This window comes from Arenibacter algicola, from assembly GCF_000733925.1.
Taxonomy (GTDB): Bacteria; Bacteroidota; Bacteroidia; order Flavobacteriales; family Flavobacteriaceae; genus Arenibacter; species Arenibacter algicola.
Genome location: NZ_JPOO01000003.1, coordinates 1441784 through 1557126 on the forward strand (window position 1 = coordinate 1441784; position 115343 = coordinate 1557126).

The 115343-nt window shown below is 42.0% G+C and carries 84 protein-coding genes (2 of these 84 running past the window's edge); 39 read left to right on the forward strand and 45 right to left on the reverse strand.

Features of this window, described 5'->3' with window-relative positions:
* On the reverse strand, positions 1 to 429 hold the 5' portion of the coding sequence (locus U735_RS0116680) for a GNAT family N-acetyltransferase (protein WP_031444917.1). 36 nt of this gene lie to the left of the window's left edge; the window shows 429 of its 465 coding nt (coding positions 1–429); its start codon is at positions 427 to 429; its stop codon lies off the left edge, out of view.
* Positions 430 to 470: 41 nt separating this feature from the next.
* On the opposite strand from U735_RS0116680, the gene U735_RS0116685 reads away from it, so the two are divergent.
* Positions 471 to 1112, forward strand: a complete 642-nt coding sequence (locus U735_RS0116685; protein WP_031444918.1) for an O-methyltransferase — start codon at positions 471 to 473, stop codon at positions 1110 to 1112.
* Between the two features lie 1367 nt (positions 1113 to 2479).
* On the opposite strand, the gene U735_RS0116690 is transcribed toward U735_RS0116685, so the two are convergent.
* The 6 genes from U735_RS0116690 to U735_RS0116720 all read right to left on the reverse strand — a co-directional run bounded on the left by U735_RS0116690 (position 2480) and on the right by U735_RS0116720 (position 10083).
* Positions 2480 to 3034, reverse strand: coding sequence for a phosphatase PAP2 family protein (locus U735_RS0116690; RefSeq protein WP_031444919.1), 555 nt, complete (start codon positions 3032 to 3034; stop codon positions 2480 to 2482).
* A gap of 1 nt (position 3035) precedes the next feature.
* Entirely contained in the window at positions 3036 to 3317 is a 282-nt protein-coding gene (locus tag U735_RS0116695; protein ID WP_031444920.1) for a Sec-independent protein translocase subunit TatA/TatB, read from the reverse strand.
* A gap of 297 nt (positions 3318 to 3614) precedes the next feature.
* The gene (locus U735_RS0116700; RefSeq protein ID WP_031444921.1) at positions 3615 to 5924 is read right to left on the reverse strand and encodes a M1 family metallopeptidase; all 2310 of its coding nucleotides are present in this window, start codon (positions 5922 to 5924) and stop codon (positions 3615 to 3617) included.
* A gap of 59 nt (positions 5925 to 5983) precedes the next feature.
* Positions 5984 to 6493, reverse strand: coding sequence for a DUF6702 family protein (locus U735_RS0116705; protein WP_031444922.1), 510 nt, complete (start codon positions 6491 to 6493; stop codon positions 5984 to 5986).
* Positions 6494 to 7451: 958 nt separating this feature from the next.
* On the reverse strand, positions 7452 to 8195 hold the full coding sequence (locus U735_RS0116715) for a carboxypeptidase-like regulatory domain-containing protein (protein WP_051892195.1): 744 nt from the start codon (positions 8193 to 8195) through the stop codon (positions 7452 to 7454).
* Positions 8196 to 9324: 1129 nt separating this feature from the next.
* Positions 9325 to 10083, reverse strand: a complete 759-nt coding sequence (locus U735_RS0116720) for a hypothetical protein (protein WP_031444925.1) — start codon at positions 10081 to 10083, stop codon at positions 9325 to 9327.
* Between the two features lie 186 nt (positions 10084 to 10269).
* On the opposite strand from U735_RS0116720, the gene pepE reads away from it, so the two are divergent.
* The 8 genes from pepE (at position 10270) to U735_RS26140 (ending at position 31659) form a co-directional block, all read left to right on the forward strand.
* A complete protein-coding gene (gene pepE, locus U735_RS0116725; RefSeq protein WP_031444926.1) occupies positions 10270 to 10962 on the forward strand; it encodes a dipeptidase PepE in 693 nt (230 codons plus the stop codon).
* Between the two features lie 245 nt (positions 10963 to 11207).
* A complete protein-coding gene (locus U735_RS25065) occupies positions 11208 to 16394 on the forward strand; it encodes a bZIP transcription factor (protein ID WP_157365029.1) in 5187 nt (1728 codons plus the stop codon).
* 18 nt (positions 16395 to 16412) lie between these two features.
* Positions 16413 to 17561: a gliding motility-associated C-terminal domain-containing protein gene (locus U735_RS0116735; protein ID WP_031444928.1), complete on the forward strand. Its 1149-nt coding sequence runs from the start codon at positions 16413 to 16415 to the stop codon at positions 17559 to 17561.
* Between the two features lie 545 nt (positions 17562 to 18106).
* The gene (locus tag U735_RS25070) at positions 18107 to 28252 is read left to right on the forward strand and encodes a collagen-like domain-containing protein (protein ID WP_198036660.1); all 10146 of its coding nucleotides are present in this window, start codon (positions 18107 to 18109) and stop codon (positions 28250 to 28252) included.
* 102 nt (positions 28253 to 28354) lie between these two features.
* Complete coding sequence (locus U735_RS0116770) at positions 28355 to 29533, forward strand: gliding motility-associated C-terminal domain-containing protein (protein WP_031444930.1); 1179 nt, start codon at positions 28355 to 28357, stop codon at positions 29531 to 29533.
* 290 nt (positions 29534 to 29823) lie between these two features.
* Positions 29824 to 30558, forward strand: a complete 735-nt coding sequence (locus U735_RS0116775) for a M15 family metallopeptidase (RefSeq protein WP_031444931.1) — start codon at positions 29824 to 29826, stop codon at positions 30556 to 30558.
* Positions 30559 to 30598: 40 nt separating this feature from the next.
* Positions 30599 to 31366 (forward strand): M48 family metalloprotease, encoded by a 768-nt coding sequence (locus U735_RS0116780; RefSeq protein WP_031444932.1) that lies wholly within the window; start codon positions 30599 to 30601, stop codon positions 31364 to 31366.
* Between the two features lie 125 nt (positions 31367 to 31491).
* Positions 31492 to 31659 carry a DUF6747 family protein gene (locus tag U735_RS26140; protein ID WP_316933021.1) on the forward strand — a complete coding sequence of 56 codons (168 nt, stop codon included), beginning with the start codon at positions 31492 to 31494 and terminating at the stop codon, positions 31657 to 31659.
* Between the two features lie 105 nt (positions 31660 to 31764).
* Here U735_RS26140 and U735_RS0116785 read toward each other — a convergent pair whose 3' ends face one another.
* The gene (locus U735_RS0116785) at positions 31765 to 32163 is read right to left on the reverse strand and encodes an ankyrin repeat domain-containing protein (protein ID WP_031444933.1); all 399 of its coding nucleotides are present in this window, start codon (positions 32161 to 32163) and stop codon (positions 31765 to 31767) included.
* Between the two features lie 225 nt (positions 32164 to 32388).
* Between U735_RS0116785 and gpmI the strand changes: the two genes are divergently transcribed.
* The 3 genes from gpmI to U735_RS0116805 all read left to right on the forward strand — a co-directional run bounded on the left by gpmI (position 32389) and on the right by U735_RS0116805 (position 35734).
* Positions 32389 to 33906, forward strand: a complete 1518-nt coding sequence (gpmI, locus tag U735_RS0116795) for a 2,3-bisphosphoglycerate-independent phosphoglycerate mutase (RefSeq protein ID WP_031444934.1) — start codon at positions 32389 to 32391, stop codon at positions 33904 to 33906.
* 75 nt (positions 33907 to 33981) lie between these two features.
* Positions 33982 to 34800, forward strand: a complete 819-nt coding sequence (map, locus tag U735_RS0116800; RefSeq protein WP_031444935.1) for a type I methionyl aminopeptidase — start codon at positions 33982 to 33984, stop codon at positions 34798 to 34800.
* Between the two features lie 169 nt (positions 34801 to 34969).
* Positions 34970 to 35734 (forward strand): class I SAM-dependent methyltransferase, encoded by a 765-nt coding sequence (locus tag U735_RS0116805; RefSeq protein ID WP_031444936.1) that lies wholly within the window; start codon positions 34970 to 34972, stop codon positions 35732 to 35734.
* Here the strand turns inward: U735_RS0116805 and U735_RS0116810 are convergent, their stop codons facing one another.
* The 8 genes from U735_RS0116810 to U735_RS0116845 form a co-directional block, all read right to left on the reverse strand.
* Entirely contained in the window at positions 35735 to 36766 is a 1032-nt protein-coding gene (locus U735_RS0116810; RefSeq protein WP_031444937.1) for an FAD:protein FMN transferase, read from the reverse strand. It abuts the gene before it with no gap.
* On the reverse strand, positions 36744 to 37103 hold the full coding sequence (locus U735_RS0116815; protein WP_031444938.1) for a hypothetical protein: 360 nt from the start codon (positions 37101 to 37103) through the stop codon (positions 36744 to 36746). Before U735_RS0116815 ends, U735_RS0116810 begins: the two co-directional genes overlap by 23 nt.
* 145 nt (positions 37104 to 37248) lie before the next feature.
* Positions 37249 to 38556, reverse strand: coding sequence for an NADH:ubiquinone reductase (Na(+)-transporting) subunit F (nqrF, locus tag U735_RS0116820; RefSeq protein ID WP_031444939.1), 1308 nt, complete (start codon positions 38554 to 38556; stop codon positions 37249 to 37251).
* Between the two features lie 2 nt (positions 38557 to 38558).
* Entirely contained in the window at positions 38559 to 39296 is a 738-nt protein-coding gene (gene nqrE, locus U735_RS0116825) for an NADH:ubiquinone reductase (Na(+)-transporting) subunit E (protein ID WP_031444940.1), read from the reverse strand.
* Between the two features lie 24 nt (positions 39297 to 39320).
* A complete protein-coding gene (locus U735_RS0116830) occupies positions 39321 to 39968 on the reverse strand; it encodes an NADH:ubiquinone reductase (Na(+)-transporting) subunit D (protein WP_031444941.1) in 648 nt (215 codons plus the stop codon).
* A 3-nt stretch (positions 39969 to 39971) separates the two neighbouring features.
* Positions 39972 to 40724, reverse strand: a complete 753-nt coding sequence (locus U735_RS0116835) for a Na(+)-translocating NADH-quinone reductase subunit C (RefSeq protein ID WP_031444942.1) — start codon at positions 40722 to 40724, stop codon at positions 39972 to 39974.
* Between the two features lie 2 nt (positions 40725 to 40726).
* Positions 40727 to 41995 (reverse strand): NADH:ubiquinone reductase (Na(+)-transporting) subunit B, encoded by a 1269-nt coding sequence (locus U735_RS0116840; protein WP_031444943.1) that lies wholly within the window; start codon positions 41993 to 41995, stop codon positions 40727 to 40729.
* Positions 41996 to 41999: 4 nt separating this feature from the next.
* On the reverse strand, positions 42000 to 43352 hold the full coding sequence (locus U735_RS0116845) for a Na(+)-translocating NADH-quinone reductase subunit A (protein WP_031444944.1): 1353 nt from the start codon (positions 43350 to 43352) through the stop codon (positions 42000 to 42002).
* Between the two features lie 149 nt (positions 43353 to 43501).
* Here U735_RS0116845 and U735_RS0116850 point away from each other — a divergent pair, with 149 nt between their 5' ends.
* Together U735_RS0116850 and U735_RS0116855 are read left to right on the forward strand one after the other, a co-directional pair.
* A complete protein-coding gene (locus U735_RS0116850; RefSeq protein ID WP_031444945.1) occupies positions 43502 to 44746 on the forward strand; it encodes a type IX secretion system plug protein in 1245 nt (414 codons plus the stop codon).
* Positions 44747 to 44964: 218 nt separating this feature from the next.
* A complete protein-coding gene (locus tag U735_RS0116855; protein WP_051892199.1) occupies positions 44965 to 45840 on the forward strand; it encodes a glycerophosphodiester phosphodiesterase family protein in 876 nt (291 codons plus the stop codon).
* A 35-nt stretch (positions 45841 to 45875) separates the two neighbouring features.
* Here U735_RS0116855 and U735_RS0116860 read toward each other — a convergent pair whose 3' ends face one another.
* From U735_RS0116860 to U735_RS0116870, 3 genes are all read right to left on the reverse strand, one after another.
* Positions 45876 to 47651, reverse strand: coding sequence for a TIM-barrel domain-containing protein (locus U735_RS0116860; RefSeq protein ID WP_051892201.1), 1776 nt, complete (start codon positions 47649 to 47651; stop codon positions 45876 to 45878).
* Entirely contained in the window at positions 47648 to 49096 is a 1449-nt protein-coding gene (locus U735_RS0116865) for a PHP domain-containing protein (RefSeq protein WP_031444948.1), read from the reverse strand. The genes U735_RS0116860 and U735_RS0116865 overlap by 4 nt, the downstream gene beginning before the upstream one ends.
* A 90-nt stretch (positions 49097 to 49186) precedes the next feature.
* Positions 49187 to 50110 carry a dihydrodipicolinate synthase family protein gene (locus tag U735_RS0116870; protein ID WP_034248555.1) on the reverse strand — a complete coding sequence of 308 codons (924 nt, stop codon included), beginning with the start codon at positions 50108 to 50110 and terminating at the stop codon, positions 49187 to 49189.
* Positions 50111 to 50418: 308 nt separating this feature from the next.
* Between U735_RS0116870 and U735_RS0116875 the strand changes: the two genes are divergently transcribed.
* The gene (locus U735_RS0116875; protein ID WP_031444950.1) at positions 50419 to 51267 is read left to right on the forward strand and encodes an AraC family transcriptional regulator; all 849 of its coding nucleotides are present in this window, start codon (positions 50419 to 50421) and stop codon (positions 51265 to 51267) included.
* Positions 51268 to 51988: 721 nt separating this feature from the next.
* Here U735_RS0116875 and U735_RS0116890 read toward each other — a convergent pair.
* From U735_RS0116890 to U735_RS26080, 4 genes are all read right to left on the reverse strand, one after another.
* On the reverse strand, positions 51989 to 53260 hold the full coding sequence (locus U735_RS0116890) for a hypothetical protein (RefSeq protein WP_031444953.1): 1272 nt from the start codon (positions 53258 to 53260) through the stop codon (positions 51989 to 51991).
* Positions 53261 to 53826: 566 nt separating this feature from the next.
* Positions 53827 to 55482: a SusD/RagB family nutrient-binding outer membrane lipoprotein gene (locus tag U735_RS0116900; protein WP_031444954.1), complete on the reverse strand. Its 1656-nt coding sequence runs from the start codon at positions 55480 to 55482 to the stop codon at positions 53827 to 53829.
* A 17-nt stretch (positions 55483 to 55499) separates the two neighbouring features.
* Positions 55500 to 58901 carry a SusC/RagA family TonB-linked outer membrane protein gene (locus U735_RS0116905; protein ID WP_198036661.1) on the reverse strand — a complete coding sequence of 1134 codons (3402 nt, stop codon included), beginning with the start codon at positions 58899 to 58901 and terminating at the stop codon, positions 55500 to 55502.
* A 51-nt stretch (positions 58902 to 58952) separates the two neighbouring features.
* Positions 58953 to 59906, reverse strand: a complete 954-nt coding sequence (locus U735_RS26080) for a PKD domain-containing protein (RefSeq protein WP_031444956.1) — start codon at positions 59904 to 59906, stop codon at positions 58953 to 58955.
* 303 nt (positions 59907 to 60209) lie between these two features.
* Here U735_RS26080 and U735_RS0116915 point away from each other — a divergent pair, with 303 nt between their 5' ends.
* The 4 genes from U735_RS0116915 to U735_RS0116930 are packed head-to-tail and all read left to right on the forward strand — an operon-like array spanning position 60210 to position 64866.
* Positions 60210 to 61496, forward strand: a complete 1287-nt coding sequence (locus U735_RS0116915) for a hypothetical protein (RefSeq protein WP_051892203.1) — start codon at positions 60210 to 60212, stop codon at positions 61494 to 61496.
* Between the two features lie 32 nt (positions 61497 to 61528).
* A complete protein-coding gene (locus U735_RS0116920) occupies positions 61529 to 62914 on the forward strand; it encodes a PhoPQ-activated pathogenicity-related family protein (protein WP_083260523.1) in 1386 nt (461 codons plus the stop codon).
* Entirely contained in the window at positions 62901 to 63818 is a 918-nt protein-coding gene (locus U735_RS0116925) for an alpha/beta hydrolase (protein ID WP_031444959.1), read from the forward strand. The genes U735_RS0116920 and U735_RS0116925 overlap by 14 nt, the downstream gene beginning before the upstream one ends.
* 19 nt (positions 63819 to 63837) lie before the next feature.
* Positions 63838 to 64866 (forward strand): polysaccharide deacetylase family protein, encoded by a 1029-nt coding sequence (locus U735_RS0116930; RefSeq protein WP_034248815.1) that lies wholly within the window; start codon positions 63838 to 63840, stop codon positions 64864 to 64866.
* A 307-nt stretch (positions 64867 to 65173) separates the two neighbouring features.
* On the opposite strand, the gene U735_RS0116935 is transcribed toward U735_RS0116930, so the two are convergent.
* Positions 65174 to 66562, reverse strand: a complete 1389-nt coding sequence (locus tag U735_RS0116935; RefSeq protein WP_232233274.1) for an OmpP1/FadL family transporter — start codon at positions 66560 to 66562, stop codon at positions 65174 to 65176.
* Between the two features lie 375 nt (positions 66563 to 66937).
* Here U735_RS0116935 and U735_RS0116940 point away from each other — a divergent pair, with 375 nt between their 5' ends.
* The 9 genes from U735_RS0116940 to U735_RS0116980 all read left to right on the forward strand — a co-directional run bounded on the left by U735_RS0116940 (position 66938) and on the right by U735_RS0116980 (position 78960).
* Positions 66938 to 67828 (forward strand): bile acid:sodium symporter family protein, encoded by an 891-nt coding sequence (locus U735_RS0116940; RefSeq protein WP_031444962.1) that lies wholly within the window; start codon positions 66938 to 66940, stop codon positions 67826 to 67828.
* A gap of 16 nt (positions 67829 to 67844) precedes the next feature.
* On the forward strand, positions 67845 to 69125 hold the full coding sequence (locus tag U735_RS0116945; protein WP_031444963.1) for an MFS transporter: 1281 nt from the start codon (positions 67845 to 67847) through the stop codon (positions 69123 to 69125).
* A gap of 18 nt (positions 69126 to 69143) precedes the next feature.
* The gene (locus U735_RS0116950) at positions 69144 to 70091 is read left to right on the forward strand and encodes an alpha/beta hydrolase (RefSeq protein ID WP_051892207.1); all 948 of its coding nucleotides are present in this window, start codon (positions 69144 to 69146) and stop codon (positions 70089 to 70091) included.
* Positions 70088 to 71044, forward strand: coding sequence for an alpha/beta hydrolase (locus U735_RS0116955; protein WP_051892208.1), 957 nt, complete (start codon positions 70088 to 70090; stop codon positions 71042 to 71044). The genes U735_RS0116950 and U735_RS0116955 overlap by 4 nt, the downstream gene beginning before the upstream one ends.
* A 16-nt stretch (positions 71045 to 71060) precedes the next feature.
* Positions 71061 to 73427 carry a GH92 family glycosyl hydrolase gene (locus tag U735_RS0116960; RefSeq protein ID WP_031444966.1) on the forward strand — a complete coding sequence of 789 codons (2367 nt, stop codon included), beginning with the start codon at positions 71061 to 71063 and terminating at the stop codon, positions 73425 to 73427.
* Positions 73424 to 74503 (forward strand): sialidase family protein, encoded by a 1080-nt coding sequence (locus U735_RS0116965; RefSeq protein ID WP_083260522.1) that lies wholly within the window; start codon positions 73424 to 73426, stop codon positions 74501 to 74503. Before U735_RS0116960 ends, U735_RS0116965 begins: the two co-directional genes overlap by 4 nt.
* Before the next feature lie 8 nt (positions 74504 to 74511).
* Complete coding sequence (locus tag U735_RS0116970; protein ID WP_031444968.1) at positions 74512 to 75912, forward strand: neutral/alkaline non-lysosomal ceramidase N-terminal domain-containing protein; 1401 nt, start codon at positions 74512 to 74514, stop codon at positions 75910 to 75912.
* Between the two features lie 10 nt (positions 75913 to 75922).
* Positions 75923 to 77488 (forward strand): hypothetical protein, encoded by a 1566-nt coding sequence (locus U735_RS0116975; RefSeq protein ID WP_031444969.1) that lies wholly within the window; start codon positions 75923 to 75925, stop codon positions 77486 to 77488.
* A 92-nt stretch (positions 77489 to 77580) separates the two neighbouring features.
* Positions 77581 to 78960: an exonuclease domain-containing protein gene (locus U735_RS0116980; protein ID WP_031444970.1), complete on the forward strand. Its 1380-nt coding sequence runs from the start codon at positions 77581 to 77583 to the stop codon at positions 78958 to 78960.
* A gap of 41 nt (positions 78961 to 79001) precedes the next feature.
* On the opposite strand, the gene U735_RS26085 is transcribed toward U735_RS0116980, so the two are convergent.
* The 3 genes from U735_RS26085 to U735_RS0116995 form a co-directional block, all read right to left on the reverse strand.
* Positions 79002 to 79130 carry a hypothetical protein gene (locus tag U735_RS26085; protein ID WP_262482703.1) on the reverse strand — a complete coding sequence of 43 codons (129 nt, stop codon included), beginning with the start codon at positions 79128 to 79130 and terminating at the stop codon, positions 79002 to 79004.
* 71 nt (positions 79131 to 79201) lie between these two features.
* The gene (locus tag U735_RS0116990; protein WP_031444972.1) at positions 79202 to 80611 is read right to left on the reverse strand and encodes an MBL fold metallo-hydrolase; all 1410 of its coding nucleotides are present in this window, start codon (positions 80609 to 80611) and stop codon (positions 79202 to 79204) included.
* Positions 80612 to 80817: 206 nt separating this feature from the next.
* On the reverse strand, positions 80818 to 82542 hold the full coding sequence (locus U735_RS0116995; RefSeq protein ID WP_031444973.1) for a SulP family inorganic anion transporter: 1725 nt from the start codon (positions 82540 to 82542) through the stop codon (positions 80818 to 80820).
* Positions 82543 to 82689: 147 nt separating this feature from the next.
* Here U735_RS0116995 and U735_RS0117000 point away from each other — a divergent pair, with 147 nt between their 5' ends.
* Positions 82690 to 83568 (forward strand): 3-keto-disaccharide hydrolase, encoded by an 879-nt coding sequence (locus U735_RS0117000; RefSeq protein ID WP_031444974.1) that lies wholly within the window; start codon positions 82690 to 82692, stop codon positions 83566 to 83568.
* An 18-nt stretch (positions 83569 to 83586) separates the two neighbouring features.
* Here the strand turns inward: U735_RS0117000 and U735_RS0117005 are convergent, their stop codons facing one another.
* From U735_RS0117005 to U735_RS0117020, 4 genes are all read right to left on the reverse strand, one after another.
* Positions 83587 to 84765 (reverse strand): cytochrome-c peroxidase, encoded by a 1179-nt coding sequence (locus tag U735_RS0117005; protein ID WP_031444975.1) that lies wholly within the window; start codon positions 84763 to 84765, stop codon positions 83587 to 83589.
* Between the two features lie 69 nt (positions 84766 to 84834).
* Positions 84835 to 85467, reverse strand: coding sequence for a Crp/Fnr family transcriptional regulator (locus U735_RS0117010; protein ID WP_031444976.1), 633 nt, complete (start codon positions 85465 to 85467; stop codon positions 84835 to 84837).
* A gap of 10 nt (positions 85468 to 85477) precedes the next feature.
* Positions 85478 to 86257: an aldose epimerase family protein gene (locus tag U735_RS0117015; protein WP_031444977.1), complete on the reverse strand. Its 780-nt coding sequence runs from the start codon at positions 86255 to 86257 to the stop codon at positions 85478 to 85480.
* 69 nt (positions 86258 to 86326) lie between these two features.
* Positions 86327 to 87568 (reverse strand): ABC transporter permease, encoded by a 1242-nt coding sequence (locus U735_RS0117020; protein ID WP_031444978.1) that lies wholly within the window; start codon positions 87566 to 87568, stop codon positions 86327 to 86329.
* A gap of 3 nt (positions 87569 to 87571) precedes the next feature.
* On the opposite strand from U735_RS0117020, the gene U735_RS0117025 reads away from it, so the two are divergent.
* On the forward strand, positions 87572 to 88819 hold the full coding sequence (locus tag U735_RS0117025; protein WP_031444979.1) for an exo-beta-N-acetylmuramidase NamZ family protein: 1248 nt from the start codon (positions 87572 to 87574) through the stop codon (positions 88817 to 88819).
* Here the strand turns inward: U735_RS0117025 and U735_RS0117030 are convergent.
* Both U735_RS0117030 and U735_RS0117035 read right to left on the reverse strand, forming a co-directional pair.
* The gene (locus tag U735_RS0117030) at positions 88810 to 89661 is read right to left on the reverse strand and encodes a sterol desaturase family protein (RefSeq protein ID WP_031444980.1); all 852 of its coding nucleotides are present in this window, start codon (positions 89659 to 89661) and stop codon (positions 88810 to 88812) included. The two genes, U735_RS0117025 and U735_RS0117030, sit on opposite strands and share 10 nt — an antisense overlap.
* Before the next feature lie 97 nt (positions 89662 to 89758).
* Positions 89759 to 90256 carry a YkgJ family cysteine cluster protein gene (locus U735_RS0117035; RefSeq protein ID WP_031444981.1) on the reverse strand — a complete coding sequence of 166 codons (498 nt, stop codon included), beginning with the start codon at positions 90254 to 90256 and terminating at the stop codon, positions 89759 to 89761.
* A gap of 63 nt (positions 90257 to 90319) precedes the next feature.
* On the opposite strand from U735_RS0117035, the gene U735_RS0117040 reads away from it, so the two are divergent.
* Genes U735_RS0117040 through U735_RS0117050 form a run of 3 tightly spaced genes read left to right on the forward strand, consistent with a single transcriptional unit; the run spans position 90320 to position 92282 of the window.
* Positions 90320 to 91033 carry a class I SAM-dependent methyltransferase gene (locus U735_RS0117040; RefSeq protein WP_031444982.1) on the forward strand — a complete coding sequence of 238 codons (714 nt, stop codon included), beginning with the start codon at positions 90320 to 90322 and terminating at the stop codon, positions 91031 to 91033.
* A 60-nt stretch (positions 91034 to 91093) separates the two neighbouring features.
* Positions 91094 to 91873, forward strand: a complete 780-nt coding sequence (locus tag U735_RS0117045; protein WP_031444983.1) for a zinc metalloprotease — start codon at positions 91094 to 91096, stop codon at positions 91871 to 91873.
* A 28-nt stretch (positions 91874 to 91901) separates the two neighbouring features.
* Positions 91902 to 92282, forward strand: coding sequence for a RidA family protein (locus U735_RS0117050; protein WP_031444984.1), 381 nt, complete (start codon positions 91902 to 91904; stop codon positions 92280 to 92282).
* On the opposite strand, the gene U735_RS0117055 is transcribed toward U735_RS0117050, so the two are convergent.
* The 4 genes from U735_RS0117055 to U735_RS0117070 form a co-directional block, all read right to left on the reverse strand.
* Positions 92275 to 93126, reverse strand: a complete 852-nt coding sequence (locus U735_RS0117055) for an N-acetylglucosamine kinase (RefSeq protein WP_031444985.1) — start codon at positions 93124 to 93126, stop codon at positions 92275 to 92277. The genes U735_RS0117050 and U735_RS0117055 overlap by 8 nt on opposite strands.
* 84 nt (positions 93127 to 93210) lie before the next feature.
* Positions 93211 to 94212 (reverse strand): type I glyceraldehyde-3-phosphate dehydrogenase, encoded by a 1002-nt coding sequence (gene gap / locus U735_RS0117060; protein WP_031444986.1) that lies wholly within the window; start codon positions 94210 to 94212, stop codon positions 93211 to 93213.
* A gap of 23 nt (positions 94213 to 94235) precedes the next feature.
* A complete protein-coding gene (pfkA, locus tag U735_RS0117065) occupies positions 94236 to 95222 on the reverse strand; it encodes a 6-phosphofructokinase (protein WP_031444987.1) in 987 nt (328 codons plus the stop codon).
* Between the two features lie 195 nt (positions 95223 to 95417).
* Positions 95418 to 99743: a translocation/assembly module TamB domain-containing protein gene (locus U735_RS0117070; protein WP_316933022.1), complete on the reverse strand. Its 4326-nt coding sequence runs from the start codon at positions 99741 to 99743 to the stop codon at positions 95418 to 95420.
* 87 nt (positions 99744 to 99830) lie between these two features.
* Here U735_RS0117070 and tsaD point away from each other — a divergent pair, with 87 nt between their 5' ends.
* The 6 genes from tsaD (at position 99831) to U735_RS0117100 (ending at position 105139) form a co-directional block, all read left to right on the forward strand.
* A complete protein-coding gene (gene tsaD, locus U735_RS0117075) occupies positions 99831 to 100856 on the forward strand; it encodes a tRNA (adenosine(37)-N6)-threonylcarbamoyltransferase complex transferase subunit TsaD (protein ID WP_031444989.1) in 1026 nt (341 codons plus the stop codon).
* Between the two features lie 140 nt (positions 100857 to 100996).
* Positions 100997 to 101344 carry a TfoX/Sxy family protein gene (locus tag U735_RS0117080; protein ID WP_031444990.1) on the forward strand — a complete coding sequence of 116 codons (348 nt, stop codon included), beginning with the start codon at positions 100997 to 100999 and terminating at the stop codon, positions 101342 to 101344.
* A gap of 16 nt (positions 101345 to 101360) precedes the next feature.
* Positions 101361 to 102065, forward strand: coding sequence for a 16S rRNA (uracil(1498)-N(3))-methyltransferase (locus U735_RS0117085; protein ID WP_031444991.1), 705 nt, complete (start codon positions 101361 to 101363; stop codon positions 102063 to 102065).
* 145 nt (positions 102066 to 102210) lie between these two features.
* A complete protein-coding gene (locus U735_RS0117090; RefSeq protein ID WP_031444992.1) occupies positions 102211 to 102861 on the forward strand; it encodes a DUF4159 domain-containing protein in 651 nt (216 codons plus the stop codon).
* A gap of 3 nt (positions 102862 to 102864) precedes the next feature.
* Positions 102865 to 103953 carry an AI-2E family transporter gene (locus tag U735_RS0117095; protein ID WP_031444993.1) on the forward strand — a complete coding sequence of 363 codons (1089 nt, stop codon included), beginning with the start codon at positions 102865 to 102867 and terminating at the stop codon, positions 103951 to 103953.
* Between the two features lie 7 nt (positions 103954 to 103960).
* A complete protein-coding gene (locus tag U735_RS0117100) occupies positions 103961 to 105139 on the forward strand; it encodes a THUMP-like domain-containing protein (protein WP_031444994.1) in 1179 nt (392 codons plus the stop codon).
* A 344-nt stretch (positions 105140 to 105483) separates the two neighbouring features.
* On the opposite strand, the gene U735_RS0117105 is transcribed toward U735_RS0117100, so the two are convergent.
* The 8 genes from U735_RS0117105 to U735_RS0117140 all read right to left on the reverse strand — a co-directional run.
* Entirely contained in the window at positions 105484 to 106230 is a 747-nt protein-coding gene (locus U735_RS0117105; protein ID WP_083260521.1) for a M15 family metallopeptidase, read from the reverse strand.
* A 161-nt stretch (positions 106231 to 106391) separates the two neighbouring features.
* Positions 106392 to 107111, reverse strand: coding sequence for a gluconate 2-dehydrogenase subunit 3 family protein (locus tag U735_RS0117110; RefSeq protein WP_031444996.1), 720 nt, complete (start codon positions 107109 to 107111; stop codon positions 106392 to 106394).
* 3 nt (positions 107112 to 107114) lie between these two features.
* Entirely contained in the window at positions 107115 to 108836 is a 1722-nt protein-coding gene (locus tag U735_RS0117115) for a GMC family oxidoreductase (protein WP_031444997.1), read from the reverse strand.
* Positions 108837 to 109154: 318 nt separating this feature from the next.
* A complete protein-coding gene (locus U735_RS0117120) occupies positions 109155 to 109985 on the reverse strand; it encodes a sugar phosphate isomerase/epimerase family protein (RefSeq protein ID WP_031444998.1) in 831 nt (276 codons plus the stop codon).
* A 43-nt stretch (positions 109986 to 110028) separates the two neighbouring features.
* Positions 110029 to 110736: a gluconate 2-dehydrogenase subunit 3 family protein gene (locus U735_RS0117125; RefSeq protein WP_031444999.1), complete on the reverse strand. Its 708-nt coding sequence runs from the start codon at positions 110734 to 110736 to the stop codon at positions 110029 to 110031.
* 4 nt (positions 110737 to 110740) lie between these two features.
* Positions 110741 to 112459, reverse strand: coding sequence for a GMC family oxidoreductase (locus U735_RS0117130; protein ID WP_031445000.1), 1719 nt, complete (start codon positions 112457 to 112459; stop codon positions 110741 to 110743).
* Between the two features lie 226 nt (positions 112460 to 112685).
* The gene (locus U735_RS0117135) at positions 112686 to 114740 is read right to left on the reverse strand and encodes a thioredoxin domain-containing protein (RefSeq protein ID WP_031445001.1); all 2055 of its coding nucleotides are present in this window, start codon (positions 114738 to 114740) and stop codon (positions 112686 to 112688) included.
* 145 nt (positions 114741 to 114885) lie between these two features.
* Positions 114886 to 115343, reverse strand: partial view of a carboxylesterase family protein gene (locus U735_RS0117140; RefSeq protein WP_031445002.1) — the 3' portion only. 274 nt of this gene lie beyond the right edge of the window; the window shows 458 of its 732 coding nt (coding positions 275–732); its start codon lies off the right edge, out of view; the stop codon is at positions 114886 to 114888.

Genomic DNA, 115343 nt, shown 5'->3' on the forward strand with positions numbered 1-115343 from the left:
TTTAAAGCCCACTTTCTCGTAAGCCCTAATGGCAGGTGCATTGTCATTGTAAACCGTAAGCCTAACTTCATGGATATCTTTGGACTTTGACCAGTGCATCAAAGCATCCACTATTGCCTTATTAACGCCCTTGCCGCGTTGATCACTATCAGTATACATAAACCCTAGGTAGGTGTATTTTTTATGATCCAAATAGGGTTTTGCATCCCGTATTAATCCATAACCGGAACCTACTATCTTCGAATTGAGCTCGGCTACCATTACCGCGGCCTCTTCTGACAATATAAGTTGCCTTAAGTCATAATAGCTGATCGGATCTTTATCCAAGGTTTCGTCAAAAGGTCTTTCTGCACGAATAATTTCCTGTTCAAAGGACTGCAGAATATTTAAATCCTCCAAAGTGGCCATTCTTACGGTAAATTGTTGCATGATCATTATATTTGAAGGCTTAAATATACAAAGTAAAACCCATGCATTTTTTATCTTCCATATTGGAACAATATATTGCAGACCATTCGCAATCGGAACCCGAATTACTCCAAAGACTAACGCGGGAAACCCATTTAAAGGTTATTCAACCAAGAATGATTACCGGGCATTTTCAAGGTAGGGTATTGAGCCTTTTATCAAAAATAATCGCCCCCAAGAATATTTTGGAAATAGGCACCTATACCGGTTATTCTGCCATTTGCCTTGCCGAAGGGCTTCAAAAGGAGGGCGCATTGCACACTATTGACATCAATGAAGAACTCCATGCCATGCAAAGACGGTATTTTGACGAAAGTGGTTATGGACCTCGCATTATGCAGCATACAGGTGATGCCCTGGAGATAATACCACAGCTGGACGTAGTTTTTGATATGGTTTTTATTGATGCCGAAAAGGTAAGTTACGACCAATACTTTGAGGCCGCCTTAAAAAAATGTCGCCCCGGCAGCGTTATTCTATCAGATAATGTGCTTTGGTCCGGGAAGGTTGTGGAGCCTTTGGACCCCAAGGACAAGGCTACCAAAATTCTGAAGGATTACAATAAGAAGTTGAGGGACGATCCCAGGGTAGAAACGGTATTATTGCCAATTAGGGACGGACTCACCTTAAGTAGGGTGTTGTAATGGTTGCCACCTCCCCCTAACCCTCCCGCTCAAAAAGCGGGACAGGCGCTCCCAAGGAGGGGGAATAATTTTTTAACCAACAAATCTTAAGGTACAACTAATAACATCCCCTCCCCTTGGGGGAGGGCTAGGGAGGGGACGCTACACTTTACTTTACCACACCAATAATTACAAAAACAGGGGGTATAATTAAACTTAGAAAGTAGATAAGTATGGGCCAACTTTGAAAGTCCTCCCCCTAACCCCCTCCCAAGGAGGGGGAAATAGTTTAGAATCTACAAAAATGCAGCATAAGCAAGTAGGGTGAATAACTTTTAAACCAACAAATCTTGAGGTACAACCAATAACATCCCCTCCCCTTGGGGGAGGGCTAGGGAGGGGTCCATACACAATACTACACCCTACCTATCATTACAAAAACAGGGGGTATAATTAAACTTAGAAAGTAGATAAGTATGGGCCAACATTGAAAGTCCTCCCCCTAACCCTCCCGCTCAAAAAGCGGGACAGGCTCTCCCAAGGAGGGGGAAATAGGTTTGAAACCACAAAAAAGCAGCACAAGCAAGGAGGTGGAATGCTACCTAGACCAGCACATTCATGTAGATCTACAAATTACATCCCCTCCCCTTGGGGGAGGGCTAGGGAGGGGACCAAACACAATACTACACCCTACCTATCATTACAAAAACAGGGGGTATAATTAAACTTAGAAAGTATACAAGTATGGGCCAACATTGAAAGTCCTCCCCCTAACCCTCCCGCTCAAAAAGCGGGACAGGCTCTCTCATGGAGGGGGAATAAATCTATAACCAACAAATCTTAAGGTACAACTATTAACATCCCCTCCCCTTGGGGGAGGGCCAGGGAGGGGTCCAAACACAATACTACACCCTACCTATCATTACAAAAACAGGGGGTATAATTAAACTTAGAAAGTATACAAGTATGGGCCAACTTTGAAAGTCCTCCCCCTAACCCCCTCCCAAGGAGGGGGAAATAGTTTAGAATCTACAAAAATGCAGCATAAGCAAGTAGGGTGAATAACTTTTAAACCAACAAATCTTAAGGTACAACCAATAACATCCCCTCCCCTTGGGGGAGGGCTAGGGAGGGGACGCTACACTTTACTTTACCACACCAATCATTACAAAAACATGGGGCATAATTAAACTTAGAAAGTATACAAGTATGGGCCAACTTTGAAAGTCCTCCCCCTAACCCCCTCCCAAGGAGGGGGAAATAGTTTAGAATCTACAAAAATGCAGCATAAGCAAGTAGGGTGAATAACTTTTAAACCAACAAATCTTAAGGTACAACCAATAACATCCCCTCCCCTTGGGGGAGGGCTAGGGAGGGGACCTTTTCCCCTATTTTGCCGGCTCCAATTTATGGTACAGTCTGTAGAACATAATGGCCAATATAATTCCCACTAGGGCACCTACGATAAGGTCCAACGGATAATGTACCCCAACATAAATGCGACTTAAAGCAAATAATAACGGCCAAATATAGAACAGCCAGGACCATTTCCATTTATCCCTAAGAAATAGGAAAACACCTGTAGTAATACTAAAGGAACTGGAAGCATGGCCCGAAAAAAAACTATAGCCGGTGGGACTTTTAAGAATTCGGATCAAGGTGTTGATTTCCTCTGTATTACTTGGGCGAAGACGTGCCACCAATTCCTTGGTGATTCCTGTAAGTGCCGCTACGACGGTCAAGGTAATAAGTATGGTACCTAGAACCCAAAAGGCCTCTTTTTTAGGGTATGCCCTAAAAACAAGAACTACAAAAAAAATAAATAAGGGAATCCAAGTAGAGAAATTAGTTATGGCAGACCAAAAAGCATCATGGTTTTCAATGCCCAAACTGTTCAGATAGATAAAAGCATCCCGGTCCCACTGTAACAGTTGGTCCAGCATATTACTTTCTTTTTACAACGCCGGTTACCTCATCGACGTTCTGCTTCACTTTATTGATTTCGTTCTTTATGTCGTCTGTAAAGCTGGTATCTATTCCCTGCTTCTCGGCACTTTTTTGTATCTCTTTCTTGATATCCTCCGTGGCATCCTTAAGTTGTCGCATGCCCTTCCCCAATCCCTTGGCTATGCCAGGAATTTTGTCGGCGCCAAAAACCATTACCACGATAAACATGATAAAAAAGATTTCCGCCCCGCTAATAAATAGAATTATCGTACTTAACATAACACAAATATAATGAGAAGTTTGACAGCTGCATAAAAAATATGGTTAACTTTTTTTTGTTCACCAAAACCCTATAAAATAAGGCTGAAACCAGTATTTAACACATTCACCACAAGCCATACACCCTCTAATTCCGAAATAAAAAAGCACTAGTTTTGGATAGTACTGCCGAGGAATAGCGATCAAAAAGAAAGCCCCGATACCTGTTTTGCCGTAATGCAATCCGGTTTCGGGGCCTTAATTATATTCAGGAAACAGTTCTAACTATGCTCCTGCTTTTAAATAAGATCAAAAAAATTATTTCCCTCTTATATTCTCTTTAAAAAGTTCAAAGTCGGATTTAACCTCCTTGGCAGGCCATGAATTATTGGTAGTATCAATATCGGCAGTTTCTGCCTTTGGATCTACCACAATTCCTACCAACTCCTTGCCGGAAGCAATGACCCTTTTTACTTCCTGATCATTTTTTCTCCATATTTCCGGTGGGTAGGTAATATTTTCCTTGGAACCATCTTCGTAGGTATATTCTACGATCAAAGGCATAGGAATGCCTCCTGGTTTATTAAAAGTAATCTCATAGAAATATTTGGGTTCCTCAATGGCATTTCTCTCAGCCGCCGACAGATTGTCCATCATGAACTCTTTTAATGTCTTGGAATTTTCCGATGGCGCCTTTCCTTTTAACTTGGCATCTGCATCTGCCGAGTCTTCCTCCTCCAAATAAACCAATGGGGGCAGATCCTCTTCCTTAATATTCCTTGCCGCCATTATTTCCATCATTTGTTTAGAAGGCTTATCGGAAACATAATATTTCTTGACACCCTTTACCCCAATATCCACATAATCCGTAGTATAGAACCAACTTCTCCAAAACCAATCCAAATCAACCGCCGAAGCATCTTCCATGGTCCTAAAGAAATCCTCTGGGGAAGGATGTTTAAACATCCATCTTTGTGCATAGGTCTTAAAGGCATGATCAAAAAGTTCCCTTCCCATTACGGTTTCCCTAAGAATATTTAAAGCCGTAGCCGGTTTGCCATAGGCATTGTTCCCCAATTGATAAACATTCTCTGGATTGGACATAATGGGTGCTATGGTACTTTGATCCCCGGACATATAGGGTATTATCTTGGTAGGCTCCCCTCTCCCTGATGGGTATTTGCTATTTGGAGCAATTGCTTCGGGATAGGCTACCCCAAATTCCTGCTCTGCCATATATTGCATAAAGGTATCCAAACCTTCATCCATCCAACCCCACTGACGTTCATCGGAATTAACTATCATGGGGAAAAAGTTGTGTCCAACTTCATGGATAATTACGGAAATCATCCCGTATTTCACTCTATCGGAGTAGGTACCGTCCTCATTGGGTCTCCCGTAGTTCCAACAGATCATAGGGTATTCCATACCCTGATTCTTGGCGTGAACCGATATTGCCTTGGGATAGGGATAATCAAAAGTATGATCGGAATAAGAGCGCAAGGTATGGGCCACTGCCTTGGTAGAATATTCTTCCCATAACGGATTGCCTTCTTTTGGATACATGGAAATGGCCATTACATCCCTATTGCCTATCTTCACTGCCTGCATATCGTAAATAAATTTACGGGAGGTAGCAAAACCAAAATCCCTTACGTTTTCCGCCTTAAGCTTCCAAGTTTTTTTCTTGTCCGAAAATCCTTTTTCTGCCTCTTCGGCTTCGGCTTGACTCACAATGATTACAGGCTTGTCATAAGATTTTTTAGCCTTTTCATACCTACTTATCATTTCCTTGGAAAATACTTCCTTCATATTCTGAAGCTCTCCGGTACCATCCAAGATATGATCGGCCGGAACGGTAATGTTTACCTCGTAATTGCCAAAGGGAAGGGCAAATTCCCCGCTGCCCCAGAACTGATGGTTCTGCCAGCCTTCTATATCGCTATAGACTGCCATTCTCGGGAAGAATTGGGCAATAACATAAGCCCTGTTTCCGTCCTTAGGAAAGTATTCATATCCAGAACGCGCCCTATTTACGGTATGGTCTGGAATATTGTACCACCATTTTATAGAGAAGGAAACCTGGCCCTTACTTTTTAAAACCTCGGGAAGATCTATGCGCATCATAGTCTGATTAATAGTATAGGGCAAAGCCTTTCCGTTGGTACCCCTTACATATTCTATATTGAATCCACCATCAAAAGGCTCCGTCATATATTTATTGGCGAAACTGGCCACCGGCTCCGCTACTGGCATGCCCTCACCATCTCGCAAGGGCGATTTAGAAGTTTTGGAACGTACGTTCTGATCCAATTGCACCCATAAAAATGAAAGGTCATCAGGGGAATTATTGGTATATGTTATGGTTTCTGAACCGTATATCTTGGCATTTTTATCGTCGAGTTCAATATCCATCTTATAATCTGCCTGCTGCTGATAGTAATCCGGACCTGGAGCCCCAGAGGCCGACCTATAGGTGTTTGGGGTAGCAAACTCCTCATAAAGCTGCTTAAATTTATTCTGATTAAGATGCCCGGGCTCCCGTTCATTCTTTACCTCTTCCTGGGCAACGGTAACAGCCGCGCAAAGGAACAATAGCGAGGCAAAAACATGTTTTATTCTACTCATATTTCAAATTGATTTTTTTAGCGGAGAAATTTAACAATTATATAAACAATTGTTTTAAATTACTTTAAGTTTAACATTCCTTTATTATTCTCGCGGATAAGTACAAAACTCTTTTTTTGGTTCCCGAGTTTAAAGTGGACCACATTCTTCTGTTCCTCAAAAATGTCCATCAGCACTTCGTTTTCAACGGAAATGCTGGTCGCAGTACCCAAATCTATTTTTGGAACTTCCAGATAACATATCATAATATCGTTGTCATATTCCTTACCCAAGAAATCAAAGTCCACAGGCCTATCATTGATTTCAACCATAAATTTTGTCCTCAAATATTTTTCAATATATGCATCTGCCATGTCGGACTCCTCCTTGGTAGCCAAACTGCCCTTAATGCCATACCGCTCCTGTAGTACCTTTTCAAAATCGTCTATAAATATCCTGGTCGTAATCTGCAGTGCCCTGTCCTTATCGGAGTATTCTACACTGGTTACACTGATGTAAAATTTATGTGCCACCGTGAATGCCAATAGGGGCAACAACAGTATTAAAAAGGTCTTCTTTATTAATTGCATGATGTTCTTTCTCCGTCAAAAATAAGCAATGACTGTGCCATTTGTTAGACTATTAATGGGAAAATTTAGAATTGAGATGTTAGATGTTAGATTTTAGATGCTAGATGCTAGACATTAGGTTCTAGACTTTAGATTTAGACATTTAACCTTGGACTTTGAATTTTAAACATTGAACCTACCAAGCTGCCAACTGCAACTGCTCACTCCTAACCCGGTGGCTGAGCGTAGCCGAAGCCACTGCCAACCAGCCTCAAAAAGGTCTCGACTTTATTTGCCGTTAGCTTAAAAAGAAAAGCTCCTCCCTTGTGACGAAGGGAGATGGCTTCGCCGTAAGCGAAGACGGAGGGTTTTGAAGGCCCAGGTCTATTCAATAGGACATTAGATAGCGTATGGAAATTGGGTTTGGGTATTCCAACTCCCCCTTCTTTTGCGCCAAAGCGCAAAATTCATTCCCCTCTTCGTTCCAAGAGGGGAGCTAATGACCAGTGCTTTTACTTGAAAACCTCTACCAATTCAGATTTTGAACACTTTTAACCTTGAACATTCAACTTTAAAAACTGCCAACTGATTACTGTTTACTGACCACTGCCAACCAACTTCGATTTCGACTCCGCCCGTCTACCGCCGGGCAGGCCTGTCTAGCCGTCAGGCAGGCTCGACCAGACACAAAAGTCTTGAACTTTGAACTTTAAACTTTGAACATTCAACTTTAAACTTTGAACCCTGAACTGCCAACTGACCACTGCCAACCAGCCTCAAAAAGGTCTCGACTCCGCCCGTCTACCGCCGGGCAGGCCTGTCTAGCCGTCAGGCAGGCTCGACCAGACAAAAAAGTCTGAACATTCAACTTTAACCTTTGAACTTTAAACTTTGAACCATGAACTGCCAACTGCAACTGATTACTGATTACTGTTTACTTACCACTGTTTATTGTTTATTGCTAATTGTTCATTGCAATTCACTCCATCTCATTATTCTTTCTGTAAATGACACTTTTTTGTTTTAAAAACTCCCAAATGGCAAATAGGTCCTGACTATCCACAACCGCATTAAAATTGGCATCGACCTCACAGTAATACAGGAAATCGTCTATTTTTTCCAAGGGAATTTTAAGTTGAAGTACAAAAAGGCTATCGGCAAATTGTGTACGTAATTGTTGGGATTTATTGTATTTAATATCCCTTGCCACCCGTTTCTTCAACATTTTGGTGCGGCCTGTAATGGCATTGATCAACGGATTGAACGGAATACTGGTCAACATGCCAATAGACATGGGACCCATGGAGGCTTCCCTAAGCAATCTTTCACTCTGCATCAAGGGCTTTACATGGGCATTGGGCAGCCCCAGACTGGTGGCGGAAATAACAGGTCCCACATCCATATTGTTCATATCCCTGCCCAACTCCCCCGTTAGGTTATAGGGCATAACGATAACCTCATCCAAAGCAATATTGGATTCCACTAGAGGAACGGATAAAAATTTACTCTCCAAGATACTGGAGTTTACTACAATCTCTTTGCGTTTATATTGTACGGCAGAAAAAACCAGGGTATCATTTAGGTTTACAACAATGGAAAAAAATCCGTTGATATCGGTAATGGCCGCTTTTTTTGTAGTGGTATTGAGCACATGGGTGGCAGCCACATCCCCGTCCTCACTATACACTTTTCCCTCCAAAGTCTTGGAAAAATCCTGTGCCATTAGCGCTTGTGCAAATACACTATAAAAAATAAAAACCAAATATATTGGAACAATACGCACTACCTTCTGTTTATTGTGGATTACTTTTTCAAGTCCTGTCAGACCTGAGATACTGGATGTTAGATGTTAGATGTTAGTATTGAGATATTAGATTTTAGATACTGGATTTTAGATGCTAGACACCGGACTTTAGACCTTGAACTTTAAACATTAAACTATCAACCTGCCAATACCTTGCGTCCGCTTCACACCCCTTCCGTCTTCTCCTGACTAGGGGAAGGAGCCATTTTTTTATCACTATTAAAGGAATAATCTCCCTTTCTACTTTGAACTTTGAACTTTCAACTTTCAACCATGAACTGCCAACTGCTACTGCCCTCTGTTTACTGAACACTGTTCACTGCCAACTGTCACGACCCACCAACTTCGATTTCGACTCCGCTCAATCTCCGTTCTCTTCATTCGGTGGCTGAGCCTGCCCGTTCCGTTCAGGCGGGCGTAGCCGAAGCCACTGTTCATTACCCTCAAAAAGGTCTCGACTCCGCCTGTCTGCCTCCGGGCAGGCTCAATCTCCGGCAGGACTTTGAACTTTGAACCATGAACCATGTACTGCCAACTGCTACTGCCCACTGAGCACTGATTACTGTTCACTGCCAACTGCCCACCAGCCTCAAAAAGGTCTCGACCCCGCTCGACCGGACAAAAAAACTTTGAACCCTGAACTGCCAACTGTCACTGCCCACTGAGCACTGATTACTGTTCACTGAAAACTGTTCACTGCCAACTGTTCACTGTTCACTGGCAACCAACTTCGATTTCGACTCCACTCAATCTCCGGCAGGACTTTGAACTTTGAACCTGCCACGCTGCCAACTGCCACTGCCCACTGAGCACTGATTACTGTTCACTGTCACGGCCCAACAGCCTCAAAAAGGTCTCGACTCCGCCTGCCTAGCCGTCAGGCAGGCTCGACCGGACAAAAAAGTCTGAACATTCAACTTTCAACTTTGAACCATGAACCATGAACTGCCAACTGCTACTGCCACTGTTTACTGTTTACTGTTCACTGATTACTGTCCACTGCCAACTGTTCACTGTTCACTGATTACTGCCCACTGGCAACCACCAACTACTTCTCCGCTTCCAATCCCTCCAAATAGGTCTTGCTATGGGTAACCAGGAAATCTATAAGCTGAAATTCATTGCGTTTTTGCAACAATGACCTTTCTGGCAATTGGGTATCGCAATACAGTAAAAAATCGTCTATTTTTTCTTGCGGTAGTTTAAGGTCTAGCACAAAAAATTCATCGTCATATACCTGCCTCAATACCTCACTAACCTTTAAAGGTTCCCGCTCAACATCGGTATCGCTCCCTTTGGTCGCCAACATAAGTGCTTTAAAGATATTAACGAAATTAAGGCCGTCCTTCATCCCCTTATCCGCATCGGACAGGGCAATATTCTCCACTTCCGTTAAACGGTCCGTTTCGTATTCGTAATCCCTGTTTAGGAATTCCTTGTTTTGGGCCTGAAGAAATTTTTCCTGATTTTCGGGTGTTACCACTACCTCGTCCAATTCGGTCACTTTTTCGGTAACCTCTACTACCAATCTGTTATTTTGTAAAATTTCATCGGTAATATCCACCACCTTCAACTGGTAATTAATGGCCGTAAACACCAATTGGTCCCCAGCTTTTACCATAATCCCGAACTCCCCTTTGTCATTGGTAATCGTGGCCATTTCGGTAGTAACATTTATGACATTCTCATTGGGAACGTTCACATTTCTATAAAGTACCTGTCCCCTTAAATATTGGCGATCATCATCCTGTGAATAGGAAATTGCGACACATAAGAAGAAAAGTAAGAAGAGTATTCTATTTTGCATTTTTTTATTTAAAATTAGATAAATTAAGCGTCAAATATCCTATTTTTCTCAAAGAAATAAACTCAAATGCTGCTTTTCTACCAATATGGGATAAAGAAAAAGCATGTTGGGTTCATAAAAAAGCAACCCACCTTTAAACTTTTGTTAATTTGTATCTTGCCTATCCGTACCCAAAGAGTAGAACACATGAAAAAAATATTATTGGCCAGTACTTCTACCCTCTTTGGACAAGGGTATTTGGAATATCTTTTGGAAGAATTAGAGTCCTTTTTTGAAGGCTGTTCCACCATTACCTTTATCCCTTACGCCAGGCCAGGCGGTATATCCCATGAGGATTATACTACCCTGGCAACTACCGCCTTTTCCAAAATAAATAAAAAGGTGGTAGGGCTCCATACTTTTACCGATCCGCTAGAAGGCCTCGCCCAAGCGGAAGGCATTTTTACAGGTGGGGGAAATACGTTTCTCTTGGTTCAGCAATTGCACCAATTGCATCTTATTAACCCTTTGAAGGCAACAATAGAGTCGGGCACCCCATATCTTGGAACCAGCGCGGGCAGTAACATTGCCGGCCCAAGCATGAGGACCACCAATGATATGCCCATTGTTTACCCTCCCAGTTTTGACACCTTGGGGGTGGTGGATTTTAATCTCAACCCCCATTATTTGGATCCGGACCCCAATAGCCAACATAAAGGAGAAACTAGGGAGACCAGGATCCGCGAATTTCATATCTTTAATACTACCCCCGTAATTGGCCTCCGTGAGGGCAACTATATTTTGGTGAACGGAGACCACAAAATTCTAAAGGGCGAGGGTACGGCGCGCATCTTTGAAGCTGGAAAAAAACCTTATGAAAGTAAGAATATTCCCTTTTAACGAAGATACATTTCAGTTCACCTAGTAGTAACGTATTTTACCCGATAAAACTGTGTATATCTTACGATAATTTTACTTTTGATAGCCTAAGTTTTAAAAGTATAAGTGCCCGATTTATAAGGCAGTATGGATTTAAGTATAAATCCATGGGCTGTTGGCGCAAAAACTTTAAAACCTTGAACCTTGAACCTTGAACCTTGAACCTTGAACAAAAATAAAGTAGGACAACGATAAAAAAATTGAAAATGAAATATATCCACTTCTTTTTTTGCCTGCTATTGGGAATGGCCGTGCAGGCCCAGATAAAGATCGGGGACAACCCGCAAAATATAGACCCTAGTTCGGTACTGGAGCTGGAGAGCAGTTCCAGGGTATTGGTCATAACCCGTGTAAACACCGCACAAATGAACGCCATTATACCCTCGGCAGGGGCATTGGTGTACAACACGGACGTAGAATGTATCCATTATTATACAGGTGTGGAATGGAAGGATATCTGCGATGCTGTGGCCGGTTCCATTACCTTTACTTCGGACGATGGTACGGTTGTAATTACTTCCACCGGTGGCAATAACTACGACCTAAAAGTAGGGCAGATTACAGGGATGAACATTGTAAACGAAACCGTTTTTGGCGCCGATATTGCAACGGCCACCATAGGGGAAAGACAATTGGCACCCAATTCTGTTGGCTCTTCCGAACTACAGGACAATACCGTAGGAAAGGACGAAATACAGGAGGCCGCCGTAGGCACCCTGGAAATTATTGATGGCACCATTAAACCAGAGGACATGGAACCAGGAGCCTTTGACCAGCTATTAACGACCGATGCCGCCGGCAATGTGGTATGGCTAAATAAGAACGAGCTAGGTGCTACCCAGGCAGACCAGTCTACCATTACAGGGGCGGGCACATTGGCAGACCCTATAAAAGTTGGGAGCACTGTATTGGGCGACATTTTGGCCAATGCCACTGCAATTACAACCAAGGAAGATGTGGCCAACAAATCGGATGATACGGCCCTTGGAAACTCTACCACCCTCTACCCCACCCAAAATGCGGTAAAGACCTATGTGGACCAATTGGCAGGAGCGGCCAGCACTTTAGCAGATGGAAATATTTTTGTAGGCAGTGCCGGCAATGTGGCCACAGGAGTCCCCATGGGCGGGGATGCTACTATTGACAATACCGGCTTGGTGACTATTGCCGATCTTGCGATAACTTCCCCAAAAATAGCCCTTAACGCCGTGGGACAGCCCCATTTAGCTGACAATGCGGTTATCTCCAATAAAATATTGAACGGCAATGTTACCCCCATAAAAATCCAACCAGGAGCCGCCAATCAGATCATGACTACAAATACGCTTGGGGTGGTGACCTGGCAACCCATTTCTGCAGTGGGCGGAAACCAGGATTTAGCTAGTGTACTAGGTTTTGGAACCAGTGCCGGAAACAACCAAATAAACAATTTAGCAGACCCTACAGCACCACAGGATGCAGCAACGCAGGCGTATGTGGATGCCCAGGTTGGCGGTTCTGCACAGACTATTGTGAGTGGTGATACCCCAAATTCTATAATATCTGGAACGGATGGAGGCGCCCTATATAATGATTTAGATTCGGACCCTTCAAACGAAATAGAACTACCGGCTGGTGGAAACGCAGGACAGGTACTTTCCACTGATGGGTCTGGGGGGTATACCTGGATTGACGACAATGGTGGCACTGATACTGATGAGCAACAATTGACTCTAGAAGCAGGCAATCTTCTTACATTGGAAAACGGAGGTGTACCTATAAATCTTACAGCTTTTTTGGATAATACCGATTCACAAAACGCCGCGGCTGTCCCAGTAGCAGCAACGCCAGCTAATTATACGGCTGGTGCCGCCAATGTTGAAGCCCATTTAGCGGGTATCGATGCTGCAATTGGTGCGGTTGGAGGTAATCAAGATTTAGCCAGTGTCTTGGGAAATGGAACGAGCGCTGGAAACAATCAAATAAACAATTTATCTGACCCTACAGCCCCGCAGGATGCAGCTACAATGGCATATGTCTTGAGCCAAGCAGCTGATGGCTCTGAAACAATTATTGATGCTATTAATTCGACTATAGGGGTAACTGGAACTGGAACAAGTGTGAATCCATATGTATTGACAGGCGCCGCTGGAAACCCTGCCGCAGCGGATGTCACTTTTGCGCCATATTTATCTCTCATATCAACCAACACTCAGGCCGCAATTGAGGAGTTGAAAGATGAATTAAATGCCAATATTATTTCAGGGGGAGGAAATCCAACTGATGAATTACAAGATTTACAACTGACTGGAGGTATTTTAACATTGACCAATCCGGCAACGGGTGGAAACCAGGTAGATCTTGATACCGAATTCGCTACCGATGCTGAGCTATTGGCAGCAAGTGCTGACGGATCGGAGACAATAATAAATCCCAGTGCAACAGTCTCAGTAGCAGGGACAGGTACATCAGGAGATCCTTATGTTCTTACAAGTATCGGGGCAGATGGGTCAGAGACAGTAGTTAACGGAAGTACGACCGTAACTGTAACGGGTACAGGAACAACGGGAGACCCATATGTCCTGACAAGCGCTGACACTTCCGACGGGTCCGAAACCATCATAAACAATAGTGCCACAGTAACCGTCGCAGGAACAGGAACAACGGGTGACCCATATGTCCTGACAAGCGCCGACACTTCCGACGGGTCCGAAACCATCATAAACAATAGTGCCACAGTAACCGTCGCAGGAACAGGAACAACGGGAGACCCGTATATTCTTACAAGTACTGGAGCCGATGGGTCGGAGACAGTGGTTAACGGAAGTACTACAGTAACAGTTACGGGAACAGGGACATCGGGAGATCCATATGTCCTAACTAGCGCCGACACTTCCGACGGGTCCGAAACCATCATAAACAACAGTGCCACAGTAACCGTCGCTGGAACAGGAACAACCGGGGACCCTTATATTCTCACTAGTACGGGAGCCGATGGGTCGGAGACAGTGGTTAACGGAAGTACTACAGTAACAGTTACGGGAACAGGGACATCGGGAGATCCATATGTCCTAACTAGCGCCGACACTTCCGACGGGTCCGAAACCATCATAAACAACAGTGCCACAGTAACCGTCGCTGGAACAGGAACAACCGGGGACCCTTATATTCTCACTAGTACGGGAGCCGATGGGTCGGAGACAGTGGTTAACGGAAGTACTACAGTAACAGTTACGGGAACAGGGACATCGGGAGATCCATATGTCCTAACTAGCGCCGACACCTCCGACGGGTCCGAAACGATCATAAACAACAGTGCCACAGTAACCGTCGCAGGAACAGGAACAACCGGGGACCCTTATATTCTCACTAGTACGGGAGCCGATGGGTCAGAGACAGTGGTTAACGGAAGTACTACAGTAACAGTTACGGGAACAGGGACATCGGGAGATCCATATGTCCTAACAAGCGCCGACACCTCGGATGGATCCGAAACGATCATAAACACAAGTGCAACGGTAACCGTAGCGGGTAGCGGGACAACAGGCGACCCGTATATTCTTACCAGCCTTGGAGGGGCAGATGGGTCAGAGACCATTGTAAACGGAAGTACTACAGTAACAGTTACGGGAACAGGGACAACTGGAGACCCTTATATTCTCACTAGTACGGGAGCCGATGGGTCAGAGACAGTGGTTAACGGAAGTACTACAGTAACAGTTACGGGAACAGGGACATCGGGAGATCCATATGTCCTAACTAGCGTCGACACCTCGGATGGGTCCGAAACGATTATAAATAACAGTGCAACAGTAACCGTAGCAGGTACGGGAACTACTGGAGATCCTTATATTCTCACAAGTCTTGGCGGTGCAGATGGATCTGAGACCATTGTAAACGGAAGTGCAACAGTGACAGTAACAGGTTCTGGAACTGGAGCCGACCCCTATGTCCTGGCAAGTGTTGATACTTCGGATGGGTCCGAGACGATCATAAACAATAGTGCCACGGTAACAGTGGCCGGAACCGGGACCACCGGGGACCCCTATATTCTCACAAGCCTTGGCGGTGCAGATGGGTCCGAGACCATCGTAAACGGAAGTACTACGGTGACCGTAACGGGGACGGGGACATCGGGAGATCCATATGTTCTCACCAGCGCCGACACTTCCGATGGGTCCGAGACGATCATAAATAACAGTGCCACGGTAACAGTGGCTGGAACCGGGACCACAGGGGACCCGTATATTCTCACAAGCCTTGGGGGTGCAGACGGGTCCGAGACCATCGTAAACGGAAGTGCAACAGTGACAGTAACAGGTTCTGGAACTGGAGCCGACCCCTATGTCCTGACAAGTGTGGACACTTCAGATGGGTCCGAGACGATCATAAACAATAGTGCTACGGTAACCGTAGCAGGAACCGGGACCACCGGGAACCCGTATATTCTTACCAGCCTTGGAGCAGCGGTAACAGCGGATGAAACTACCATAACCGGGGATGGTACTACTGGAAATGAACTACAATTAGTGGACGGAGGCATCACTGCATTGCAGCTAGCTGATGGCGCCATAGTTGGCGGTATTGGCGGAAGTATATTCGACAATTCAATTACGGCCGCTGATTTGGCTCCAAATTCAGTTGATCAATCGGAATTACAGGCAGATTCTGTTGGTGAATCCGAATTAATTGATCAGGCAGTGACCCCAGCAAAAATAGAACCGGGAAATGCTGATCAAATTTTGAGAACTAATGCCGCTGGTACAGCCGTTTCATGGGTCGATCTTCCAGCAACAGGAGGTACAACAGAGTTAGCGGACCAGAACACTATCACTGGGGACGGGACGACAGGTAACGAATTCCAGGTTGCCAATGGGGGAATCGATACCCAACAGCTCGCAGCCGATGCGGTCACCTCAGCGCAAATTGCTAACGGAACAATAGTTAATGCTGACATTTCAGGATCGGCAGACATAGATGGCTCCAAAATTAACCCTGCATTCACTGCCGATATCAGTACTACCGGAAACTTACAAGTTGATGGAAATGTTAATGTAACTGGTACTCACTCGCCAGTACCCGACTACGTTTTCCAAAAATATTATTTAGGTACTTCAATCCTAAATAAAAATTACACCTTTAATAGCCTTGCTGAAATTGAGAAACATATAAAAAAGAAACACCATTTACCAGGTATAAAATCAGCCAAGGAAATCAAGGAACAGGGATTTTGGAATCTTGGAGAAGCATCAAGAATAAACCTAGAAAAAATAGAGGAATTGTTCCTGCATACCATAGAACAGGAAAAGAAAATAGATCAACTTAAAAATGAAAACGAATCTCTGTCCGCAGAACTGCAGTCGCTCCGCAAGGACATGGACGAAATAAAGGCATTGTTACAAAATAAGAACTAAGGATACTGTCCAAGGAAAATGAAAAACGCCATCTACATCCTCGCATTGTTGCTGCCCCTAGGGATACAGGCCCAAACGGCCCTGTACAATAGTGGCAACATCCGTATCCACAATGAGGGACAAATAGGCTTTCATACCAACCTCATCAACAATGCCTCATTTGACCAAAATTTGGGCCTGGCCGGTTTTTATGGCAGTAGTATGATAAGTGTTTCCGGCGCCTTTATGCCCGTATTCTTCGATACCGAGATTGCCAATGACCAAGGGGTAATGCTCAACACAGGCATGAGTGTCATCTCCAACACCAATTTTATAACGGGCAATTTTGTTACTCCAAGGCAACAACAGGACGTCTATTTTAATTTTCTGCAGGATGCCTTTTATGTAGGTGAAAGCGACCTCTCCAAGGTAGATGGTTATGTCACCATCAATAACGAACAAAATTTTATTTTTCCAGTGGGCGATTCGGAACAATTACGATCCCTGACCTTCAATAGCAGTGGCACTAACAGTTTTGCCAAATGTGCCTATTACAGGGAAAGTCCCACCAACCCTACCACCTTCCCCGAAAGTTTTGACCCTACCAAAAAACCCAGGACCATGGGCGATATCAGTGAGGTAGAATTTTGGCATTTGGAAGGCAGCGTTTCCTCTAACATACAGATCAGTTGGAACGCCCGCAGCAATATAGCCGCCCTTACCGAGGAGGTGGAAAAGATAATTCCCGTAGGCTGGAGCATTGCGGGCCGATCTTGGGTGAATCTAGGTGCAGCTTCGGTAGTGGGCGACCTAACACAGGGGTTTTTAATTTCGGAAAATTTTGTCCCGGACGATTATGCCGTAATCACCTTTGCCTCCGAAGCCACGGCCAAAGAATTGCTAACATTGGACAATTACCTGGTAACCCCCAACGGCGATGGGGTAAACGATGCCCTATATATTGAGGAACTGGAACTTTCGGATGACGATACCATCAGTATATATAACCGTCAAGGTCAGAAAGTTTATGAGGAGGACAATTACACCAACGGTTTTACCGGCTACTCCAATGTGGACAATTTGGTCATTAACCGGGGAGCCGGATTGCCCAATGGGGTCTATTTCTACATAATAGCAATGAAAGACCTTCAGCTTAATTATCAGGGATTTTTGTATTTGGAACACTGAAAGGGTTCAAGGTTCAAGGTTCAAGGTTTAAGGTTCAAAGTCCTACCGGAGATTGAGCCTGCCCGGCGGTAGACGGGCGGAGTCGAGACCTTTTTGAGGCAGTGGGCAGGTCGAAAGTCAAAAGTCTAGAATCCAGCATCTCACTTCTAAAGTCTAGTATCTAATATCTCAATACTAATATCTAGCATCAAAAATGCCAAGCGTATCAATCCCGTATAATTGTTCCCCTATTGCACAAATGCATGGATTCACAACTTTTGTCGCTCTAATTCCATAGTCATTTTAGCTAATTGGACACAAATTATCATCAAAATTCTTTGATTAAGATGGTTAACATTTCAAAATGGCAATACCCTTGAAGGCAGTAGTTTTGTAAGGCTCTTCTTTCATTTTAAGGTTCGACCAAAGGCATATTTTATAGACCTAATTTTCAATAACATAGGTACACCACATCTTTTATCGGGTTCACAACATTTTTTTAACATTCCATAATTAGACATCTAAATTTGGGTTTATATAGGTCTTAGCACCCCAAATCCCCTTGAATGGACTTTAAAAAATTACTCCTATTACTGTTTTTGATGAGTTGCTCCTTTGCAACTGCACAGGTAAAAATTGGTGAAAACCCAAACAGTATTAATGCGGCTTCCATAGTTGAATTGGAAAGTACTACCAAAGCATTTGTACTTACACGAGTTTCCAATACCCAAATGCAAGCCATTAAGCCACTACGTGGGGCAATGGTCTATAACACGGATGCAAAATGCGTTTTCTTCTACAACGGAACGCAATGGAATAGCCTTTGTACCGGTGGTTCAACTGCTACGGGGGGGGTCGGCATACAATCTACTGTTGATAACGGTAACGGGACATTTACCTTCAATTATACAGACGGAACAAAATTTACAACTTCAAACTTAACAGGACCACGAGGTCCTGCTGGTATTAATGGCATTGACGGAACCAATGGAGCTACTGGTGCTACTGGTGCTACTGGTGCTCAGGGTCCAATAGGATTAACGGGTGCGGACGGAGCCAAAGGCGACCAAGGAGACAAGGGTAATACCGGTGCAACAGGTTCAACCGGAGCGCAAGGAATTCAAGGTATACAAGGTGATACAGGAGCCACAGGTGCTACTGGAGTTCAAGGCGACAAAGGTGACACTGGTGCGACCGGAGCCCAAGGCGACCAGGGCGGCAAAGGTGAAACCGGAGCCAAGGGAGATCAAGGCGATAAGGGAGACACTGGTGCTCAGGGTCCAATAGGATTAACGGGTGCGGACGGAGCCAAAGGAGATACAGGTGCCAAGGGTGATACTGGAGCCAAGGGTGACCAGGGAGACAAAGGAGATACTGGTGCGACCGGAGCCAAAGGCGACCAAGGAGACAAGGGTAATACCGGTGCAACAGGTTCAACCGGAGCGCAAGGAATTCAAGGTATACAAGGTGATACAGGAGCCACTGGTGCTACTGGAGTTCAAGGCGACAAAGGTGATACTGGTGCGACCGGAGCCCAAGGCGACCAGGGCGGCAAAGGTGAAACCGGAGCCAAGGGAGATACTGGTGCTAAAGGTGATACTGGAGCTCAAGGAATTCAAGGTATACAAGGTGTAACCGGAGCCACAGGTGATACTGGGGCAACCGGTGATACCGGTGCCACTGGTGCTACTGGTGCTACTGGAGATAAAGGTGACACTGGTGCCCAAGGAATTCAAGGTATACAAGGGGAAACCGGTGCGACTGGTGCAACTGGCAACACAGGAGCGCAAGGTGAACAGGGAATTCGAGGTGTAACTGGAGCAACCGGAACCCAAGGAATACAAGGAGAAACAGGAGCCAAGGGCGACCAAGGTGATACAGGAGCCACAGGTGCAACTGGAGCTACAGGTTCAACTGGAGTGCAAGGTGAGAAAGGTGATACTGGAGCAAAAGGGGACACTGGTGCGACCGGAGCCAAAGGCGACCAGGGCGTCAAAGGAGACACTGGTGCGAAAGGCGACCGAGGTGATACTGGGGCAACTGGAGCCCAAGGTGTACAGGGAATACAAGGTGAAACTGGAGCTACTGGTGCTACAGGATCTACTGGGGCAACTGGAGTTCAAGGTGAAAAAGGTGACACTGGGGCTACCGGAGCCAAGGGAGACCAAGGTGATAAGGGTGAAACTGGTGCTACAGGTGCGACCGGAGCCAAAGGCGACCAGGGCGTCAAAGGAGATACAGGTGCCAAGGGTGATACCGGTGCCACTGGTGCTACTGGAGATAAAGGTGACACTGGAGCCAAAGGGGACAAAGGAGACACTGGTGCGACCGGAGCCAAAGGCGACCAGGGCGTCAAAGGTGAAACCGGAGCAACTGGTTCAACTGGAGCTAAAGGTGACACTGGAGCAACAGGTGCTCAGGGTCCAATAGGACTTACTGGAGCAACTGGTGCGGACGGAGCTAAAGGTGACACTGGTGCCCAAGGTATTCAAGGTGTAACCGGAGCTACAGGTGCGACCGGAGACACTGGTGCGACCGGAACCAAAGGCGACAAGGGCGACAAGGGTGAGAAAGGTGAGAAAGGTGACACTGGTGCTAAAGGAGACACTGGAGCCCAAGGAATACAAGGTTTAACAGGAGCAACTGGAACTACCGGAGCCAAGGGAGATCAAGGTGATAAGGGTGAAACTGGTGCTACAGGTGCTAACGGAGCTAAAGGTGACAAAGGAGATACCGGGGCTACTGGTGCTACTGGTGCGACAGGAGCACAAGGACCAATAGGTATAAGTATAACTGGAGCAAAAGGCGACAAGGGTGATACCGGTGCTACTGGTACAACCGGAGCCAAAGGTGACACAGGAGCAACGGGAGTTCAGGGTCCAATAGGATTAACTGGTGCTGACGGAGCCAAAGGCGACCAAGGTGATACAGGAGCCATAGGTGCTACAGGATCTACTGGTGTAACAGGTTCAACAGGAGCCAAAGGTGACACAGGAGCGCAAGGAATTCAGGGTGAAACTGGTGCCACTGGAGCAACTGGTGCTACTGGTAACACAGGAGCCCAAGGAATCCAAGGTGAAACCGGAGCCACAGGTGCGACCGGAGCCACGGGCGACCAGGGCGTCAAAGGTGATCAAGGCGAGAAAGGTAATACTGGAGAAACCGGTGCTACTGGCGCCACTGGTGACAAGGGTGATACCGGTGCTACTGGTACAACCGGAGCCAAAGGTGACACAGGAGCAACGGGAGTTCAGGGTCCAATAGGATTAACTGGTGCTGACGGAGCCAAAGGCGACCAAGGTGATACAGGAGCCATAGGTGCTACAGGATCTACTGGTGTAACAGGTTCAACAGGAGCCAAAGGTGACACAGGAGCGCAAGGAATTCAGGGTGAAACTGGTGCCACTGGAGCAACTGGTGCTACTGGTAACACAGGAGCCCAAGGAATCCAAGGTGAAACCGGAGCCACAGGTGCGACCGGAGCCACGGGCGACCAGGGCGTCAAAGGTGATCAAGGCGAGAAAGGTAATACTGGAGAAACCGGTGCTACTGGCGCCACTGGTGACAAGGGTGATACTGGTGCTACTGGCGAAAGGGGTGATACCGGAGCTACTGGTGAAAAAGGTGACAAGGGTGAGACCGGTGCCACTGGTGCAACCGGAGCACAAGGTGAACAAGGCATTCAGGGTGTAACTGGTGCCACTGGAGCAACTGGTACAACTGGAGACAAGGGAGATCAAGGCGACAAAGGAAATACCGGTGCAACTGGTTCAACTGGAGCTCAAGGTCCGATCGGACTTACTGGAGCAACTGGTGCTGATGGAGCTAAAGGAGATGCCGGTGCTAAAGGCGACCAAGGTGATAAGGGTGAAACTGGAGCAACTGGTTCAACTGGTGCTCAGGGTCCAATAGGACTTTCTGGTGCAACTGGTGCTGATGGAGCCAAAGGAGATACAGGTACAACTGGAGCTACTGGTGATAAAGGAGACAAAGGTGATACAGGAGCTACTGGTACAACCGGAGCCAAGGGCGACCAGGGCGAAAAAGGTGACACAGGTGCAACTGGACTTCAGGGTCCAATAGGATTAACTGGTGCTGACGGAGCCAAAGGAGATACAGGTGCTAAAGGCGACCAAGGTGACACTGGTGCCCAAGGAATACAAGGTATCCAAGGTGAAACTGGAGCCACAGGAGCTACTGGCTCTACTGGAGTTCAAGGTGAAAAAGGTGATACTGGTGCCAAAGGTGATCAAGGAGACAAGGGTGACAAGGGCGAGAAAGGTGAAACCGGTGCTATTGGAGCTACTGGTGCAACTGGAGCCAAGGGAGATCAGGGAGATCAGGGAGACAAGGGTGAAACGGGAGCAACTGGTGCTCAAGGAATTCAAGGTGAAAAAGGTGACAAGGGCGACACCGGAGCTACTGGTGCCACTGGTAATACAGGAGCACAAGGTATACAGGGAATACAAGGTATCCAAGGCGAAACTGGTGATAAAGGAGACAAAGGTGAAACTGGTGCCCAAGGAATTCAGGGAATACAAGGTGAAACTGGAGCTACTGGTGCGGACGGAGCTAAAGGTGATACTGGAGCAACTGGTGCTACAGGTACCACTGGTGCCCAAGGAATTCAAGGTATACAAGGTGTAACCGGTGCAACTGGTGCTACCGGAGCCACTGGTGCCAAGGGAGATCAAGGCGATAAGGGAGACACTGGAGCTACTGGTGCTCAGGGCCCAATAGGATTAACTGGTGCTGACGGAGCCAAAGGCGACCAAGGTGATACAGGAGTCATAGGTGCTACAGGATCTACTGGTGCAACTGGAGTTCAAGGTGAAAAAGGTGAAACCGGAGCTACTGGTGAAAAAGGAGAAACCGGAGCCAAGGGAGACCAAGGAGATAAGGGAGACACTGGTGCTACTGGAGCCAAAGGCGACCAGGGCGACAAGGGTGAAACGGGAGCAACTGGTGTAACTGGTGAGAAAGGTGATACTGGAGCAAAAGGGGACACCGGTGCGACCGGAGCCAAAGGCGACCAAGGAGACAAGGGTGAAACGGGAGCAACTGGTGCGGACGGAGCTAAAGGAGATACAGGAGACACCGGAGCTCAAGGTATTCAAGGTGAAACCGGAGCAACTGGAGCAAAAGGAGATAAGGGAGACACTGGAGCTCAAGGAATCCAAGGTATCCAAGGTGGGACCGGTGCCACTGGTGCTACCGGAGCTACAGGAGAGCAAGGAATTCAGGGTCTAAAAGGTGACAAAGGTGACCAAGGAGATAAGGGGGACCAAGGTGAGAAAGGTGATACTGGAGCTCAAGGAATCCAAGGTATTCAAGGTATTCAAGGTGAAACTGGGGCCACTGGAGCAACAGGTGAAACTGGTGCTACTGGTGAAACCGGAGCCACTGGTGCTACCGGAGAACAGGGTATCCAAGGTGTAAAAGGTGATCAAGGAGATAAAGGTGACAAAGGAGATACTGGTGCCACTGGTGAAAAGGGTGATACCGGAGCCCAAGGAATTCAAGGTGTAAAGGGTGAAACCGGAGCCACTGGTTCTACCGGAGAACAGGGTATCCAAGGTGTAAAAGGTGATCAAGGAGATAAAGGTGACAAAGGAGATACTGGTGCACAAGGTATTCAAGGAATTCAAGGAGAAACTGGAGCTACAGGAGCAACTGGAGAACAGGGTATCCAAGGTGTAAAGGGTGATCAAGGAGACAAGGGAGACAAAGGTGACACCGGAGCTCAAGGTATTCAGGGTGAGAAAGGAGACAAAGGTGAAACCGGAGCTCAAGGTATTCAAGGGATCCAAGGTGTAAAAGGTAATCAAGGAGATAAAGGTGACAAAGGAGATGCTGGTGCACAAGGTATTCAAGGTGAAACCGGAGCAACCGGTGCTACTGGTGCAACAGGAGAGCAAGGAATTCAGGGTCTAAAAGGTGATCAAGGAGATAAAGGTGACAAGGGTGATACCGGAGCCCAAGGAATTCAAGGTCTAAAAGGAGACCAAGGTGATACAGGAGCCAAAGGTGAAACTGGTGCTACTGGTGCAACTGGTACACAAGGTATTCAAGGTGTTCAAGGTGAAACCGGAGCAACTGGTGCTACAGGAGCTACTGGTACAACAGGAGCCAAGGGAGATACAGGTGAAACTGGATCTACCGGTGCAACAGGAGTTCAAGGCGACAAGGGTGAGACTGGAGCGACAGGTGCTACTGGTTCTACTGGTGCAACTGGAGTTCAAGGTGACAAAGGAGATACTGGAGCTAAGGGCGACAAAGGCGATACTGGAGCGCAAGGTGAGAAAGGTGAAACAGGTGCTACCGGAGCTCAAGGAATCCAGGGTATTCAAGGAGAAACCGGGGCCACAGGAGCAACAGGTGAAACTGGTGCTACTGGTGAAACCGGAGCCAAAGGTGACAAGGGTGATACCGGAGAACAAGGAATTCAAGGTATACAAGGAGAAACTGGAGCTACAGGAGCAACTGGTGCCACTGGAGAGCAAGGCATACAAGGTTTAAAAGGTGAGAAAGGTGATTCTGGTGAAAAAGGTGAAACCGGAGCTCAAGGTATTCAAGGTGAAACTGGTGCCACTGGTGATAAAGGAGAAAAAGGAGATACCGGTGCTACAGGTTCAACAGGAGCCCAAGGAATTCAAGGTATTCAAGGAGATACTGGAGCCACTGGTGAGAAAGGAGACAAAGGTGACAAAGGAGATACAGGTGCTACAGGATCTACTGGGGCAACTGGAGTTCAAGGTGAAAAAGGTGACAAGGGCGACACTGGTTCAACTGGTGCTCAGGGTCCGATCGGACTTACTGGCGCAACTGGTGCGGACGGAGCTAAAGGAGATACTGGAGCCCAAGGCGAGAAAGGTGACAAAGGAGATACTGGAGCCCAAGGTATACAAGGTGTAAAGGGTGATACTGGAGCCACTGGTGCAACAGGTTCAACTGGAGCTACTGGTACAACAGGAGCCAAGGGAGACACAGGAGCGACAGGAGTTCAGGGTCCAATAGGATTAACTGGTGCAGACGGAGCTAAAGGTGATACTGGAGCGAAAGGCGACCAGGGTGAAAAAGGAGATAAAGGTGATACCGGTGCAACCGGCCTAACTGGAGCTAAAGGAGATACAGGGGCCACAGGGGCAACTGGATCTACTGGTGCAACAGGAATACAAGGTGAGAAAGGTGACACTGGTGCTAAAGGAGACACTGGAGCACAGGGAATACAAGGTGAAACGGGAGCAACCGGCGCAACTGGTTCTACAGGTGCAACTGGAGAACAGGGTGAGAAAGGTGATACTGGAGAAAAAGGAGATACCGGTGCCCAAGGCGAGAAAGGTGACAAAGGAGATGCTGGAGCCCAAGGTATACAAGGTGAAAAAGGTGATACTGGGGCAACCGGAGCACAAGGTGAACAAGGCATTCAGGGTGTAACTGGTGCCACTGGAGCAACTGGTAACACAGGAGCGCAAGGCATACAGGGAATCCAGGGTGAAACCGGTGCCACAGGTGCTACTGGTAATACAGGAGCCCAAGGAATACAGGGTGAAACTGGTACAACCGGAGCCAAAGGTGACACAGGAGCCAAGGGCGACAAAGGAGATACTGGAGCAACTGGATCTACCGGTGCAACAGGAGTTCAAGGTATACAAGGTGAAATCGGAGCAACTGGTGCTACTGGAGTTCAAGGTGAAAAAGGAGACAAGGGCGACACCGGAGCTACTGGAACTACCGGAGCTAAGGGTGAGCAAGGAGACAAAGGTGATAAGGGTGATACCGGAGCCAAGGGCGACAAAGGAGATACCGGGGCAACTGGTGCCACAGGTTCAACTGGAGCAAAGGGCGACCAAGGAGATAAAGGAGATACTGGTGCCCAAGGTGAGAAGGGTGATACTGGTGCAACCGGCCTAACTGGAGCTAAAGGAGATACAGGGGACACAGGTGCAACTGGAGCCAAGGGAGACCAAGGTGATAAAGGTGAAACGGGAGCTACTGGTGCCACAGGATCTACTGGGGCAACTGGAGCCAAGGGCGACCAGGGCGTCAAAGGTGATCAAGGTGACAAGGGTGAAACTGGTGCCACTGGGGCAACTGGAGAACAAGGTGAAAAAGGGGATACTGGTGCCGAAGGTGATAAGGGTGAAAAAGGTGATCAAGGAGACAAGGGTGATACTGGAGCAACAGGTGCTCAAGGAATACAAGGAGAAACTGGTGCCACAGGTGCAACTGGAGCCAAAGGAGATATAGGTGCCAAGGGTGACCAAGGCGAGAAAGGTGATACTGGAGCAACTGGTTCAACTGGAGCTCAAGGTCCGATCGGACTTACTGGAGCAACTGGTGCGGACGGAGCTAAAGGAGATACCGGTGCTAAAGGCGACCAAGGTGATAAGGGTGAAAAAGGTGACACTGGTGCCAAAGGTGACCAAGGAGACAAGGGTGAAACTGGAGCAACAGGTGCTCAAGGAATTCAAGGCGTAAAAGGTGACCAAGGTGATACAGGAGCTACTGGTGCGGACGGAGCTAAAGGTGATACTGGAGCGAAAGGCGACCAGGGCGACACCGGAGCTACTGGTGCTACTGGCTCTACTGGAGCTAAAGGAGATCAGGGAGACAAAGGAGATAAGGGTGACCAAGGCGAGAAAGGTGCTACTGGTTCAACAGGAGCTCAAGGTCCGATCGGTCTTACTGGAGCAACTGGTGCGGACGGAGCTAAAGGAGATACCGGTGCTAAAGGCGACCAAGGTGATACTGGTGCGACCGGAGCCAAAGGCGACCAGGGTGACAAGGGTGAGAAAGGTGACACTGGTGCTAAAGGAGACACTGGAGCACAAGGAATCCAAGGTGTAACCGGAGCTACAGGTTCAATTGGAGATAAGGGTGACCAAGGAGACAAAGGAGATACAGGTGCACCTGGTGTAACGGGAGCTACTGGAGCCAAGGGAGACAAAGGAGAAACCGGTTCAACAGGAGCCACAGGTGCTACAGGATCTACTGGTGCAACTGGAGTTCAAGGTGAAAAAGGAGATACTGGAGCTCAGGGTCCAATAGGATTAACTGGTGCGGCTGGAGCTAAAGGAGATACAGGTGCCAAGGGTGACAAAGGTGATACCGGAGCAACCGGCCTAACTGGAGCCAAAGGAGATACAGGTGCAACTGGTGCAACTGGAGCTAAAGGAGACCAAGGTGATACTGGTGCGACCGGAGCCAAAGGCGACCAGGGCGACAAAGGTGAAACCGGAGCTACTGGTGCGGACGGAGCTAAAGGAGATACAGGTGCCAAGGGCGACACCGGAGCTACCGGTTCAACTGGAGCACAGGGAATACAAGGTGAAACCGGGGCTACTGGTTCAACTGGAGCACAGGGTATCCAAGGAGACAAAGGAGATACAGGGGCCACAGGTGCTACTGGTGCAACTGGTAACACAGGAGCGCAAGGAATACAAGGAGAAACCGGTGCGACTGGTAATACCGGGGCACAAGGTGATCAAGGAATACAAGGTATCCAAGGAGAGACTGGAGCGACAGGTGCTACTGGAGATAAAGGTGACACCGGAGAAAAAGGTGACACCGGAGAAAAAGGAGACAAGGGTGATACTGGAGCCAAGGGTGACCAAGGCGAGAAAGGTGACCAAGGTGATACTGGTGCGACCGGAGCACAGGGAATCCAAGGTGAAACAGGAGCCACAGGAGCTACCGGCCTAACTGGTGCTACTGGTTCAACTGGGGCCCAAGGTATACAGGGTGTAACCGGTGCAACAGGTGCTACCGGAGAACAGGGTGAGAAAGGTAATACTGGAGCAACTGGTTCAACTGGAGTTCAAGGTGAAACGGGAGCTACGGGAGCTACTGGTGCAACAGGAATACAAGGTGAGAAAGGTGACACTGGTGCTAAAGGAGATACTGGTGCAACTGGAGTTCAAGGTGAAAAAGGTGAAACCGGTGAGAAAGGTGATACTGGTGCGAAAGGCGACCAAGGTGATACTGGGGCAACTGGAGCCACAGGTTCAACAGGAGAAACTGGAGCCAAAGGAGATACAGGTGCCAAGGGTGATACCGGTGCAACTGGAGCTACCGGGGCAACTGGAGCTACTGGAGCTACCGGGGCAACTGGAGCCAAGGGAGATCAAGGCGACAAAGGAGATACTGGTGCACAAGGTATTCAAGGTGTAACGGGAGCAACAGGTGCTAAGGGTGATACCGGAGCCCAAGGAATCCAAGGTATACAAGGAGAAAAGGGAGCTACTGGGGCAACTGGTGTTACAGGAGAAAAGGGAGACAAAGGAGAGAAAGGTGATACTGGTGAGAAAGGTGACAAAGGAGATACCGGAGCTACTGGATCAACTGGTGCCCAAGGTATACAAGGTGTAAAAGGAGACAAAGGTGATACCGGAGCTACTGGTGCAACTGGACCTGCAGGGCAAGATGTTCAGGGTGGTTCGCTTACTCGTGGTATTCGAAGTACAAGCACAAACACTACCCTCGGACCTAATGACTTTACCTTAATTGTTTATGGAAAAGATCATACCATATCATTCCCAACATCAGGCACCATAGGTCAGATATATGTTATAAAAGTCATGGATGATGACAACGAAACGAACATCAATTATCGAGATGACAAAGGAGACCCAAAAAATGATTTAAAGAAGGATAAAACATATTGGTTTCAATATGATGGCACCAATTGGCAACAAATAAGTAAGGACTAAAACAAACAGCGTTTTAATGCGTATTTCATCACATACTTTTAAAAAAATAAAATTGCTTATCAATACAAATTTAAGAATCGCGTTTTTAGCATAATTCCGAAAATGAATATTGTCAAAAAAATAATATTAAACATTATTATTTGGACTGTTACTTTGGCACATGCCCAGGATGCAGTACATAATTATGGCTATATTCAAATCCATGAAACTGCCATGGTGGGTTTCCATATGGATGTCATTAACGATGGTACCTTTGATGAAAATTTAGGTTTGGTAGGCTTTTATAGCGATAACGACCCCTTGACCATTTCCGGAGCCTTTACCCCTGTTTTTTATGATTCCGAGGTAGCTGTAAATGACGGACTATATCTGGAAACAAGCGTTGGGGTATTGAATAATTTCAACTTCATACAGGGCAACGTCTTTACCCCTAGGAATCGCTCCAATGTTTTCCTAAACTTTTCCGATGATTCATTTTATGTGGGAGAGGGAAACAATACCAAAATTGATGGTTATGGGGCTATTGCAAATAAGGATACCTTTACCTTCCCCGTTGGGGATGGTGACCGTATGAGACCTTTGACCATAACTTCGGAAAGCGTTAATGCACTGGCCAAATGTGCCTATTTCTTTGTAGCCCCGGATAACCAATCCAGTTTTAATGAAAATTTCAATACGGGCGCAAGGGACTTTAATGTGGCCGCCGTAAGTAATCAGGAATTTTGGCGTTTGGAGGGGGACTCCCCCAGCACAGTTACTCTAAGCTGGGATGACAGGAGCAATATTGGTAATCTTGGGGAATATATTAGTGACCTAATAGTAGTAGGCTGGAGTAAAAGTCAACAGAAATGGGTCAACCTAGGGAATTCCGCATTGGAAGGAGAATTTTCCTTTGGAACATTAAGTTCGGATACCTTTGTTCCAAATGACTACGACATCATTACAATCGGTGGGGCCCTTGATCTTAATGAAAGTCTTACCACCATAGAATTGGGCAATTATTTTTTAACCCCCAACGGTGATGGCACCAACGATTATCTTGTAATTGATGGTATAGAGGAATCTCCCAACAATCTACTTCAAATCTTTAATAGATACGGTGTATTGGTATACTACAAAGAAAATTATAGGGATGAATTTGAAGGTATCTCCAACAGAAATATGTTGGTCAAAGGAGATATAGGTCTGTCCTCTGGAGTGTATTTTTACATCATCACCCTAAACGATATTAAAATAAAACATCAGGGCTATTTATACTTATCCCAAAATTCGCAAAACTAATTTAGAATATATTCTGCCATCCCTTTATCAACTACCTACTTTTACTGTGCTTCATACAGCAGCATGTAATACTTGCTCTAGGAAACTTACCTCCCTTCTCCCCCCCATCCTTAACAGTAATTCCACTCTGTTCGGAACCAAATCTTATAGAATTTAAGTAACTTTATAGTTTCAATTTTATTCATATGTCCAAGGTAATAAGGATAAATACCCCTATAATATAAAACGTGGCAGAATTTTTGGAGTAATTGGATATATTGGATTGCTTATAATTAAATAATTAGTACCCTATGCAAAGAAGATCTTTTATTAAAAAAAGTAGCTATACCGGTCTGGCCCTATCACTAGTTCCAGGCCTCACCCTTTCCCAGGAAACAGAATATTCCGTAGCAGAATTAATGGGCAAAGTGGATATTGAACTTTTTGGCAAGGATATAAACCTAAGAAAAGAAGCCCATGACGCCTTTGTAGAGATGAAAAGGGCAGCCTATAGTGATGGCATAGATCTAAAAATTGTATCTAGCTATCGTAATTTTTATCGTCAGGAAGGTATTTGGGAACGTAAATATTTACAATATACCGAGGAAAAGGGAATGACCAAATTGGGTGCCATTGAAAAAATTATAGAATATTCTACTATCCCTGGCACCAGTAGACATCATTGGGGAACGGATATAGACATAATTGACGGCTATCCAAAAACTACGGGAGATGTTTTGGTACCCGAAAAATTCGGAGAAGGTGGTCCATTTGCCCTATTAAAGAAATGGATGGACGATAATGCCAACAAATATGGCTTTTATTTGGTATATACGGATAATCCCAAAAGAAAGGGATTTAAATACGAGCCTTGGCATTATAGCTATGCTCCTATTTCCATACCCATGCTAAAGACCTTTAGGCGAAAGAATATTTTTAAACTTTTATTGGAGGAAGATATCATAGGGAAGGAAAACTTCACTTCAGGATTTCTAAAAGGTTATATTCAGAACAATATTTTGGATATTAATCCAGACCTCCTATAAATAATTTTTGTAATTTAATACGTATTACATTAAAATACAGATGAGAAGAGGCAGTTGGAAAATTAGGATATTCATAGGCCTGGCAATTGTAGCATTTGCTTTCGTACAGCGCTGCAATAACAAGGAGGAAAACCCATATACCGGTAGGGTGCAGAACATTAATATGAGTACGGAGCAAGAAGTGGCCATTGGCTTGCAAAGTGCACCTGAAGTGGCCCAGCAATATGGTGGCCTATATCCTGATGAACGATTACAGTCTTTTGTTGATCAGTTGGGCCATAAATTGGTAAATAACAGCATTGCTAGGGAAACACCATATAAATACGATTTTCATTTATTGGCAGATGAACAAACCATCAATGCCTTTGCACTGCCCGGTGGACCCGTATTCGTAACCTATGCCCTCTTTTCCCAATTGAACGAAGCGCAACTGGCTGGAGTATTGGGACATGAGATAGGGCATGTAATTGGAAGACACTCTGCAGAGAGGATTGCGGATAGCAACTTTTGGCAGACAATAAGTATGGGTGCCTCTGTAGGCGCCGATGCGGGTGGAATTGTCAATAGTATTGGCCAAAACACCTTATTGACCAACGGTCGGGACGATGAATTGGAAAGCGATGAATTAGGAGTTCTTTTTATGATACAATCCGGTTATGACCCCTATGAAATGATCAAGGTGATGGAAATTTTAAAGGCCGCAGCCGGGCCAAATAGAGTACCCGAATTTCAAAGTACTCATCCAGACCCCGATAATCGCATTGAACGGATAAAAGAAGCCATTGACCGATTTAAAGGTCAACAATAGCCATTTTTCCATTACTAGATTAGTATTTAAAGGTATTATTAGTATATTGCACCAGAACCAAATCTTATTACCCGCACAAATTTAACCCTTATAGCTTTGATTTACAATCATTTAAATGAGACTATATGGGAACTTTATTACACTTTAAGAACATTTATTTAGCGGCATTCGAAAATTGTAAACCAGAATACGTAGTTGTATTTTTGAAGATCTACTCTGTATTCTGCGTGGCAATGCTATCCATGGCACTTTATGCATTATTATTTAGGGCCTTTACTGGATTTGAATTCTAGACATTTGGATTTGCTCTTTTACCTGAACACTATAAAAGCAAATTAAAGTAATAAAAAAACCTATCGATTAATTTCGATAGGTTTTTTTATTAAATGCAAGCGCAACTACTTCTTCTGTAAACTAGCGTTGATTACCTCCAAGGCCTCTGTGGCATGGGATAGTTCCGCATGTCTTTTTGCGTTGTAACCGTTGTCGCACTTAATTTTAAGATTGGCTCCATTGGCGATAAGGAGCTCTAGAATTTCTACTTTGTTGTAACGAGCGGCAAAAATGGCAGGTGTTTTTCCCAATGATTTTTGATTAAGATCCTCTCCCAACTCAATGAGTCGCTTAACAGTTTCTAAATCCCCTTCCACAATGGCCTTACAGAATGAGCTTAATTCTCCTGGCTTGACCATTAATACGGATTTACTTGGGGTGTAAATGTTAGTACTACTCTCGGCGTAGACGCCTGCGACCATAAACAATAATGCCATGACGACTGTTAAAAAAGTTTTTCTCATGATGAATAAGATTAATTAGTGATTATTGATTACCCTAACAGACTCTAATCCGTTAAATTTGTTTCACTTTTTGCTCATAAATAACAAAAGTTTAACAAAAGCTTCTCTTTTGGCCAGTCACCTAAAAAAATCCATGGAGGAATTTAAAATTTTCAAAAAAGCTGTCCCAAATTCTAGCAATCCATATACAATAGTTTTATTTTTGACACTAACAACATACATAACATGAACAAGAAAGTAATTTTGATGATCTTGGATGGATGGGGCAAATCCCCAGACCCAAAGGTCTCCGCCATAGAAAATGCCAACACGCCCTTTATTGACTCGCTTTACACCAAATACGCCAATTCCAACTTATTGACCGATGGAATGAATGTAGGTTTACCGGAAGGACAGATGGGCAATAGTGAGGTAGGCCACATGAACCTTGGGGCCGGCCGAATTGTATACCAAGATTTGGCAAAAATAAACCTGGCTATTGATCAGGATACCTTAAAAGATGAGCAAGTGCTAAAAGATGCACTGCTATATGCAAAAAACAATAACAAACCGGTACATTTTTTGGGATTGTTAAGTGACGGGGGCGTACATAGCCACACCTCGCACCTAAGAGGACTTATTGATGCCAGTGAAAGCTACGGCCTTAAAAACACCTATATCCATGCCTTTACCGATGGTAGGGACGTAGACCCTAAAAGTGGAATAGGATATGTAGAAGCTTTAAATAAGTATTGCGCGGATAAGAACGCAAAGCTGGCCAGTGTTATTGGCCGTTATTATGCCATGGACAGGGATAAAAGATGGGAACGGGTAAAATTGGCCTTTGACCTATTGGTGAATGGTGAGGGCCAAAAAACAAACAATGTTGAAGAATCCATATTGGCCAGTTATGAATCCGGTATTACGGATGAATTCCTAAAACCTGTATTGATCACTGATGATCAAGGGTCGCCTTTATCCATTATTAAAAATGGTGATGTGGTTATCTTTTTCAATTTTAGGACAGACCGCGGCAGGGAACTTACCCAAGTGCTAAGTCAAGAAGACATGCACGAACTCAACATGCACAAATTGGACCTTTATTATGTAACCATGACCAACTACGATGATTCATATAAGGGAGTGAAGGTAGTTTATGACAAGGATAATATTAGCGAGACCTTGGGAGAAATCTTGGCCAAGGCACACAAAAAACAGATAAGGATTGCGGAGACCGAAAAATATCCACATGTTACCTTCTTCTTTAACGGTGGCAGGGAAATTCCTTTTGAGGGGGAAGAGCGAATTCTATGTCCGTCACCCAAGGTAGCTACCTATGATTTAAAGCCGGAGATGAGCGCCTACGAGATTAGGGATGCCATAATTCCCGAATTAAAAAAAGGAGAGGTAGATTTTGTCTGTCTCAATTTTGCCAACCCCGATATGGTAGGCCATACCGGAGATATGCAAGCTGCAATAAAGGCCTGTGAAACTGTTGATAGCTGTGCGGAGTCCGTTATAAACGCTGGTCTGGAAAATGGATATACTACTTTGGTCATTGCCGATCACGGAAATTGCGAGACCATGATTAATCCGGACGGTAGCCCAAATACGGCACATACTACAAATCCAGTCCCCTTGATATTGGTAGATAAGGAATTGAAAAGTATAAAAGATGGTGTTTTAGGTGATATTGCACCAACCATTCTAAAGCTTATGGGTGTTCCGCAACCAGCCCTAATGACAAGAAAACCATTGGTCTAACTGTTTCTCCTTCAATGAATTTGCAAATACCTGCAAGCGTGCAGTTTTAAAAGTATTGTTTTACCTTTGCATTCTATGATTAAAATTAAGACTTTAGAAGAGATAGAATTAATGCGCGAAAGCGCGTTGATCGTGAGCAAGACCTTGGGAATGTTGGCCAGCGAAGTAAAGCCGGGGGTTACCACCTTACAGCTGGACGGCATGGCCGAAACATTTATAAGGGACCACGGGGCCGTTCCCGGATTCTTGGGATTGTACGATTTTCCCAATTCTTTGTGCATGAGTCCCAATGCCCAAGTGGTACATGGAATACCCAACAACACTCCTTTGGTTGAAGGCGATATTATCTCTATAGATTGTGGAGCCCTTAAAAACGGATTTTATGGGGATCATGCCTACACCTTTGAGGTAGGGGAGGTTGACGCCGAAACAAAAAAACTGTTACAGGTCACCAAAGAATCCCTATATGTTGGGATTCGAGAATTCAAAATTGGAAACCGTGTAGGTGACGTTGGTTATGCCATTCAACAATATACCGAAAGTCGAGGTTATGGCGTAGTAAGGGAATTGGTCGGTCACGGATTGGGCAGGGAAATGCATGAGGACCCTGAAATGCCCAACTATGGCAAACGTGGAAGGGGAAAGAAATTTGTGGAAGGTATGGTAGTGGCCATAGAGCCCATGATTAATTTAGGAACCAGGAGAATAAAACAATTAAAGGATGGCTGGACCATTCTAACGGCAGATAATAAACCTAGCGCACATTTTGAACATGATGTTGCCATCATAGATGGAAAGCCCGAAATATTGTCCACCTTTGCCTATATATACGAGGCTTTGGGGATAGAAAGTGACGAGGAAGCGGAGTTTCGCCAAAAAGCATTGGTTTTGTAATATAGGGCGGTTTATTTAACTTGAACACTGCTTTAAGATTTAATTGCTTTTCCAACTTTCTAGACCAAAGTTTGCAACCGCACCATATACTTTTTAAGCCATTAAAAATAATCTCTAGAAAACTAATGGTGAATTTCCTTTATTCATATGGACAATCCAGTAAAGCACTTTGAAAAAGTTATTTAAATACATCCTAAACACCATCCCCAGGCCAATTCTTATTAAACTAAGTTATTGGGTGCGCCCCCTTATGGCACTTAGCATGCGGGGCGATCGTTATACCGACCCCATAGATGGAAAAAAGTTCAAAAGCTTCCTCCCTTATGGCTACGAACATCCCAGGGAAAATGTGTTATCGCCCTCTACCCTATCCCTGGAGCGGCACCGATTATTGTGGCTGTATTTAAAAAATGAGACCAATTTTTTTACGGACAATCTTAAGGTCTTACATTTTGCTCCCGAACAGGCCTTTTACAAAAGATTTAGAAACCAGAAAAACCTAAACTACACTACAACCGATCTTAATTCTCCCTTGGCGGATGTAAAGGCAGATATATGCAACCTGCCCTTCACCGAAAATTCCTTCGACGTCATATTTTGCAACCATGTTCTGGAACATATTCCCAATGATACCAAAGCAATGCAAGAATTGTACAGGGTATTAAAGCCCGGAGGATGGGGAGTTTTCCAAATTCCACAAGACCTTAAAAGGGCCGATACCTACGAGGACAATAGTATTACGGACAAAAAGGAAAGGGCAAAAATATTTGGACAGTACGACCATGTTCGTATTTATGGACAGGATTATTTTGAGAAGCTTAGGGCTATGGGCTTTAAGGTGGAAGAAGTAGATTACACCAAAAAGTTATCCGATGCCGAAGTGGACAATTATCGTTTGGCAAAAGGAGAGATTATTCCCTTGGTATCCAAATAACTACTCCAATACATTCTCCTTAAATCCGTTCGTCATATATTCCAAAACATTCCCTTCCGGATCCAAATAGATTATATAGCCGTCCAATTCTTTATGTTGGGCCAGTATAGTCTTCGTTTTCTCCAAATCCATGGCCATAAAAGCAGTGGCAAAAGCGTCTGCAGTGGCACAATTACTCGCCAATACACTTGCCGCCAAGATATTTGAATTCCTGGTAAAACCAGTTTTGGGATCTATAGTATGGACATACTTGGCACCGGTTTCCGGATCAATTTTAAACTTTCTATAATTCCCCGAAGATGCCATGGCAACGTCTTTCATATACAAGGTTCTCTTGTAAGTTCTGCTTTCCTCCATCATGGGATCATCAATGGCCACCACCCATCTTTTCTCCTTGATCCTATTTTCCCCTTGGGCCACCAGCTCCCCCCCTACTTCAATTAAAAAATCGGTAATCCCCTTATTCCTCAACAAAACAGCCAGTTGGTCTACTGCATATCCTTTGGCTATGGCATTAAAATCGAAATATATGGCCGGATCCGACTTTTTTATTCTATTATCCGCCTTAATGGCCACTTTATTAAACCCAACGTAATCCAAAAGACTATCTACCTTAATACTATCCATTTCCAACTCTTTTCCCGGTCCAAAACCCCAGGCATTCACCAATACGCCAACGGTAGGGTCAAAATAACCCTCCGTAGCTTCAAAAATCTTTCCAGAAAGTTCAAATACCTCCCTGAACATGGCATCTACAACAATAGTAGAATCTCCTGCATTAATTCTTGAAATATCGGAAGTAGGTATATAAGTGGACATAGATTGATTTAGCACTTGGAAAAGGGAATCGATTTCCGCTTCAAAACTCAATTCCGACGTAGCCAAATAAGTAATGTTATATGAAGTTCCCAAGGCTGACCCAGAACTTATATTCTTCACCCAATTGGACTCACTGTTCCTACATCCTGCGGAAATCAGGATTAAACAAACCACCACTAAACGCATGCCACTATATTTTAATAAGTCCTTCATATTCCAAAATATAAGCTTCATTAAGATAAACCGGCAGATTCCTATCCTCGGCATTGTACAGACCAACACCGGCATAATAGGCCTCTCCGTTTTGGGTCAAGGCGTGATCCTTCATTTTCTGCATTAAGGACATGTCGTATTCCCTCGGATCTTGTGGATGCAGGACACTCCTAACCACAATAAAAAATAATTTTTTATCCTTAAGACAGACAAATTGCGGATTTCTTTTGGGTTTGCTATTAACCCCCATAAACTCGAATCCGTCCGCTTCCAATTGTTTCCCAACAATATTCATGGCCAAATTGTGCAATTCCTGTTCTGTTAAGGGCGTACTCATCATCTATACTTTATATTCCTAAGCCGAAGAAAAATCTTGGCATTCTCATAACAATGTTCACATAAAAAAAGACCTGTCAGGTTTTGAAAACCTGACAGGTCTATAATTAGACCATCAAGGTCTTGAAAATTTCGAAGTCTATAAGTTAACCTCCAAAATCGTCAAATCTAATATGCTCATCAGGGATACCGAAATCCTCTCCCATTTTTTGAACCGCCTTGTTCATTAATGGTGGTCCACAGAAATATAGTTCTATATCTTCCGGTGATTCGTGATGGTTCAAATAGTTTTCAATTACACAGTTGTGTATAAATCCTACGAAACCGTCACCTGGTGCGTCTATATTCTCCTTCACTTTCCAGTTATCCTCTGGTAAAGGCTCGGATAGTGCCAAATAGAATTTAAAGTTTGGAAATTCCTTTTCAAGTCTGTAAAAATGATCCAAATAAAACAATTCACGTTTAGACCTACCTCCATACCAATAGGTAACTTTTCTGTTCGTCTTTAAAGTGTTGAACAAGTGATATAAATGTGAACGCATAGGAGCCATTCCGGCACCACCACCTACATACAACATTTCAGAATCCGATTCGTTGATAAAGAACTCACCGTAAGGTCCAGAAATGGTAACAGGATCTCCTTTTTTCAAATTGAAAATATAGGAAGATGCAATTCCAGGATTAACATCCATCCAACCATTTTTGGCCCTATCCCAGGGTGGAGTGGCTATACGAACGTTCAACATAATTTCCCTTCCTTCAGCAGGATAAGAAGCCATTGAGTAAGCTCTTTCCACAGTCTCAGGGTTCTTCATAACCAACGGCCATAGGTTGAACTTATCCCATTCTGCCTGAAACTTATCAGGGGTTTCGTGCTCTTCAGGATGTGCAGTGATATCCATTTCAGAGAACTTCACCTCACATGGAGGAATCTCGATCTGAATATACCCACCGGCCTTATAACCCATATCTTCAGGAATTTCAACTACGAATTCCTTAATAAATGAAGCCACGTTGTAATTACGTACAACAGTTCCCTGCCATTTCTTAATTCCGAACACTTCCTCAGGAATGGTAATTTCCATATCCTGCTTCACCTTTACCTGACAGGCCAAACGAGCACCATGGTTCAATTCCTTTTTGGAAAAATGTGGTGTTTCCGTTGGTAGGGCTTCCCCTCCACCGGACAGCACATGGCATTCACACTGAATACAGGTTCCCCCACCTCCACAGGCAGAAGGAAGAAATATTTTCTGGTTTCCCAAGGTAGACAATAAAGACCCTCCTGAACCTACTTCAATTTTCTTTTCACCATTGATAGTTATGGTTACTGGTCCTGATGGGGATAATTTTTCCTTGGTAAACAGTAATAGTGCCACCAACAATAACAGTAGTATTAAAAAAGCAACTACCGTTATCAGTATTGTTCCAATTGTACTTGTAGCTAAGATCATTTTTACTCGTTTATTATAGCGTTGTTATAAGAAACCGTATTTTCTTTGGTCTCCTTAATTATTTTATCCTCCTCTACTTTTTGGGCAGTATTCTGCTCTACTTCTTTTGGAGCTTCATCACCACCTGTCAACATACCGCCAAAACTCATAAAACCTATAGCCATAAGTCCAGTGATTATAAAGGTTATACCAAGACCTCTAAGTGGTGGAGGTACATTGGAGTATCTAATTTTCTCACGTATGGCAGCAATGGCCAAAATAGCCAAGAACCAACCTATACCGGAACTAAGTCCATAATTAAAGGCCAACCCAAGAGTTTGGATATCCCTAGACTGCATAAATAAGGAACCTCCCAAGATAGCACAGTTAACCGCAATTAGTGGTAAAAATATTCCCAATGAATTATAAAGTGCAGGGGAAAATTTTTCAACAACAATCTCTACCAATTGCACCATAGTTGCTATGGTAGCTATAAAGAGGATAAAAGATAAAAAGCTAAGGTTATAATCGGCGTACTCAGGTCCTAACCAAGCCAGGGCCCCATCTCTTAGAAGATACTGATCCAACAACCAGTTTAAGGGAACAGTTACCGCCAATACAAAGATCACAGCTGCTCCAAGACCAACTGCAGTAGTCACTTTTTTAGAAACGGCAAGGTAAGAACACATTCCTAAGAACGTGGCAAATACCATATTATCTATAAATATGGATTTAAAAAATAATTCTACATGTTCTAACATAACATTCTATTCTTATGATGACTACTAGTTTTCCTCTATTAAAGCTTTGTTTCTTGAACGTTGTACCCAGATAATGAGACCAACAACAATCAAGGCCATTGGGGACAACAACATAAATCCGTTGTTCTCATAACCCGTTGCATATAAACCTGTTTTTTCTATGGGATCTCCCAATACCTTAAAACCAAGTAAGGTACCAGAACCCAAAAGTTCCCTAAAGAACCCAATTATAACAAGTATAAGCCCGTAACCGGCTGCATTACCAATACCGTCCAAGAAGGACCTCCAAGGTCCGTTGGCCAAGGCAAAGGCCTCAAAACGACCCATAATGATACAGTTGGTTATAATAAGACCCACGAAAACAGAAAGCGTTTTGCTCAGTTCATAGGCAAAGGCTTTTAACACCTGATCTACCATGATCACCAAGGCGGCCACAACTACCAATTGTACAATAATTCTAATTTTGGAAGGGATAATGTTTCGCATTAAGGAAATAACAACATTTCCTATACCCAATACAAACACAACCGATAGGGCCATTACAATGGATGCCTTTAGCTCTGCTGTAATTGCCAATGCCGAACAAATACCCAAAACCTGAATGGTAATCGGGTTATTATCCGCTAAGGGGTCTAATATTAGACTCGTATCTTTTTTTGAAAGTAGTGCCATAGTTTAATTTTTAGCTCTTATTGATTCCAAGTAGGACTTATATAGATTTACGCTTTCTTTGATCATTGCGGACAGGCCGTTACCAGTAATGGTTGCTCCTGCCAATGCGTCAACTTCATTGTCATTCTTGATTTCGTTGGTAGGGTCGTTATTTCCCTTGGCCACTGCGATACCGGCATATTCCGTACCATCTAAAATGGATTCCCCAATAAAATCGTCCATGAAGTAACGTTGCTTTATATTGGCTCCCAAACCAGGGGTTTCTCCTTTATGATCAAAATACACACCTTGTACCACCAAATTATTATCCAAGGCTACGAAGCCCCAAATAGCATCCCAAAGACCTTTGCCCCTCATAGGAATGATATAATATTTAGACCCATCCTTTTCACCGATAAAAAGAGGCAACTTTCTAGTTTTACCTGCTTTGGCCACAGTTTCCTGTTTTTTTAGATCGATAAGGTAAGCATTGTCGTCTTTTGTAATCTGATCTCCTTCAATTACCAGTTGCTCCGTAATATATTTTTGAAATTCCCCTGCAACCCGATCCGTAGAAACAAAATTGACACTTCCTTCGTCTTCATTTTCGTTTACGCCCATGGCATAAAGAATATTCTGTTGTTTTTCCAGTCTTTCGTTCTCCTTAATCTTTTCACTTAAGGAGGAGGCAAAAAATGCCAAAAGAGACCCTACAATGACCACCATAACGGCGGCGAAAATAACGGTGTAACTATTTTTATCTGTATTAACTGCCATGATTATACTGTTTCTGCTTTTAATTCCTGTGCTTTTCCTTCTCCATCCCTAGGCAAAATAGTAGCGTTTTTAGCACGCTTCATTCTTCTATTTACATTACCCCTAATCACATAATGATCAATAGTTGGAGCAAAAACGTTCATCAACAAAATAGCCAAGAACACGCCTTCAGGATAAGCAGGATTGAACACCCTGATCAATACCGAAATAAATCCTATAAAGAATCCATAAAACCATTTACCCTTGTTAGTCTGTGCACCGGTAACAGGATCGGTTGCCATATACACAATACCAAAGGCCAAACCACCTACGATCAAATGTTGCCAAAAGTCAAAACTCATTAACCCGTAGAATTTACTGGTTTCAGTTATCCAGCCGGCACCAACTACCCCATTAAAGATAACTCCCATGACCAAGGCCCCTATTACGGCGCTCACCATGATCCTCCAACTGGCAATCTTACTGTAGATCAAGAAAAGTCCGCCCAACAAAATTAGTATTGTAGAAGTTTCTCCAACGGATCCAGGAATAAAGCCAAAAAACATATCAGAAATAGAATAAGTCATTTCCGCTCCCTTATTTTGGGCCAAATAACCCAAAATAGTTTCTCCAGAGATAGCGTCCGGACCACCGGCCAAGTCAACCGCTTGGTGTACCCAAACCTTATCCCCACTCATCCAGGTAGGATAGGCAAAGAATAAAAATGCCCTAATGGTAAGTGCAGGATTCAAAATATTCATTCCGGTACCTCCAAAAACTTCCTTGCCAATAACCACTCCAAAGACAACGGCCACGGCCAACATCCACAATGGAGTATCAATAGGGACTATCAATGGAACCAGCATACCCGTCACCAAATATCCTTCCTCAACCTCATGTCCCTTGATTACTGCAAACAAGAATTCAACCGCAAGTCCAACCGCATAGGAAACAATTACCAATGGCAGCACGGTCCATGCTCCCATAATGAAATTCTCCCAAGTCAGGAAGTTTCCGAAAAGAGAAGCTTGCCTAATTACACCATTGGCAGCATCAACAGCAGCATAGTGCTGATAACCAGCATTGAAAATCCCAAAGATAAGCACGGGCACCAAAGCCATGATTACCGTGTTCATCGTACGTTTTAAATCATCCACTGCACGCACATGGGAACCAGAATGTGTAGTTTCGTTTGGAGCATACAAAAAGGTATGGATTGCATTGAATGCAGGGGCCATTTTTTTACCCTTGTACTTCTCCTTTAGGTTATGTAAATTATTTTTTAAGCTCATCTTTTTATCCTATTTCTTTATATAATAAATCCAACCCTTCCCTAATAATCTGTTGATGGGGTTGTTTAGAGATGCAAATAAATTCTGTAAGTGAAAAATCTTCGGGAGCAACTTCATAAAGGCCCAACTGCTCCATTTCATCCAAGTCCTTTACCATACATGCTTTTAGAAGTTGTAAAGGATAGATGTCCATTGGAAAAACTTCCTCATACAATCCTGTAACCACAAATGCCCTGTGTTCACCATTGGTATTGGTGTCCAAATCGTATTTCTTATTGGGCTGCAACCATGAGAAGGTCAAGGCCCTAGTGGAAGATATTTTATTGAAAACTGGCTTGTTCCATCCAAAAAATTCATAATCATCACCTTCGGGAATAACACTTACGGTATTGTTATAATACCCTAAATATCCGTCAGGTTTTGTTTTGGACCCGGTGAGTACATCCCCATTGATCACTCTAAAATTTTCTGTATTCACACCACTGGCATATAGAAAGGTAGCTATTTCAGAACCTATTTTAGTAGTGTAATATTTTGGCGACTTAACGCTGGACCCTACCAGGGCCACAACCCTTTCAGGATTAAACCTTCCCGTTAGCAAAAGCTCCCCTATAATAACAAGGTCCTGTGGAGCTATTGTCCAAACTACTTCGCCTTTATTGATTGGATCTATCTTATTGATTTGGGTACCTACCAAACCAGCTGGGTGGGGACCGGAAACATTATGTATTTCCGTACCTTCCATCTTGGAAAAAATAGACTGCCCGCCTTTACCTACAGAAACATGTACCTTTCCAGGAGTTAATTTCCCCAGAACAGTAATTGCTGCCTGAATTTCATTTTCCTTTCCCTTTAAAGCATAATCCAAATCGGCCGCCATAGGACTGGTAACATAAGCAGAGATGAATATGGACTTTGGGGTTACACTTGGGTTCGCAATAATATCATAAGGTCTTTGCTTAATGAAAGGCCAACACCCAGATTTTAGAAGCAGCGCTTTAATCTCTTCAGCTTTTGCGCTTTTAGGGGATAAAGGTGCATGGGACACAAATTCTTGGCTTTTGTCTGCCAATATTTTCAAGGTTAAAATTTTTCTTCTTGCTCCTCTCACTACCTCGATCAATTCTCCGCTAACCGGGGAAACAAAAAGCATGTCTTCCACATTTTTATTGTAAAAAAGTGGCTCTCCCGCCTTTACTTCAGCGCCCTGCTTAACTAATAATTTAGGTGTAATTCCGTGAAAATCCTGAAGATTAATCGCATAAACATTACTTAAAACAGCTTTGGAAGTAGTCTTTTCCGCATCACCAATAAGATTAATGTTCAAGCCTTTTTTAATTCGGATGTCTTTAGACATATTTAGTAGACCTTAGGTTATCAAAATTTCGAGCAAATTTAATACTTAATAAAAAGTTTTCATAATTATTACTTATAAATTTAGAGATTAAACCACGCTAATCCATTTAGGCTTGCTTTTTGCTTACCTTTACGTGAAAATATCACCAGATGAGATTGAATTTTATTGCGCTTATACTGTTCATTTCCTGCCATTTTGCTTTTGCCCAGGTGCAAATGGAAATTAACCCTCCAACAAATATCAAAACTATAGTCTTTAAAGGTGACACCGATGACCAGTTTCCGGTCGTTAGCTTGGGCAATCCTATTTATTTGGAATTTGATGACCTTTTGGCCAATGAACAAGACTATTATTACAAGATAGTACATTGCGATTACGACTGGACCCCATCTTCCCTTTTAAAATCCCAATATTTAAACGGAATGGACAACGAGCGGATAGTAGATTACGAAAACAGCTACTCTACACTGCAATCTTATTCCAACTACAAACTTACAATACCCAATGACAATACCCGATTAAAGGTTAGCGGTAATTACGTATTGGAAATTTACAACAGCTATAATGAGCTTCAATTTTCCAGAAGATTTATAGTATACGAAGACAGGGTCACAGTGGGCGGCGTAGTAAAACGTTCTAGGGATTTCAACTATTTAAATGAAAAACAAGTGGTACAGTTTACCATTAACGCCAATCAGGTAAAATTGGTAAACCCCAATAAGGAAGTAAAAGTGGCCATAATTCAAAACCATCTCTGGCCCACCACGATTACCAACATAAGCCCTCAGTTTATACTGGGATCGGAACTGGTATATAAATATGATAAGGAAACCAGTTTTTTTGGCGGAAATGAATATTTTAATTTTGACACCAAAGACCTTAGGGCCCCTAGTTCTTCTATTTCCAGGATAGAACTTACAGACCTTTACAACCATTATTTGTTTATGGATTATTATAGGTACGACCGTCCCTATACCTACTATCCCGATGTTAATGGCGATTTTGTGGTCAGGACCCTTCAGGGAGACGACAGTTCTAGGGAGGCCGAATACAGTTATATACATTTTACGCTGCCCTATACAGAAAAAATAGGCCTGAACGATGTATATGTATTTGGAAAATACAATAATTACGCCCTTGATGAGGAAAACAAAATGACCTATAATGAAAATACAGGCAATATGGAGGCGGTCATAAAAATGAAACAAGGATTTTACAACTACAAATATGTAATGAAAAATAAGGAAGGTGATATTGACATGAACACCATTTCGGGAAATTTTCATTTTACGGAGAACAACTACCTCATCCTGGTCTATTACAGGAATTTTGGCGATATCTACGACAGCATTATCGGGGTAGGATCGGCTAATTCGCGTTCCATCACCAATTAACTATTGGTTAAAGAAGTCCCCCCATATTTCCTAAAGTAGCCATAAGGCAGCAATATTATGTAGACCATGGAATGTGCTGGCCACAAGGGATTAGCACAACAAAAAAGTGGAATTAATAAGATATTAACCCAAGCTTAAACGTGTAAACAAAAAGTCTTTTTATATTGCACCATAATAATGACGGGAATCTCAACCTAATCCCTAACCCATAATTAAACATGAATATTAGCTTTTCTTCTATTTGGAACAAAACCATTTTTGTCCTTCTACTTTTCCTAGGCCTAAGCTCACTTGCTCAAGAAACCAAACTGGACAGCATTCTTAACGATTACCACAACCATCCGGAACAGGTCCTCGTTGCAGCCCACAGAGCGACCAATCCCAACTATCCTGAAAATTCTTTAGCTGCCATAAGCGAAAGCATTCGTATAGGGGTAGATATCGTGGAAATTGATATTAGAAAAAGTAAGGATGGCGAACTGGTAATTATGCACGACAAAACCATTGATAGAACAACCAATGGTACAGGAAAAGTGGATGATTTTACCCTTGCCGAACTAAAGGAGTTTAAACTTAAGTTCGGAGATGCCAATACCGATGAGCAGATACCAACCTTTGAAGAGGTACTACAATTAACCAAGGGCAAGATGCTATTGGATGTGGATTTTAAGCTGGAGGGAGAGGCAGCCGTAAGGCAAACTTTCGATATGATAGAAAAATACGGTATGGAAAAACAGATATTGTTTTTCCTCTATGATTTTCCCGAAACCTCCCAGTACCAAAAATTGAACAGGGACATTAAAATAATGCCAAGGGCTTATTCCAGAAAGGATATTAGGAACATAAGGAAATTGGAGGATATTTCCATTATTCATATTGATGAGAGCTATTATAGAGATGGAACTATGCGCCGACTTATAAAATCCGGATACAGGGTATGGATCAATGCTTTGGGCAAGTATGATAGCATGGAAACCGAAGCTAAAAATTCAGGTTTTGATGCCCTCTTGTCCCGAAAGTACGTGAACGTAATTCAAACCGATCTACCCGAAGAACTTTTGAGCTATCTCAGATCCAGGAACCTTCACCGATAAGCTCTACTCAGAAATAGGATATATGAAGGGGAGGGTCAAAATTTTATTTCATACACCCCTTTCCGATACCCACTGCCATTCTTGATCAAGAGTTTATGGTCTTGGTCGTCATAATTCCAAAACACCTCCTTTTCCAGTTGCTTGCCGTCCAGTGCGACCGATTGCGGCTTGCTATTGGAATGTATCCGTAAAATATGTGAGAATTTTGTTCCTTCCAGGGAAAGTTTCAGGGTACCGGCTTTTGCTTCGTAAGAAATTGTGGTTCTCCCTTCGGTGTCCGTATGAAAATAATCAAAACTATTTTCACTTTGGGGATACACCAAGATGGTAGTAAAGCCCTCTGAATCCCCATTTCCCAATCCGGTATAGGATCGCTTAATATCCATAGGAACAATGGCCCCTTCCTTTATATATACTGGAAATTCGTCCATGGGAAATTCCCGCTCAATATCCACCTCGCCATCAATGGGTACATTATCGTCAAAAAAGTATCTCCATTTACCCTTGGGCAGGGTAATTGTCCTCTTTTTGGAATCCATATAAATGGGCGCCACCAAAAAGTCATCCCCGAACATATAGTGATATTTCCCTTTTTTTAGGGGTGTCTGCAACCTTCTTCCCCCTTTATGGGCCGTTATCACATAATGGTACATATAGGGCACCAATTCTGTATGCAACCAAGAAAACTTTCGTATTACCTCCAACTCCTCCTCTGTTCTCTTCCAAAGTCGCCTCTCCCCATGGCCACCATTCATGAACAGACCGCAAAAAGTAGAGAATTGAGTCCAGCGAATATAAAGTCTTGGAGGAATCGTTTTCCCCGAAAATCCGGCGACATCGGATCCAACAATGTTATACCCCAATTCAGAACTTTTTATCACACTTTCTATAGCGGATTCAAAGCCTTGGATTCCTTCCAGGGCAATATCCACTTTTTCATCTCCCTCTTGCAATATCATTTCATCGGTTACCCATTTGTGTTCCTGATCGCCTACCCAATTTACCGGGGAAGCATCAATGGGCGAAAAACCTTCGGGATGAAAGCCACGGTCTATGGATCGGGAAAGGGTAACAAACTCCGGATTTTGGGTAAGGCCATGCGCGTATTCGTCCCTGTAATAATGGTCCATATAAGTTCTAGTGGTCATAATTCCCTTGGATGTCCGCTTATAAAATATTGGTATTGGCCCAAGTTGGTTCCAAAAAAGGGTTGCTGTGCCATCCAGTTTCCATCCATCAATTCCAAGATCAAAAACATTTTGTTGCAGCCCACGCCACCAATCCATGGCATTATCACTGGTATAATCTATAAAACCTCCCTCCCCTTTCCACCATTTATTGGGGTTACGGGATTTAACCAAAAAACCGTTATCCATTGCCCTTTGATACCAATCCTTGGAATCCTTAATGTTGGCATCCTTACTATAACTATTCACCATGGAAGTCATCCAAAGTACTACCCGGTAGTCATTGTCCTGAAGCTTTTTAAACCATTGGTCCGGCTTTATATAAAGACTAGTATCAATTTCAAAATCATTATAGCGCAAAGACCAGGGACTATCCAAAATAATGGTTCTTACCGGAATATCATTTTCCTTATAGCCTTCCAATAATTCGTCCACATAGTCGGAAGTATTGACATCATCTTCCCAAAGCCAACATTCCAATGCCCAGGGAGGCGTTAAAGGCGGATTTCCATGCCGCTGACTATTGAACGGCATGCCCCATACAGGGAAAATCCAATAAAAATAGGAGACGACACCCAAAGACGCCAAAACCCAAATACCAATCTTTATAGCCTTTTTATTCAATTTATTTTCTTCATTTTCTTAAAGAATCTAAAATATATGGTCCCGAGCGAATAGACCATAAAAATAGACCCTATGATAAGCAGCAAGGAACTGTATTCGGCAAACACTTTACTATAACCTTTTACTGCATTGGCCCGAACCATATAATACAGACCCAAAACAATTAAAAACAGGGAACTTAGCATTCCCGCCAAAGCCATTCTTTTATGCATCGGGATAAAATGCTCCCTTCTGTAATTCCAAAGCAATTGAAACAAAATCAACCATAAAGTCCAAGATATTACTTGCCAAAAATTTAGTGTCCTAAAATAATTTACCACTGTAATAAAGGGCTGGAACAATAAATTTTTTCCACTATAAAAAGGCCGGTCCTGGTACATAAGTACCTTAACCCTACTCTGATCCCTATTCCTTATTATTTCCAAAATGGAATTCTCCTTTTTATCCGGATCCATTTGATGCCAATTCGGAATTTGGAAAGCATTCCATATCCCGCAGGCCCTACCGTAACCATGAAAATCAAGTCCGCCGAGCATGAGAAGCTTGTTATCTTCACAGAACTTTTTAAGATCCTTAAATATGGTTCGGTCATAATATAGTTCCTTGCCTACATTTTCAATTTCAAAACCATCCACACCCAGGTCCTTATAAAACTCCTTATCCTTTCCTTTCCCATCAAACCAGTGATTGACTATAACCGCCCCTCCATGCTTATGTACCAAATTTACTATTAGGGAATCCGGTTTGTCCTTGGTTTTAAATTTTCCATTCAATCCCAATAAACTCATATGATTGGAGCCCGAATGTTCTTGACCTACCATGATTAAAGGGTCTATAGAAAATTGGTTATTTCTTTGTTGGGTGGAGAAGTCCAATGTTTTTTTGTGATTGGCATGATCTGTAATAAAAAAAGCATCGAACCCATTTCTTTTGTGCCATGCCCACATTTTCTCTTGGGATATTAAGCCATCATGACTAAATTCGGTATGGGCGTGACTGGTTACCAATATTTCATCCGAAGTATTATTTACAATGGTATTATTAGGCAATCCAATAAAAAGGATAACGACAAAAACCGAAAAACAAATACCGATCAACAAAGGCAGGTTACCCAAAAACCGCAATGCTGTTTGCCTTCTGTAAGGAACTGAAGCAATTTTAAATATCTTGAATAGACTTAGGCATATATAAAAAACCAAAATCCACAATAAGGCAATCGGTAATTCCTGTAATGGATAAATAGCCCGGTTTAAATATAGTAACAATCCCAATATTGGTTCAAAAATAATTCTCAATATTGGGATATGTATATCGTATGCGGGAACGGTTTTAAGGCTAAGGGCATCAATAATATGTATTTCCAAATGAAAAAAAAGTGCTAGACTAGCGATAACCAAAATCGGAATTGCAACAAAAGACTTTTTCAACATTTTAATATTATCCATTACTGTAGGACTTCCAAAAAAACCTCTTTAATACGAAAGAAATAAAACATTTAACCCAAGAGGCACAATAAGAATTCCATAGTGGACTTTTTAATGTATTGTTTTATACTCATTCCTATAATTGAATTGGGCTATATACTTTTTAATCCTATTTCGTTGTTCCTCCGTAAATCGGTCCAAGGGTTCCGCATTATGATCTTGACAAATACCCATAGCCATCAAAGCGGCTTTGGTGCCCTTTATATGCCTTGAAGGATACTCCCCTACCTCATAAATTGTCTGATGGACCTTAATCACCTTATCCCTCAATAATTTTACTTTCTCCAAATTTTGAGCCATTGCCGCCTCGTACAAATCTACGAATAGTCTTGGGAAAAAATTTGCTCCCCCGGCAACGGAACCGTGACCGCCGTACATTATGGTTTCTGGCAAAAACAGCTCGGTCCCTGCAATTATGGAAAAAGTAGGATCGCTCTTAAATTCTTCTATCAGAACATACAGATATGAAAGATCTCCCGAACTATCCTTAATGCCGATAGCCCCCAATTCCTTGGCCCTCCTAACCACATCTATGGATAAATGAAGTTTTGTACAGCTTGGCATATTATACAGCATAAATGGTAAGGGAAGCATTGGCACTAAACTTTCCAGATAATCCCCCATTTCTTCTTGGGCAATTGGGAAATAATAAGGAGGTGCCACTACTAAAGCGTCAGCGCCGACTTTTTTGGCATGGTTTGCTATTTCCAGTGTCCCATCAAAAGAGGTATCGGTAATACCGACCAAAACCGGAACTTTTTTATTAACGATTCTACAGGTTTCGGATATGAGCTGTTTCCTGACGGCATAACTAAGACTAGGACCTTCCCCTGTAGTGCCCAAAATAAAAATACCGTGGACACCACCATTTATTAAATGCTCCAATAGATTTTTTAGCCCCACAAGGTCTAACTCCTTATTCTCGAGTAGAGGGGTAACCATAGGAGGTATTATTCCTTTTATAGCCAATTTCATGATTGTATATTTAAAGGATTAGATTAAATAATAGCAATACCTACCAATGGACAAAAAGTTGTAATAATTAGTTTCATAATGGTTGGTCTTTTAGGTTGTTTATGAATTTATATTTGATCAACAAATCTGTAAATCCGATAATCGGACCTACTGGTAATTAATTATATAAAACTTGATTTGCTGCTCTAACAAAATAAACTCAATTAAAAAACCCTTGCCACTACAATATTGTTTTAATTGCATTAAATTTTAACCTTAATTCTGAATAATTTAATTATATTAGTCCAATATTGTCAATATACCAAGCCATGGAATTTATTTTTGAAAAAATATTTGTACCCAACAAACATTCATTTATATCAAGAAAATTACCCTTGGCATCTAATGCCAGAATACATTCCCACAGAAATTTCGAATTGAACTTTATTACTTCGGGATCGGGCAGAAGAATTGTCGGTGACAATATCTCCGGATTTGAAAAGGGCGATCTGGTTCTTCTTGGGCCTAATTTGCCCCACTGTTGGGAAGCCTTGGATTTTGAAAAGGGAAATGACCCTTTTTGCATTGTTACCCACTTTTCGGAAGATATTATCAACTCCGACTTTTTTAGGATGCCAGAACTGGAACAGGTGGTAGATCTTTTAAAGCAGTCGAGCACTGGGCTCCGTTTTAAACTGGACAATGATAGCCACATTAGGCAAACCTTGGAACGGATGACGCAGTTGGAGGGCCTGGAGTATTATATTGAAATGCTTAAAATATTCAACTTTCTGTTACAGGTAGATGATCGTGAAAACCTATCCAATCCCAATAATAGTTCGGCAGTTTTTTCCAAGAATCTGGATAAAATAAACAAGGTCTACGAATATGTTTTTCAGAACATACAGGAAGGCGTTAAATTGGAAGAAGCCGCTGCTGTATTGAATATGGCACCCAGTTCCTTTTGTAGGTATTTCAAAAAGAAGACAGATCTTACCTTTATGGAATATGTAAAAAGTGTTAGGGTTGGTATAGCTGCCAAATTGCTGGCGGAAACCGATAAGCAGATAACACAGATCTGTTTTGAAAGTGGGTACAACAATCTGGCCAATTTCAACCACTACTTCAAGCATATTATGGGCAAAACTCCCTCGGATTACAGAAAGACTTTTAGGTGATTTTACAAATGGCCAAGCCGTTATTTGTCATTTAGCAGAAAATAGCCTGACAAGAGAGTAAGCAGCCTAAACTTTTCTAATAGAAGTACGACCAATTCCATTATTTGCAAATCCGAAAAGCACAACAATAAATGAGTCTAAACTTATTGGAGGTAGGCCTCCCTGCCACTTTGAAGGGCTGGTCCAAGTAGAATATCCCATAAAAACAAGATGTATTCCCAATAGAAAAAGTAGCCCCAAGAGGATTTCCTTTGAAGTAATAACATTTATAAGCATTTCTTTATTTTTAGAGCGATTTCCAAAGCACCAGTGATACAGTCCCAATTACATGAAACTGGCCATACCGGCGAGCAGACTAAAATGCCCTATGACCTACAAGCTATTATCGCTCTCAAAAAACTTGGTATAGTAGTGTGGATTAAAAATCAAAAAAACTGAGGAGTACGTGAAATATGGACAGCAATAGCCCTGTTATACCCAAAATATAAAGCTCGAATTCAAAGATTGAGAAGTGGCCTAATAGTGAAACTAAAAGTAAGCAATACTATTGCGGCAAAGGACAGGCCTTTGTTCAGAATAAATATTGGTAAATTTTTCCATGCAACAGTTCCCTCTACATTATATCTTAAGACCGCATAGCCCATAGAAATAATCAAAACGGTCCGAATAGTCCCTAGCCATTTTCTTTGTACACCTTCCTCCATTAAAATAAATCCTTAATTTAATTCATAGGAAATCTATCCCTGTCTCCCAGATCCCCGTGTACACTTATAGCTATCATTGCCAGAATGGCCAGTACACCAAGTATGACCAACACATAAAAGAACCATTTTTTAAGGTCTACCTTATCCATTTCCGTATAGTTGAACTGCCAGCTACCGGATCTGAGCAAGACAAAAATTAAAAGGATGTTCCCCACATAAAGATGATGGTTAAGATGCATTTCACCCCCAAAAATCCCCGTTACGGCATAGCTCATAAACGTATAAGCCAATAGCATGGTAAAAAATGTAATCAGAACATCATTTTGTGAGAATTGCTCTTTTTTAAATCTCCAAAAGATGGATATGACCATTGCCAACAGCACCAAAAGGACCATTGTGGTACTTGTAGAGGCAACGGATTCTATATTGGGCAAATTCTCCAATCGTCTGGCAATATGGGCATAGGTCAATGACTCCCTATAAACGATCAATGGAATAAAAAGTACCACTATAATTAAGGCCGACCAATTTTCCCATTTCATGGCCCTCGGGATTTCCTTCGGCCACTTGGAACTAAACACCCCATATGCCATGCCAGATCCACCGCAAATACCTATGCAATATTCCATAACATTCCACATATTAAAGGGGATTTGCCATGTATTTCCAAGAACATGTAAAAAATTGCCAAAACTAAAACCAATACCCCCACCCAACATTGCGTAAAAAGCCACCCTAATTGCCGAGTTTCTTTTTTCCCTGGCCATAAACCATAACATGGCCAATCCGGCACCAAAACACACGGCCCAAGCCTCTGATCTCGGAGGCGTCATTTTAAAGCCGATCTGCTCTATTAGAAAATAATAACTGATAATTCCACCAACCGTCATTTCCGATAGCAACGCCCCCCATCTTACTCTATTTTCCTTAGTAGAATCCAGAGTTAAACCTACAAGGCCACCACCCAATAAACCGAATAGTCCCCCAATTAGGAAGAGCATCCCAAGACCATAATAGGCATTCACAAAATTATCCGCGAAACCATAGCCTACTACCATGCCATAACTGATCATTCCTCCGGCTCCCCAACCTACAGCCGATGCCATAGCCACCAACATCATTTTCTTATACCAGTCCTTTCTACCGGAAACGAGCACTAGGGCCAGGCCTCCAATTGCCCCTGCCCATGCAGCACCCTGTTCATGTCCAAACTGACCCCTAATCGCCCATGCAGTGGCCAGAGACATGCCCACTATCAAAACTTGAATTCCTATTTTTTTAGTCATCATAATTTTCCTAGGATTATTTCCTTCTTTTTATTTCAATGGTTTCAATTTCATCGCCCTTCATATCCGTCACATACAAAAAGGCATTTTTCTTATTGATCTAAACATTGACAAAATGTTCTATTTTGCTGGATTTTTTCGTTTCCGGCAGATCAAAATCTATATCGTACAAAGGAGCTCCCGCTCCTGCTGAGGTTATTTAGTGCACACCATTTTTAGTGGCGCGGTGATAATGGTGGTCATGACCGTTCAAAAAACACCTTCAGCTTATGTCTTTCAAAAATATCACCCCAAAATTTACGGGTCTGTTTTGCTTCAGCCTTTCTATTTTTCATGGTACTGAAGAATGGTTTGTGTTGAAAAATAAACACGAAACCCGCTTCCTTATTCAACTCCAAAACATTCTCCAACCAATTTTTCTAGGTATTAACATAATCCGAGAAAGCATTTTGCCAGAAGGCATCACTATTTTTTTCGTAGCTAAAATATGGGGCTCACGAATAAAAAGAGGCAGCCCTAACGGAGTGCCTCCTTTAAAATAGTTGCTATACTAATTCAAATAGAATATTTTAATATGGTTCCCCAGTACCCTGCAACAACCACATTTTGGACCAGGCACTATTGTTACTGGCATCATCTCCTTTAAATGAAGTAGTTTCCAATTTCTGAATAGCTGCCTCGGCATTTTGAGTATTGTTGTCTATTTCATCTATATGGTAGTAGAAACGCAAGGGCAAGGCTGGGCGTTTGGCCGCAGGACCTGCCTGTAAATCTGGCAAGCCTGTCCTTCTATAATCGAACCAGGACTGAGTGGCTGATGTCCAACTGGCTATCCATTTTTGCTCCATAATATCTTCTAGTCCCCCGTAGGCAGCCCCGGCTATATAACTGGAATAGGCATCTTCCAAGCCCCAAGCCTTTAAGGATTGTTTTACTCCCTCATTATAATGCGCTTCCGCACCCCCTGAAGCCCAACCCTTTAAAGCTGCCTCTGCCAGGATAAAATGCACTTCGGCCGCCGAGATCAATCGAGATTTTAGCAATGGCCCGCTAACTTCTTTGTAAATATCGTTCAATTGGGAAACATGCGGATTGTAAGAACCTTGGTTGAATTCCTTCTTTAAGTTAAAGGCTGGCCCCAAAGTTATGGCTGTAGGAAGCCCTACGTATTCCTTATCAAAATTTACAGGTTCCCCTACTATGTCCAAATGGTCATCTACCAATTTCTGGCCTACATATCGTTCTCCGTCACGAATCTCATCCGTATCCTCCGCCTCACCAGTAGCCAAAACCAAAGGTGTTTCAATTTTATTGGCCCAAACCCCTAATCGCGGATCGTCAAGGGCCTGCAATGCTTCTACCAAAGTAGCTGCCATTTTTATTCTAAAATAAGTTCCTTGAGGACTTATATCAAATTTGGTATTGGTGGGCCAGGAGTCGCTAGTACTGGTTCCAACATAGTCTACATTGGCATCGTCAGCGGCATCCACTATTAAAGGATATTGACCTGGATTGGAAGATATCCTTCTTATTCCCTCTTCCGCCAAACCTGGTTCCTTTGCAGACAACCTCATATAATATCTCAAGGCAAGGGAATTGGCAAATTTGCGCCACTGTGAAACAGTGCCGCTATAAAGTACATCCTGATTTTGTTGAATGCTAAAATATTCACTTTGGTTTTTGGACAAAAGGGTATTGGCCCGTGCCAAATCCGTAAATATACCCAAATAGATATCTTTTTGATCGTCAAAGGCAGCATCAAAAAATTCAGCCCCTTCGTCTCCCCTTAACGCTTGGGAATAAGGAGCGTCTCCCCACAGATCCGTTATCATCCCAAACAAATAGGCTTTCATAACCAGGCCTACCCCGATATGGAATTCCAAATTATCGGCTTCGGCTTTCTCTATTAAGGTTTTATTATTGGTCAATAAGCTATAATAACCATTCCAACTATGGGAATCATTGCTCCAGTCATAGGCATTGTGCCCACTGGACCAACCATCTTTTTGGGTATGCTGCATTACCCCTGCCATATCACCAAAACCTAAGCCTACTACATTCTTGGCTGTTCCTGAAATCACCGTGCCCACCAATAGGTTGGGGTCCACATTGTCCGAACCAATTCTATTAGGATTTTCATTAAGGTCTTCCAAGCCATGGCAGGAGACCAATACAATAAGTCCCGACACCAATATGGCCATTTTACTTTTTATTTGATACATCATGATCTTAGTTTTTTTTATTAAAATGTTATACCAATTTTAAAACCTACCGGGATTACCCAGGGATCTACATTGTACCGCTCTATACCCTGTTTAAACTGCGTTCCCCTTTTATCCGTTCCCGATTCTGCCTGAAATGCCCTTTCCGGATCCACACCAAAGGAAGAATCTTTGGTCCACAACATGATATTCCTGCTGTAAACGGATACACTAATATTGTCCAAGCCTGTCCTTTCTATCAACTTGTTGGGCAGACTATAACTTAAGGATACCTCCCTTAGTTTAATGTAATCGGCATCGAACATATGGGGAGTTCCAAATTCCCATGGATTAGCCACAGAAAAAGGTAGTATCGTAGTACCTACATCCCCAAGGTTTTCACTTTCCAATATAAAGTTACCATTTTCATCATGGGTTCCCCTTACCCCTGGACTAAAAACTCCGTCATAAACTACGTTTCCACTAAAGGTCTCTGGCAAACCTCCATTACCTGGGGTACCACCAACAGACAAGAAATTCTCTCCATAAATCAATTCATCTGCTCGATCCAACACCCATTGCTTTAATTCGGGGCCCGGTTCAGCTATTCCTGGATTGACCAAATTGTCAATCAATTGCTGACCGTAACCGTCCTCTACCATATACCTAGAGGTTTGGGACATGTACTGTCCTCCCGAACGCCAATCGAAGGTCATATTCAAGGTAAAGTTCTTAAATGTAAGGCTGGATTGGAGTCCCATGATAAAATCTGGGTTATAATTCCCTACCTTAACACGTTCTTCTTCCGGTAACCATTCAGAATCTTCCGCTTGTCCAATAAGTGGATATCCAAAATAAGGCGAATTGGGATCGGTTACCCTTTTAATTCTAGGGGAATACAGATTTCCCACAAGTCCGTCTTCACCAGTAGTAGGATCTGCAACATAAGCTCTGGAAACACTCTTGTTTTCACTCCATAATTCTATATAATCCACACCAGGGGCCAAGGCAACTACTTTGGATTCATTGGTGGTATAATTTAGATTTAGGTCCCAATTCCAATTTTCCGTTCTTATTGGTGTAATACCCAAAGACAATTCGTACCCTTCACTCTCCAAAACCCCAGCGTTAATACTTACGCTACCGTATCCAGAAGATCCTGGAATGGGGATACTGGGAACAATCTGGTTCCTATTTTCAACCGTGTAATAAGTACCCTCAAAACGAAACCTGTTATTGAACATCGTCAAGTCTAGCCCCAATTCTTTGGAAGTAGCCTCTTCGGGCTCCAAGGTTGGTGTACTTAGACTTCCAGGTGCCGTATACAAGACCGCATTCTCCCATTGTCCTGCATTATTGTAATATGCACCTAATTGATATGGGCTGGTATCGTTACCTACTCTGGCCCAACCTCCCCTAAGTTTAAAAAGATCTACCTTGGGTATATCTACAACCTCGCTCAACAAGAAGCTTAATGAGGCCGAAGGATAAAAATAAGAGCGATTATCTACTGGTAGCGTACTGGACCAATCGTTCCTAGCCGTTACATCCAGATACAACATGTCCATAAAACCAAAGTTACCTAATGCGTAAACACTATTTATCCCCCTTTCACTAGTAAAACTGGAATAATTTAATGCCGTTGGGGCAATGTTTGAAACCGTAAAAAGATCTGGCACAACTAGTCCAACACGTGATGCGGCGGAGTTATTTAGTCCGGTATTCTTTTGGTACATTAAGTTACCACCACCCGAGATACTAAAATCAAAATCTCCCAAATCCTTGGTAAAAGTGGCCAACAGATCCACATTGGTCTCTACCCCGTCTGTCTTGGAAATACCGTAAGTTCCATTGTTGGACTCCCTGTCATATCCGGGAGACATTTTGGTTTCCTGGGTCTGATTATAACTATTTAGGTTATAACTACTCCGAACTTTAAAGGATGGCGAAATATTCCAATCCAACACCATGTTTCCATAGACCCTGTAACGTGAATAACTGTTATTTACTCCATAAGCAAGGAAATAAGGGTTGTTATACCCAGGGGCCAAGGTTAATACATCCGTACCAGGAAGGTCATAATCTCTAAGTAGGCCGAGATCAATATTGGCTGGCGTAGAGTATGCCCATTGTAATGGATTGGCACCCCTATTCGAGGCTGGTCTATTATCTGCATAACTGTGCACCACATTTACATTGGTGCTCAAAATAAACTTATCGTTCAAGCTTGATGAAGCCGATAGGGAAAAACTGTTCCTATTAACATCGGAATTGGGAACAAGGCCGGTATTCTGCATATTGGTCACGCCCATTCTGTAGTTCATGAACTCTGTACTATTGGTAACCTCAAGACTATTTGTGGTTGTAATTCCGGTTTGTACAAAATTCTTGACATTATTTGGATACGATTTCAATTCTGTTGGGATGGGAACCCCATTGGCATCCACAGGAGCGTTCCACTGTACCGCAAAATATCCGCGATCCAGTTCGGGACCACCATTACCTCCTGACAATTGTACATCCGGAAGTAAGTTACTGCCTCCTTGCGATTCTGGTGAAAAAGAGAACAAACCTGACGCAAACCTAGTTTGTTGTTCCAAGAATCTATAGGGAACATCAAACACCGTATTGGTAGTAAAGGAAACTTTCATTTTTTCCTTGTCCTTGGCCTTTTTGGTAGTGATAAGAACCACCCCATTACCTGCTCGGGAACCATATAGTGCCGCAGCACTAGGTCCTTTAAGGATACTTACATCCTCAATACTATTGGGATCCAAATCCGATACGGCATTTCCATAATCCACTCGGTTGTCACTACCAAACCCCCCAATGTTGTTCAAGGAATTGGTTACTGGAACCCCATCTATAACAAATAGTGGTTGATTGTCAGAACTAAGAGAAATGGCACCACGAATTACCATGCTCACCGAAGAACCTGTACCTCCTGTAGAGTTTAGGGTTACACCCGCTACTTTTCCGGATAGGGAATTTAATACGTTCTCTTGGGCCACCCTTGTTAGTTCTTCTCCGGCGACATTTTCTACGGAGTAACCTAAGGACTTATCCTCCCTTTTTATACCCAAAGCCGTTACCACCACCTCGTCCAATGCCTCTGCACTGGGAGCCAAAGCAATATTAATGGTGGTCTTTCCATTCACTGCTATTTCCTGTGGTTCAAAACCCAAATAGGAATAAACAAGCGTACCGTTACCGTTTGGAACATTAATACTGTAGTTCCCATCAAAATCTGATGAAACTCCCTGGGAAGTCCCTTTAAGAACGATACTTACTCCTGGCAAAGGCATTCCATCTTCGGAAGATGTAACGCTACCCGTTACCGTATGCTGAGCTGATTGGGCCATAACCGAAGTGGTGCAGAAAACCAGCAACACCATGGACAGTTGCCCAAACATCCGAATTTTATTTTTTAAATATGTGTTCATAAAATTGTTTTGTAGTTAGTTATTTATTTTAAATGATTGACACCTAAATGATTAATTCACAACTTCAAACGTGAGCACGAGTCCATTAGTGTTTATTCCCGGCGCACTAGGTTCTGCCGCCATAAACATGACCAACCTCATTGAATTATCCTTAATTTCCTGTACCATCACCTTGCGCTGAAAATCCATGAAACCAATGAATTCCGTACCCGAAAAATCCAAGGTACTTACCCCGCTATAAGTCAAAGAGCCTCCCGGACCAAATACAGAGGATACCGTAAGATCTTCATTTTCAACATAAGTAAATGTTGCATCCGATTCTGGGGTATAGGTCGCTGTACATAACCCAAAGCTTTGATCACTGCTTGGGTTTACAATATTGGCACCACCTGTGGTGAGCAATTGAAAGACAAGCCCACTAAAAGAAGCCCCATCGGCCTTTACATCATGGCTATAACTTCCATCAAAATAAAAGGTAAATTCATCTTGATACACTTCTCCCAATCCAAGACCTACCCCAAATATACCGGCAGGCAATGGATTTGGCGCCCCATCAAATGGGGTTAGAGCAGCATCCGCATATGCAAAATAATCCTTATCGGAATGTCCACTGGAAAGCCTCCAGGTTTTACCATTAGGAGCGGTTGGCCCACCAGTAAGTAATATATAAGGAGTAAGATCTATTGCAAGCCTAACTTCCTTGCTAACAGAACTTCCATCTGAAGATGTGGCCGTTAATTTGGCTGTGTAGTATCCACCTTCGGAATAAACATGTACCGGGTTTTTCTCACTGCTAGTAGTTCCATCCCCAAAATCCCACGCCCATGAGGCGGCATTGTTGGTCAACCCTTGGAAGGCTACTTTTTTCCCCACGACACTCTGAAAAATATCGGCGGAAAGAGGAATATCTTCCGAACTGGAACTATCATCTGAGCTACAGGAAGACAGGGACAGTATCATCGAAAATAAAATTCCATACAACAGTATTAGATTTTTTTTAGTCATAAATAACAGTTTTTAGTTAGTTTTTTTTGCGCTCAAAGATCAAAAATTAACAATTACCAAAATCTTGTTCCCTACTTGATAACCACTAGTTAACGATATGTTAATATTAGAACCTTTAGATTACACTATTACCAAAAATATATTTAAATTATTCAAAACAATTCAGATATATTATTAAATATGCATTATATATTAACCCTCGATTTAAGAAATTAAATATATTTTTGTAAAATAAGTCAATATTCTTATTAAGTTTTATGCATGCATAATAGGAGCATTTTTAACATTTAAATGTGAAGATTTATGAAAAATATTTCTTACAAATCTTGTAAGTTAAGATTTACGAATCTGATCTTTATCTTTTTAGTTTCTTTTAATATACATTCCCAACAACTAAAGGCGGGTGCGGCCAAACGGGTAATTACCCCTGACCCGTTAATTTCCGTTTCTGGTGGTGTTGGCACCCCTAAGCCCACAACCGAAAAAAAAGGGGAACTTTATGTTAGGGCCATGGTACTGGAAAAGGGGAAAGAAAAGATAGCCATCGTTAATATAGACAATCTGGGATGGCCGGCAGCACTGGGCAATAGAGCAAGAAAATTGATCAAGAACATTCCGTTCAACAATATATTAATCGGTGCCACACATACCCATAGCGCTCCGGACGCCTATGCTTTCCCTGACGAAAAAGGCAATTATGCAGCCGACTTAGAGTATCTTGACTGGTGCGTGACCCAAATTGCGGATGCGGTAAATGAGGCTTCAACAAATATGGAACCCGCCAAACTAAAAATTGCCGTTGGGGAAGCCAATGGTAAAATAGCCTACAATTATTACGCCCCTGATTTGTACGACCCAAGATGCGGTGTAATACAAGCCCTGGGCAATAAAGGCAAAAACAAGGACCTACCTATAGTAACTTTGGTAAACTATGCCATTCATCCAGAAGTAATAGGTAGTGATCAAGGAATACTTAGCCCAGACCTTATAGGTCCGTTGTACGACAGGATTGAAGCCAAGACAGGCGGGATGGCCTTGTTTATGAACGGTGCCCAAGGAGGAATGGTAACGGCAGACAATAGACAGGATGATAATACGGAAGTCAACGATTGGGAAGAATGCAAACGAATTGGGAACCTTTTGGCAGACGAGGCCTTGAGGATTTTATCGGAGGCCAAAATCCAAGAGGATCCAAAACTTTTTTGTGCTTCCAAACAGGCTGAATTTCCGATAGATTCGGAAATGATGCGGTACATTTTAAACAATTCGCCCTTAAAAATGGGCAACTCAGACCAAATTGTTACTACAACCCTAAACCTATTGAATATTGGATCTGCGCAAATCCTGACCATACCAGGTGAAGCCCTACCTAATATAGGATACTATTTAAAAAGAAATATGCCCACGGAACATCCATTTCTGTTTGGATTGACCAATGATGCCTTTGGGTATATTTTGACCAAAGAAGATTTTAACAGTTTTAAAAGATATATGTATGTAAGTCGCACCAGTCTAGGGGAACAAACAGGAGAAATCCTTATCAATGATCTATTGACCCTAATCGAAAACAGTCCAAAACCTAATAAGTAAAGCAATTCTTAACCATATAATACAAGTTCCAAATGAGAAAGTTGGTTTCTATTTTTTTAACGTTGTCCTTATTATGTATATTTTCCTGCAAGGACAGTCCAAAAAAACTGGTGGAAAATGTTTCCCCAGCTTCAACTGAAATAACTCCTTCCATTGCGTTACAAAGTTACTTAAACAACGAAGATCAAACGTATAAATGGGAATTGAAAGAGAATTATGCCATAGGGGGTGTAACCGCTTATGAGCTTATGCTGACCTCCCAAAAATGGCGGGAACACGTCTGGACCCATGAACTCACCATACTGGTCCCTAAAGAAGTTGCCCATGACGGGGCACTTTTATTGATTACTGGCGGAAGCATAAAAGAGGGGATACCCAATTGGTCTAACAATGAAGAAGATAAAAAATCCATCAGTTTTGCACAGGTAGCCGAAAAGAACAAGGCCATAGTGGCCATTGTTAGACAGGTACCCAACCAACCTCTATATGATGGCCTTACGGAAGATGAACTTATTTCCTTTACCCTTCACAATTATAAAAACGACAAAGACCTAACGTGGCCCTTATTATTTCCTATGGTAAAAAGTGCTGTCAGAGCCATGGATGCAGTTCAGGAATTCAGCAGTAAAAATCTTGAAAAGGAGGTCACACGCTTTACGGTAACCGGAGCTTCCAAAAGAGGCTGGACCACTTGGTTGACCGGAGCAAACGACAAAAGGGTAGAGACCATAGCACCAATGGTAATTGACGTTTTAAATATGCCCGTAAGCTTGGATTACCAAATTACGGCTTGGAACGAATATAGTATTCAGATCAATGACTACATTAAATTGGAAATCCCCCAAACTGTGGGAACCGAGGATGGCAAGGCCATAACCCAAATGGTAGACCCTTATTCCTATAGGGCCAATTTAACCATGCCCAAATTAATTTTTATAGGCACCAATGATGAATACTGGCCTGTAGATGCCATTAAAAATTACATCAACGATATTCCTGGTGAAAATTATATTCACTATGTACCCAATGCCGGCCATGACCTAGGTGATGGAAAACAGGCCATAAGGGCCCTGAGTGCCTTTTGGGGCAAATCCTTGAGCAAGTCGCCACAGACTTCCCTTTCCTATGACCTAACTACTGACGAAACCTCGGCGACCTTGACAGTCAAAACCACTTCCGATGAACTTGAAAATGCCTATATATGGTCTGCCGATTCATCGGACCGGGACTTTAGGGACGAAGAATGGACCTCTAAAAAATTGGACTCCAAAGACCACGACCATATTTTTCAGCAGGTAAAATTTCCAAAAAGTGGCTATAAGGCATTTTATATAGATTTGGAGTACAAAGACCCCAACGGAGGGAAATATACCAAGAGTACCAGAATGTATGTAGCGGACGACGATGAAATTCTATAGTAAAAAACGGATATATTGGTTTTTGGGGATAATTACCTTTCTGCTATTATTGGCATTTACCTTCTTTTACGCCAGTGATACCAGCAAGGCCTTCCCCATAGACGAATATTATGCCTATGACCAGGCCATCCCGCTAAAAGATTCTCTTAGCCTACTAAAGGACACAACAGATTTTAAGTTATATCACATATCATATCAAAGCGTACACCAAAAAAAAGTAAGCGGTCTTTTGAGCCTGCCCAAAATTAGCCCCTCCCCCCTGCCCGTGGTCATTTTAATGCACGGCCTTGGAGACAACAAGAACGTGGATTACGTAGCCTACGGCAACGATCTTTTTCTCAAAAATGGCTATGCGGTATTGAGGATCGATTTTAGCGAGCATGGGGAAAGAAAAGGAGATTTTCATGATTTTAGCCTAACCGGGAAATACAAATACTGGAGTAGGGACATTATAAGTCAGACCGTATTCGACCTTAGACGTGCGGTCGATTTTATTGAAACAAGGGAGGAACTGGATGCCCAAAGAATAGGATACTATGGTATAAGTCTGGGAGGAATTACGGGCACCATATTTTGCGGAATAGATAATCGAATAAAAGTGCCAATTGTTGCCTTGGCTGGTGGACAATTGAATTTATTGTACGAAAAAGAAGCCCTGACCAAGGAGGCAAAAGACTTTGTAAGCATTATTGAGCCCCTAAACTTTGTCAAGAAGATTGCTCCGCGTCCGTTCCTCATGTTAAATGCAAAAAACGATGAAATAGTACCTCCTTTAATGAGCACCCTGCTCTTTAATGAGGCACAAGAACCTAAAGAGATTATTTGGTACGATGCAAAACATAGGGACGCTCCGCTGGACATTATTTATGGAGACGGACTCAACTGGTTTAAAAAATATTTATAAATTAAAACATCAAAAAAAAATGAAAAAGTCATATCTATTTACCTTATCCCTGAGCTTTTGCATGTCCCTCTTCTTAAGTGGTTGCGGGGAAAAGAAAAAAAATGTCGATGAAGCCCTTAACAATTCCCCTACGGAACAGGAAGCGACCTTGGAAGCAAAAAACTGGGCCGAAAAATTAGGATGGCCTGCTGGAAAAAAAGTAATCATGTTACATGCGGATGACATTGGGATGTGTCCAGAGGCAAACATTGCTGCCAAGGACCAATTGAGCAAGGGGGAAATACAGTCTGCTGCCGTAATGATACCTTGTCCCAACGCTGAAGAATTCATCAATTGGGCCAAAGAAAACCCTGCTATGGATGTTGGTCTGCACCTTACGCTTACCAGTGAATGGAAAAAACATCGTTGGGGCCCTATTACGCCAGACGAAGAGGTCCCTGGACTATTGGATCCGGAAAACATGCTATGGAGGAGCGTACCGGAAGTAGTGCAACATGCTTCGGCCGAAGAGGTGGAAAAAGAAATACGGGCCCAAATTGAACAATCCATTGCCTGGGGTTATAGGCCGGACCATATAGACACCCATATGGGCACTTTGTTCGGGGATCCAAGTTATGTAAAGGCCTATATGAAAGTGGCCCAGGAATACGGCATTCCTGCAAATATTATTGATATATCCGTACCAGCGGTTTTGGCAGAATTTAGAAAACAGGGGTATCCTATGGACGATTCCGTAGTAAAAATGTCAGAAGAATACACTTTGCCCAAATTGGACTTTTTTAGCAGTGCACCAAAGGCGGATTCCTATGAGGAAAAAGTGGAAAATTTTAAGACATTGATAAAATCCCTGCAACCCGGACTTACCGAAATCATTTTTCACCCGTCCGTTGAAACCGATAACCTAAGGGGCATTACGGGATCTTGGCAACAAAGGGTCTGGGAATCACAGATTTTTGCGGATCCCGATCTTATTAATTTCTTCAAAGAAGAAGGGATAATTTTTACCAATTGGAAAGAAATCATGACTAGGTTCAATTCCATGAAATAAATGGAGTTTTCAATCAAAATATACTCCACCTCGGAATGTAAAGGCGGTCACGGCTAAATAAAAGGTATTAAACCTCAGGGCAAGCCCGTCTGCCGACAAAGGCAGGCCCTGAACCCAATAATCGGAATCGACCCAAGGGTCGAGGTATTGAACCTAGATCCCGCCGAAAAAGGCGGGATTAGTTCAACTTACAATTTTCAGTGCGTCTTACTGACTTCTCAAAATTGAGTTTCACTAATAAAATAAGCCCTAAATACCTCCTGCCTTGTCAAATGGTAATTTGTTTTAGCCCTTATACATCTTGTCACTATCGGCCTAAAATGTAGCTAAACCCTACTACCACAAGGTCGGTGGTCATATCGTAGGCCACTTCACTACCCGGGATAGCCCCCGTAGGATTGGTATCCGCATTCCACGGACCGCCAGCGCTATCCGGTGTCGGATTTAACAAGGGGCCACTGGTGGAACCACTGCTAGTTCCATGGTGATAGGCAACATCTAGGCTAAAGCGTGGATTGAGCTTATAGCTAAACCCAAACTGAAACGCATTTTTAATAACTGCCGTGGCAGGAGAGGACATAAAAACAAATTCGTCCCGAATAGGATTTTCACTATAGGTATATCCAATCCTTAAAGGCAAATTTTGGATGCCTTTATATTGAAGTCCAGTTGAGACCACAGAGATACTTTGCCATCCAAAACCCTGGACGGCACCGGTAGGAAACCCTGAGAAATCTCCACTTTCAGCCAATTGCCAGCCAGATTTTTTGAACCCATCGGTATTTTCATAGTCTATAAAACGGTAATCCAAGGCATAATCGAAATCCCCCATAGAATAACCTAGGCCCACGGAGTAGATGGCGGGGTAATCCATATTGAAATCTACACCTGGAGCCTCACTGCCATCCAGATAAGTATTATTAAAACTAAAATCATTGAAAATCTGTTTGGATTTATAGGAAGCACCTATCTTTAATCCACTTCCCGAGTCATAAAAAAGTCCAATTTGGGCTCCAATTCCAAAAGCCGTAGCCTTGTCACTGTTGGGATAACCTAGAGTCTGACTAGGTGCTGCCAATGGATTGGGTCCAATTTCCAAGGTAGCATAATTAAAATTAGGTTGTATCCCCAAGGAAATCTTGTCCGTTAACTGATAGGAGTAGGCAAAACTAAGCTGCAAAAGGGCATAATCCGATTCTATATGTCCAAAGCCCCCTGAACTCTGCGGCATGGTTATGGGATTGTCTTGACTTTCGGGAAAAGTAACCCCAAAACCAGAAACCCCAAAGGCCGAAATTCCAAAGGTATGTTTGCTTTCATCCTTTCCCCAGACATAAGCCAAGGCCGGGAGTACGGAGACTCCCCTATCATCACCCGTTGTCCCACTAAAGGGCCCGTTTTGGGTTGGCACGGTCGATGAAATAGAAGGATCTGAAAAAAACAGGCCAGCATTAAAGGATAGTATTTGTCCGTCAAATTTTGAAAGTGAGGCGGGATTCCACAATAACGCTCCGTTAATATCCAGGGGCTGAGCCGTGGCGGCCCCGCCCATCGACATGTTTACACCTCCTACCCCCTGAAGTACATGGCCTACCTGTGCTTTTGTAGTTGTGCCCAACATCAGTAAAAATAATGTAAGAAGAAATCCTCTGCTTTTCGCATTTGTCCTCATCAAGTCCTTGATTAATATGTCCATAAATGGTTATAATTTTTAAATTTCGCGCCTAGCATAATTTTAGGCTATTCAAATGAGGCGCAAAAATACATAAATTAAATCTATAGATTTAATAGGATAACAAAATATTAAGAAGTAACATACAAAAGGACACCCCAGGCATTGATCGCAGGGGCAACATAAATACTACCGAGACAAAGAGGTTTATAAATATCTCAATCGGGACTTTGAATATCCTAACCCCTTTAACATTAAAATTAGGAAATGTTCGATTTTTGGTAAATTATAATGCAAATCCAATAAAATTTAATAAGGAAAATAATTTTTAAAAAGTTTTATTTGTGTATCTCCCAGTTTTTGGGAAAATAATAATGATTTATTTAAAACCTATTTGTCATGAATTCTACCTCTGGAATTATCCTTGCCATTTCATTGATCATTATTATGTTCGGGATGGGCCTATCATTGACCCTTTCAGATTTTAAGAGGGTTGTTAGTTATCCAAAGGCCATGATCATAGGGCTTATCTGCCAGATGTTGTTGTTACCAATCATAGGATATTTCATTGCCATTTCCCTAAGTTTGTCGCCCACCACCGCTATTGGCATTATGTTATTGGCGGCCTGTCCTGGAGGACCAACATCCAATATGCTTACTTATTTGGCCAAAGGCGATTTGGCCTTGTCCGTTTCCCTAACGGCCGTGTCGAGTATTATTTCCATTTTAACCATCCCTTTCATTGTGCAATTTGCATTGGAAGAATTTTCCAATGAAAGTATGGCCATTACTGTCGATGCCATAACCATGATAAAACAATTGTTGGTAATAGTCATCATACCTGTAGGAATCGGCATGTTGATAAAAAGCAAATTTGAAGCTTTTGCCAACAAGATGGAGAAACCCGTAAAAATAGCTTCTGCTATTATATTTATATTGGTAATCATTGGGGTAACCATTAGCGTCAAGGATGTTTTTATGAGTTACTTGAGCGAGGCAGGTCTACCGGCCATTCTGCTCAATGTGAGCACCATGACCATAGGGTTTTTAATGGCAGTACTTTTTAAACTAACAAGACCACAGGCCATAAGTATATCCATTGAAACCGGAATACAAAACGGAACCTTGGCAATAACATTGGCTACAATTGCCCTGAACAATGCAGAATACTCTATTGTACCTGCCATATACGGGCTCTTAATGTTCATTACTGCCACAGTAATTATTTTTATCCGTAAACCACTTGGGATAAAAGATGAATTAAGCCTGGAAAAAGACCCGGCCAATTAATCCTTGCAAATATAAGATGGGAAAAAATCGATTTATTGTTGCCCTTATTTTATTCATCTTTTTTGTCATTTCCTTTCTAACCAATATTTTAGGCCCCTTGATCCCTGATATCATATCGGATTTCAAGGTTAGTTTAACTATGGCCGCCCTATTGCCATTTGCCTTTTTTGTTGCTTATGGTGTATTTTCCATTCCCTCTGGGGTAGCGGTAGAGCGCTACGGCGAAAAACAAGTGATCTTGTCCGCATTTTTAATATCCTTTATCGGTGCCATTTTATTTTCAATTTTTCCCAATTTTCCCATAGCGCTAATATCCCTATTTTTAATTGGTTCGGGAATGGCCATGTTGCAGGTGGCTATTAATCCCTTGTTAAGGGTTGCTGGGGGCGAAGAGCATTTTGCCTTTAATTCCGTTATGGGCCAATTGGCGTTTGGAATGGCCTCTTTTATGAGTCCCTTCCTTTTCACATACCTAGTGCTTAAGTTGGAAGACTACCCTGGCCCTGACAATTCCAATTTTATCCTCAACATTTTTCACAACATAGTACCCGAGAATTTACCTTGGGTTTCCCTTTACTGGATATTTGCGATGATCTCGCTCATTATGGTCATCTTCATATATCCCATAACATTGCCCAAGGTTGAAAGGAATGAAGAGGAAAAAGCGGGTTCATGGGCCACAAACAAAGACTTGTTAAAAAACAAAAAAGTAATCCTATTCTTTATGGGCCTATTTGCATATGTGGGTACTGAACAGGGTGTAGCCAATTGGATGTCCCAATTTTTATCGGAATATCATGGTTTGGACCCTAGAATAGAGGGTGCCAATGCCATATCCTTGTTTTGGGGATTATTGACGGTGGGCTGTATCCTAGGGTTACTACTATTGAAATTTATGGATAGCAAATTGGTACTTAAAATATTTTCAGGGGCTGCCATTCTAAGTTTGACAACGGCACTTTTCGGCCCTGCCCATATAGCGGTTTTGGCGTTCCCCCTGGTAGGCTTTTTTGCCTCTGTAATGTGGTCCGTTATTTTTTCCCTAGCATTGAACTCCGTTAAGGAAAACCACGGAGCCCTGTCGGGCATATTGTGTTCCGGAATTGTAGGTGGGGCCATTGTCCCCCTTATAGTTGGGGCTTTAGGTGATTTGGTTGGACTAAAAGGTGGTATGTTCTTTTTGTACATCACACTTGGTTTTATTTTTAGTATTGGATTTTGGGCAAGCCCCTTAGTCAATAACAAAACAATAACGCTTAAAGAATTTTTCGGCAATAATAAAAAATCTGAACCTTAAGGATAATAAATTATGCTCATGAGAATAGTATTTGCTATATGGATATTTCTATTGCTTGTTGGCTGTAAGCCCAATCAATACGATCCTTCCCTGCCGCCCAAAGGCTTTGCAAATAACATTACTCTTAAAATAGCGTATACGCTAGGTGCTATTGAGCCAACCCTTACCAAGGTAGCTATCCCGGAAACCATCCAAGAATATAAGGATCTGGTTTATAAGACCATCGACTCCACCTCATTAAAGCTGGATATATATCGACCTAAAGCCTTAAAAAAAGATGCTCCCCTTATTATTTTTATACATGGTGGCGCTTGGGAAAAAGGAAAGAAAAGCAATGTGTTACACTATTTGATCAGTTATGCAAAGAAGGGATACGTAACAGCAACCATACAATACAGATTAAGCGGCGTGGCAAAGTACCCTGCACAAATCTTGGATGTTGCAGATGCCGTTCAATGGTTGAAACAGCATGCAAAAGAATACAACATTAATATAAATAAGGTAGCCATAGCCGGTGGTTCTGCAGGGGCACATTTGGCCATGCAGTACGCCTATGCCAATTCTTCCAATACCGTTGACAGCAATGGTATACCCACCAATGTGCAGGCAGTAATAAATATTTATGGGCCTTCCGATTTAACAACCGAAATTGCAAAAAAAGAAAAAAGGGTACATCGATTATTTGGAAAGACTTATGGGGAAGCCCCGGAAATGTACAAAAAGGCTTCACCAATTTTATATGTAAATAAAAACTCCCCGCCAACTATTTCCTTTCATGGCACTTTGGATGAACTGGTGCCCTATGGCCAGTCCAAAAAACTTCATGAAACCCTAAAATCTTATGGGGTACCCACTTACTATCACGAATTAAAAGGTTGGCCACATGCCATGGACCTTTCCGCGAAGGTGTTCTCCTATATTCAATATCATACAGATATATTCTTGGAAAAACATTTAAAATTATGATTAGAAATATATTCATTCCCATAATTGCACTAACCTTATTGCTGGGCTGTAGGGCCAAACAGTATGATGTGTCCGTACCCCCAAAGGGATATTCCAACAATACCACCTTAAAGATAGCCTATGCAACTGGAGCTTTAAAATTAATTGAAAGAGACTTCCCTGTTCCTGAGGATATAAAGGAATACAAAGATGTCGTCTACAAAACCGTGGACTCCATTCCACTTAAATTGGACATTTACCATTCCAAGGATATAAAAAAAGATGCTCCTCTCATAATTTTCATCCATGGCGGTGCTTGGAAAAAAGGAAACAAGCACGATTATTTGGTGTATCTAGCCAGTTTTGCACAAAAGGGCTATGTTACAGCTACTATTCAATACAGATTAACGGATGTCGCAAAATATCCTGCCCAGCTACATGATATGGAAGACGCAGTGAGATGGCTTAAACTAAATGCCGCCAATTATCATATAGATGCCAGTAAAGTTACCTTGGTCGGCGGTTCTGCGGGTGGCCATTTGGCCATGATGAATGCCTATTCCAACACTGCTGATGACGTGGATGCAAACGGGGTTTCTGTCAATGTACAGGCCCTCGTAAATTTTTATGGCCCCTCCAACCTTACCGATGAAACGGCCATAAATGCATCCTCGGTTCAATATCTGATAGGTAAATCCTATGAAGAGGCTCCAGAAATGTATAAAAAGGCCTCCCCCTTGTTTCTAATCTCCAAAGACGTGCCCCCGACCCTTACATTCCAAGGCACTTTGGACGAGTTGGTCCCCTATGAACAATCGGACATTTTACATGCTACCCTACAAAAGGCCGGTGCCATTTCGTATTATCACAAACTAAAAGGGTGGCCACATACCATGGATGCCTCGGTAAAAGTCAATGCCTATTGCCAATATCACATGGACCGATTTTTTGAAAAGTACATCCCATTAAACTAAAAAATTAGGAATCCCAATGAAGTTGCTCAAAAGAATAGCGAAAATCACAGCCTATGCCATGGGAATGGTCATAGGCCTAGTGCTTCTTGCTATTTTTATAGCTAGCTATAAATACAATAGTATTGTAAAGGCAACTCCAAAAGACCAAACAGAAAGCTTAAGCCCGGAAGAATTAGGCAAGTATGTAAATACCTTTATAGGTACCGGAGGCTTTCCGTATTGGGTATGTGGATTTAACTTTCCGGGCGCTACAGTTCCCTTTGGCATGGTCCGCCTAAGTCCTGAAACCATGTCTTTCTACAATAACACCAAAGATTTTAGCACTTCTGGGTATTACTATGGGGACAACAAAATATTAGGCTTTAGCCATACCCGATTGGCCGGGACAGGTGCTACCGATGGAGGGCATTTTCTATTTACACCTACAACTACCCCCAGTGATAAAGTTGATTTCACATTGGATTATGCACATAAATTTTCCCATAATGATGAAATCGCATTTCCGGGCTATTATCGTGTGGCATTGGAAAAAGAGGACATTGTTGCCGAACTTACGGCCACTGAACGTAGCGGCCTTCACCGATATACCTTTCCCAAAGAAGGCAACAAAAATTTAATTATCCATATTACCAATACCACGGGAAACCGGCCAGCCAAGGAAGGATTTGTCCACATACTCCCCAAAAACAATGAAATTGAAGGTTCGGTCAGGACATTTGGCAGCTTTGCAAGTCGATTCGGTGGGGTTCAGGTATACTTCGTGGCAAAATTTGACCATTCTTTTTCGGACTATGGTATCTGGGATGGACAATCATTGGACAAAAAGGGCCTGAGCAAAAAAAGTGATAGTTTAAAAATATATCTCGGATTTACCCAAGAAAGTATAAATGCCAAAGTTGGTATTTCGCACATAAGCATTGAAAACGCCCGTTTAAACCTGGAGACGGAGGTTGGCCATGGTAATTTTACCGAAATACTTCAAATGGCCAAGGACAAATGGGAAAGCAAACTAGCATTAATCAAAATCGAAGGTGGCTCCTTGGAAGATAAAAAAGTCTTTTACAGTGTTTTATATAGGAGTTTTCAAATGCCGACCATCTTTAATGATGTTAACGGGGAATACATGGGCTTCGATAAAAAAATCCATCAGACTACCGATTTCAACTACTACACGGATCTGTCCTTATGGGACACTTTCCGCACTGTGCATCCATTATTCAATCTAATAGCTAAGGATGAACAAAGGGACATGTTGGTCTCCTTGGTGGAAATGTCCAAACAGGGTGGAAGCCTACCGCGCTGGCCCTCGGGATACGGCTATAGCAATTCCATGCTGGGTTCCCCAGCGGATATGGTCATTACAGAATCTTACCTAAAGGGTATACGCAATTTTGACGTGAACCTTGCCTATAAAAAAATGAGACAAGTGGCCTTGGAGCCCATACCCAAAGACAGTTCCGCTGCTGGCCGGGAAGAGATAGACGGATACCTTACCTATGGCTATTGCCCTACAGAATTTGGGGATGAAGCCGTTAGCAAGACCTTGGAATATGCCTGGGCCGACCATTCCATAAGTCTATTGGCCAAAGAATTACAACACCCCAAAGACCAAGCCCTTTTTGAAGGACATTCCAAATTTTATAAAAATGTTTGGAATCCAGATACCCAATATTTTCAACCCAGACATAAGGATGGACGATTTGTGGAAAAATTTAAGCCCTTGCAGCTTACCTACACGGATTGGGACGATGAGTATACCAAGGACTATACCGAAGGGAGTGCACTGCAATGGCGATGGGCAGTGCCCTACGATACAGATGGCCTTGTATCCCTTTTTAAGGACAAGGATTATTTTGTGAACGAACTAAACAACTTTTTTGCCAAAGCAGATCCAAAAATGGCTGCTTGGACCCCAGGCTCCTACTATTGGCATGGCAATGAACCGGATATCCATGCTGCCTACCTATTCAATGCTGTGGAACGGCCAGACTTGACCCAAAAATGGGTTCGTTGGATCCTGGACAATAAATACGACAATTCCTATGTGGGAATAGACGGCAATGATGACGCAGGCACCTTGTCGGCCTGGTATGTTTTTAGCTCCCTTGGGTTTTATCCTATTGCCGGAACGGACATCTATCAATTGGGCGCACCGTTATTCAAAAACGCTGTTCTGCAAATGGGCGAACATCAATTGAACATTGGTACGGAAAACTACGATCCCAATAACATCTATGTCAAAAAAATACTGCTGAACAGCAAGCCCTTGGACCGCACTTGGATAAAGCACGAAGAAATTGCCAATGGCGGTCAACTAACTTTTATAATGGCAAAAGAGCCACACCTTTTAATTAATCAACAATCATCTAAATCCACATTATGAGACTTTTATTTTTATTGTGTACCTTGTTAGTAGTATCGTGTAAAGGAAAAATGGAAAAATTACCGGAAGTGGTTCCATTGGACCATCCTGCCATTGTGGAACAAGAATTTATTTATGAATTGGAAGATGCACTTACCCCTGAATGCCATGCCTCTACAGTAGAAGTAAGCAATGGGACCGTAATAGCCTCTTGGTTTGGTGGTACCGAAGAAAAAAATGATGATGTTGGCATTTGGGTATCACGAAAGACTGGCGGTTCATGGTCTACCCCGAAAGAAGTAGTGAACGGGGTACAGGAAGATGGCAGTAGATACCCATGTTGGAACCCAGTATTATTTAAACCCAAAGACCAACCACTAATTTTATTTTACAAGGTAGGACCAAGTCCTACCGAATGGTGGGGATTATATATGACTTCCAATGATGATGGAAAAACTTGGTCCAAGCCAATACATCTACCAGAAGGTATTCTGGGGCCCATTAAAAATCAGCCCATACAATTGGCCAGTGGTGAAATACTCTCTCCATCAAGCACGGAAGACGATACTGACGGATGGAAAATACATCTAGAACTAAGTTCTGATAACGGAAAAACATGGTCCAAAACCCAGCCCCTTAATGATGGAAAGGAATTTGGCGCCATTCAACCCGTGGTACTAAATTATGGAAATGGCAAATTACAGCTTTTAAGCAGAACTGAAAACGAACTTGTTACTCAAAATTGGTCCTCGGATTACGGTAGTACTTGGAGTAAGATGACGGCCACCTCCCTACCCAATCCCAATTCTGGTATTGATGGCGTAAGCCTAAAAGATGGGCGCCAATTGTTGGTATACAACCCTACCGGGAAAAATTGGGGAGATCGAGTGCCATTGAGCCTGGCCCTGTCCAATGACGGCACAAATTGGAAACGTGTTTTGGACCTGGAACCCTTAAGGGAAAATACGGATAAGGAAGGGGAAGAATATTCCTACCCTACCATGATACAGGCTCCTGATGGGAAAGTACATATTGTATATACATGGAACAGAAAAACAGTAAAATACATTGTTTTGGATCCGCAAAAACTTAATTAAAAACAATAATGGGAAAATGGTTAAGGGTAATGCTTAAAATTTTGGGAGTATTGATAATACTCTTGGTTATTCTTTTCTTTTTTGCGACAAGCACTATTGACACTACACCATATTTTGAAACGGAGTATTATAGCAATACTATTGAAAATATAGAAGAAGCCGTAAAAAATAAAACCGATGCCAAAGGCCCGCTACTTGCTGGATTCGCAAGGACAAATATCACCCCAAAAATCACAGGTGGTACTCCGGATCCCACCAAAGGAGAATTCAACAATATTAAAATGGCCGGTTATGGCAACGGTAAAATTGCGACCTCTGTTCACGATTCCATTTTCGCCAAAGCAATTGCTCTTGAAGTCGGTAATGAAACCGTTGTTCTGATCAATGCCGATCTAGTGGCAATACCGGAAGATGTTGTTAATAAGGTTACCGACAACCTTAAGGGTAAAATTTCCAGAAAACAGCTTTTTTTTGGGGCTACCCACACCCATTCCAGTATTGGTAATTGTATGCCCGGTTATGTGGGCAAGAGTTTCGGTGGGGAATTTCAACCAGAGGTAGTAGCATGGCTCGGCCAGAAATTTTCCTCCCTCATTTTAAAGGCCTTGGCAGATAAACAACCCGCACAATTTTCTTCGGGCTATATTAAAGTCCCCAATTTGGTGCGGAATAGGATCATTGGTGAATCTGGGCGACTCAATGATAAATTGGACCTTTTATCCTTTATTCAGGAAAACGGCAAAAAGGCTACTATCGGCGCTTTTTCTGCACATGCCACCGTAATAGGTACCGATAACGAACAATATACGGGTGATTATCCGGGATACTTTCAACGGCATTTGGAAAAGAATGGGGTTGACCTAGCCATGTTCTTCGCCGGTACGGTAGGAAGTCATTCCAATAAAGGAATAGGCGAGAAATTCGAAAAAGCCAAATACATTGGTGAAACCCTTGCCGATTCGGCCAGATCTGCACTGAACAAAATGGAATATCAGGCAGATATGGACTTAACTGCGATATCTTCGGAAATAGAAATTCCAAAGCTGCAGTTCCTATACATATCGGACCGCTTGCGGCTGTCCCCCTATCTTGGCAGCAAACTGATGCCCAAGATGAACCCTATCCAGGTACAAGGCCTTAAACTCAACAACCTCATCTGGCTTGCCCTGCCTTATGAATTAAGCGGGGAATACGGTCTGGATTTAAAAAATGCCTTGGAACTTCAGGGATATAATTCCGTTCTCAGCAGTTTTAACGGTCAATACCTGGGCTATATCGTACCACAAAAGTACTATTATTATGACACCTATGAAGCTCGGTTAATGGGATGGTACGGGCCAAGTATGGGCGATTATCTCATGGAACTCAATTTTAAATTGGCCAATGAATTAACGCATACCAAGCTATAAAACATAAATAATGAAAACTTTAAAAAAGGCCTTAAAAATTCTTGGGATAGGTATACTGCTACTGATAATCGTTGGGGCATCGGTATTGATGTACAACTGGCGCGACCGCCATCCGGACTATTCCATCGATCTTAAAATTGATAATAAAACCCCGCAACCCATAAAAGCGGGATTTGCAAAAAGACCCATTACCCCTACCATTGTAGACACTTGGAACGATGCCAATGGAAACAACAAATACAGCAAGGCCGAAGGCGACACCTATAACGACAACAATAACAATGGGAAATTTGATGCTTATTGGATAGCAGGGATGAGCAATGCAAAACCTGCCCAAGGGGTACATGACGATGTTTGGTCCAGGGTAATGCTTATCGATGATGGCAATACAAGAATAGCCATGATTTCTATGGATGCCATCGGTTTTTTACATGGCGATGTAATCGATATCAGAAAACGAATACCTGCAGAGCTGGGAATAGATTACACCTTATTATCCTCTACCCACACCCACGAGAGCAATGACCTTGTGGGCATCTGGGGCAAAAACATCTTTAATTCCGGAGTAAATCCAGAAATGATGGAATATGTCAAATCCCAAACCGTTGCTGCCATTACAGAGGCAGCCAATAATCTACGCCCGGCTAAATTGGTTTTTGCCGAAGACCTTTCCGGGGAAGATGGCAAACTCATCAAAGACACCCGAAAACCTATTGTTAAGGCCACGGGAATACATTTAATGCAGGTTTTGGATGCCGAAAACGATACCACCATGGGAACCCTTATCAATTGGGCCAACCACCCGGAAACATTATGGTCGCAAAACTTATTGATCAGTTCGGATTTTCCGTATTATATACGGGAAGCCATGGAAAATGGCGTGTACAATGGAGAGGTACAAGTAGAAGAAGGACTTGGCGGTGTGGCCATTTATTTTTCGGGGGCAATTGGTGGACTAATGGCACCGCATCCCTCCTTGGGCATTCCAGATCCCTTTACCGGAGAAGAATATTTTGAACCCACTTTTGAAAAAACCAAGGCGCTTGGCGATCAAATTGCATTAATGTCCTTGGCTGTGCTTAAGAAAAAAGGAGATACCTTGACCAGTTCCAATATTTCATTGAGGGCGAAGACCATATTTGCACCATTGAACAATACTACCTTTAAAATTGCCAGTGGTATTGGTCTTATAAATATTGGAATGCCGGAATATTTTATATCCAGAACAGAAGTGGGTGCCATTAGAATAGGTCCTGCCCTATTTTTAAGTATCCCTGGGGAAATATATCCCGAAATTGTATATGGTGGTGTAGAAGCTCCCGAAGGGCGTGAGTTTGACATTCAGCCCATAGAGATACCGCCACTTCAGGATTTGATTTCCGACAAGTACAAATTTTACCTGGGTCTTTCCAATGATGAAATTGGATACATCATACCAAAAAGTGAATGGGATACGGGAAAACCCTACCTGTACAATGATGAAAGCGATACCTATGGGGAAGAAAATTCCTTGGGACCAGAAACAGGGCCGATCATTTATAAAGCCTTAACGGAGGTAATCAAGGATTTGGACTAAGTACTCCTTTGAATAAATTTAACCCGTTGGGGATCATTTTTTAATCAATTTCCTATAACTTTAAGGTTCTGTTACGTCCAGCACCTTATTACATGTACACCATCATTGATATAGAAACAACCGGAAACGGGATTAAAGGGAATAAGATTACTGAAATCTCCATTTTCAAATACGACGGTTATGAAATTATTGATGAATATACTTCCCTGGTAAACCCTGAATGTGAAATTCCCTACTTTATTACTGGATTGACGGGGATCGATAATGATTTGGTGCGGAATGCCCCCACTTGGGAAGAAATAGCTTCAAAGGTATTGGAAATAACGCAGGACACCGTATTTGTGGCCCATAGCGTAAACTTTGACTACAATGTCATCAAAAATGAATTTCAGAATATCGGAATTAATTTTTCCCGCAAAAAATTATGTACTGTACGATTGTCCAGAAAACTTATCCCTGGCCTAAATTCCTATAGTTTGGAAAAATTATGCAGCTCTTTGAATATTCCCTTAACGGATCGCCACAGGGCGAAAGGGGACGCCCAGGCCACGGTAATTCTGTTTAAAAAACTCTTAAGGACAGATGGTGCCGAAAAGGTATTTAAATCCTTTCTCAATGCACGCTCACAGGAAGCTACCTTACCACCACAATTGCCCAAGGAAATTTTTGAAAGACTGCCCAATTCACCTGGTGTCTATTATTTTAAAGACGCAAAGGGAGCAATAATATATGTAGGTAAGGCCATCGACATAAAAAAACGGGTTCTTGGACATTTTTATGACAAGGCAAACAAAGAAGTTTTAATGTGCAAGGCCACACACGACATTGATTTTGAATTATCCGGGAACGAGCTTATTGCCCTTTTAATGGAATCGGCAGCCATTAAACAACATTTCCCTTTATACAATCAAAGTCAGAAACGCACCTCAACAGAATATGCCATTTTTTCCTATGAAGATCGGAACGGAATACAACACCTGGCGTACAACAAATTAAAATTGACGCCCAGCCCCATATCTACTTTTAATACCATAACGGAATGCAGGTTGTTTTTGGAGGAATTATGTAAAAACTACGGTTTATGTCCTAAATTCTGTCATTTACAGGAAAATATTAGCAGTTGCTCCCATTATAGTATTACCAATTGCAGCGGAATATGCAGGGGAACGGAATCGCCCATGGAATATAATGCCAAAGTACAAAACGCTATTGAGGCATTAATGGACAAAAACCAAAATTTAGTGATCAAGGAAAAGGGTAGGCACACAAAGGAAGAAGCCTTTGTATTGGTGGCCAACAACAAATACAAGGGCTATGGATTCTTACCAAGGCACGAGCAAATAAATAGTATTGACGCCCTGGAAAACTATTTAGAGCTCCAAAAAGAAAATATGGATACCAAACGGATCCTGTCATGGTATTTAAGAAAATACCCTAACAAGGCCATTCACTTCTCTCCACTTTCTATTTAAAGAAACATGGTCGGGTATTTCAAATTAATGAAATTCCCGGCCTATTTTTTCTTACCACTGTTCATCAACATCAATACGGCGGTAACCAGACCAACACAAACGGCGCCAAAAACAGATATCATTATAATTCCGTTGCTCCAATTTACTAATGGCAAGTATTGTAAAATCATAGGTGCTTATTTTAGATTTAGTAGGCTAAAATATACACAAACCGAATTTTAAAATATGATAAATATCACTTTTAAAGCGTTGTAGGACAAACATAGTCGGTTACCTTATAGCCCGAATTTTTCATTTGATCAAAGCCACCTCCTATATCCACTAGGTTATGGATGCCCCTACTTTTTAAAATGGATGCCGCTATAACCGACCTATATCCTCCTGCACAATGCACGTAAAAAGTATCCTCCTTAGGAAATTCTGCCATATGGTCATTTAAAAAATCCAAAGGGGTGTTGTTCGCATTCTCAATATGCTCGGAAAGGTATTCAGATTCCTTCCTAACATCAAAAACAGGAACTTCTTTATTATCCAAAGTGTCTTTCAAGTCTTTGGCGGAAATGGAGGTAATGGTATCATATTCCTTTCCAGAGTTCTTCCAGGCCTTGAAACTTCCCTTTAAATAACCAATTGTTGCATCGAAGCCAACTCTGGACAATCTAATAATTGCTTCTTCCTCCCTCCCTTCCGGAGCCACCAATAATATAGATTGCTTGGTATCGGCAATTAGGGCACCTACCCAAGGGGCAAAACTCCCATCCAACCCTATAAAAATAGATCGCGGAACAAATCCCTTTACAAATTCGTCCTGATGCCTTACATCCAAAATTACGGCGTCCGTGGCATTGGCTGCCTCTTCAAAGGCATCGGGAGACAAAGCGGTAGTACCCCTTTCCAATACTTCCCCTATATCCTCATATCCTTCTTTGTTCATTTTTACATTGAGCGGAAAATATTTTGGAGGTGGCATTAGTCCTTCTGTAACCTCCTTAACAAATTCCTCCTTGGTCATATTGGCACGCAGGGCATAATTCATTTTCTTTTGATTGCCCAAGGTATCCACGGTTTCCTTCATCATGTTCTTGCCACAGGCGGAACCAGCACCATGTGCGGGATAAACCACAACATCATCGGCCAAAGGCATAATTTTGGTTCTTAGACTATTGAACAATAACCCGGCCAAATCCTCTTGGGTCATATTGGCTGCTTTCTGCGCCAAATCTGGCCTACCTACATCACCCAAAAACAAGGTATCCCCAGAAAATATAGCATAATCCTTACCCTTATCATCCCTTAATAGATAGGTAGTACTTTCCATAGTATGCCCAGGGGTATGCAATGCCTTAATGGTGATATCCCCAAGCTTAAATTCCTGACCATCTTTAGCTATGATGGCGTCAAAAGAAGGGTTGGCCGTGGGACCATACACAATAGGGGCTCCTGTTTCTTTGGAAAGGGTAATGTGTCCACTCACAAAATCTGCGTGAAAATGAGTTTCAAAAATATATTTTATGGTCGCTTTATCCGCTTTGGCCCTTTTTATATATGGCTCAACCTCACGTAAGGGGTCAATAATGGCCACTTCTCCTTTACTTTCTATATAATATGCGCCCTGCGCCAAACATCCTGTATAAATCTGTTCTATTTTCATCTTTATAAATTTATTGGTTTTTAATAAGCCGTCCCAAGAACCACTGGAGTAATTTATCATGTAATATTACCATTGGTATCCAAAATTCTTTTGGCTCATACCTTATTATTTTTTGGGCGGTGATTAAAATTTAATCAAAATATTTTTCAAAAGAAAATCACCTTTATTTGCAAAGGTAAATAATATAGACCTCCCCGAATGCAACATTAGTTACTTTGGTTTTGATGTGCCACCCTCTCCCTAAGCAAGGGAATGGTGTTGGGATCATCGTGGTAGGCCACGGCTTCCTTTATCTTTACAAAAAGATATTCTTTATGAAGGCTATTGATAATTCCGCTCTTGAATATTATGTCCCGAATGGGTCCCGTAGCTCCGGCAATATAAAACTCGATGTTTCGGCTGTGGATTTCTTCAATAACATTGATCAGCATGGCAGATGCGCTGGCATCAATATAATTAATGGCTTCAGCATTCAAAATCACCGCTTTTAAGGAACGGCCCTTTACATTGATAAACTTGAAAAGCTCACTTTTAAAGTAGCCCGAATTCCCAAAATAAAGTTGGGAATCAAACCTTACTATCAACAGGTCTGGACGAACCTCGGCCTCATCTCCAAAACGGCTAATATTTTTGTAATAATCGGACCCCTTAATACTTCCCAACACGGCAAAATGGGGTTTGGAGGTCCTGTACACCATCAGGAGCAAGGACAATAACACCCCCATTAAAATACCTTCTACAATTCCAACGGCAAGGGTAATTAAAAAAGTTATCAAAAGAACCAGAAACTCATCCCTACTTTGGTACCATAATTTTTTGGGATAGGAAAGATCTATTAATCCAAAAACGGAAACCATAATAATGGAGGCCAGCGCTGCCTTTGGCAAATTATAGAATAATGGCGTAAGAAATAACAGTGTCAGAGCTACCATAACAACACTTATCATCGAAGCCACGGTACTCTTGGCACCTGCTTCGTAATTTATGGCCGAGCGAGAAAAACTAGCGGTAACCGAATAGGACTGGAAAAATGATCCTATCATATTTGAAGCTCCCAAAGCTATCAACTCTTGGTTAGGGTCTATGGTTTCTATCTTATCTTTTTCTTCAAATGCCCTGCCAATAGAAATTGCCTCCAAATATCCAACCAATGCCACTGTTAGGGCAATAGGCCATATTTCCCTAACCTTTTCCATACTAAAACTATGAATACTAAAAGATGGCAGGCCTGCAGGTACCTCACCTACCACCTGAACATCAAAGGCCTCCAAATCGAAAAAGTAAACAACAAGTGTACTTAGAACAACAACCAGCAATATGGCGGGAAATCTATCAAACCATTTTTTAAATGAAACAATAATCAGAATTCCTATTATCCCAATCGAGAAATCATAAATATTGGTCTCTGATAAATGCTGAAAAGCATTTATTACCAACTCGTGAAATTTATTGCTGTTAATGATATCCGCTCCCAATAAGTGTTTTAATTGACTAAAAATAATGATTACAGCGGCTGCGGAGGTAAATCCACTAATTACCGGCCTTGACATAAAATTTACCAGAAAGCCCATGCGAAAAAACCCAAATGTCAATTGAAATGCCCCTACCATGAAAGACAGGAACAAGGCCATTAAAATGTAATTTTGTACTCCTGATATGGCCAAGGTCCCCAATCCCGCAGCCACCAATAGCGAATCCATGGCCACGGGACCTACGGCAATTTGCCTTGACGTCCCCAAAAAGGCATACATTAAAATGGGGAACAATGAGGCATACAAACCATAAACCGGAGGTAGCCCGGCAATCATGGCATAGGCCATACCTTGGGGAATTAAAATTATACCCACGGTTATACCCGCGACCAAATCTTTTCCAAAAAGGTTTTTGTTATATTTTGGAAGCCAATCCAAAAAAGGTAAAAATCGCCTCATTCACCAAATTTAGTATTAAATACCTTATTCCAATGTAACGAAGGTTACAGAATTTTGGCCTTTACACACATTACTTCAATTGAAGTTGGCTCTAATAAACATTAAATATTTTATCTTGTACCCTCAATTCAAATAAATCCCGGGAATATGCGCAAAATGTCCACTATCATAAGTTGTATTATAACAGCCTTACTTCTTAGCCAGTGCAGCACGGTAAAGTCTGTTTCCCAAGAAAAAAACGACGGTTGGATTTCCATGTTCAATGGAAAGGACATAAATGATTGGACCACCAAGATTCACCATTATGAAGTAGGGGACAATTATGGAGACACCTTTAGGGTAGAGGATAGTATTATAAAGGTACGCTATGACAAATATGAGGGCGAGTTTAATGAACGTTACGGCCATCTTTATTACAACACCCCTTATTCCTATTATCATTTGGTAATAGAGTATAGATTTGTGGGAGAATTGCACCCGGGAGCACCAAGTTACACTATAAAAAATAGCGGGGTAATGTTCCATTCCCAAGACCCAAGGACGATGCCCAAGGAGCAGGATTGGCCCATTTCTGTGGAAATGCAATTTTTGGCGGGATTGGAAGAAGGAAAATCCCGGCCCACCGGAAATATGTGTTCCCCGGGAACCGATGTTGTTTACGAAGGCAAAATTGACCCAAGACACTGTATCAATTCTACTTCCAAAACTTATTTCGGAGAACAATGGGTACGCGCCGAAGCTATAGTTTTGGGAGATTCCATCGTGACCCATATTGTAAATGGAGACGAGGTACTGCAATACACTAAACCACAAATAGGGGGCGGAGTTGCCAACCGATATGATCCGGCCATTAAGATCGACGGTAAATTATTAAAGGAAGGTTTTATTGCTTTACAGGCCGAGGGACAGCCCATAGACTTTAGAAAAGTGGAATTAAAAAACCTAAAGGGATGTATGGACCCCAAGGCTTCCAATTATCGTAAATATTATATAAAATCCGATCCAGAGGATTGCAAATACAATTAATTGCCACAGAACAACCAACTATTGAATATTTCCTCCTACAGGCAATCCACTGGGAACCTTTCCGGGAATTTCCTTGTCAAAATTTTCGTCGTTAAGGGTATTCAAAAAAGAAATGATCAAGGACATATCCTTTACACTTAATTGCAGCTCCCTTACAAAGGGATCGAACATTTCCTTGGATACCGAGGGATTTCGTGTTTTTCCAAAAGAAATATCCTCATAGAATTCCAACACCTGTTTTAAGTTTTGAAAGGCACCATTGTGCATGTAGGGAGCGGTAAAACGAAGGTTCCTAAGTGAAGCTGTCCTAAATGCAAAACTTTCCTGGAAGCCACTGTCCGGTTCTGGAACCTTCTTGTTTTCCGGTACTCCCAGCACGTGCAATTCATAGTCGGAAAACATAGGCCCGTTATGGCAATTGATACAACCTACAGATTTAAAAAGTTCCAAGCCTTCCTTTTCCGAATGGGATATGGCGTTTACATCTCCTGCCATATATTGATCAAATCGGGAATTATTGGCAACTAAAGTTCTTTCAAAGGAGGCAATGGCCATGCCGATATGAATACTGTCTATTGGTGCATCCTCACCAAAGGCTTCCGCAAAAAGACTTTTGTATTCAGGAATGGATTGAAGTCTGGAGGCCACTTCGGCTAAAATTTGCGACTTTGAAAAATGGACACCCTTCATTTCTTCCAGAGTCTTGATAGGCTCCAACGCCTGTTTTTCCAAACTTTTTACACGATCGTCCCAAAACATGGGAGCATTTTCCGGATCATAATCTTCTTTCCCATGTATTCCATTATATGCCGTGTTTAAAATGGTGGGGGAATTTCGCTTCATGAGGGGAATTTCGTTCGGCTCCTTGAATGCCCTTTTACTTCCCAACCCCTGACCATTTGCACCTATGGATAGATCCAAGAACTCGGCATATCCGGTAGCGGGATGATGACAACTGGCACAGGCAATATCCTTACCGCCTGAAAGGATGGGGTCATAGAAAAGGAGTTTTCCCAAAAGTTCCTTTTCCTTGGAATTTGGATTTCCTATCGGTGTTTTAATATTCTTAGGCAGGGCCGCAACTTTGGCAATCTCCTTGGGACGGGGCATATCTATTTCCCCTTTCTTGTTGGCATTACCACAACCCGCTAAAATTACGGACAGGACAAGGGCATACTTGCAAAAACCAATCCTCATACATCTTTACTTTTACCAAGACAAGTTTAACACTTAAACTTCTCAATAACAAGTACTAAACATAAAAAACTACAGATCCAACACCTTTATCTGATTTCGATAAAGTTCTATCTTACCATCATTTTCCATCTTTTTCAATAGCCGGGATACCACCACTCTCGAAGTGTGAAGGTCGTAGGCTATCTCTTGATGGGTCGCATATAATACATCATCGTGGGTTACTTTGGCCTTATCCTGCAAGTGCTTCAATAATCGCTCATCCATTCTTAGAAAAGCAAGTGTATCTATGGTCTCCATAAGTTCCATCATACGGGCATTATAACTGTCCAATATAAATCTCTGCCATGATTTGTATTTTCCCATCCATGTCTCCAGATAACCCACGGGAATCATCAATAATTCGGTATCTGTTTCTGCCACGGCCCTAATACCACTTGTCTTATTCCCCATACAACAAGAAAAAGTCATAGCGCAAGTGTCCCCTTTTTCTACGAAGTACAACAACAGTTCATTGCCATCACCATCTTCCCTTAAAACCTTGATAGCTCCGCTCAGCAATAAGGGCATGGACTTAATATTGTCACCGATTTCCATTAGAGTTTGGCCTTGGCTAACTTTTTTATAGCTGCCCACCGTCCTAATTTCCTCTAACAACTCTGGTTCAAAAAGATAACCATAATGTAATTGTAATGCTTCTGTCATTCTTATCGTATCAAATGTTAGGTTGTATTATTACCGAAAAAATATTTTCAGACCTATTTACCGGCTGAAATCCACTGTGTAATTTCTTCTGGCTTACCGCATAGGGATAGAAGGTAATTGGTTCTATACACAGCATATTGGGAACCTCTGTCCATAACATAAAATTCCCAAAGCCTTCGGTTTTTATAATAAGCTCACCAACATCCACCAAGGTAAGGGAGTTACAATCCATAACCGGCAAGGCTCTACTGCCCACATCCAGTACCTCCTGTAGGGCAATGGTACGCTCGGCGGTTTTTATGGAGGCCCTTTCCGAAGTTAGTTTAAATGCAGGATGATATCCCAGCATAAAGGGCATATCTTCTTCAGCCGTTATTTTGAATTGAATTCTTAATCCATTTTCCGAAATCTCGAAGGACTTCGTAAATTCAAAATTATATGGCCAAGACAAGTATTCCTCTGTGGATTTGGAGGGATATTTAGAGTTCTTAATAGGGGTCCCGGAAACATATTGCTTCCTAAAGATGGCTTTGGTCTCGGTTTGTGAAACAAGTTGATATGCCATTTCCCTCAATAGGCCGTGTTGGTCCTGCACAGCCGCACCTTTGGGGGTCGTGACCCTAAAATTTGCCTCATTGGTGGGTCCTATTATAGGAAACATTTCGGTATCCGAGTTACGCCATCCTGGGCTACCTTTTTGGTGAATATACTCATGGCCTTCCGCTGAGTAGCCTACCAATTCCCCTTCATCTATTTTCACTAATTGATCATGTAGTTTTAGCTTCACCATCTACTTTTACTTTTTTGGAGGAAAGTTATCACTTTGTTACCGATTCAAGATTTAAAAAATTACAAAATTCTATTCGAACTGTATGGCCTTTACCGGAGAAATTTTAGTTATTATATAGGACGGCAGAAGCAACATCAACAGACATAATATTAAAACCCCAATATTGAGCAATACCACGGTAATTACATCAAGGTGTACAGGAATATAATCTATATAATACTCCTTGGGGTTGGGAAATTTGAACATACGGAATTTGTACTGCAATCCTATAATGCCCAATCCGATAATATTGCCCAACAAGAGTCCAACACCTATCAAATAAGTAGCATTATATAAAAATATTTTGCGTATACTCCAATTGGACGACCCCAAGGCCTTTAAGATCCCTATCATTTGGGTCCGCTCCAATATTAAAACGAGCAGGGCAGTTATCATATTGATTCCCCCAACGATGATCATTATACCAATGATCAATGCTATATTAAAATCGAAAAGTCCAAGCCATTCAAAAATCCTGTAATACTTATCCTTTATGGTCTGAGTATCTAGATTGGACAAGGTCTTTCCATAAATTTCCATGGCCTTATTGTCCATTTCATCAAAATCATCAACAAAGATTTCAAAGTTTCCTACCTCATTATCTGCCCATTTATTCATGTGTTGAATGTGGCGCAGATCTATAAAGATATAAGAGCCATCCAGCTCTTCAAAACCACTGTCGTAAATACCCGTTATTGTAAATTTTCTTTGATTTGGCATTTTGGAAGCATCATCTTCCTTAAAGAAAATGGCAACGAAAGAATCACCGGTTTTCAAATTTAACCGATTGGACAAAACCTGGGATATCAGTGTTTCACTATTGATTTCCCCTACAAAATTGGGCAGGGCGCCATCAACCAAAAACTCTTTAAATACATCCCAATTATAATCTGCCCCAACACCTTTTGCCAGAATGCCTTCAAAAGTCTCTTCGGTTCGTATTATCCCGGCCTTGGTGGCTACTCCCTGAATATGCTGTATACCACTGACCGAATTAAATTCAGGATAAAATTCCTGATCAAGGGAAACTGGAACCATGGAAACATCGGAAGTGTTGTTATCGTAATTATATATTTGGATGTGGCCGTTAAAGGCTGCTATCTTTTCCCGTATTTTATGTTTTAGACCAACCCCTGTAGAAATGGCCACCAACATCATTATCACCCCCAATGCAATTGCAGCAATAGCTATTTTTATTATTGGAGCAGATATACTAATTTTATGCTCTTTACCTGTAACAAGGCGTTTGGCAATAAAAAATTCTAAATTCAATTTATGGCAGTTTTTTCCATTTTCAAAAATACAGTTTTATTATTGTTTTTTACACTTTCTGCTTGTGGAAACCATACCAAAACCCATAATAAGGAACTAAATCCTTTAGTAACACAGGATACCCTTGCCACCGATCTTCCCATAATCGTAGCAGCCAACAGAACTGAAGCTTACCTGCCCTTGCTCCAAGGAAAAAGAGTTGGAATTGTAGCCAATCAGACCAGTGTCATCTTTAAGGATACCCAACCACTGTCCTACACCCATATTGTGGATTCCCTTTTGGCCAATGACATTAATATAAAACAAGTATTTGCACCTGAACACGGGTTTAGGGGTGAAGCAGATGCCGGGGAAAAGGTAAGCGATGGAAAGGACGAAAAAACGGGACTTCCCATAATTTCCCTATACGGAAAAAACCGTAAGCCATCCAAAGAGCAATTGCAGCATATTGATGTTATTCTGTTCGACATTCAGGATGTAGGGGTACGTTTCTACACCTATATCGCAACCATGCAGTTGGTCATGGAGGCTTGTGCAGAAAACAATATTCCGGTAATTGTCCTGGACAGACCCAATCCGAACGGACACTACGTAGATGGTCCTACCATGGAAACCGAACACAGGGGCTTTTTGGGAATGACTAATATTCCCTTGGTTTACGGGATGACCATAGGGGAATATGCCAATATGATCAACAAAGAAAGCTGGCTGGAAAACAAAGTTGTAGCGGACCTGACGGTAATCCCGATGGAAAATTACAATCACAACAAAGATTACATATTACCTATTAGGCCCTCCCCCAACCTTCCCAATAATACCTCAATTTACCTCTACCCCAGTTTGGGATTATTTGAAGGGACCAATGTAAATGCAGGTCGAGGGACAGAGTTTCAGTTTCAACGATACGGCGCCTCCTTTTTGGACAGTATCAAATACAATTTCAAATATACCCCTGCACCCAATTTCGGATCCAAGGACCCAAAAGAGAATGGCAAAATTTGTTATGGAAAGGACCTATCCAAGACCCCTAAAATGAATACTGTGAATTTGGAGTACTTATTGGATGCCTACAAAAACACCAAGGACAAAAGTTTATTTTTTAACACAAGTGGCTTTACCAGACATGCCGGAACTGCAGAATTGCAGAAGCAGATAGAGGCCGGACTTTCCCAGGAGGAAATTAAAAAAACCTGGAAAGAAGATATTGATCAATTCCAAAAAATAAGGGCTAAATATCTAATTTACAATTGACTTGTAGATTTTACATCCATTTTTTCCGGGGACTTATACGGTTTAAAGGGAATTTTCAATAATGCGCCTATATCAGAATTTTCCTTTTCATTGGGATAGGTATCCACACCATAGACAATCTCACTATTGGGCAATTTCATAAAGGTCCCAAGAAGTCTATCCCAAATAGAAAATATATTGCCATAATTACTGTCCGTATAAGGTAATTTATAATGGTGGTGCACTTTGTGCATATCCGGAGAAACAATAACCCAGCTCAACACATCATCCACCTTTTTGGGCAGTGAAATATTGGCATGGTTAAATTGCGATAAAATAACCGAAAGCGCCTGATATATCATAATGATGGCAACAGGTGCCCCTACGACAAAAGTACCGAAACAAGTAAAAATAAATCGGACTACACTTTCTCCCGGATGATGCCGGTTGGCAGTTGTAGTGTCTACCTCATGATCTGTATGATGAATTAGATGAAAGCCCCAAAGCACTTTTATCTTGTGTTCTACCCAATGGGCCAACCAGGCACTTAGAAAATCCAGCAACATTACCCCGAGCAATACCTTTAGCCATAAGGGCATAACAGGCAACCACTGTAGGACACCAAAATTATTGGCTATGGTCCAATCACTAGTCTTCAATAGCAAAAAGGCCAAGGGAAAATTTACTAGGATGGTTGTAAGGGTGAAAAAAATATTGATCCCCGCATGCCGTAGCTTGCTATATTTTAACCGAAACAAGGGAATAATATACTCCAATATCCAAAAAAAGGCAATCCCTGAAACCAATATGATACTTCGGTGCGCAGGAGGGATAGTTTCAAAATAATTGTAAATGGCTTCCATAGTCTAAATTTACAAAATAGTTGTCTTTATATAATTATCCTAAAATAAAGAAATACGTTGTTACCCTCTGGCACTCAAGGTTTATTTTGGAATCTGGCTACTTCAACTTAATTATTTTTTTCATTTCTTCCACTATATTATAAGCCGCCGGACAAATAGCCACATTCTTTAAGGTAAGATTACTTATCTGCTGAAATTTTTTTCTGTCCGTATGTGGAAATTCACGGCAAGCCTTAGGTCTTACCTCATAAATGGAACAGTAATTATCGGCTCCCAAAAAAGTACAGGGAACACTTTGCAGCACATAATCATTCTCCTCGTCCATCCTCAAAAATTGATCGATAAATTTCTGTGGTTTCATTCGGAAATGTTTGGCAATACGCTCTATATCGGCATTGGTAAATAGCGGGCCCGTTGTCTTGCAACAATTGGCACATTTTAAACAATCGATTTTCCTAAACTCCGCCTCGTGCAGGTCCTGCATGATATAGTCCAAATCTTTCGGGGGTTTTTTCCGAAGTTTGCCGAAGAATTTCTTATTCTCATTATGTTTTTCCTGCGCCAGCTTAGAAAGTTGCCTAATTACCTCATCCATTATGGAATAAACTTTTAAAAGTTGGTTAAAAGTCCCACATTTGCATGTAAATAACAAATTTAAATGGCTAAGGACATTCTGGGCAATGCAGTTTTGGATTACCAAACCGGTAATTATTCCGAAGACATAAAGACCTATTCGTCATTGGATGAGGAGGATATAATACCCATTGCCTACCTCTTTAGGGACTTTAAGAAAATGCCCCCTTTGGAACAAAACGCGCTAAAGCTTTGCAAGGGCAACATCCTGGATATTGGCTGTGGAGCAGGAAGCCATTCCCTCTATTTACAGAAAAAAGGCTTTGCCGTTACGGCCCTGGACCAATCTCCAGGAGCCATTGCAACCTGTAAACTAAGGGGTATAGAACATACTGTATTACAAGACATTCAAGATTTTAAGCTTCAAAAATACGACACCCTGCTAATGCTCATGAACGGAATTGGAATAGTGGGAAAATTAAAGAACATAGACCAATTCTTTACCCATTTAAAATCGCTCTTAAAACCTAAAGGTCAGATACTTTTGGATTCGAGCGATATCATTTATATGTACGATGAAGATGAGGATGGGGGCTATTGGATTCCGGATAACCAAAACTATTACGGGGAAGTCACTTTTGAAATGGAATATAGGGGGGAGAAAAGTGAACCCTTGGATTGGTTATATTTGGATTATAATACTTTGCAACGTGCGGCGAATGCGAATAATTTAACTTGTGAGCTTGTAAGCAAAGGAAAACATTACGACTATTTAGCCAAACTTACCCTTTTGGAGTAATACCGTGCAATATTTGTCGTTATCTTAGAAGTGACAGCCCTTTAATAAAAACTGACAATAATGAAAAAAATATCCTTAGTGTTTTTATTGACCTTTACCTTGTTCCTAGCTTGTTCCAAGGACTCCAGCGACAGCGAGACCCTAAAGGTAGATAAAACAGCCAATCTAAAAGGTCCGGGCGATTCTGCAAACGACTTGCTTTCCGACACCAATTTTAAAAACTTGGTCATCGAAATTGCATATGTAACGAATTTTGCGCCTACGGAAACGGCAGTTTCCAATTTTGTAAACCTACTAAACGAACGTTCCTATAAAGATAATATAAGTATTATTTACAAGGAATTGGACTCTCCCAAAAAGGATAGTTTGTCCATTGACGAAATATTTGATTTGGAAAAAGAAAATAGAACCGTATATAATAATGAAGACACTTTGGGACTGTATATCTATTTTACGGATGCCACTGCCAGTAGTGACAATCCCGATGAGGATCTGGTAACCCTTGGAGCCGTTTACCGCAACACCTCCATGGTGATTTATGAAGCCACCATTAGAAATTTGGCCTCAAAAAGTTCGTTGATCAGTACTTCTACCGTAGAAGCAGCTACCTTAAACCACGAGGCGGGACATTTATTTGGATTGGTAAACCTGGGAACAGAGGCTGTAAACGATCATGAAGACCCTGATGCCAAAAGTCATTGTAACGAACAGAATTGCCTCATGCGGGCAGAGCTACAATTTGGATGGGGAATGGCCAAAATGCTAACGGCCAAAAATGGGGCAATCCCTAGTTTCGGTCCAGAATGCCTACTAGATCTACAATCCAATGGAGGCAAATAATTAAAATACGAAAACCTATAATTTACAAATGAAAAAAATTATTACCACCACAAACGCGCCTGCCCCGATTGGGCCATACAATCAAGCAGTACTGGCAGGAAATACCCTGTATATCTCAGGTCAAATTCCTATAGACCCAAAAAATGGGGATTTGGTCTCAGGGGATATTAAAAAAGAAACCGAGCAATCCATGCAAAACTTAAAAGCCATTCTTACCGAGGCAGGAATGACTTTTGAAAATGTTGTTAAATCATCGATTTTCGTAAAGGATATGCACCAGTTTTCACAAATAAATGAAGTCTATGGCGCCTATTTTGACGCGGATACCGCTCCAGCCAGGGAAACTGTAGAAGTTGCCAACCTTCCCAAATTTGTAAATGTTGAAATATCTATGATCGCTATTAAATAGAGCTTTTGTGAAATTCAACCAGACCTTCTATGGGTCTTTGTCTTATAACACCTAGGATAAGATCATTTCTTTCCACTACGGTAGCAAGTTCTTCCCTAAGGTAATAGGCAATACTGCCTACAAAACTAACAGGTACTTTTGTAGCCAATTCAAACTGCATAATGTAGTTGTTCACAAACTGCTGAAATCCCTTATCTATTACTCCTCTGCAATAAGGGTGGTTTTTATTTTCCACAATAAATCTGGCAAAAGTGGCCAAATAAGTATTTGGATTGGGCTGTTTGTACAGATTCTCCTTGATTACATCGGCATCCAAATTGTATTCCTTCGCGAACTTGGTCGCCAAATCCATTGGGATCTTATTAAAATAATAATCCCTTATCAATTTCCTTCCAAAAAAGTTACCACTACCATCATCCATAGGAATATATCCCAAAGAGGTAACCTTTTGATGCAACTTCTCACCATCATAATAGCTGCAATTGGAGCCCGTACCTAAAATACAAACAATTCCGTGCTGCCCAATTTTTGTAGTGGCAAATATGGCCGCATAGGTATCTTCCTTAACCTCCGCCTTCGCATTGGGAAAAAAATCATTAAAAATCTCGGTTAAAAATTTTTTCATCCTATCGGTACCACAACCGGCACCATAAAAATACAAGTGGGTAACCTCCTCCCTATTCTTGGAAAGTTCAAAATTATTGGCCAAACGGTCTTCAATTACAGGACGTGTCAATACTTCAGGACTTAATCCTAAGGTTTGGGTCATGAACAACTGGTTGCCCTTCTCATCCAAGGCAATCCAATCGGATTTTGTTGCACCACTATCTACAATCAATATCATATAACAAGATTATTAATAAAGAATCCTGAAAATAAGCAAAATATTGCTTAATCTCAGGATTCTTTTAATTATTACCCAATAAGACTATAATTTATGGATGTATTGCGCTAAGTCTACCAATTTATTGGAATATCCAGACTCGTTATCATACCAGGAAACAACTTTGAAGAATTTAGAATTCAATTCAATTCCAGCTCCAGCATCAAAAATACTGGTTCTAGCATCACCAATAAAATCCTGGGAAACAACTGCTTCTTCAGTATATCCCAAAATTCCTTTCAATTCTCCTTCAGAAGCCTTTTTAAATGCCTTCTTGATCTCCTCATAAGAAGTCTCCTTCTCCAAACGTACCGTTAAATCCACTACAGAAACATCGGCAGTTGGTACTCTAAAAGCCATACCTGTTAGTTTACCCAACAAGGATGGAATAACCTTGGTTACCGCCTTGGCAGCACCTGTTGAAGCTGGAATAATGTTCAATAGAGCACTTCTACCACCTCTCCAATCTTTTCTGGAAGGACCATCAACAGTCATTTGAGTAGCTGTTGTTGCGTGTACTGTAGTCATTAAAGCCTCTTCTATACCAAAACTATCGTTCAATACTTTTGCCAAAGGAGCCAAACAGTTGGTAGTACAGGAAGCATTTGAAACAATTGTATCGGATGCTTTAACTTCCTTATGGTTAACACCCATTACAAACATAGGAGCATTGCTGGAAGGAGCTGAAATAACCACTTTTTTGGCACCGCCATCTATATGATATTGTGCAGTTTCCAAAGTAGTAAAAATACCGGTACATTCCGCAACGATATCGGCGCCAACCTCATCCCACTTCAAATTCTTTGGATCCCTTTCAGCAGTAATCCTAACCATTTTACCGTTTACTACCAAATTACCATCCTTTACTTCAACGGTACCATTGAATTTTCCATGAACCGAATCATATTCCAACAAATAAGCAAGATGTTCCACATCCAGCAAATCGTTAATAGCAACTACATCTACATTATCTCTTTCTACGGTAGCTCTGAAGACCAATCTTCCAATTCTACCGAAACCGTTAATCCCTATTTTCAAGTTTGACATTTCTATTGTTTTTAATGTTTAAATTATGTTGTCATGATATCGGAAACCCTCATAAGCTCCTTATCAATTTTTGTATGTCCTTTTATTGCCTTACTGATCGGTGTTAGGGTAATTGTATTATCCTGTATTCCCACCATTAAGTTAGTTTTCCCTTCCAACAATGCCTCTACTGCCTTAACACCCATTCTACTTGCCAAAACACGATCGAAACAAGATGGCGCCCCACCTCTTTGCATATGTCCCAAAACGGATACGCGCACATCATAAATGGGAAGATGTTCTTCTACGTATTCTTTTAGTTCGAAAACATTTTTACCTGTTTTATCGCCTTCCGCTACCACCACTATACTGGATGATTTTCCGGATTGCTTACTGCGCTTCAAGGATTCCAACAATCTTTCGAGTCCCAAATTTTCCTCAGGAATCAAAATCTCTTCCGCTCCTGCACCAACTCCTGCATTTAAGGCGATGTGGCCTACATCACGACCCATAACCTCTACAAAGAACAGTCTATTGTGCGAACTGGCCGTATCCCTAATTTTATCGATACATTCAACGGCTGTATTCAAGGCCGTGTCAAATCCTAAGGTATAAGTAGTGCCAAAAATATCGTTGTCTATAGTTCCCGGGATTCCGATTACTGGAAAATCAAATTCCTTATTAAAGGTCAATGCGCCTGTAAAGCTACCATCTCCGCCAATAACCACAAATGCATCTATGCCCGCTTTTTTTAACTGATCGTAAGCTACTTGACGGCCTTCCTTGGTCCTAAATGGTAAACAACGGGCAGATTTAAGGATTGTACCGCCCTTGTTTATAATGTTGTTCACACTACGGGCATCCATTACCTTAAAATCACCTTCCATCATGCCTTCATATCCTCTATAGATACCAACGCATTCAACCTTCAAATAGGCACATGTACGTACTACTGCCCTAATAGCAGCATTCATTCCCGGTGAGTCTCCTCCTGATGTAAAAACACCAATCTTTTTTATTGCTGAAGCCATAAAAATTTTAAAAAAACAAAACTAGCAAACTTATTCCAATAATTACCCCACTTTGGCTTTAATTTGACGTCAACGGACCACTCCAACGTTTTCGTTGAATAATTTCTTGGAAATTGTTAAATTCATAATCAATTCTTCAGGAAAAGTGATTATTTAGAAATTGTCCAAAACAACCAAAAAGGTCAAAAAATACTCTTAATTCCTCCCTAAAATCTTACGCAATAGCTCTTTAAAACTGTCGAAGTCTACTTGATAGGAAAGTCCAACACCTTGGGTATATCCCTGACGATCTGCCAGAAATTGCTGGATTTCATTTTCCCGATTGAATATTTTGGCACTTAGGGTCCCTTCTTCGTTCAACAAAATCTGAACTTCTACGTCACCGGCAACTACGGTTTCCGTCACTCCACCTACCGGGACCCCTACCCTTCCATTGAGTAGAACCCTGTCACTAATCTGGGTAGACAAGGTTACCCCTAATCTATTCTCTGTCTGTATATCTGTAGTTCTATCCAAAATACCTTGTTCATAAGACAAGCCAAAATTTACTTTGTCATTGTCGCCCGCCAATAGTGAATTGAGTATTCCTGAGGCAGATTGAAGCAGATTCCCCGTAACGGCCTGTTGGTTTATGCCTGTCTGTTCATTTACAAAAGAGCCCTGTGCCAATAGAAAAAGGGCATTTTTTTCGGCTATGGTAGGATCTTGCAACCTGTATTCCAATTCGGATTTAACAATGGAGTTGGTACCAGGAAATTCTATCCTCCAATCTATAACCGGACTTTCCAGCTCTCCTGTGAGCCTTACCACCACATCGGTGGGTATTCGTCTTGTATATCCAGGATTGTCCAAGAGTGGGGCGGGATTGGCATTTAAGGAATATACGGCTTCCATATTTAATTGCGCCGCCAAGGGCTCCCTTTCCCAAGTAATATTACCTCCAGGCTTCACCTTAAAGGTCTTATCTATAATACCGCCAAACTTATAGCGAAACTGCCCCGTCACCACAACGAAGTCCCCGTACATATTAAATTTACCGTTGGTATTGATCTCTATAAACAAAATTCCCGCACCTGTCCCCCTCAAAGAACTGCCAGTTTTGGTATCTACAACTATTTCAACCTCCGCATCAGGGGTAACATCAAGGTTAAAGGCCAGCTCAAGACCCTCAACCTCCTTTAAAACCCGTTGCCCCTTTTCCGTATCCTCTACTTTCTTTCCCACAAAATTGATAAATGAAAAATCCCCAACGCTAACCACATCACTTATCGGGATTTTTAAGGAAGTACCCCTTGCCGTTTCCCCGTCTACATTGATCGTAAGGGCTGTGGTGGGTCCAAATATTCTTCCCGTACCATTTAAATACCCAGCGCCATAGTACAATACCTCCTCCTTAAACGGAGTATTGAGTATTAAGAAACGGTCATTATTGGTATCTACATCCAAATCCAAACTCCAATCCTTAAATAACCTATGGGTTATGGTACCATCCAAGGTTGCCTTGGTACTCATGGCCACATCGGTAAGTTTGATCTTCTGAAAATGAAAGGTCTGGTCCGATAACTTTACCCTGGAGTATGGCGCAAAACTATAATCCACATTTAAATAGGGAATAGCAATGCCGGCTTCATTTAAAGACAGTACACCGCTCCAATTGGGATTATTTATGGGCCCTTTTAAAATGGCGCTGCCCTGTAACAGGCCACGGATATTGGTAATAACGCCCTCTCCCAACGGACTAAATGGTTCCAGATTAAACTTATTGAAATCAACTATGAGATTTGTCTGGGGAATCTCCTCCCTGTTGGAGATATTTCCGACCACACTGAGCTTCTCAAACCCATTATCCACCAAGGAAGTGTTCACCACAAAATCGGTCAAATCCCTATTGCCTACTATTCCAATGGCCAAATCTCCCAAGGTAATATTATTGACCCCAAAGTTTTTGATATTCAAATTGGAGGAAGGCAAATAAACATTATCCTTCTGCAAAACGTTCAAGGTACCGTTTACCTCCCCATGCAACTTAAGACTATCTATTGCAGGCGTAATCTTACCCAGGGAAACAATCTTAAACTGGAGTTCGATATCCTTATAGGTTGAATCTGCCAGTTGTCCCCGTAACCTAATTTGCTCCTGTTCATTATTGTTCATTACTACCTCCTCTATAGTAATACTATCCAATGTTTTATTTAGGATTACCTTATTCTTGCTGTTGCCATCCTTGTTGAGTATCCATTTATTTCCTTTAAAACTAACATCGGAAGTTTTTAGACCAATAACAGATTTGTTCTCCTTATTGAAGGTATGGTAGAAATTGAGGTTGTAACTGTCATTATACTCGCTACCCCCTTTAAATTCCGTTCTAAAGAACAGGGTATCCTTTAAAGTGGTGTTTATCAGATTAAAATCTTTTACGTCATAGTAGGGCGTTGCTAGATCCCCAATAGAAACGTAGGTATTGAACAAGGGGTTCTTATTGTCTATCTTAACATCTATACTATCCAATTCATTACCATAGGCAACTATACTGGGCGATTTAAACGTTAGTTTAAAATCTCCTTCATCGGCAATAATATTACCCCTAATAAAGGTATTGGGATCAAACTTTACCTCTGGGAAAAACACGTCCACTATCTTGTTGTAGATTTTGAAATTGAAGGCCAATCTCTGATTTGCCGAAATATTGAACGGTCTGTAATTGGTGTAAATACTTCCCAAGGAATTTTGGAGCAACCTACCCAATTCCTTGACTCTAAAATTGCCCTTTAAATATCCCGTAATTATATCCGGCGAATTAATATCGATAATGCGGGTGCTGTCATTTTCAAAGGTAGATGAGACCTTAAAATCCTCAAAGTAGTAGGTTTCGTTCTTGTTCTGGTAATTGGTTTTGGTAAATTTTATATCCCCGACAATATTGTCCAAGGAATTCCCACTAATATCCATATTTATATCCCCCTTAAAAATGGATACACTATCATTTATAATATTTATCTTTTTAAGGTCGGCATAATCTACCGAGGCAATAAAATTGAAATTATTCCTGTTTTCCGCAAAATCGGCCAAGCCCTTAAAACTAAATTGCATATTTTCATCACTACATAAGAGGGAGCCATCAAAAAGCTGCTCTTTAAGAATCCCGGATACGTTGATATCCTTATAGTCGTAGCCATTAAAATTTATGGAATACACCTGCCCTATTACCTCGGTGTTTAAATATTCCATAACCATTCCCTTGCCTTCCACATTAAAATCCAGATTTGTAATACCCACCTTGTCGGATTCGATTAAATTTCCAAGATCAAAATCGATCAAAGACACAAAACCCTTGTAAGAGGCATCATCTATATGATCAATATCTGTAAGTTCCAGATCCACATAACTACTTCCAATGAGGGTATTTATGTTGGCTTTGGTATTAATTGAAGATTCGGTGATAAGGGCGTCTCCCCTAACCGTAAACTGGCCCAGTTTCTGAATTGAAGACGGCAACACATCCAAAATATTGGGAAGCAAGGCCCTAAGCTCGTAGTAACTGGAAGTAACATTCCTCATATTCGCTTCCAGCACAAAACCTACATCCTTTGTAAATAGGTTCTTGAAATTAAAATCCCCACGGATTCCCGTATTATCCGTTGTTAAAAAAAGGTCGTTCGTATTCAAATCGTTCAGCACCCCATCAACCATAGTAGAGAATGAGACAATGATATCACTTCCAAATTCATTATAGAGCAAGTTCACCTCATTTAAGGCTACGGTAGATTCTACGAATTCGGCATCAATTTTTACCTTGTTCAAAAAGTCCTTAAAATCCTCCCGTTCGTAATTGAATATCACCTTGCCCAATAAATTGGATTGAGGGGTCTTGATGCTGAGGGAGTCAAAACGCATCTGCTGTTTGGTATACTTGAATTCTGTGGCCATTTCATTCACGACCACTCCCCTTTTACTATTAAAGGACATCTTTTGAATATTGGCCGCCACATCCGGACCAACAATGGTAAAATCCGAAGCGGAAATATTAAGATCTACAAAATTCAACATTTCTGTTGTCTCCCTATTTTCGTCTATGAGCTTAAATTTACTATCGCTTATTTCTACGTCGGAGGAAGAAAAATAAAATGGCGGAGTCCCCGGGGCACGGGGTTTTTTATCGTCCAACTTATCAATAAACACCTCAAGATTGGTGCTCTTGTCATCCTGATAGGTTCTAAGTTTAAAATTGAGTCGCTCTATGGCTATATCGCCAAACTCCAATTTACCGTTCACCAAATTCCTAACGTTAAGGATGGAGGTACTTAAATTATCTATATAGAACAGGGTGTCCTGTTTGTAATCCTCAATATAAACGCCTTTGAGTGAAGTATCCCAGGAAATTAGGGAAATCCTTAAACGATCAATATTAATATTGGTGCCAAATTCCTTATTGATCTCTGTTGTGGCATACTTGGCAAAACGGGTCTGGACAAATGGCAAGGAAAGTATAACACTGCCCAAAACGCAAATAAGAACGAGCACCAAAAATACTCTGACCAGAATTTTTCTTAATTTTTTGATAGGGCTTTATGTTTTACCTTTGTACATTCAAATTTTATTCCAAACAAAGTGGATAATAAAACTATTTATATTTTAGCCATTGAATCCTCGTGCGATGACACTTCTGCCGCAGTATTGTGCGGCAATAGGACACTTAGCAATATTGTGGCCACGCAAAAAATACATGAGGAATACGGCGGGGTTGTTCCCGAACTCGCCTCACGGGCACACCAACAAAATATTGTACCTGTGGTGCACCAAGCATTAGCCAAAGCAAATATCGATAAAAAACAGTTATCCGCCATAGCTTTTACACGCGGACCAGGACTAATGGGATCTTTATTGGTAGGAACCTCTTTTGCCAAATCCCTTTCCTTGGGATTGGGTATTCCTTTAATTGAGGTAAACCATATGCAGGCCCATATTTTATCGCACTTTATTGAGGAAGAAAATTACAAAATGCCTTCCTTCCCCTTTTTGGCAATGACCATTAGTGGAGGACATACGCAAGTAGTATTGGTAAAGGATTACTTTGACATGGAAATTTTAGGCGAGTCCTTGGATGACGCGGTAGGGGAAGCCTATGACAAGAGTGCAAAAATATTGGGACTTCCATATCCAGGTGGCCCCCTGGTTGACAAATATGCCCAGTTGGGAAACCCCAAGGCTTTTCCATTTCCCAAGCCCAAGGTAGATGGATTAAACTTCAGTTTTAGCGGTCTAAAGACCAGTATTCTGTATTTTATACAGCGGGAAACAAAAAATAATCCAAATTTTATCGCTGAAAATTTAAACGATATCTGTGCTTCCATCCAATATACCATCATCAATATTCTAATGGATAAAATAAAGAAGGCCGTGAAGCAGACTGGTATAACACAAATAGCCATTGGCGGTGGAGTGTCTGCGAATTCGGGCATTAGACAGGCCCTTAAAAAGGCCGAGGAAAAATGGGGATGGACCACCTATATCCCAAAATTTGAATATTGTACGGATAATGCCGCCATGATTGGCATTGTAGGATATTTGAAATACAAAGAAATGGACTTTGTAGACCAAAGTATTACCGCCAAGGCGAGATACGTGATTGAATAACAAGGTGAAAGGTTCAAGGTTCAAGGTCCAAGGTCCAAGGTTCAAGGTTTAAGGTTTACTGAATATTGCTCCATTGCTTGATAGTCCTTGACTAGGACAAATGATTTTTTTGAATATGTATCTTGAAACCATAAAATATTATGGCATACAACGAACAATTTGCGCAACGAATAAGAGCCAGTTTTGAATTGCAGCCCCAAGCTGTGCGATCGAATATTACCGAAAAGAAAATGTTTGGTGGAATTGCCTTTTTATATTGTGGCAAAATGACCGTAGGCATTATAAAGGACAATCTTATGGTAAGGGTCATCTCCAGTAAAATGGATAGGATTCTGAGTTCTGAACACGTAAGGCCTATGGATTTCACAAACCGTCCCATGAAAGAGTTCGTCTATGTGTCCCAGGAGGGAATTGATACCGAGGAACAATTATTAAATTACATTGAATTAGGACTGGAACACGCCAAACAAAAACTGAATAAATTATAATCTTCACAACTAGAGCATGCAACTTTTCTACCATCCCGAATTAGAAAACAATACGGACCAATTTATTTTTCCTCCCGATGAAAGTCGGCATATTTCCAAAGTACTGAGGAAAAATGCGGGCGATATTTTGCAGATCACCAACGGCAAAGGGCTTTGGTTTGAAGCTGAGATTCTTGTTCCCGACCATAAAAAATGTAAGGCAAAAGTAGTTTCCCGAACCCAGGTACCGCCAAAACCGTATCAACTCCATATGGTTGTGGCCCCAACAAAACTTAACGACCGCTTTGAGTGGTTTTTGGAGAAGGCAACGGAAATTGGGGTTCATCAGATTACCCCCATTATTTGTGACCATTCCGAAAGAAAGGTCATTAAAATGGACAGAATGGAGAAAGTTATCCAAGCTGCCATGAAACAATCCCTACAATCCCATTTGCCACAATTAAATCCCGCTATTTCCTTTAAAGAATACATGACCCAACCTAAGAGTGGGGAACTTTACATAGCACATTGCGAGGAAGATAAAAAAACGGAACTGTCCCATTGCGCAGCTGCCAAAGAAAACACTACCATCTTAATTGGCCCGGAAGGCGATTTCTCTCCGGAAGAGATAAAATTGGCCTTGGACAACGGATTTGGGGCGGTTGCTTTGGGAAACACAAGGTTGCGCACAGAAACTGCAGCCATAGTGGCCTGTACCACCATTGCCTTAATTAACTTGTAATGCACAACTGGACATATCTTGGCGAGGTATAGTTTTATTAAGAATTAATATTCTTTGCCAAACCATGGAATGTTATACATGGCCCTTTTAGTTTTTTAACTGGTTAATATTCTTAAATTTGAATATCGTAATAGTCCGAGTGCATATGAAGCAGCTAGTTATAATATTATTGATATTCAATTTTTATATGACCGATAGTTCATACGCGCAGGAAATCGCCATTTTAAAATATGGTGGCGGAGGTGATTGGTACGCCAATCCTACAGGACTTCCTAACCTAATAAAATTCTGCAACCAACAACTTAGGACTACCATAGATCCCAAGCCGCAAACAGTGGAGGTAGGTAGCCCCAATATCTTTCAATATCCATTTATACATATGACCGGGCATGGAAACATATTTTTTTCAGGGGAGGAAGCAGAAAACCTAAGAACTTATTTACTGGCCGGCGGATTTTTACACATAGATGACAATTATGGAATGGAACCCTATCTGCGCAAAGAACTCGCCAAAGTATTTCCGGACAAGGAACTCATAGAATTAGGAGCAGATCACCCCATTTTTCGGCAACAATTCCAATTTCCAAAAGGATTGCCCAAGATACATGAACATGACGGCAAACGTCCACAGGCGTTTGGCATTTTCGAGCAAAACCGCCTAATACTTCTTTTTACATTTGAAAGCGACCTTGGGGACGGTTGGGAAGACCCTGAAGTGCATAACGACCCCCAAGAGGTCCGATTAAAGGCTTTACAAATGGGGGCCAATATTATCTCCTACGTTTTTAAAAGTTAAAATATGACATCAAAGACAATAGCAGAAGGTATTTTAAGGGCTCTTGGAGTTATTGTAGCCATTGTAATACTATTGGCTTTCCTATATAAAAATAGTGCCGTACTTATATACATAGCAATAGCTGCAGTTGCGAGCTTGATTGGACGGCCCATTGTTTTATTTTTTCGTCAGAAATTAAAATTCAACAATACGGTGGCTGTTATAATAACTATGATTTTCCTTGTAGGGGTCGTTGCCGGGGTAATTGCCCTATTTGTACCCTTGCTTATTCAACAGGGACAGAACCTATCCCTTCTTAACATAGATGCCTTACAGACCAATTTGGAGGACTTGTATCGCCAGCTCCTGCAATATATTGGGGTTAAATCCGAAGACTTGGAGCAAAGTATTAAAGATTCCCAGTTGTTTTCCAACCTTAACTTTGGAATTCTTCCAGATTTCCTAAACTCAATAATCGGCATATTGGGAAGTTTTAGCGTAGGACTATTTTCCGTACTTTTTATAGCCTTCTTCTTTTTAAAGGACAGTAAGCTTTTTGAAGCATCCATACTCACCCTAATCCCTGATAATAAGGAAAATAAATTTCAACATTCCATGGAAACCATCAAAAATTTGCTTTCCCGGTATTTTGTTGGCCTGGTGCTCCAAATCTTGATCCTGTTTGTCATTTACTCTATTGTCCTTTTCATTTTTGGAATCGAAAACGCTATAGTAATCGCCTTTCTCTGTGCCCTTTTAAACCTTATTCCCTACATAGGCCCTATTATTGGAGGCATATTAATGGCGGTTTTAACCATGACCAGTAACGTGGGAGCCGATTTTAGCAGTGTAATTTTACCAAAAACCGGCTATGTAATGATCGGTTTCATCATTGGCCAATTGGTAGACAACTTTTTCTCCCAGCCTTTTATCTTTTCGAACAGCGTAAAATCGCACCCTTTGGAAATTTTCCTGATCATCATTATTGGAGGTTTGCTCCTAGGAGTAACAGGAATGATTATAGCGGTACCTGGCTATACGGCGATAAAAGTGATCTTAAAGGAATTTTTTAATGAGAATAAAATTGTGAAATCCCTTACCAAAAATTTATAACCCCACCTTGAACAAAAATATACTAACATCTGAAATTCAATACTTTATAAACAAAAATTTAAGGACGGAACTTATAACTATTTTGTTAAAACCCTTGAACCTTGAAGGTGTTAGCAACAAGGAAATTGCAGAACAAATTGAAGCCAAGAACAGATGCTTGGATAAGCTTCCCACCTGGTTTGGCACTGAGAATATCTACTACCCCAACAAATTAAATATTGAACAGACTTCCTCCGAAACAACCGCCCAATATAAAGCCGGGATAATAAGTGGAACAGCACTATTGGACATGACCGGCGGCTTTGGGGTAGACAGTTATTTTTTCAGCCTCAATATAGGACAGGTACATCATTGTGAAATGAACATGGAACTATCCCAAATAGCGGCACACAACTTTAAGGTTTTGGGCAGGACCAATATTTTTACCCATGCCATGGATGGCATAGATTTTTTAAAAAATTCGAAAGTTGAGTTTGACTGGGTATTTATAGATCCTTCCCGTAGAAATGATGCCAAAGGGAAGGTTTTTTTATTGTCGGATTGTATTCCGAACGTACCGGATAATCTAGATGCTATTTTGTCCAAGGCGAAGAAAATAATGATAAAAACCTCCCCTCTGCTGGACCTATCGGCCGGCCTTCGGGAGTTGCACTTCGTAAAGGAAATACACATTGTTGCGGTTAAAAATGAAGTAAAGGAAATCCTATGGATATTGGAACAGGGCTATGATAATGAAGTTTTGGTAAAAACGGCAAACCTTGGCGGATCAGAAATGGAAAAGTTCAACTTTTCACTTGATGATGAAAAAATAGCGCACTCCAATTACTCGGACCCCCTTGAATATTTATACGAGCCCAATTCGGCCATTCTAAAGTCGGGGGCCTTTAAGACCGTAGGGGATAAATTCAATATGTATAAGTTACATGATCACTCGCATTTATACACCCAAAATCAATTATTGGATTTTCCTGGCAGGAGGTTTAAAGTTATCAAGACCATTCCCTTCAATAAAAAAGAATTACAAAGACTGGAATTAAAAAAAGCAAATATTACCATTCGGAATTTTCCGATAAGTGTGGCGGAAATAAGGAAGAAATTTAAGATTAAGGATGGTGGGGAGGTCTATCTGTTTTTTACCACCAACCCGAAGGGTGAAAAAATTGTGGTTGAATGCCACAAAATTTAAGCGAGTGGGAACGTGCTGCACTAAACAAAACTAGGTGACTTCACTCCCCGATACAATTCGGGACGTTACAAAAAAGCAACTCCTATTAAAGTGACTGGATCAGTCGTATCAAGGCCTATCACTATTACTTAAATAACGAATCGCAATAACATTAATACAAAGTCTAACAGTTAAGAGATGGAGTGCTTGGGTGTCCAAGAAATCTTATTTTTCCGAGCCAAGGTTTGCGCTTTCTACCACTTTTGGCTTCTCCTTTCTAGGGGAAGGTGGATTCTCGACCAGGAGCCGAGGAGTCGGAAGGTATTGGATTTTAGACTACTGTAATAATAATCCCTGACACGCCGTTAATCGCAATCCCATTTAAAATTGGCCACCTTGTCATTGGAGGCAGTACCCAAATTGTAATGCCACCACTCCGTTCTTATGGACCAAAATCCATATTTTTCCATGGTTTCCTTTAACAACAACCTATTATCCAGGACATTCCTAGGTAGATCCAAATTGTCATGGTAAGCCCTTTTTCCAAAAAAATCAAAATCGGTCCCCATATCCAATTCTTCCCCATCCAAGGTGGTCAAAGTAATATCAACAGCACCGCCTTTATTATGTATAGATCCCTTAACAGGGTCGGCAACGTACTGCGGATTGGGGACTATGGCCCACATTTTATATTGTACGTCGTTTGGGCGATAACAGTCAAAGAACTTTATTTTAAATCCTTTGTCCATAAATTCCTTGTTGGCCAAAAGCAGTGCCCGGGCCGTTTTAACCCTAGTGTAACATTCCGCACAATCGTAGACCTTGGCCTTTAAAAAATTATTTTCTGTGGCATAGCGCAGGTCGTACACAAAATCCTCGCTATAATCGGCCAACCTTACAAACAAAGTGTCCGCAAGACCGTCCAGGGATTTAAGATTGGTTTTGGGAACTTCCTCTTTCATCACTTTCCGCATTTTTACGGAATCCTTCACCTCAACCGACTTTTCCACATCTTCCTTTGGATTCTTGTTCACCACAACTTCCTTACAACCAAAAGAAAGGGTCAATGCCAAAAGTACCATTCCCTTAAAAACCACATGCTTCCTATCCATATATTATATTGCCAATTTTTATTCCAATCATCCCCCTCTATTTATCAGCTCCGCCATAACAAATAAACAAAAAAAGCCCCGAAACTGGGGCTTTTTATAAATCTAATAGGTACCAAAAACAATTAATGATCCTTCCCTATTATTATCAATTTTTAGGAGGCCTAAGTTAAAAGATTGCCCTTTTCATCCCAAGTAGCTATCTCGTTTCTTGTACTATGATCGATACATTTGGCTACCCATTCTGGATCATAGGCTACCCCGTGCTGTTCTAACACATCCTCCGGAACTCCATCCCATACGTTGGGCGTATTTCCCTTATAGCCCAGTTCGGCAACTCCCACTTTTGAGGAATAATAGCCACAAACCGTTAATCCGCGCATCAAATAGAAGAACTGTATTTCGAGCGGTTGCACGTCCAATGGTTTATCTATATCATGATAGCAAATGGTATCCAATATCTGCTTTTGCTGATCCAAGGTGGCCAATTTAAATTCGGTTCCAAAATCGGCATTGCTCTTATGGTCCAACCACATAAGCCCCCCTTTAAGGGTCAGTTGCAGTTCAGGGATGTCCTTGCCCATAAACTCTATAAATTCCGGGACCTCTGCCTCAATAGGCCCACCATTAGGTTCCCTGGGAGGAAGTATTATCGTGCTCAATACTGCTATGGTTTCCATCTCATGTTCGGTAAAGAGCTGTTCCGCATTTAATTTTTCAATAAGTTCCAACTCCTCTGGGGTACGACCAAAATAATGGGTGTTTTCGGCCGCTGCTACGGCTTCCTTTGCTGTATCGGTTCCATCTGTCTTACAGCCATGAAAGGCCAAGGCAGATGCGCCCGCACCTAAAATTATTGTCTGTATACTCTTTCTTCTATCCATGGTCTAGATATTTTGCTGTTTTAATTGTTCAATAATATAATCACTGGCGCGCCAAGATAATGCCAAAATGGTCCAGGTACAGTTCTTATCCGCCTGGGAGGTAAAAGGTCCCGCATCCACTATAAATACATTCTGTACATCGTGCAATTGATTGAATTTATTAGTGACCGATGTTTTGGGATCATTGCCCATTCTGGTGGTTCCTACTTCGTGGATTATACGCCCGGGAGCTTCAAGCCCGTAATCGCGATCCTTGCCCGGCTTTTCCCCTAAAGGCTCTGCCCCTATATTGTGGAAAATCTCTTCAAAGGTATCCTGCATATGCTTGGCCTGATTTTTCTCAAACTCGGACCATTTGTAATTAAACTTCAATACCGGAATACCAAATTGATCCACTGTGGTAGGGTCTATCTCACAATAATTCTCCTTACGGGCAATGCCTTCGCCCCTACCGGCAATACCTAGTACGGATCCGTAATATTTTTTAACATCGTCCCGTAAGCTATCTCCATAGCCCCCTACTTTGAGCCCGAAGAACTTATTGAATTCATTGGGGTTAAAACTAAAACCATAGCCAGGCATCTTCATACCACCGCCTACTTCGATATGGTAGCCTCTTGGAAAATCCAACTTGGAGTTATCCCCCCACCAAGGAGAATACACATGGTTACTGCCCACTCCGTCTTCATTATAGGATACTTTTCTGTTCATCAAGGCCGGAACAAAAGCAGCTCTACTGGCACCGGTAGAATCGTGCAAATATTTACCAACCAGATCACTGCTATTGCCCAATCCGTTAGGATGTTGTTTACTTTTCGAATTTAAAAGAATACGGGCAGAACTACAGGCGGAAGCCGCCAAAACCACAACCTTGCCTCTTAATTTATACTCTTTTCTATCATCCTTACTAATATACGATACCCCTGTTGCCTTGCCTTCTTCGTCGGTAGTCACTTCCCTTACCACACAATTGACGAATAATTTGATACGCCCCCCGCTTTTTTGGGCAGGGAATATTAAACAACTTCCTGATGAGAAATCGGCATAGACGGAACAGGAACGGGAACATTGTCCGCAGTAAAAACACACACCACGCTCCGCATTAATTCTTTTGGTAAGCATGGAAAGTCTACCTGGAATAGTAGGTATTCCCGCCTTTTTGGCTCCATTTATATAGAAAATTTCATGTAATCTTGGTTTTGGCGGAGGAAGGAAAAAACCATCTGGATCATTTTCCAGTCCTTCATTGGTACCAAACACCCCGATCAATTTATCTACCTTGTCGTAATACGGTTTTACATCCTCATAACCTATAGGCCAATCCTCACCATGACCGTCCCTGGACTTCCCCTTAAAATCCTTTGGTCCAAAACGCAGGGAAATCCTCCCCCAGTGGTTGGTACGCCCCCCCAACATATGTGATCGGAACCAATCGAATTCGGTACCAGGCTCACGGGTATAAGGTTCCCCTTCTATCTCCCAACCGCCATATGCAGCATCAAATTCCCCAAATGCCCGGGTGGTACCCCTTCCCCTTCTAGGCGATTCGTAATTCCATTTTAACTGATTCATGGTTTTCGGGTCTGCCGGGTCAAAAAATGGCCCAGCCTCGACCACCGCAACATTGAGGCCGGCATCTGCCAACTGCTTTGTGGCCATACCGCCACCTGCACCCGAACCAACAATTATTACATCATAAATTTCTGAGGATTCTTTTATCTGCATTTTTGGAATGAATTAATTATGAACTTCAATATAGATTTAAAACGAAATTAAATTAGAATTTTTTATTCAAACAACCTCAAAATTCATGTATTTTGACATAAAACCATCAATAATTGATAATATATCATTAGAAGGGGCAAATCCTTGTAATTATCATTTAGGATTACAGCCCAATTCCTTTTTATAGCACTGCATGGCAGAAAAAAAATATGACTATTGGTTCTTTTTCCCAGCAAGCTGCTTCCCAACAGCCAATAAACAAAAAGGCCTCCGTGAAGAGGCTTTTTAAGTCAATTTCAATAAATGGAATCGATAATATTACAAACCTTCCAAATACCTTAAACTCTTGGGTACCTGTTCCACCACCCTGGAACATTCGTCCTCTAAGAACATGTACTTGATGCCCAACTTCTTAGCTTCGGCAACAACACCGGCGATATCTACTTCCCCGGTTCCCAAAACCACATTAGTTTCTACATCGGCATGGCCGGTATTATCTTTTTTAGTACCTTTTTCCATATCCTTTAAATGCAATAAAATGAATTTGGAAGGATACTTTTTAAGCAATTTTAGGGGATCCTCACCTCCGTGATGCACCCAGTAAACATCCATTTCAAAATCGAAATATTTGGCATTCTGCGCCATATAATCAAATAGGGTCCCGTCCTTATAGGGCCTAAATTCAAATCCATGGGCATGATATGCCAACTTTATTCCATTATCCCTTAAAATCTTTCCAGCCCTGTTAAATACCTCAACGGCCTTTTGGGTATCCGAAATATCAAAATTGTTGCCATCGTGAGGGATCCAGGCGCACATCACATAGGTAGCTCCATAACTTTTGGCCTTTTTAACAACCTCCTCCGGCGCATTTGCCAAATCGTTGAATCCAGCACCAACACTGACCACCTTTAAGTTATTTTTGGCAAGCAGCCCCTTAAACTCTTCCTCTGGCATCCCGTAGCTATCCCCTCCTTCCAGAACGGTAATACCCCAGTCGTTTATCAATTTTAAGGTACTGGGAATATCTTCCTTAAACTGATTTCTAAGGCTGTACAATTGTAATCCCACCTCTTGGGCCAAAACATTTGTAGTTCCGAAAAAAACTATTGCTATTAAAAATAGCCATAGAAGTTGTAGTTTTTTCATAGTGTGTAGAATTACTTATATTCTTTAAACAACTTAACACTCTCTAGGTTAGCAAATTACCTTCATCATCCCATTCCGCCATATCATTGCGCTTACTTTGGTCCACACATTTGGCAAGCCATTCGGGATCATAGGATTTCCCATGCTTGGCCAACACATCTTCCGGCACTCCGTCCCAAACGTTGGGGGAATTACCTTTATACCCTAAATCCTCAATACCTTCCTTGGAGGTATAATATCCTGTTACGGTTAAATTGCGAATCAGGGAAAAGAATTGTTGCTCATATGTTGGATTTTCCTTGTCCGGAAAGGCAATGGCATCCAAAATCTCCTTTTGCTGTGCCTCGGTAGCGGTTTTAAATTCCACTCCATAATCCTTATTACTTTTGTGGTCCAACCACATTAGCCCCCCTTGCAACGGGGTTTGATAAGCGGGGATATCCTTGGCCATGAATTCAATAAAATCGGGCACTCCGGCATCGGTAGCACTGCCATAGGTTCCGTTGGCAGGTAAAATTAAAGCACATAAAACACCCAAAGTGGCCATTTCATGTTCATTAAAAAACTGTTCTGCGTAAAGTTTTTTCAGCAATTCTTTTTCTTCCGGGGTTCTCCCAAAATGTTTTTCTTCCTGTACCAAGGCCTCTGCCGCTCCGGCCTCGCCTTCTGTTCCCGGCTTACATCCATTTATGGCCAATCCGCCTGCTACACCACCAAGAATAATGGACTTTATACTTTTTCTTCTATCCATAATACTAGATATTTTGTTTTTTCAATTGCTCAACTATATAATCTGACGTTCTCCATGCCAAGGCCAAGATCGTCCATGTAGGGTTCTTATCCGCTTGGGAAACGAAGGGTCCTGCATCAACAATAAAAACATTATCCACATCGTGCATTTGTTCCCATTTATTGACCACAGAAGTTCTAGGATTGTCCCCCATCCTTGTGGTACCCACCTCATGGATTATTTCTCCAGGGTTAAGCAAACCATAATCCTTGTCTTTTCCGGCCGGCTTCCCGATGACCTGTCCCCCCATATTGTGGATTATTTCCGCGAAGGTTTCTTGCATATGCTTGGCCTGTAGACGTTCGTGATCGGACCACTGGTAGTTAAAGCGCAATACTGGAATACCAAATTCATCTACCTTCCCTGGATCAATTTCGCAATAGTTACTTTCCATGGCTATAGATTCGCCACGACCTGCAAAACCGATCATTGCTCCGTAATATTTTTTTACATCCTCCCTAAGGACATTGCCATAGCCACCAACTTTTTCTCCAAAGAACTCGTTCATGGCATTTGGGTTAAATCCGAAGCCGTAGCTTGGCATCCCCATTCCACCCCAAATTTCTATATGATAACCTCTGGCGAAATCGAGCTTCTTATTGTCCAACCACCAAGGGGTATAGACATGCATCCCTCCAACACCATCTTCGTTGTATGTTTTTCTGTTCATCAGTTCAGGGACAAATCCGGTCATTCCACCACCTGTGGAATCGTGAAGGTACTTCCCTACCACACCGCTACTGTTTCCCAGTCCGGCCGGATGTTGTTTACTTTTGGAATTCAACAGGATTCTTGCGGTACTACAGGCCGATGCGGCCAGTACTACAATTTTTCCCTTTAATCCATATTCCTTGCGATCCTCTTTGTTGACATAAAGTACCCCTGTGGCCTTACCTTCATCATTGGTAGTTACCTCGCGTACCATAGCGTTCACAAAAAGATCTATTTGACCTCCGTTCTTTTGCGCAGGGAATATCAAACAACTTCCTGCCGAAAAATCCGCATATATCTGACAAGACCTTCCACATTGTCCGCAATAAAAACATACCCCACGGTCGTTGTTTATCTTTTTCGTTACCATGGACATCCTTGAAGGAATTACCGGAATATTGGACTTTCTGGCTCCATCTATATAATACAGTTCATGCAATCTCGGCTTCGGCGCAGGAAGGAAAAACCCGTCCGGTTCGTTTTCCAAACCTTCTTTTGACCCAAAAACACCTATTAACTTGTCTACCTTATCATAATACGGCTTTACATCCTCATAACCAATTGGCCAGTTTTCCCCAAGACCATCAATATCCTTGTGCTTAAAATCGCGCTCACTGAAACGCAAGGAGATACGTCCCCAGTGATTTGTTCTACCCCCTAGCATACGAGACCTAAACCAATTAAATCTTGATCCGTTTTTTTGGGTATAAGGTTCCCCTTCAATTTCCCAACCGCCATATGCAGCATCATATTCCCCAAATGCCCTAGTGGTACTTGCTCCCCTACGTGGAGATTCATACGGCCATTTCAACTGTGTAATCTGTTCTGGATTTTTAGGATCAAAAAACGGCCCCGCTTCCACTACGGCCACTTTTAGCCCCGCTTCGGACAACACTTTTGTGGCCATACCACCACCGGCACCAGACCCAACTATGATGACATCATAAATAGTTGATGTTTCTTTTATCTGCATACTATAAAGAATTAATTTTGACGCTCAATATAAGTTTAAATCGATATTAAATTAAAATTTTTTATCCGAACAACCTTAAAATTCATGTAATTTGACACAAAACCACGGATAATTGATAAAATAATGATTTGCAAAGTCATTAATGGAAAAAACATGAAGTCAATATTAATTTCCTGGACTGTTACTTTAAGTACTTCCCTATTTTAAAGGAGTGCATACCTTTAAATTAAAAATTCTTCAATTGCTCCAAAGCTTCCTTGGCCGTAGCTACCGGAAGCTTACAGGTATGATCCTGACAGACATAAATATAGGTCCCATCATCCGAGTAACGCCCTTTAAACAATGGCATTTCACTATCTTTATTACTACCCACAATCAAGGTGTTGGGCAAATTTTGTTGTTGTAATTCAGCTAACAATGGCTTGGCATCATTGCCCACAACCGCAATTTCATAAAAAGGATATGCCGTTTTCAACAGTAGGGAATTCCATTTGGAGTAATTATAGGCGTTTTCTTCCAATACCGAAATCATAGAGGAAAGCATGGACCTTGCCTTTAAGGTAGCTTCCTTATCATAATCTATATGTCCCAAAAGAAACAGATTTTCTGCCATAACCGCATTGGGCGAAGGCAATACCCCATCATCGGTTTTAATTATCTGGGCAATTAATTCGTCATCGGAGTTAAAACTGTACATCCCCGAATTTTCATCCGCAAATTTGTCCTTGGCCATTTGATTCATTTCTTTGGCAAAGTCCAAATAGGAATTGGACATTGTTGTACTGTACAATTTTAAGGAGGCATTGGCCAAAAAGGAATAATCCTCCAGAAAACCATCGCTCTTTTTACTTCCCTTTTTATAGGTATGTATCAACTGATCTTTATTCAGACTATTTTTTTCAATAAAACGAAAGACGTCCTCGGCTTTTTCCAAATAAGCAGATTCGTTAAAAACATTATAAGCATCCACAAAACCGTTGATCAACAAGGCGTTCCATGAGGTAATGATCTTATCATCGGTATTTGGCCTAATTCTTTTATTCCTCGCGGTCAAAATTTTGCTTTGCCACCTTGCCTGCACACCGTCCCAATCTTCTGCCGTAATATCATTTTCCTTCATGAAATCCTCATCCCCTGAGTTCCTAAAAAGAACATAGGAATCATTTTCCCAAATATTGGAACGCTTAATATTATAGTATTTGGCAAATAAGTCATAATCGGATCCTAAAACCGACTTTAATTCCTCTTCTTTCCAAACGTAAAATTTACCTTCCTCGCCTTCACTATCGGCATCAATGGCCGCATAATAACCGCCATCCGGATTTTTCATTTCCCTATCCAAAAAAGCAATAGTCCCTTCCACTACCTTTTTGTACATAGGCTCTTTAAACAACTTATAGGCCTTGGAGTAAAGACTCAATAATTGCGCATTGTCATATAGCATTTTCTCAAAATGCGGCACCTTCCATTGCGCATCGGTACTATACCTATAAAATCCGCCGGCTATATGATCGTATACGCCTCCCCAAGCTATTCTGTCCAAAGTGGTTTTAACAAAATCCATAGCATCCTTATCCTCTGTTAAAACTGCATAATCCAACAGAAAGTCAAGATTAACGGGAATCATAAATTTCTGTGACCCTATATTTCCTCCCCATTTTAAGTCCCAGTTTTCCTTCCATTTTTCAACGCTGTTTTTTAAAACCTCCGGGGTCAACATTCCCAAATCCGAAACCGGCTGTATTATATTTACTTCCTGTATGCCTTGGGCCACCATATCGGCATACTCATTGGCTTTTTTGGGATCGTTCTTATAAAGTTTGCTTACTTCGGCCAAAACTTTGCTCCATTGTTCCTTAGTGTGGTAAGTACCCCCATAAATGGGTTTTCCATTGGGCAGGGTAATCACGTTCAAAGGCCAGCCTCCATTACCATTAATAAGCTGTAAGGCAGTCATATACACATGATCCACATCTGGTCTTTCCTCCCTATCCACTTTTATACTTATGAAGTTCTCATTCATCAATTTGGCCACTTCCTCATCCTCAAAGGTCTCTTCTTCCATTACATGGCACCAATGACAGGATGAATAACCAACACTTACCAATACCAACTTATCCTCCTTTTTAGCATCTTCCAAAGCAGTTGGACTCCATGGTCTCCAATTTACAGGATTGTGGGCATGTTGTAACAAATATGGACTAGTTTCATGAATAAGGTCATTCGTGTATTTATGGTCGTTTTTCTGACCTTTTATATCGGAACAGGAAAATAAGATCATTGTCAACAGAAAAAATAGATTACAAAAAGAAAGCCTAAGGCACATATTTCGGGTCATAAACTGCAAATATTGTTCAGTTTTGAAAAATACAACAAATCATTTCAATTATAGTAGAATAAAATAAAGTTCTACGCCCATAAAACTGTTAATTTTCGACTGCAGCCTGCTTTTTTTGCAACATAAACCATTCATATAGCTCCTTGTTTTCATATGCCCTGTCCCATGCATTATGACCTACACCCTTGTAAATCGTAAAATCCACATTGTATCCCATTTCCTTTAATTTAGCAACCATTTCAATGGATTCCGATATGGGAATCGACTTATCCTGATCACCATGATAAACACGGATCGGCATATTTTTATTTATCCAAGAAGCATACGGCACAGGGGTCATTCCGCAAACTACGGCCAAGGCGGCAAATTTATCCGGATATTGGACCGCCATTTCCCAGGCTGCACCCCCACCCCTACTAAGGCCGGTAAGGTATATTTTATTTTCGTCCACCTTATTGGTGGCAATGATACTATCCAGGAGTTGATTTACTGCCCTAGTGTTCCACCACATTTTTTCTTGGGGATTCTGTGGGGCCAAGATTAGAA

Excerpts from the sequence above, each read along its gene's own strand:
- pepE (WP_031444926.1), top strand. The coding sequence starts at position 10,270 with ATGAAAAAAATATTATTGGCCAGTACTTCTACCCTCTTTGGACAAGGG.
- U735_RS0116835 (WP_031444942.1), bottom strand. The coding sequence starts at position 40,724 with ATGGCAGTTAATACAGATAAAAATAGTTACACCGTTATTTTCGCCGCC.
- U735_RS0117135 (WP_031445001.1), bottom strand. The coding sequence starts at position 114,740 with ATGATCTTATTTTCCTGTTCCGATATAAAAGGTCAGAAAAACGACCAT.
- U735_RS0116845 (WP_031444944.1), bottom strand. The coding sequence starts at position 43,352 with ATGTCTAAAGACATCCGAATTAAAAAAGGCTTGAACATTAATCTTATT.
- U735_RS0116840 (WP_031444943.1), bottom strand. The coding sequence starts at position 41,995 with ATGAGCTTAAAAAATAATTTACATAACCTAAAGGAGAAGTACAAGGGT.
- U735_RS0117045 (WP_031444983.1), top strand. The coding sequence starts at position 91,094 with ATGAAAAAAATATCCTTAGTGTTTTTATTGACCTTTACCTTGTTCCTA.
- U735_RS0117090 (WP_031444992.1), top strand. The coding sequence starts at position 102,211 with ATGAAGCAGCTAGTTATAATATTATTGATATTCAATTTTTATATGACC.
- U735_RS0116830 (WP_031444941.1), bottom strand. The coding sequence starts at position 39,968 with ATGGCACTACTTTCAAAAAAAGATACGAGTCTAATATTAGACCCCTTA.
- U735_RS0116865 (WP_031444948.1), bottom strand. The coding sequence starts at position 49,096 with ATGGATAATATTAAAATGTTGAAAAAGTCTTTTGTTGCAATTCCGATT.
- U735_RS0116930 (WP_034248815.1), top strand. The coding sequence starts at position 63,838 with ATGAAAAAGTCATATCTATTTACCTTATCCCTGAGCTTTTGCATGTCC.
- U735_RS0116720 (WP_031444925.1), bottom strand. The coding sequence starts at position 10,083 with ATGCAAAATAGAATACTCTTCTTACTTTTCTTCTTATGTGTCGCAATT.
- U735_RS26085 (WP_262482703.1), bottom strand. The coding sequence starts at position 79,130 with ATGATTTTACAATACTTGCCATTAGTAAATTGGAGCAACGGAATTATA.
- U735_RS0116980 (WP_031444970.1), top strand. The coding sequence starts at position 77,581 with ATGTACACCATCATTGATATAGAAACAACCGGAAACGGGATTAAAGGG.
- U735_RS0117115 (WP_031444997.1), bottom strand. The coding sequence starts at position 108,836 with ATGCAGATAAAAGAATCCTCAGAAATTTATGATGTAATAATTGTTGGT.
- U735_RS0116780 (WP_031444932.1), top strand. The coding sequence starts at position 30,599 with ATGAGAAGAGGCAGTTGGAAAATTAGGATATTCATAGGCCTGGCAATT.
- U735_RS0116935 (WP_232233274.1), bottom strand. The coding sequence starts at position 66,562 with ATGGACATATTAATCAAGGACTTGATGAGGACAAATGCGAAAAGCAGA.
- U735_RS26140 (WP_316933021.1), top strand. The coding sequence starts at position 31,492 with ATGGGAACTTTATTACACTTTAAGAACATTTATTTAGCGGCATTCGAA.
- U735_RS0116970 (WP_031444968.1), top strand. The coding sequence starts at position 74,512 with ATGGGAAAATGGTTAAGGGTAATGCTTAAAATTTTGGGAGTATTGATA.
- U735_RS0117120 (WP_031444998.1), bottom strand. The coding sequence starts at position 109,985 with ATGAAAAAACTACAACTTCTATGGCTATTTTTAATAGCAATAGTTTTT.
- U735_RS0116960 (WP_031444966.1), top strand. The coding sequence starts at position 71,061 with ATGAAGTTGCTCAAAAGAATAGCGAAAATCACAGCCTATGCCATGGGA.
- U735_RS26080 (WP_031444956.1), bottom strand. The coding sequence starts at position 59,906 with ATGACTAAAAAAAATCTAATACTGTTGTATGGAATTTTATTTTCGATG.
- U735_RS0117010 (WP_031444976.1), bottom strand. The coding sequence starts at position 85,467 with ATGACAGAAGCATTACAATTACATTATGGTTATCTTTTTGAACCAGAG.
- U735_RS0116870 (WP_034248555.1), bottom strand. The coding sequence starts at position 50,110 with ATGAAATTGGCTATAAAAGGAATAATACCTCCTATGGTTACCCCTCTA.
- U735_RS0117085 (WP_031444991.1), top strand. The coding sequence starts at position 101,361 with ATGCAACTTTTCTACCATCCCGAATTAGAAAACAATACGGACCAATTT.
- gpmI (WP_031444934.1), top strand. The coding sequence starts at position 32,389 with ATGAACAAGAAAGTAATTTTGATGATCTTGGATGGATGGGGCAAATCC.
- U735_RS0116890 (WP_031444953.1), bottom strand. The coding sequence starts at position 53,260 with ATGATGACTAAAAAAATAGGAATTCAAGTTTTGATAGTGGGCATGTCT.
- U735_RS0116855 (WP_051892199.1), top strand. The coding sequence starts at position 44,965 with ATGAATATTAGCTTTTCTTCTATTTGGAACAAAACCATTTTTGTCCTT.
- U735_RS0116785 (WP_031444933.1), bottom strand. The coding sequence starts at position 32,163 with ATGAGAAAAACTTTTTTAACAGTCGTCATGGCATTATTGTTTATGGTC.
- U735_RS0116905 (WP_198036661.1), bottom strand. The coding sequence starts at position 58,901 with ATGAACACATATTTAAAAAATAAAATTCGGATGTTTGGGCAACTGTCC.
- U735_RS0117030 (WP_031444980.1), bottom strand. The coding sequence starts at position 89,661 with ATGGAAGCCATTTACAATTATTTTGAAACTATCCCTCCTGCGCACCGA.
- U735_RS25070 (WP_198036660.1), top strand. The coding sequence starts at position 18,107 with ATGGACTTTAAAAAATTACTCCTATTACTGTTTTTGATGAGTTGCTCC.
- U735_RS0117125 (WP_031444999.1), bottom strand. The coding sequence starts at position 110,736 with ATGGATAGAAGAAAAAGTATAAAGTCCATTATTCTTGGTGGTGTAGCA.
- U735_RS0117080 (WP_031444990.1), top strand. The coding sequence starts at position 100,997 with ATGGCATACAACGAACAATTTGCGCAACGAATAAGAGCCAGTTTTGAA.
- U735_RS0117040 (WP_031444982.1), top strand. The coding sequence starts at position 90,320 with ATGGCTAAGGACATTCTGGGCAATGCAGTTTTGGATTACCAAACCGGT.
- U735_RS0117025 (WP_031444979.1), top strand. The coding sequence starts at position 87,572 with ATGGCAGTTTTTTCCATTTTCAAAAATACAGTTTTATTATTGTTTTTT.
- U735_RS0116940 (WP_031444962.1), top strand. The coding sequence starts at position 66,938 with ATGAATTCTACCTCTGGAATTATCCTTGCCATTTCATTGATCATTATT.
- U735_RS0116925 (WP_031444959.1), top strand. The coding sequence starts at position 62,901 with ATGAAATTCTATAGTAAAAAACGGATATATTGGTTTTTGGGGATAATT.
- U735_RS0116915 (WP_051892203.1), top strand. The coding sequence starts at position 60,210 with ATGAAAAATATTTCTTACAAATCTTGTAAGTTAAGATTTACGAATCTG.
- U735_RS0116685 (WP_031444918.1), top strand. The coding sequence starts at position 471 with ATGCATTTTTTATCTTCCATATTGGAACAATATATTGCAGACCATTCG.
- U735_RS0116775 (WP_031444931.1), top strand. The coding sequence starts at position 29,824 with ATGCAAAGAAGATCTTTTATTAAAAAAAGTAGCTATACCGGTCTGGCC.
- U735_RS0116815 (WP_031444938.1), bottom strand. The coding sequence starts at position 37,103 with ATGAGTACGCCCTTAACAGAACAGGAATTGCACAATTTGGCCATGAAT.
- map (WP_031444935.1), top strand. The coding sequence starts at position 33,982 with ATGATTAAAATTAAGACTTTAGAAGAGATAGAATTAATGCGCGAAAGC.
- U735_RS0116975 (WP_031444969.1), top strand. The coding sequence starts at position 75,923 with ATGAAAACTTTAAAAAAGGCCTTAAAAATTCTTGGGATAGGTATACTG.
- U735_RS0117015 (WP_031444977.1), bottom strand. The coding sequence starts at position 86,257 with ATGGTGAAGCTAAAACTACATGATCAATTAGTGAAAATAGATGAAGGG.
- U735_RS0116995 (WP_031444973.1), bottom strand. The coding sequence starts at position 82,542 with ATGAGGCGATTTTTACCTTTTTTGGATTGGCTTCCAAAATATAACAAA.
- U735_RS0116695 (WP_031444920.1), bottom strand. The coding sequence starts at position 3,317 with ATGTTAAGTACGATAATTCTATTTATTAGCGGGGCGGAAATCTTTTTT.
- U735_RS0116705 (WP_031444922.1), bottom strand. The coding sequence starts at position 6,493 with ATGCAATTAATAAAGAAGACCTTTTTAATACTGTTGTTGCCCCTATTG.
- U735_RS0116920 (WP_083260523.1), top strand. The coding sequence starts at position 61,529 with ATGAGAAAGTTGGTTTCTATTTTTTTAACGTTGTCCTTATTATGTATA.
- U735_RS0116900 (WP_031444954.1), bottom strand. The coding sequence starts at position 55,482 with ATGATGTATCAAATAAAAAGTAAAATGGCCATATTGGTGTCGGGACTT.
- U735_RS0116850 (WP_031444945.1), top strand. The coding sequence starts at position 43,502 with ATGAGATTGAATTTTATTGCGCTTATACTGTTCATTTCCTGCCATTTT.
- U735_RS0116700 (WP_031444921.1), bottom strand. The coding sequence starts at position 5,924 with ATGAGTAGAATAAAACATGTTTTTGCCTCGCTATTGTTCCTTTGCGCG.
- U735_RS0117000 (WP_031444974.1), top strand. The coding sequence starts at position 82,690 with ATGCGCAAAATGTCCACTATCATAAGTTGTATTATAACAGCCTTACTT.
- U735_RS0116690 (WP_031444919.1), bottom strand. The coding sequence starts at position 3,034 with ATGCTGGACCAACTGTTACAGTGGGACCGGGATGCTTTTATCTATCTG.
- U735_RS0116770 (WP_031444930.1), top strand. The coding sequence starts at position 28,355 with ATGAATATTGTCAAAAAAATAATATTAAACATTATTATTTGGACTGTT.
- nqrF (WP_031444939.1), bottom strand. The coding sequence starts at position 38,556 with ATGATCTTAGCTACAAGTACAATTGGAACAATACTGATAACGGTAGTT.
- U735_RS0116810 (WP_031444937.1), bottom strand. The coding sequence starts at position 36,766 with ATGAAGGACTTATTAAAATATAGTGGCATGCGTTTAGTGGTGGTTTGT.
- U735_RS0117035 (WP_031444981.1), bottom strand. The coding sequence starts at position 90,256 with ATGGATGAGGTAATTAGGCAACTTTCTAAGCTGGCGCAGGAAAAACAT.
- U735_RS0117095 (WP_031444993.1), top strand. The coding sequence starts at position 102,865 with ATGACATCAAAGACAATAGCAGAAGGTATTTTAAGGGCTCTTGGAGTT.
- U735_RS0116950 (WP_051892207.1), top strand. The coding sequence starts at position 69,144 with ATGAGAATAGTATTTGCTATATGGATATTTCTATTGCTTGTTGGCTGT.
- U735_RS0116875 (WP_031444950.1), top strand. The coding sequence starts at position 50,419 with ATGGAATTTATTTTTGAAAAAATATTTGTACCCAACAAACATTCATTT.
- U735_RS0117110 (WP_031444996.1), bottom strand. The coding sequence starts at position 107,111 with ATGGATAGAAGAAAGAGTATACAGACAATAATTTTAGGTGCGGGCGCA.
- U735_RS0116955 (WP_051892208.1), top strand. The coding sequence starts at position 70,088 with ATGATTAGAAATATATTCATTCCCATAATTGCACTAACCTTATTGCTG.
- U735_RS0116715 (WP_051892195.1), bottom strand. The coding sequence starts at position 8,195 with ATGGCACAGGATTTTTCCAAGACTTTGGAGGGAAAAGTGTATAGTGAG.
- U735_RS0117130 (WP_031445000.1), bottom strand. The coding sequence starts at position 112,459 with ATGCAGATAAAAGAAACATCAACTATTTATGATGTCATCATAGTTGGG.
- U735_RS25065 (WP_157365029.1), top strand. The coding sequence starts at position 11,208 with ATGAAATATATCCACTTCTTTTTTTGCCTGCTATTGGGAATGGCCGTG.
- nqrE (WP_031444940.1), bottom strand. The coding sequence starts at position 39,296 with ATGTTAGAACATGTAGAATTATTTTTTAAATCCATATTTATAGATAAT.
- U735_RS0117050 (WP_031444984.1), top strand. The coding sequence starts at position 91,902 with ATGAAAAAAATTATTACCACCACAAACGCGCCTGCCCCGATTGGGCCA.
- pfkA (WP_031444987.1), bottom strand. The coding sequence starts at position 95,222 with ATGGCTTCAGCAATAAAAAAGATTGGTGTTTTTACATCAGGAGGAGAC.
- U735_RS0116990 (WP_031444972.1), bottom strand. The coding sequence starts at position 80,611 with ATGAAAATAGAACAGATTTATACAGGATGTTTGGCGCAGGGCGCATAT.
- gap (WP_031444986.1), bottom strand. The coding sequence starts at position 94,212 with ATGTCAAACTTGAAAATAGGGATTAACGGTTTCGGTAGAATTGGAAGA.
- U735_RS0116945 (WP_031444963.1), top strand. The coding sequence starts at position 67,845 with ATGGGAAAAAATCGATTTATTGTTGCCCTTATTTTATTCATCTTTTTT.
- U735_RS0117055 (WP_031444985.1), bottom strand. The coding sequence starts at position 93,126 with ATGATATTGATTGTAGATAGTGGTGCAACAAAATCCGATTGGATTGCC.
- U735_RS0117005 (WP_031444975.1), bottom strand. The coding sequence starts at position 84,765 with ATGAGGATTGGTTTTTGCAAGTATGCCCTTGTCCTGTCCGTAATTTTA.
- U735_RS0116735 (WP_031444928.1), top strand. The coding sequence starts at position 16,413 with ATGAAAAACGCCATCTACATCCTCGCATTGTTGCTGCCCCTAGGGATA.
- U735_RS0116965 (WP_083260522.1), top strand. The coding sequence starts at position 73,424 with ATGAGACTTTTATTTTTATTGTGTACCTTGTTAGTAGTATCGTGTAAA.
- U735_RS0117105 (WP_083260521.1), bottom strand. The coding sequence starts at position 106,230 with ATGGATAGGAAGCATGTGGTTTTTAAGGGAATGGTACTTTTGGCATTG.